Origin of the sequence: Rathayibacter sp. AY1E6, from assembly GCF_002931115.1 — a bacterium.
Classification (GTDB): domain Bacteria; phylum Actinomycetota; class Actinomycetes; order Actinomycetales; family Microbacteriaceae; genus Rathayibacter.
This window is the reverse complement of record NZ_PSVK01000004.1, coordinates 1-110,625: the sequence shown is the minus strand read 5'-3', so window position 1 is coordinate 110,625 and position 110,625 is coordinate 1. Positions and strand designations below refer to the sequence as shown.

The following is a 110,625-nucleotide window of genomic DNA, read 5'->3' as shown; positions in this document are numbered from 1 at the left end:
ATGAGCGCGCTCCTGCGGCTCCTGTCGCTGCTCCTGCCCCCGCTCGCCCGGGAGCGCTACCTCGAGGAGTGGCGGGCCGACCTGGCCGGGGCCGCCGAGCTGGGACTGCCCCGGCGCGGCGTCGTCCTCGGAGCGCTCGCCCTGCTGGCGAGCGTCGACCGCGACCTGCCCGCGCACACCGGCGAAGCGCGGGGCACGCTCCCGCGCCGCCTCGCCCGCCGCGGACTCGCGCTCTTCGCCGCGGCCGCGCTGATGCTCAGCGGCATCGCGCTGACCGGCGGAGGAATCGTCCCCGAGCCGGGTGCCGCCTCCGACACCGCCCTGGCCGCCGTCGGCGCCGTGCAGACCGCGGTGCTCGTCGCCGCCGTCGCGGTCGCGGTCCTCGGCGCGATCCACCTCCTCGGCGCCGCGGCGTCGGCCCGCACGGTGCTCGCGCGGATCTCACTGGTCGCGGCCGTCGTCGGCCCGGTGCTCACCGCGGCCGGCCTCCTCCTCCCCGGACCCCTCGCCCTCGTCGGCCTGCCCGTCTCCCTCGCCGGACTCGTCTGCGGCGCGATCGTCCTCGGCGGCTCGCGGACCATCGCCCGCGCACCGCGGACGGCGACCCGCGCTCAGCGCCTCCCCGTCGCCCTCGCGGGCCTCGCGCTCGTGGCGGGCGTCACGGTGGTGGGCGCGGTGGATCTGCTGGTCTGGAATCCGCAGGCGAAGGTCCCCGGCGTGGCCCTGGCGGAGATCTACGCGACCATGTCCGAGCGCGACGGCTTCGAGTTCGGCTCCCACGCGATCTGGGTCACCGGGTGGGCCGCGTTCTGGACGGCCGCCGCGATCGTCGTGACGGTCGGCGCCCTGGTCGGCCGGAGGTCGCCGCTCACTCCGCGGCGGATCGCGGTGCTCATGCTCGCCCTGGTCGCCGGCGCCGTCGTCTTCCGCTTCTTCGCCGGGTTCGGCTTCGGGATGTCGGTCGCCGACACCTTCGTCACCTCCGGCGGCGACGGCTCCCTGGTCTCGGCGATCCTGCCGCCGCTCGGACAGCTCGCGCTCGCCGGCGCCGCGATCGCGGTGGGCTGGGCGCCCCGAGTCGCCCGGCCGGCGGCGGCCTCCGCGGCCTGACAGTGCTCGTGCCGGCGGAGACTTTCGCCCTGGCGGCTCGGGATCCGCGAGAACGGGACTGCCTGCCGACGTACTTCCCTTCGTGGTGAACACGAACGGCCCGTTCCGGCGCGGCCGAGCGCCCTCCGACCTACTCCAACCGGCGCAGGAAGCGGGCCGGCTGGTCGAGGAAGCCGCGCCAGGTCCGCACCAGGTCGAGGTCGTCGTAGCGGCAGGGGCGCAGGCCCGTCTCGTCGAGCTCGTAGAGGTCGGCTCCGGGGAAGGCCGCGAGGATCGGCGAGTGCGTGGAGAGGACGACCTGCGAGCCGCCGGCGACCAGATCGCGCAGCTGCCCGATCAGGGCGAGGCAGCCCGACACCGAGAGGGCCGACTCCGGCTCGTCGAGGAGCCACAGCCCGCTGATCCGGGAGCGGTTCGCCACGATGTCGAGGAACGACTCGCCGTGGCTCCGCTCGTGGTACCCGCCGTCGATCCCCACCTCCTCCAGGTAGCTGAAGAAGCCGTGCATCGTCTCGGCGCGGAGGAAGAAGCCGCGCTTGGACGCCCCGGCCCCGCGGATCAGCTGGAGGTGCTCGGCCAGGTCCGACTCCGAGGCGCGGGAGGAGTGCATCGCACCCGTGGATCCGCCCTCCGCGTTCAGCCCGTAGGCGAGGGCGACCGCCTCGAGCAGCGTCGACTTGCCCGAGCCGTTCTCGCCGGTGATCACCGTCACCTGGCCGAGATCCCAGCCCTCGGCCAGCACCTGCCGCACGGGCGCGAGCGTCGCGGGCCACCGCGCGAGGTCGGCGGGGTGCTCGGGTCGGGCCTGCACGCGGCGCACCGGGAGGGTCGAGAACACCCGGTCAGTCAAGCAGGTCGACGCTCCAGCCGGCCTCGGCCAGCGCGCGGGCCGTGTCGGCGCGGGGGGAGTAGGGGAGGTCGTCGGCGCCGACCACGCGGTAGTCGGTGTCGCCGGGGCCGACCCAGAGGACGGAGTCGGACGGGCCGGCCCGGTGCAGCGCGGCGCGGACGGCGTCGGCCGGCTCCGCGATCTCGAGCACCTCGCAGCGCTCGACGCGGCGCGCGCCGTCGACCAGGGCGCGGCGGATCCGCGCGGGGTCCTCGAAGCGCGGGTGGTGGTCGGTGACGATCACCAGGTCGGCGCGCTCGGCGGCGGCCCGGCCCATCGGCGCGCGCTTGCTCGGGTCGCGGTCGCCGTCGGCGCCGAGGAGGACGAGCACGCGGCCGGGCGTCACCTCGCGGAGGGCGTCGACGGTGCGCGCGACCGAGTCGGGCGTGTGCGAGAAGTCGAGGAAGACCCGCGGCCCGTCGGCGCCGGACACAAGCAGCGTCCGCCCGGGCACGGTGACGTCGATCCCGGAGCCGACCGCCGCGGCCACCCGGTCGCGCGCGTGGCCCGCCTCGACCAGCATCACCAGCGCGAGGGCCGCGTTCGAGGCCATGTGGCGGCCGAGGAGCGGGACGGAGGTGGTCGTCGACCAGCCGTCGCGGGCGGTGAGCCGGAAGCGGGTGCGGTCGACCGCGGTCTCGAGCACGTCGATCCGCCAGTCGGCTCCGTCCCCGGCCGAGAGCGTGACGACCGGGACCGAGGCTTCGCGGGCGACCCGGCGCCCCGCCTCCGTGTCGACGACCACGACGCCGCGGCGGCTCCGCTCGGGCGTGAACAGGCGCTGCTTGGCGCGGAGGTACTCGTCCAGGTCGCCGAAGTCGTCGAGGTGGTCGTGGCTGAGGTTGGTGAACCCGGCGACGTCGAGCACGATCCCCTCCATCCGGGAGCGCACGAGCGCCTGGGCGCTGACCTCGATGGCCGCCGCCTCGACGCCGTCCTCCGCCATCCGGGCGAGGAGCGCGTGCAGCTCGGAGGCCTCGGGCGTGGTGAGGCGGCTGGCGACGACGTGGTCGGCGCTGCGGCGCTCGGCGGTGGAGCTCAGCCCCGAGACGACGCCCAGCTGCCGGAGCACCGCGTCGAGGAGGTGCACGGTGCTGGTCTTGCCGTTGGTGCCGGTCACGCCGAGGAGCACCGGTCCGCTCCTCGTGCCGTACACCTGCGCGGCGACCGGGCCGAGGGCGGTGCGGGGGTCGTCGCTGAGGAGGACGGGCAGTCCGGAGGCGCGCGCCTCGTCGAGCCCGCCCGCGTCGGTGAGCACGGCGACCGCTCCTGCCGCCGCCGCGTCGGCCGCGAACCGGGCCCCGTGGCTCCTCCTCCCGGGGAGCGCGGCGAAGAGGGCGCCGGGGCCCGCTTCGGTGTGCGCGACGGTCACCGCGGTGATGCGGACGTCGGAGCCGTCGCCGTGGAGGCGGAGCCGATCGCTCGCGAGGTCGGCGAGCGCGACACCGGCGGCGTGGAGCGGTTCGAGGAGCCGGAACGCCGGCATGCGGGCCTCCTGCGGGGCGGGCGGGGCGGCGTCGCCGAGGGCCCGCGGGCGCCGCCGGGCGACCGGAGGGGGAGGGCCGGGAGGCCCATGCCTCAGCCTGCGCGCCGCTCCCCCCGATCGGGGAGGCCCTTGCCACCGCCCGGCCGGGCCGCTACCCGCCTCCGCCTACTGCCGCGAGAACGCCTCCTGGTACAGCGCCGCGAGCTCGGGGGAGCTCTCGCCGCTGAGGCCGCAGGTCAGGATCGTGTCGCCGTCGGCCGCGACCAGGTAGTCGACCCCGGTCTCGAACACGATCGGGGCCCCGTCCACCGCCGTCTCCCTGCCCTGGGTGACCGTGACGCCGTCGCCGACCTCGCCCGCGTAGCGCTCGAGCACGTGCAGGGTGACGGTGCTCCCGTCGATCGAGCGGACCTCGGCCCGGAACGCGAGCTGAGCGGGGGCCAGCGCGGCGACCGTCACCGGCGAGCACGCGGCCAGCGGCCCGCCCGTGCTCGGCAGGATCAGCGTCGAGGTGCTGCCCCCGCCCACGCCGAGCGCGAAGGGCAGCAGGAGGGAGGCGGCGGCCCCGGCGCTCAGCGCGCCGACTCCCACGATCAGCCAGGGGGACCGGCGGCGGGAGTGCACCGTCCGCGTGCCCTCACCCGTCGCGGCGGCGATCTGCTCGGCGAGCTCGTCGCGGTCGAGCGCGGGGAGGCTCCGCGCGGGGTCGACCGTGCGGAGGAGGCGGCGGACGTCCTCGTCGTCGGTTCCGGTCATCGGAGTCCCCCTTCGGGCGCGTGCGGGTCGGTGGAGTCGTAGAGCTCGGCGAAGCGGCGCCGCGCGCGATGGAGGCGGATCGAGACGGCGTTCGCCGTGACTCCGAGGACCGCGGCGATCCCGCGGACGTCGAGCTCCTCCCACGCCCAGAGGCGCAGCAGCTCGGCGTCCTGCTCGCGCATCCGGGCGAGCACGAGGCGCACGGTCTCCTCCGCGCCCGACGCCTCGCCCTCGTCGATCTGCACCTGGGGCGGATCGACGACCGCGATCCGCTGGGCGAGCATGACCTGCCGGCGCTGCATCCGCCGGGCGTTCTGCAGCTGGAGCCGGGCGACGCCGATCGCCCACGGCACCGGGTCGTCCTCGGGGACGTCGGCGCTGCGGCGCCAGAGCGCCGAGAGCGTCGCGGCGAGCACGTCGTCGGCGGTGGCGGAGTCGGTGCGCCGCCAGAGGTAGCGGCGGACGGGATCGGCGACCGCGGCGAACCGGTCGGGACCCGCGAGGGGAGCTGGCATGTGCCTCATGCTCCCTCCTGTCCGGGATCGGCGCACATCTTTCACCGGCGCGCCGGGCGGGACTCCGCGCTCTCCCAGCAGCGCGGGAGCGCGGGTCGGCGCTCAACGCCGCGAGGCGCCGACGAACTCCAACCAGCCGGCCACGAACGGCTCGATGTCGTCCACCTCGTCCAGCGCGAGAGCGTCCAGATCGACTCCGCGGCACTCCAGCGTGAGGACGTGCCCGCGCACCCACGCGGCCGCGCGCACCGCGCCGGCTCCCTCCCACACCTCGAAGGGCTCCGGAGCACCGTCGACCGGGATCTCCGCGATCCGCGTGGGAGCGGGGAGCGCCTCCGGCTGCACGAACGAGACGGGCGCCTCCTCCCGGCAGCAGAGCAGCGCGACGTCGTGCCGCGGATCGCCGAGGGTCGTGCGGATCTCGACGGAGGGCCCCGGCCCGCCCGGGACCGCCTCGTCGGCGAGGAACGAGAGCCCCCGGGGGCCGCCCGTCAGCGTCCACTCCGCCAGCAGCCGCGGACCGCTCCAGCCCGAGACCGCCCAGAGCGGGAGGTCGCCGAACGACCCGCGGATCCGCGCGACCCGCTCGGCGAGGTGCGCGGAGAACTCCTCCTCGCCGAGACGCCGCGCTCCGTCCATGGCCCGATCGTAGGTCGGGTGCCGCGGCACGGCCAGACCCCTCGCTACTGTGAACGTCGACCCCCGCCTCCCTTCCCCGCCGAGGAGCCCCATGCCCATCTGGACCCTGCACGGAGACGGCCGCACCGTCGAGCCCGGCGCCGTCGTCGCCCCCGGCGAGCGGCTCGCCTGGCCGGCGACGATCGCCATCGGAATCCAGCACGTCGTCGCCATGTTCGGAGCGACGTTCCTCGTGCCCGTGCTCACCGGGTTCCCGGTCGCCACGACCCTGCTCTTCTCCGGAGTCGGGACGCTGCTGTTCCTCCTGATCACGCGCAACCGGCTCCCCAGCTACCTCGGCTCGAGCTTCGCGTTCATCGCGCCCGTCACAGCCGCGACCGCCGTCGGAGGGACGGGGTCGGCGCTCGCCGGAGTCGTCGCCGTGGGCCTCCTCCTGGCCGCCGTCGGCGTCCTCGTGCAGGTCGTCGGCCTCGGCTGGATCGACAGGCTGATGCCCCCGGTCGTCGCCGGCGCGATCGTCGCCCTGATCGGGTTCAACCTGGCTCCGACCGCGTACCTCAGCTTCAAGCAGGCGCCGATCACCGGGACGATCACGCTCGCCGCGATCATCCTGTCGAGCGTGTTCCTCCGCGGCTTCCTCGGCCGCGTCTCGATCTTCCTCGGCGTGGTCATCGGCTACGTCGTCGCCCTGCTCCGGAACGAGATCGACTACTCCGCGGTCGGTGCGGCCGACTGGTTCGGGCTGCCGCCGTTCACCTTCCCCGACTTCGCCTCCGGATCCACGTGGTCGGGCATCGCGATGTTCCTGCCGGTCGTGCTCGTCCTCATCGCCGAGAACGTCGGACACGTCCGCGGCGTCGCGACGATGACCGACGCCTCCGCCAACGCCAGCACCGGCCGGGCCCTGATCGCGGACGGTGTGGCGACCACCCTCTCCGGCGCCTTCGGCGGCTCCGGCACCACGACCTACGGCGAGAACATCGGAGTGATGGCGGCCACCCGCGTGTACTCGACGGCCGCCTACTGGGTCGCCGGCGTCACCGCGATCCTGCTCAGCCTCTCGCCCAAGGTCGGCGCCGTCTTCAACTCGATCCCGGCCGGAGTCCTGGGCGGCGCCACCACCGCGCTCTACGGCCTGATCGGCGTGATCGGCATCAAGATCTGGATCGACAACCGCGTCGACTTCTCGCGCCCGGTCAACCAGTACACCGCCGCGGTCTCCCTCGTGATCGCGATCGCCGGCTTCTCGTTCTCCTCCGGCGGCTTCGAGCTCGGCGGCATCGTCCTCGGCGCCGGCGCCGCCCTCGTGATCTACCACCTGGGCAACGCCATCGCCCGCTGGCGCCGCACCGGCGCCGACGACGGCGGCCCCCTCCCCGCCATCGGCCAGCTCGGCGGGGACCCGCAGGACCGCTGACCACGGCCTGCTCCGGCCTGCCGCTCCCGAGACGCCGCCGTGCCGTCCGGACGCCGCCCTCCCGCGGACGTCCCGGCGCGCACGGCGGCGTCTCGGCACCCGACGGAGCCGTCCCGGCGCGCGCACCGCAGCACCGCCTCCGCTTACCACGTTCGGGGCAGTCCGCAACCCGGTGCGCTCCCAGGCGGCTCCCGCCTAACGTCGAGCGTGACGACCGCAGCAGCGGAACGCCGCACACCGAGTGAGACAGCAAGGAGCACCACCGTGCCGCAGATCATCGAGACCGTCGACGTCAACGTCCCCGTGTCCGTCGCCTACAACCAGTGGACCCAGTTCGAGGAGTTCCCGCGCTTCCTCGACGAGGTCGAGTCGATCCAGCAGGTCACCGACACCCTCACCGTCTGGAAGGTGAAGGTCGGCCCCGTCGAGCGCGAGTTCGAGGCGAACATCACCGAGCAGCACCCCGACGAGCGCGTCGCCTGGAACAGCACCGGCGGCGAGACCGACCACGCCGGCGTCGTCACCTTCCACAAGCTCTCCGACACCGAGACCCGCGTCACCGTGCAGCTCGACTGGGAGCCGAAGGGCTTCCTCGAGACGCTCGGCTCGCTCGTCGGCGCCGGCAGCCACGCCGTGAAGAAGGACCTGAACAACTTCAAGGAGTACATCGAGAAGCAGGGCACCCCCGACGGTGCCTGGCGCGGCGACGTCGAGGCCTGAGCCGTGACCGACGCAGCCACCTCGTCCGAGGGCGAGAAGAAGGCGAACGGTCTCGGCGACGACGAGACCATCCCGCAGTCCGAGGACGGGCTGGCGGTGGGGGTCTCCGGAGACTCGCACTTCAACCCCGAGGAGGACGCTCCCGAGGAGCCCTCCGAGAGCTGACGCTCTCCTCCGGGGAGCCCGACCGCTCTCCTCCGCGAGATGCCACTTGTGCACATGACACGCCGCGAGGCGTGCGCACAGGTGGCATCTCGCGGTTGAAGGCTCAGCGCCAGGCCCGGGTGTACTGCGGGGGCACCGGCAGGTCCGCGCCGAGCTCGTGCGCCATCCGCACCGGAGCGTTCGGGTCGCGCAGCAGCTCGCGGGCGAGCAGCACGACGTCGGCGTCGCCGTTCGCGACCACGCCCTCCGCCTGCTCCGCCGTGGTGATGAGTCCCACGGCGCCGACCAGCGCACCGGTCGCCCTCCGCAGGTCGCGCGCGAACGGCACCTGGTAGAGCGGCGCCACCGGGATGCTGGCGTGCACGAGTCCGCCGGTCGACACGTCGAAGAGGTCCACGCCCTCGGCTCGCGCCCACTCCGAGACGGTGATCGTCTCCTCCAGTGTCCAGCCGCCCTCGGCCCAGTCGGTCGCGGAGAAGCGGACGAGCAGCACGAGCTCCTCGATCTCGGCGCGGACCGCGCGGACGACCTCGAGCAGCAGGCGCGCTCGGTTCTCGAGGGAGCCGCCGTAGGAGTCCTCGCGCGTGTTCGAGAGCGGCGACAGGAACTGGTGGAGCAGGTACCCGTGCGCGGCGTGCAGCTCGATCACATCGAAGCCGGCGTCCGCGGCGCGGCGGGCGGAGGCGCGGAACGCCTCGACGAGGTCGGGCAGCTCCTCCGCCGCCAGCTCGCGCGGCTCCGCGTAGCCCTCGAACGCGACGGCCGAGGGAGCGACGGTCGGCCAGCCGCCGTCCTCCAGCGGCACGGATCCGCGTCCGCTCCACTCGCGGTAGGTCGACGCCTTCCGGCCCGCGTGGGCGAGCTGCACGCCGGCGAGCGCGCCCTGCCCGTGCACGAACTCGACGATCGGAGCCCAGGCGTCGCGCTGCTCGTCGTTCCACAGCCCCGTGTCCCAAGGGCTGATCCGCCCCTCGGGGACGACGGCGGTGGCCTCCGCGATGACGACGCCCGATCCGCCGCGCGCGAGCCCGCCGAGGTGCACGAGGTGCCACGAGGTGGGCACGCCGTCCTGCGCCTCCACCGAGTACTGGCACATCGGTGCCGCCCAGAGGCGGTTGCGCGCGGTCCTCGAGCGGAGCGTCAGCGGCTGGAACAAAGCGGTGTCGGTCATGTCTCTCCTGTCGTGCTTCTCCGCGGAACGCCGCTTCGGTACGCGATACGCCGATGAGGGCGTACGGCGGCGGCATCTCGCGGAGGGGGTCATGTGCTCCAACCGGGAGGAGAGCCCGGCTATGCCCGGATCAGCGCGGCCAGGTCGCCCCGGGCGCGTCCTGCCAGACGGTGCTCGGCGGAGTGAGCGACTCCAGCTCCTCGAACAGCGCGTCGGGGATCTCGAGCGCGTCGTCGGCCACGAAGGAGTCGTAGTGCTCGGCGGAGGTGGCGCCGACGACCGTCGTCGTCACGCGGGGGTCGCGCGTCGAGAACTGCAGCGCGGCGGCGGCGAGCGGCACGCCCGCCCGGTCGCAGGCCGCTCCCATCGCCGCGACGGCGTCGACGATCTCGCGCGGCGCCGGCCGGTAGGCGTAGGAGGCGACCGGCTCCGGCCAGCGCGCGAGGGCGCCTCCGCCGTAGACCGCCGCGTTGACCACGATCACGCCGCGGTCGACGGACGCGTCGATCAGCTCCTCGGAGGAGCGGTCGACCAGCGTGAAGCGGTTGTGGGTGATCACGGCGTCGAAGAGGCCGGTGTCGACGTAGTGGCGCAGCATCGGCGCGGGTCCGCCCGAGATCCCGATCGAGAGGGCGACGCCCGCCTCCTTCATCGCGACGAGCGCGCGGACCGGGCCGTCCTCGGCGAAGGCCTCGTCGTACGAGATGCGCTCCGGGTCGTGCAGGTAGAGCAAAGGGAGGACGTCCATCCCGAGGCGCTCGCGGCTCTCGTCGAGGCTGCGGCGCATCCGCTCGGCCGAGTAGCTGCCGGTGCTCGGGTCGCGGTCGAGCTTGGTGACCACGGTGATCCCCTCGGGGACGCCGCCGCGGGCCTGCAGGGCCTCGCCGATCAGGCGCTCGCTGTGGCCGCCGGCGTACTCGTTGGACGTGTCGACGACGGAGACGGCGCGGGTGGCGGCGTCGGAGTCGAGGACGCGCTCGAGGGCCGGCACCCGGTCGAGGTCGGCGACGCGCTCGGGGCGCCAGGAGGTGCCGAGGGTCAGCCGGGTGACGGTGGCGCCGGACGGGCCGAAGGGCCGGAGGCGGGAGGACTGCGGAGTCATCCGCTCAGCCTGGCAGCGCCGGGGTCCTCCCGCATCCCGCGGCGGATGAACGGTCAGTGGACGAGAGTGCTCAGCCCGACGACGCCGAAGCCCGGAAGCATCGTCGGGAGCGTCCCGGCGGAGAGGTGGGCGATCCGGAAGACGGTGTCGGAGCGGCGCGGCCGCCTCCGAGGTCGACGCGGTGTCGTGCTCGACAAGATCCCTCCGCGGGGCCTTCCTCGGGGCGCGATGACCGGCGGCGGACCGGCGCGAGGCCGCCGTGACGGCCGGACGCGGGCCGGTGGTGCGGCCTAGGCTCGGCGCGTGACCGTCGATACCGCCGCCGCCGACTCCTCCGCCCGCTCCACCCGCTCCGCCGTGCTCGACGCTCTCGCCACTCCGGCGCTGGTGCTCGACGAGGCGGTGCTCGACCGCGACATCGCCGCCGTCGCCGCGGCTGCCCGCGAGCGGGGTCTGGCGCTCCGCCCCCACGCGAAGACCCACAAGTCGCTCGAGATCGCCCGGCGCCAGCTCGCCGCGGGGGCCGTCGGGCTCACCGTCGCGACCGTCTCGGAGGCCGAGGTCTTCGCCGCGGGAGGGATCCGCGACCTCTTCATCGCCTACCCGCTCTGGCTCGACGCCGAGCGCGCCGGGCGGCTCCGCCACGTCCTCGCGAGCGCCCGTGTGCGGGTCGGCGTCGACTCGGCGGAGTCGGCCGAGCGCCTGGCCGCGGCCCTGCCCGAGCGCGAGGGGCTCGAGGTCGTCGTCGAGATCGACTCCGGCCACCACCGCAGCGGCGTGCTCCCCGCCGAGGCCGGCGCGATCGCCGCGGCCGCCGTCTCGGCCGGGCTCGACGTCGCCGGCGTCTTCACCTTCCCCGGCCACAGCTACGCGGCCGGAAACGGAGCGGCGGCCGCCCGCGACGAGGCGCGCGCGCTCGCCGAGGCGGTCGCGTCGCTCGCGGCGTCCGGAGTCGAGGCCCGCGTGGTCAGCGGAGGCTCGACCCCCTCGGCCGCCTTCGCCGACTCCTCGGTGCTCACGGAGCTGCGCCCCGGGGTCTCGGCCCTCGGCGACGCCCAGCAGTGGGAGATCGGCACGATGACGCCCGAGGACATCGCCGTCACCGTCCTCGCCACGATCGTGTCCCGCCGCGGCGACCACCTGATCGCCGACGCGGGCAGCAAGGTGCTCTCCTCCGATCGTGGCGCGGCCTCGAGCGGCTTCGGCCGCCTCCCGGAGCACCCGGAGGCGCGCATCCCGGTGCTCTCGGAGCACCATGCGACGATCACCGGTGTCGACCTGCCCGTGGGGACGCGGGTGCGGATCGCGCCGAACCACGTCTGCGTCGCGGTGAACCTGGCCGACGAGTACCGCGTCCTCCTCCGCGACGGCGGCGGCGCCGTCTGGCCCGTCGACGCCCGCGGGCGGAACAGCTAGGCGATCCGCGAGCGCGGGATCCGCAGGCCGAGCAGCGCGCTCGCCGCCAGCAGCACGAAGGCGGAGGCGAAGGCCGCGGTCGGCGATGCGGCGTCGGCGAGAGCGCCTGCGAGCAGCGGCCCGATCACGCCGCCCAGGTCGGACGCGGCCTGGAACACCGAGACCGGCTTGCCGCCGCGCTCGCCCGCGGCGTCACCGACCAGCGCACCCGGGGCCGTGCCCATGAAGGCGGCCGCCGCTCCGTAGACGCAGAGCAGCACGACGAGCAGCCACAGCTCCGAGACGAACGGCATCGCCAGCATCGCCACCGCCGCGACGGAGAATCCGCCGATCAGCGCCGGGCGCCGGCCGACCGTGTCGACGAAGCGGCCGGCGGGCGCTAGCGCGATCGTCTGCACCACCGCGGCGATCGCGAACGCGATGCCGGTCCAGGCGGGCTGCCCGCCGAGCCCCTCGACGACGAGCACGGGGACGAGCGTCGCGCGGACTCCCATCGCCGACCAGCCGAGGGCGAAGTTCGCCAGCACCGCGCTCTGGTACCGGCGGTCGCGGGCGACCTCGCGCAGGGGCTTCGTCCTCGCCGCGGCGGACGGTGCCGCGTCGCGCTCCGGCCGCTGCAGCAGGATCAGCCCGACGAGCCCCGCGATCGCGAGCGTGCCGGCGTAGAAGAAGAAGGGGGCGGTGAGCGAGATCGCCGTGAGCACGCCGCCCACCGCGGGGCCCGCCATGCCGCCGAGCAGGAAACCGCCCTGGTAGAAGCCGATCGAGCGGCCGCGCCGCTCCGGGCTCGCGGTGCGCAGGAGGAGCGTCATCGCCGCGACGGAGAACATCGCGGAGCCGATGCCGCCGACTCCGCGCAGCAGGAGGAGGTGCGGGTAGTCGGAGGCGAAGCCGACCAGCGCCGAGGAGAGCGCGACGATGCCGATGCCGACGGCGAGCACGACCCGCTCGCCGAACCGGTCGACGAGCGGCCCCACGAACGGATTCGCGACCAGCCGCATCAGCGCGAACGCCGAGACGACCGCGCCGACCGCCGTGTAGTCGACGCCGAAGCTGCGCACGTAGGTCGGCAGCACCGGCACGACGACGCCGAACCCCAGCATCACGAAGAAGGCGACGACCCCCAGCACGAGCACGTCCCGCGGCAGTCGCTCGCTGTCTCGGGAACGCCACGGGAATCGCACCTGTCGACGCTACCCCTTCTCGAGGGCCCGGCCCGCGCCTCGATGTGTCGAGTTCGCGCCGACCGTCCGACACCCTCTCCGCGATGGATACGGTCCCAGGACCCGATGGATCTGCCGGCGAATGAGGAGACGTCATGAAGAGTTCTCTGTGGTTCGGGTCCGGTCTCGCTGTCGTCGCGCTGGCGCTGACGTCGGTCCTCGGGGCGCAGGTGGCCTCGGCCGCTCCGATTCAGCCGAACAAGAACTGCGAGGACGAGTTCCAAGGGGGGTGTGTGAAGTGGTACACCGGCGTCTCGACCTGCGATCACATCGTCGAGACCAGTGCCCCGGAATATCGCGAGAAGGCCTGCGCGGTCTGGGTCACGACGGGGACGATGCACATCGAGCGATGAACGATGGTGGACCGCACGACCGCCTCATCGGCGGTACTCGTATCCGTGCTGCTCCTCGCGGGCTGCACCGAGCCGGGAGGCGATCAGGAGGCCGCTCCCTGCGTCCCGCTCGAGCGCACGTGGAACGACTACGCGCCGGAACTCGATCCCGTTCTGCGTCCACCGTTTCGCGAAGCCCTCGAGGGCTTCGACGAGAGCTCCTCGAACTCGATCGCGTCCGACGCTGCTCGTCTCGCCACGAGCAATCTGCTCTCCGCGATCTCCGGGGATCGACGAGCGAGCGAGTACTTCTGGAACGCCATGGACCTGATCGGCCGTGAGTGCGCCGAGGCGGAAGTCCCGCTGTCGTTCGACCACCACGGCGAGCAGCTGACGACGGGGAGCAGCGCCGACCTTGGGCGCCCGCCCTGGGCTCTCGATCCGCCGCCTCAGCCGGAGAGCGGCACGATCGAGCCGACGATCCCGGAGTAGCTCACGTAGTAGAGGACGCCGTCGCGGTGGAGGACGCCGCGGCCGGGGTAGCTCTCGTCCGGTCCGTCGGGCCCGTCGAGGAAGCCCGGAGCCGCGGTGTCGTCGGCGGTGAACCCATCCGCGAGGAGCGCGGCGCTCCGATCCGGCCACTCCGCGTCCGGGACCGCCAGCTGCCCGACCACGACCGACACGTCGCCCTGGCCGCTCCACCGGCAGAGCACCCCGTCCTCGGCGATCTCCTGCACGACGAGGTAGTCGGCGTCGTAGACCGTCGCCTCGGGCGAGAGGGCGAGACCGTCCTCGGCGAGCGACGCCTCCTCCTCGGCGGTGAGCAGGTCCTCGCAGGGGAGCAGGGCGGTGGCCGGGGTCGCGGTGGGCAGCGGAGTCGCGCTGCCGGCGCTCGCGGTCGGCACGGCACTGCTCGGCGTCGGAGCGCTCGAGATCAGCGGTGGAGCGGTCGTCGGGGCCGTCCCCTCGTCGGCGCTTCCCGTGCAGCCGCTCAGCGCGAGCAGCCCCGCCCCGCAGGCGAGCAGCGCACCGGCGCCCCTCGCGGTCGTCGTCCGGATCATCGCGAGCCCCCTCGTCCGCGGCGGCCGCGTCGCCGCCCCCTCGATCCTCTCCTCCGCCCTCGCCGGCTGTCCACCGCCCCGGGCCGGCGCCGAGGCGACTACCGCTTCGGCCCCGCGCCGATCGCCCAGACCCGCGGCGGCACGGTACCGTTGACCGCGTGGTCGCCGACGATCCGCGCCTTGAACACCCACGGATTGTGGCTCGCGGCCGTGCGCGCATTGCGCCAGTGCCGGTCGAGGTTCTTGCGGGTGCTCACCCCGGAGGCGCCCAGCGCATCGAAGAGGTCGGAGGTCGCCCGGGTGGCCAGCTGCGTCAGGACGATCTGGGCCTGCGCCGTCTCGAGCTCGGCGAGGTCGTTCTGCCGCTCGTCCTCGAGCGGGTCGCCGTCGAGGGCCGCGTCGTGCGCCCGCTGCAGCGCGACCGCCGCGCGCTCCACGATCGCCGCTCCCGCATAGGCGGCGGCCGAGACCTGCCCCACCACCTGCAGGATCTGCGGATCCGCCGCGAACGACTCGGCGTTCCCGTGCGAGAAGATCCGCGTCCGCGCTCGCACTTCGGCCGCGATCTCGCGCTCGGCCCCCGCGATCGAGCCCGCCAGCACGGCCAGCAGCACCGCCTGGTAGAACGCGGTCTGGTAGCGGAACCGGGTCTCGAAGTCGATCACGTCCTCGGCCGCGACCACCGCCTCCGTGAAGGTGCTCGTCCCCGAGCCGGTGGTGCGCTGGCCGAAGCCGTCCCAGTCGTCGGCGTGCTCGACGCCCGCCTGGCGAGCGTCGACGATCGCGATCACCTTCTGCCCGGTGTCGGTGCGCTGGGCGAAGGTGTCGATCCAGTCGGCGAAGACGCTGCCGGTGGAGTAGTACTTCGTGCCGGTCACCGTGAACCGCGTCGGGTCGCCCTCGACCGGAGCGACCTTCGTCTGCACGTCGCCGATCGCGACCGTGCCGACCTCGGTCCAGGCGTTGCCGCCGAGCTCGCCGTCGGTGAAGCGCCGGAGCCAGCGCTCGCGGGTCCCGTCGGTCGCGAGCAGCCGGTCCTCGACCAGGGCGAAGTGGCCGCGGAGCGCCTGGGGCAGGTTGGAGTCGGCGGCGGCCAGCTCCGTCAGCAGGCGGAACAGCTGGGGGAGGCTCGCGCCGGCCCCGCCGGACTCCAGCGGCACGCGCACCGCGCCGAACCCGGCGTCCGCCAGCGCTCGGATCTGCGCGACCGGCAGCTCGCGTGCGCTCTCCCGCGCCGCCGCTCCCGCCGCGATCTCGGCGAACAGCGGCCGGAACCGCCCCGCCAGCTCCTCGTAGTCCACCTCGGGCACGGCCCGCAGATCGGTCGCGGTCATCGTCGGCTCCTGTTCCGCTGCGCCCACCCCGGGCGGCTCGTGCTCGACGGTAGGGGAGGAGCCCGGTCCGCGGTCCGCCCGTGACGCCCGGTGTCCCTCCGTGACCTCCGGTGTCCCTCCGTGACGCCCGGATCGGGGAATGCCTCGCCCCCGGGGCTGTTGGCCCAGGGGATGTCCTCCACCACTCCCGTCCCCCCGTCCGACCCCCGCAGCGCCCTCGTCGTCGGTGCGACCGGCATCGGCGGCTCCGCCCTCGTCGACCTGCTCACCGAGCAGGGCTGGCCGGTGACCGCCCTCTCGCGCCGCCCGATCGACGCGCGCCCCGGCGTCACTCCGCTCGCCGCCGACCTGCGCTCCGCCGAGGACCTGGCCCGCGTGCTCGCCGACCAGCGCCCCACGCACGTCTTCTTCACCGCCTGGTCGCGCCAGGCGACGGAGGAGGAGAACATCGCGGTCAACGGCGGCATGGTCCGCGACCTCCTCGCCGCGCTCGCGCACGCTCCCGTCGAGCACGTCGCGCTGGTGACCGGCCTCAAGCACTACCTGGGCCCGTTCGAGGCGTACGGGCAGGGCGCGATGCCCGACACCCCGTTCCACGAGGAGGAGGAGCGCCTCGACGCCCCGAACTTCTACTACGCGCAGGAGGACGAGCTCTTCGCCGCGGCCGGGCGCGCCGGGTTCACCTGGTCGGTGCACCGCTCGCACACGGTCATCGGGCACGCCGTCGGCAACGCGATGAACATGGGGCTGACCCTCGCGGTCGCGGCGTCGATCCACCGTGCCGAGGGCACCCCGTTCGTGTTCCCCGGCTCGCTCACGCAGTGGAACGGACTCACCGACATGACCGACGCGACGATCCTCGCCGAGCAGATGCTCTGGGCGTCGACGTCGGAGGCGGGCCGCGACCAGGCCTTCAACGTGGTCAACGGCGACGTCTTCCGCTGGCGCTGGATGTGGACCCGGATCGCGGAGCACTTCGGCGTCGAGCCGGTCGGCCCGGGGGAGGAGCCGCAGCCGCTCGAGCAGCAGATGGCCGATGCCGAGCCCGTCTGGCGGCGCCTCGTCGACGAGCACGGGCTGATCGAGCCCGACCTCTCCCGCGTCGCCTCCTGGTGGCACACCGACGCCGACCTCGGCCGGAACCTCGAGGTCGTCACCGACATCGGCAAGTCCCGCCTCGCCGGCTTCACGGCGTTCCACCGGACGGTCGACTCGTTCACGGCGCTCTTCGACCGCTACCGCGCGGAGCGCCTGATCCCCTAGCGGTTCGCTGCGGCGCCCCTCGCGATGAGCACGTCCGGCGAGAGCTGGTGGCGCACGAAGCGGAGCGTGAAGCTGCGGCGGTCTCCTCCGGAGACCCGCTCGGCGAGGACGCGGATGCCGAGGACGGCGACGACGCGCCACTGCTCGGTCTCGTGGGCGACGACGGCGCAGAAGAGGTCGCCCGGGCGCACCTCGTCGACGGTGGTGGTGAGGCTGTTCGTTCCGTGGGTCATCTGGCCGCTCCTGGTTCCGGCGGACCTCGCGGACGGCGCTTCGGGTGCGCCGCGCAGCCGTCCGCCGGTCGCTCGAGAGGGGGGCCCGAGCGGCCGGCGGCCGGTCATGCGTGCGACAGCAGGGACGAGCCCGCCGGAACGACCCCGTGCCGCAGGAGCAGTGTAGGACTGCGACCCTGACCGTGGCGCGGAATGTCAACCACTTGCGAGCGCGCTCCCGGGGTTCTCGGGCCCGGAGACGACGGAACCCGCCTCCCGGGCGGGAAGGCGGGTCGTGTCGGTGTGCGGCGGCGGCGCCTGATCGGGAGCGGCTCCGGGGCGGAGGGTCAGGCGGCGGGCTCGGCGCGGCGCAGCGGGACGGCGGCGTTGCTCGTCGGCTCGGGCACGATGCGGAGGCCGGCGCCGCTGTTGGCGCGCTCCATGAGGGCCTCGACCCACTCCGGGTTGATCGTGGGCTGGCGGCTGCCCTTGAACTCGAACTGGATCGGGATGGTCGGGTGCATCCACACGCCGCGGCGGCCGGTGCCGGCCTGGGGGCTCGCGTCGAGGGTGAGCAGGAAGCGCTCGTCGCGGCGGAACTTGTTGATGATGACGATCTGGAGGTGGGCGAGGGCGCGGTCCTCGACCTCGATGGCGGCGGGGGGAGTGCCGTACAGGATGTTGCCCATGGTGTGCTCCGATCTGACGTGCGAGTGGCTGACGTCCGTCACTCTATATCGCTAGAAAGACTTCCTACTAGTTGAGCTAGCTACTTACGTCGCGGAGTGCGTTTTCTGTCCATCGCCGCCGGACGACTCGATTCTCCGACGGATCCGGGGCGCGACAGAAGACCCCCGGAGTGAACTCCCGGGGACACGCGGTCGCGGCCGAGTGGACGCCGGTCAGGCGCGGCGCTGCTCCAGCACGCCGTCGGCGTACTCGCCGATCGGCTCGCCCGCGAGCTCCTGGGCGGCGTCGACCGTCTCGGAGTCGGCCGGGCGCTCGACGATGTCGCGCATCGTCTGCAGGAAGCGGATGACGGTCCCGGCCTCGGAGGGGTTGAGCGTCTCGGCCGCCTCGAGCATGCGGCGGTGCATCTCGTCGAGCGTCTCGCGCACCTCGCGGTGGGAGGTGGGGGTGGCGACGATGCGGATGGCCCGGCGGTCGCTCGGGTGCGGCTCCCTGACCACGTGCCCGCTCTTGACCAGCCGGTCGATCAGCACGGTCGTGGAGGCGGAGGAGATGCCGAGGTAGGAAGCCAGGTCCTTCGGGCTGACGTGCACGCCCTTCTGCTGGCGGCGCATGAGGAACTGCACGGCCAGCAGGTCGTTCTCGCCCATGCCCATGGATCCGCGGGTCCGTCGGCGCATCGCGGCCTCCGCCGTGCGGAAGGCGCGCATCGCGGCGAGGACCTCCACCGCTCCGGGCTCGGTCGCCTCACCCGAGAACCAGAAGGCCCCGGGTCGCTTCAGCGTGACCTCATCCATGCCGAACAGTCTAGACAGTCTCGTAGCAAGAACATCTAGACAAGCCAACCTCCCCCGAGGTGCTTGCCTGGAAGGGCGGCGACCACTACGAAGGGACTACTAGTTAGACGAGCTAGTGACTCATTCGCGAAGGGAGCTGCCCGTGCTGGACGAACTCGACCGCCTGCAGCCGCTCCTGGCTGACGTCGTGGATCCGCTGGTCGGCTCCACCCTGGCCGGTCGCTACCTCGTGCTCGAGCGGGTGGGGGAGGGCGGCAGCGCCGTCGTCTACCGCGCCCGCGACCTCCGCCTCGCCCGCCAGGTCGCGGTCAAGGTCCACCGCGACGTCCCGGACACCCCCAACGAGCGGGCGCGTCGCGAGCGCGAGATCCGCTTCCTGATCGACTCGCGTCACGCCTCCGTGGTGGACGTCCTCGACCAGGGCGAGATCCCCGGCGAGGAGGGCGACCTCGCGTTCCTCGTCCTCGAGTACTTCGACCGCAGCGACCCGGCGGCCGACTGGTTCGGCTCCGGCGATGAGCGGCTCGTCGCGGAGGTCGGCGCTCAGGTGGCCGATGCTCTCGCGCACCTGCACGCGCAGGGCGTCCTCCACCGCGACGTGAAGCCCGAGAACGTCCTCGTCCGCTCGCGCGCCACCACATCCGGCTTCTCCGCGCACGAGGCCAAGCTCAGCGACTTCGGGATCGCCCGCTCGGTCGACGACGCCCGGCTCACCCGCTCCGACGTGCTGGTGGGCACCGCCGCGTACCTCAGCCCCGAGAGCCTCGGCTCCGGCCCGGTCGGACCGGCGTCCGACGTCTACTCGCTCGGGCTGGTCCTGCTCGAGGCCGTCTCGGGCCGCAGGGCCTACACCGGCACGACGCTCGAGATCTCGATCCAGCGCCTCCACCACGCGCCCGTCGTCCCGGAGTCGGTCCCGGCGGAGTGGCGCGAGCTGCTGACCGCGATGACCGCTCTCGATCCGGCCGACCGCCCCTCCGCCGAGGAGGTGGCACGCCGGCTCTGGGCGCGCCTGGCCGGCGGCCCCGCCGCAGCCCCCTCCCGCAGCGGAGTCACGGGCACGGTCGCCCTCGTCGCCGCGGGCCTGGTCGGCGCGGTGACGGCCCTCTCGCTCACCGGCTGGCTGGGCTGAGCGCCCCGAGCGGTCCTCGTCCGCTCAGGTTCCTCGCGAGCGTGCTCCCGTAGGCTCCGGGCGACCCTCGACCGACCCCGAGCCGCGTCGCCGCGGACCGAACGGAGCCGATCCCATGAGCCCGCGCCGCCTCTTCCGCCTGCTGTCGATCGTCGAGGCGGTGACCTGGACTCTCCTGATCGTCGGGATGCTGCTGAAGTACGCGGCCGGAGCCGGCGACTGGCCGGTGAGCGTCGCCGGGCCGATCCACGGGTTCGCGTTCCTCGCCTACGGAGCCGCGGCCCTGGTGCTCGCGGTGAACCAGCGGTGGTCGGCGGGCGCGACGGCGCTCGCGGTCGTCAGCGCGGTCGTGCCCTACGCGACGGTCCCGCTGGAGCGCGGCTTCGAGCGCCGCGGCCTGCTGGAGGGCCCGTGGCGGACGCACGCGACGGACGACCCGCGCGACCGGCGCGTGACGAGCCGGCTCCTCCGCTGGGCGCTCGCGCGGCCCGTGCTCGCCGGGGCGCTGGTCCTGGCTCTGGTCGCCGTGGTCTTCGCGGCGCTGCTGGTGGTCGGCCCGCCCGGGGGCGGCGAGGCCTGATCCCGCGCGCGGCGTGCCTCAGACGGGGCGCGTCTCCGCGTCGATGAGGATCTCGGCGGCGCGACGCGCGTGCAGGGCGGCCTCCGGGGTTCCGGCGATGGCCGCGGTGGTCTGGGCGCCCTCGGCGAGGATCGCGAGCTGCGCGGCGAGCTCGGCGCCGCCACCCGCCTCCTCGGCGAGGGTCGCGAGGAAGCGCTGGAACGTCTCCTTGTGGTCGCGCGCCATCTCGGCGACCATCGGGTTCGACGAGCCGAGCTCCCCGAAGGCGTTGATGAAGCCGCAGCCGCGGAACGAGTCCTCGGAGAACCAGTCGAAGAGGAAGTCGTAGATCGCGAGCAGCTTGCCGCGAGGTCCGTCCGCCGCGGCGACCCGGGTGGTCACGCCGAGGGTCCATTGTTCGTGCCGGCCGTGCAGGACGGCGACCACCACCGACTCCTTGCTCGGGAACTCCGAGTAGAGGCGCTTCAGCGAGACGCCCGCGGCCGTGCGGAGCTCGTCCATCCCCACGGACTGGATGCCGCGCTCGTAGTAGAGCCGGTCGGCGGCCGCGAGGATCGCCTCGCGGGGAGGGCGCTCGTCGAGGATCGGGGACATCCCTCCATGGTAGGCGGTACCAGAACGGGCGTTCTCGGTCGGCTGCCGCGCTCTCCGCAGGGGGTCCGGGGGTCGGACGCTGCTGCTAGCGTCGCGCTCGGGTGCGCGGGCGCCCGGGGACGGGAGGCGGACGCATGGTCGTCGCGATGCAGGCCGAGGGATTCGACGGGCCGGAGGCGCTGCGCGCCGTCGAGGTCGATCCGGGGGAGCCGGCGCCCGGCAGGGTGCGGATCGCGGTGCGCGCAGCGGGCGTGAACCCGGCCGACGCGAAGCTCCTGCGCGGGATGTTCGGGCGCGGACGGGTGCCGGTCCGGCCGGGCAGCGAGGTCTCCGGAGTCGTGACCGCGGTCGGCGAGGGGGCCGAGGGGCCGCTCGGCCCGATCCGGGTGGGCGACGAGGTCGTGGCGTTCCGGGTCTCCGGCGGCTACTCCGCCGAGCTGGTCGCGCCCGCGAGCGCGGTCCTGCCCAAGCCCGCCGGGCTCGGCTGGGCGGCGGCCGCGGGCCTGCTGCTGGCCGGGACGACCGCCGAGCACCTCGTCGAGGCCACCCGCGTCTCCTCCGGGGACACCGTCCTGGTGCACGGGGCGAGCGGGGCCGTCGGCTCGCTCGCGGTGCAGCTCGCGGTCGCCCGCGGAGCACGGGTGCTGGGCGCCACGAGCGAGCGCGGCGAGGAGGTCGTCCGCCGCTTCGGCGCGGAGCCGGTCCGCTACGGCGCCGGGCTGGAGGAGCGCGTGCGCGTCTTGGCCCCCGGCGGCGTCGACGTCGCGCTGGACACGGCGGGCACCGACGAGGCGCTGGACGCCTCGGTGGCTCTGGTCGCCGACCGCTCGCGCATCGCCACTGTGGCCGGCTTCGAGCACGCCGCCCGCCTCGGCGGCATCCTGATGCTCGGCGGCGGACCGGGAGCCGATCCCGGCACCGCGCTCCGCGACGCCGCCCGGCCGGGCCTGCTCGACCGCGCCGGTCGCGGGGAGCTCGAGGTCGTGCTCGGGCCCTCCTTCCCGCTGACCGAGGCGGCCGCCGCGCTCGCCCTCGTCGAGTCGGGCCGCGCGCGCGGCAAGACGGTCCTGCTCCCCTGAACGAGACGTCCTCCCTCGACCTGCCGGCCCTCGGGCCCTTCGACTCAGCCGGCGCCGCGAGCCTCCTCCGCAACCACGCCCTCCCCGGAGTGGAGCGGGTCTCGGCCGACGGCCGACGCCTGGAGCGCCTGCTCACCCTCGACGGGGCGCCGCGGCCGATCGTGCTCGAGGTGACGGAGACCGGGCTGCGGGTGGAGGCGGAGCCGGACGTGCTGACGCCGGCGGCCGCGGTCGTCCGTGCCTGGTTCGACCTCGACTCCGACGTCGTGGCGATCGGCGCCGAGCTCTCGCGGGACCCGCTGCTCGCCCGCTCCGTCGCGGCCCGGCCGGGGCTGCGCGCGACGCAGTACCCGGAGGCGTTCGAGGCGGCTGTCATGGCGGTCCTCGGCCAGCAGGTGTCCGTCGCCGCGGCCCGGACCTTCGGCGGACGCACCGCCGCGGCCTTCGGCGCCCCGGGGGAGCGCGGTCTGCTGGCGTTCCCCGCACCCGCCGCCCTGCTCGCGCCGGAGTCCGAGGCGCTGCGCTCGGCGATCGGGATCACCAACGCCCGGGCGCGGACGGTCCGGGCCGTCGCCGAGGCCTTCGCCGCCGGACCCGTGCTCGACCGCGCGGGCGACCTGCCGGAGCAACGGCGCGCGCTTCTCGCGATCCCGGGTATCGGGCCGTGGACGGCCGACTACCTCGCGCTCCGGTTCCTCGGCGATCCGGACGCCTTCCCCGCCGGCGACCTGGTGCTGCGGAAGGCGCTCGGCCGGGTGAGCACGGTGGAGGCGGAGGCGGCGTCGCAGGCGTGGCGGCCGCACCGGGCGCACGCGGCGTTCCACCTGTGGGCGAGCACCGGAGCGGTCTGAGCGGACGGACGACCCGAGTCGAGAGTCCGCGCCCGGACCGGCGGCCGGGACCGGTCGCCGACGGATCAGGTCAGGTACTCGACGTCGTCGTACAGGATCGGCGCGTCCTCGGCGTCCGGATCCTCGACCGGGACGTCCTCGTGCTCGAGGATGACCGCGACGCCCGGGGAGACCAGCACGCAGACCTCCCGCTCGCCGGCGACCGTGAAGCTCACCATGTCGCCGCGGTTGCGCACGGCCTCGACCAGGCGCTTCTCGAGCTCCTCGGTGTCGAGGGAGACGGCGAGGAGGAAGCGGCGGCCGTCGATGCTGAGCGTGGTGCGCCGCATCGTCGCCTCGGGCTCGGGAGGCGTGCCGCGTCCGCCGCGGCCCGGCGTGACCGCCTTGACCCGCAGCGACGAGGCGTGCATCCGGATGACGGCGTTCACGAGCCCGCCTCCGGGCGCGACTCGTGGTGGCGGCGGCCGCCGGAGCGGCGGTCCTCCTTCATCTCGGACTCGAAGAGGTGGCGGCGTCCGCCGGCGAGCTCGTCGCGCGCGGCGCGCTCCTGCTCCCGGAACGCGGCGTAGTAGGTGTCGTCGTAGTCCTCGACGATCTGGAAGGTCCAGCGCCCCTCGATGACGTTGCGGCCGACGAGCTCGGCCTCGATCCGCTCGGCGGTCGCGGCGTGGCCGGCCTCGCGCAGCGCGTCGACGGCCTCGCCCAGAGCGAGGTCGGCCGCGCCGGTGAGCCGGTGGAAGCCGTAGAGCAGACCGCGGGCGTGCTCGACCGTCTCGAGCGCCTCCGAGAGCTTCCCGAGCGCCGCCACGGTGGCGTCGTCGAGACCCTCCGGGCGCAGGTGCGCGGAGTCGGGGTGGTCGTGTGAGCTGCTCATCCAGGTGAGCTTAGGCCGACCTAAATGCTCTGTGACCCCCTTGCGCCGCCGCCGGGAATGGTTCGTGCCCGGAGCGGCAGGGCGGTCAGGTGCACGTCGCGGAGCCCTCCGTCGTCGGCGACGGCGGTCAGGAAGGTGCAGGCCGGCTGGCGCCTCCGATCCGTCGGGGAGCCCGGATTGAGCAGGCGGAGACCCGCCGGGGAGACGGTGTCCCAGGGGATGTGGCTGTGCCCGAAGACGAGCACGTCGGCACCCGGATGAGCGGCGTCGGCGCGGGTCTCGCGGCCGGTCGCCGCTCCGGTCTCGTGCACCACGCGGACGTCGAGGCCGGCGATGCGGGCGCGCGCGACCTCGGGCAGGCGGGCGCGCAGCGGCTCCGGATCGTTGTTGCCCCACACGGCCAGCAGGAGCGCCGCCCGCTCCTCCAGCGCGTCCAGCGTCGCCTCGTCGACCCAGTCGCCCGCGTGCACGACCAGGTCTGCCTCGTCGACCGCGCGCCACACCTCGTCCGGGAGGGCCTTCGCCCGCTTCGGAAGGTGCGTGTCGGCGAGCAGGAGGAGGCGGACCGGACCGTCGACCTCGGGTGGAGAGCCGTCGGGGCCGGGCTGGAGCAGGGGCATCAGCGGGCGGGGCCGGGCGTCGGCTCCACTCCGCCGTCGGCACCGGGCTCGGTCGCGGTCCCGGAGCTGCGGAGGCGGGCGTCGAGCGCCTCGAGGTCGGCGGCGAACCAGAGGTGGTCGCCGCGGTTCGACTCGATGACGAAGGCCTGCAGCGCGCTCGACTCCGCCACCGGCCCGCTGACGTCGCCGAGGATCACCAGCCGCTTGCCGTACGAGACGAACTTCTGCACGAACTCGCCGGCGATGCCGGAGCGCAGGCGGAGGAACTCGGGGTCGAGCCGGCCGACGGGCACCACGATCGTCTCGACGTCGCCGCCGTAGGTCTCGCCGATCAGCGCGATCGCGTCGTCCGGGGTCGAGAGCGCGCCTCCGTCGTCGTCGACGAGCAGGAGGGGGACGCCCTGGCGGGTCTCGGTTCTCATCGGGCCAGCCAATCACGTCGGCCGGGGAGAGGCGAGCAGTGCCGTCCGGGCCTCCGCTCGGGGCGTCCCCTCCTGCGCCGGTCGTGCTTGCGGGGACACGCCGATCAGGCGTCCGGACGGGCTGCCCGCACCGCCGCTACGAGCCCGGCAGCTCGACGCGGCGCTTGAAGCCCACGTGCGAGTCGACGAAGCCCAGGCGCAGGTAGAAGCGGTGGGCGTCGGTGCGGGCGGCGTCCGAGGTCAGCTGGACGAGCGGCGTGCGGAGCTCGATCGCAGCGACGTCCAGCACCCAGCGCATCAGGGCCGTGCCGATCCCCGCCGACCGCTCGGCGCTCGCCACCCGGACCGCTTCGACGAGCAGGCGGGAGCTGCCGCGGCGCGCCATCCCGGGGATCACGGTCAGCTGCAGCGTGCCGACCACGGCTCCGGCGCCGTCCACCGCGACCACGAGATCGTTGCCCGGGTCCTGCGCGATGCTCCGGAAGGCGGCCTCGTAGGCGGCCCCGTCCTCCTCGGCGGCGACGTCTCCGCGCCCGGCGCTGATCGGGTCGTCGGAGAGGAGCCGGACGATCGCGGGGAGGTCGTGGAGCACCGCGCGGCGGAGGAGGAGGCTCCTCTCCCCGGGGCCGGCGTCGCAGGGGAGGGTCAGGTCGGCGATCATGCCCTCATCCTCCCTCTGCTCCACGGCGGGAGCGGTCGTCGGAGGCGGGCAGGACGCGGCTGAGAGCGGCAGGGGGATCCTGGTGCCCGGTCCGCACGTCCACGCGCCGCGTGCCGCAGCCGGCGCAGCGGACGTACACGACGACGCCCTCGCTGGTCCGGTGGGCCGACTCGGTCGTCCAGCCGTGCTCGTGCGGATCGACGGCGGGGGCGAGCGGCTCGGAGGGGTGCGGGGAGGGTGTGGAGGTGCGCATGGGAGCCACTGTGCTGTCATGGTCTTATGCAGCTCAACCCTTACGGCGAGTACGCGGTCCTGCTCGCCGCCTCCCTCGCGAACGACTGGCCGTCCGACCGCGCGGGCATCGAGGCTCGAACGCGCGAATACGGCATGACGATGGCCTTCGAGTCCGGCCCGGACGACCACGCCCGGACGCGCGACGTGATCGACGAGTGGCTGGAAGTGGTCGACGCGCCGACTCCGAGCGGCCGGGCGACGTCGCTGAACCGCCAGATGGCCGCGATCGCCGCGTATCCGCGCCTGACCGACCACGACGACGAGGGCTGGCACCTGCACTACCGCGACCAGGACCAGTCCCTGGCGCACGTCCTCCACGCCGTCATCGCGGTCGGCACGGCGCTGCACCTGACGACCCGGGGGATGAGCCGCCTCCTGCGGTGCGAGGCCGGTCGGGCGCCGGGCGACCACTGCAGGAACGTCGTCGTCGACGTGACGCGGAACGGCCGGCAGCGGTACTGCTCCGTCCGCTGCGCGAACCGGGCCGCGGTCCGGCGGCACCGCCTGCGGCACGCGGAGTGAGTCCGCGCGGCCCCGTCACTCCGCCGCGTCGCCGCCCGGCTTCATCCAGAACGGGGAGTAGTGGTAGCCGTCGAGGTCGTCGAACTGGCGCTGGTACATGAAGGGGTAGTCGTCGGTGTCGCCGATCCGGCCGCCCGCGGCGGCGGCCCGCTCGACGAGCTCGTCGACGGCCGCGCGGCTGTCGAGGTCGAACGAGACGGTCACCTTCGAGGGGGTGCCGGGGGCGCCGATCAGCTCCTCGGTGGCGCCGACGCTCTCGTACATCGCGCGGCTCGCGAGCATGACGGACGTGCCGGGACCGATCGCGAAGCAGGAGACGTCCTCGCGGGACATCTCGGCGTTCAGGGTCCAGCCGAGCGCGGTGTAGAAGGCGGTGGCGCGCTCGACGTCGTCGACCGGGCAGGTGATGAAGAGGCTCATGCGCTCACCCTCGCCACCTGCGGGCGGGCCGTCAAGAGCTCCGCGAGGGAACTCCGGACGGCCCGCCGGGACTCAGCGGAACGACCGCAGCCGCAGGCTGTTCAGCACGACGAAGACGCTCGAGAACGCCATCGCGGCGCCGGCCACGAGCGGCCCCAGGAGTCCGGCCATCGCGAGCGGGATCGCGGCCACGTTGTAGGCGAAGGCCCAGAAGAGGTTGCCCCGGATGACCGCGAGGGTGCGGCGCCCGAGGCGCAGGGCGTCGGGCACCCGGGCGAGGTCGTCGCCGACGAGGGTGATGTCGCTCGCCTCGATCGCCGCGTCCGATCCGGCGCCCATCGCGATCCCCACGTCCGCGGCGGCCAGCGCGGCGGCGTCGTTCACACCGTCGCCGACGAAGGCGACGTGGCGGCCCTCCGCACGGAGGCGCTCGATCACCGCGAGCTTCTCCTCCGGCAGCACCTCGGCGACGACCTCGTCGATGCCGACGGCCGAGGCGACGGCCTGCGCCGCCCGCGGGTTGTCGCCGGTCAGCACCATCACCCGCAGGCCCCGCTCGCGCAGGGCGCGGACGGTGCGGGACGCCTCCGGCCTCGGCTCGTCGCGGAGGACCGCGAAGCCGCGCAGCGCCCCCTCCCAGCCGACGCCGACGACGGTGCCGCCCTCGGCGGTCGCTCGCTCGGCGCGCTCGGCGAGACCGCCCGGCGCGAAGCCCCACTGCTCCTCCAGCCAGCGCAGCCGGCCGGCGACGACCAGGCGGCCCTCGACCCGGGCGCGCACGCCGAACCCGGTGCTGGAGCGGAATCCGGTCGCCTCGGGGACGTCGAGGTGCGCGGCCCCGGCCACGATCGCCGCGGCGAGCGGATGCTCCGACCCGCGCTCGACGGCGGCGAGCATCCGCAGGCTCTCGTCGTCGCTGGAATCGACGACCTGGAACGCGCCGGTGGTGAGCGTGCCGGTCTTGTCGAGCACGACCGTGTCGATCCGCCGCCCGGCCTCGAGCACCTCCGGCCCGCGGAGGAGGATCCCGAGCTGGGAGCCGCGGCCGGTGCCGACGAGGACGGCGGTCGGGGTGGCCAGGCCCAGCGCGCACGGGCAGGCGACGACGAGGACGGCGACGGCGGGAGAGACGGCGGCGGCGAGGTCGGCGCCGGCGATCAGCCAGCCGGCGAGGGTGGCCAGGGCGAGCACCACCACGACCGGCACGAAGACGGAGGAGACGCGGTCGGCGAGCCGCTGGACGCGCGCCTTGCCGGCCTGCGCGTCCGAGACGAGACGGCCCATCCGCGCGAGCGTGGTCTCGGAGCCGACGCGGTCGACGCGGACGGTGAGCAGGCCGTGCGCGTTGAGCACTCCGCCGGTCACGGTCGAGCCCGGGCCGACCTCGACCGGCACGCTCTCGCCGGTGAGCATGCTCGCGTCGATCGCGCTCGAGCCCTCGAGCACGGTGCCGTCGGCGGCGACGGTCTCGCCGGGGCGCACGCGGAGGACGTCGCCGACCGCGAGCGAGGACGCGGGCACGCGCTCCTCCTGCCCGTCGGCGGCGACGCGCACGGCGTCCTTCGCGCCGAGGCGGAGGAGCGCCCGGAGCGCCGCACCGGCGTCGCGCTTCGACCGCGCCTCCAGGTAGCGGCCGGCCAGCACGAGGACGGGGACGGCGGCGGCGACCTCGAGGTAGATCTCGTCGTGGCCGGAGCGGCTGCCCAGCAGCTCGAACGGCATGCTCATGCCCGGCCGCCCGGCGTCGCCGAGGAACAGAGCCCAGACCGACCAGGCGAAGGAGGCGCTGACCCCGAGGCTGATCAGGGTGTCCATGGTGGTGGAGCCGTGCCGCAGCGCCCGCCAGGCGTTGCGGTGGAAGGGGAGCGCGCCCCAGACCGCGACCGGCGAGGCGAGGGCGAGGCACAGCCACTGCCAGTTCGCGAACTGCAGCGGCGGGATCATCGAGAGCAGGACCACCGGCACGGCGAGCAGGGCGGAGACGCGGAGCCGGGTGCGCAGGGCGCGCCGCTCGCGGTCGTCGTCGCTCTGCTCCTCCTGCTCCTCCGCGGGAGCCGCCTCGCCGCCGGAGGGGACCGTCGCGCTGTAGCCCGCGGCCTCGACGGCGGCGATCGCGTCGGCCGGAGTCGTGCCGGGCGGGAGGGTCAGCGTCGCGCGCTCGAGGGCGAGGTTGACGGTCGCGTGGACGCCGGGGAGCGCGTCGAGGCGCTTCTCGACCCGCGCGACGCAGGAGGCGCAGGTCATCCCTCCGATGGCGAGCTCGAGCGGGGTGCCGGTGGTCTCGGCCACGTCAGCTCAGGGGAGCGAGGCGGTAGCCCGCGTCGGCGACGGCGGCGGCGATCTCCTCGCGGCCGAGCGGCCGGGAGGAGCCGACCGTGACGGTCGAGACCCCGTCGGGGGCGAGGGACACGTCGACCGCCGAGACCTCGGGGTAGGCGGCGAGCTCCTCGGTGACGCTGCGGACGCAGTGCTCGCAGGTCATGCCCGCGACGCCGAAGCTCTGCACGGACGCGGCCGACAGGGAGCCCTGCGCCGCGTGGCCGGCATCGGAGCGGCCGGCGTCGCCGTGGCCGCCGCACGCGCAGGCGCCGCCTCCGCCGCAGCCGCACCCTCCCGTCGATCCGCTCGCGGTCAGGCCGAGGTCGATCCTGGTGCTCATGGGTCCTCCTGTGTGGTGCGTCCGGTCCGATCCGGTCGATCGGCCCGGTGGGCGTCCGGTCGGCACGCCGGTCGCGGCATACCCCCGGGGGGTACTCCATCGTAAGCCCAGCGAGCCCTCTCGGCAAGGCGGGAGGGCGGAGGAGGGATGATCTCAGGGGCGGCTCGGAGCCGCGCGAGGAGGGAGGGGCGCATGGATCCCGCATCGACGCCGCACTGGGGCGAGCCCCCGCCGCGCACGCCGCCGGCGGTCCCGCTGCCCCCGCGCACGCGGTTCGAGCCGACGGCGCTGCTCGCCGCGCCCCTGCCCGCCCCGGCCGCCGTCCGGGCCCGGGTCCGTCAGGCCGCCCCGGAGCGGCAGCGCCGGCTGGCGGCGCTCGCCGCCGTCACCGAGGGGTTCGCCGTCCTGCGCACTCCCGAGCTCGCCCGGGCGCTGCGCCGGATCGCGGCACCCGCCTCCGCCGCTCCGGCCGCCGCCGCCGGAGTGCTGGCCGTCGGCCGCGACGGACTCGAGCTCGCCGCCGAGCGCGCGGACGCCCTGCGCATCGCCGAGTGGGATCGGATCGTCTCGGTGGGCGTCGGCACCTCGCCCTCGGGTGCCCACCGGGTCCGCGCGCTGGTCCTGGCGGTCCTCGCGCCGCCGCCCGCCTCCGCCGTCCTGCGTGCGGCGAGGCGGCGCCCGCGCACCGTCCTCGTGCCCCTGGTCGTCGCCGCCCCGGCCGCTCTCGGCTGGCGCGTGGCCGACGACCGCACGTTCCTCCTCGCTCTCGACCGCCTGCAGCGCGCCCTCGAGGAGCGTGCCCGGTGAGGGCGCGGCCCCGCTTCGCCCTCGCGGCCGTCGCCGTGCTCGGCCTGGGCCTGGCGCTGCGGTTCGTGCTCACGGGGCTGCTCGCCGACCTCGCCGGCGGAGTGGCCTACGTCGTGCTGGTGGCGCTGCTGATCGCGGTGCTCCTGCCGCGCATCCCGGGCGTGACGGCTGCCGGGATCGCGCTGGCCTGGTCGATCGCGATGGAGCAGCTGCAGGCGATCGGAGTCGCGGCGCGCCTGGTCGAGCTGTGGGCGCCGCTCCGCCTCGTCGTCGGCACCACCTTCTCCTGGCTCGACATCGCGGCCTACGTCCTCGGCGCGGTCGTCGCCGCGGCCGTGCACCTCGCCGTCGCCCCGCGCGAGCAGTCCGCCTGACGGGAGTCCGCGCCCCCCGTCTTCCGTTCGCCCGTCGGCCGGGCTGCCGCGGGGCGTCCCGGCCTCCGCCGAGGCGCCGGCCTCGCCCACCGGACCGCCGAGGTGTTCGTGCGCTCCCCGAGGCGCCGCCGTCCCCGCGGTGCCTCGCCGGCGGACGCGGTGTCTCGCCGGAGGAGCGACGCCGGCCGCCGGAGCGGCGCGGTCCCTCCGCCCCCGCGCCCCTGATTAGGGTGAAGCCATGAGCGAGCCGGCACTCCCCGAGACGACGGCCCCGCGGGCCTCGGCCCCGCACGACCACCGCCGCGACCGGCGCATCCCCGAGCCGGTCGACCGGTTCGCCACCGGCGAGGAGTACCCCGAGTACCGCGTCGACCTGGAGCGGATCCGCTTCTCGCCGTACTTCGCCCGACTCTCCGCGGTGACCCAGGTCATCTCGCCCTCAGGCGTCGGCCAGGTCGTGCACAACCGGCTCACGCACTCGATCAAGGTCACCGCGGTCGCCCGCGCGATCGCGATGCAGCTGACCACCACCGATCCCGCCCAGCGCGAGCTGGTCGAGCGGCTCGGCGGCTGCGACCCGGTGGTCGTGCAGGCCGCGGCCAGCGCGCACGACCTCGGCCACCCTCCGTTCGGCCACCTCGGCGAGCAGGCGCTCGACCGCCTCGCGCGCGAGCGGCTGGGGCTCGCGGAGGGTTTCGAGGGCAACGCGCAGTCGTTCCGGATCCTCTCCGAGCTCGACGTCTGCGAGACGGTGGAGGTGGGGCTGAACCTCACCGCCGCCTCCCGAGCCGCCGTGCTCAAGTACCCGTGGGGGCGGACGGTCCACCGCCCCGGCATCGACTCCGCCGACCCGACCGAGCTGCCCCGCGGCTCGGCCGCCAGCCGGTGGGAGACCGCACCGCCGAAGTTCTCGGCGTACACGCTCGACCTCGACGACCTGCTCGACGCCCGCTCCGGCTTCGCCGCGATCGCCCCCTGGCAGCAGACCCTCGAGTGCTCGGTGATGGACGTCGCCGACGACATCGCCTACTCGCTGCACGACCTCGACGACTTCTACCGCGCGGGGGTGCTGCAGCAGGCGGCCGTCGCCGTGGAGTTCCGCGCGTTCCTCCGCGAGCAGAACGCGCTCGCCGCCCTCGACGCCGAGGAGCTGTGGGCGCGGGCCCCCGGGCACTCGCTCGAGATGCTCCGCCGGAGGCTCGTGGCCCGCGACCCGTGGATCGCGAGCGACGAGCACTTCCGCGCCTCCGTGGAGAGAGTGTCGACCGAGCTGGTCGAGGGGCTCCTCGCGCTCCCCTTCGACGGATCGACGCGCACCGAGCGCGCGATCGAGGCCTTCGTCTCCTCCTGGATCGGCCGTCTGCAGCGCTCCGTGGTGGTGCTCGCCGAGCCGAACGTGCGCTCGGGCCACCTCTCCCTCCTCCCCGACGCCTGGCACGACGTGGCCGTGCTGAAGTTCGTGCACACCCGCTTCGTGATCGATCGGCCGGACTTCGCCACCTACCAGCGCGGCCAGTCGCAGGTGCTCGAGACGCTGGTGACCCACCTCGACGCCTGGCTGGAGGATCCGCGCGACGGCTCGCGGGCTCCGCAGAAGCTGCTCGACCTGATCGAGCTCGCGACCGACGGCTACTTCCGCCTGCGCGCCGACCACCCCGACTGGCTCCCGGCCGACGAGCGCGGCCGACCGACCTCCGACCCGGCGGCGCTGCAGCGGCTCGGCCGGGGACGCGGTGTGGTCGACTACGTCGCGACCCTGACCGACGAGCAGGCGATGGCGCTCGCCGCCCGCCTCCGCGGCGATCGCGAGCCGTGGGCGATGGGGACCTGACGCCCCGGCGGGTGGGTTGACACCGCGCGTCGCGTGTGGCCTCGTCGGCTCCCCACCCGTCGTTCCGGGGGAGGAGCCTCCGCCGGGCCGCCGAGGACGCGTCCCGCGACCGCCCAGCCGGCGTCCAGGAAGCGCAGCCTGAACGACAGCGTAAAATCACGGAGGCACATGCCAGGATCGACAACTCGACAGGGAGTTCCGTTGGACGGAAACGCAACGACCACGCACCGCAACGTCGCATTGCTGTCCGTCGCGACCACGCTGGCTCCGCGCGTGACCACCTCGGCCGAGATCGAGGCGCGGCTCGCTCCAGCGCTCAAGCGACTGCGGCTCCCCACCGGGCTCCTCCAGCGTGTCGCCGGCGTGCACGAGCGCCGCAACTGGGGCACCGAGCAGGGCTTCGACGGAGCGGCGATCGACGCGGGCAAGCGCGCTCTCGCCGAGGCCGGCGTCCGCGCCGACCAGATCGGCCTGATCATCAACACGTCGGTGACCCGCAAGCACCTCGAGCCCTCGGTCGCCGTGCGCCTGCACCACGGGCTCGGCCTGCCCTCGTCGGCCATCAACTTCGACATCGCGAACGCGTGCCTCGGCTTCGTCAACGGCATGACCCTCGCCGCGCAGCTGATCGACTCCGGCCAGATCCGCTACGCGCTCATCATCGACGGCGAGGACGCCGACGAGATCCAGGTCAACACGATCGAGCGCCTGAGCCGCGAGGGCGTCAAGCGCAAGGACTTCATGAGCGAGTTCGCGAGCCTGACCCTCGGCTCCGGCGCGGCCGCGGCCGTCCTCGGCCCGGCCGACGAGCACCCCAAGGGCCACCGCATCCTCGGCGGCATCACCCGCGCGGCCACGCAGTTCAACGAGCTCTGCGTCGGCAGCGTCGACGGCATGTTCACGGACGCGAAGGCGCTGCTCAAGGGCGGCATGGAGCTCGTCCTCTCGGCGTGGAAGGAGGCCACCCGCGACTGGAACTGGAGCGGGATGGACCGCTACATCACGCACCAGGTGTCGGACGTGCACACCGACGCCCTGGTGAAGGCCGTCGGCATCGACCGCAGCCGCGTCCCCACGACCTACCCCACCCTCGGCAACGTCGGCCCGGCGTCGATCCCGATCACCCTGGCCCAGGAGGCCGAGACCCTGCAGCCCGGCAACCGGGTGCTGCTCATCGGAGTGGGCTCGGGCATCAACACCGCGATGCTCGAGATCGCCTGGTGACCGCGCCCCACCCGGCCGAGCGGATCCGCGGAGCGCTCGGCTCCACGGCCGCCGCGCAGCTGCCCCCGGCCGGGCTCGACGGGCTCGATCCCGCGTGGTCGCGCCTCGTCGACGCTCCGGACGCCCAGGGCGTGCCGCGCCGCTGGCACCTGCTCGACACGGGCGAGGCCCTCGGCACGGAGCCCGTCGGCACCGTCCTCTGCGTGCACGGCAATCCCACCTGGTCCTACCTCTGGCGCCGCCTCGCGGCCGCCACGCTCGAGTCGGCCCGCAGCGGAGGCCCCGCCTGGCGGGTGGTCGCTGTCGACCAGCTCGAGATGGGCTTCTCCGAGCGGACCGGCGCCCTGCACACGCTCGCCGACCGCGTGCGCGAGCTCTCCGACCTCACCGACGTGCTCGGCCTCGACGACGTGGTCACCCTCGGCCACGACTGGGGCGGAGTCGTCTCGCTGGGCTGGGCGGTCGACCACCCGGAGCAGCTGCGCGCCACGATGCTCCTGAACACCGCGATCCACCAGAGCGCCGACGAGCCGATCCCGGCCCCGCTCCGGCTCGCGCTCGCCTCGGGTGTGCTCGGCGCCTCGACGGTCGGCACGCCGGCCTTCCTCGAGACGACCCTCGCGCTGGGGCACCCGGCGCTGCCCTCCGCGGTGAAGGAGGGGTACCGCGCGCCCTACCGGTCCGCGTCGCGCCGCGGCGGAGTGGGCGGCTTCGTCGCCGACATCCCGGTCGACTCCGCGCACCCGAGCGACCCGGAGCTGCAGCGCATCGCCGAGGGCGTCAGCGCCCTGACGACGCCGGCCCTGATGCTCTGGGGCCCGCTGGACCCGATCTTCTCCGACCGCTACCTCGACGACCTCGTCGACCGCCTCCCGCACGCGCAGGTCCACCGCTACGAGGGAGCGGGCCACCTGGTGGCCGAGGACGTCGACTACTCGTCCGCCGTCCTCACCTGGCTGGGCGACCTCTCCGACGGCGAGGAGCCGTTCGGCGGCGACCCCGCCCCCGACGTCCGCCGCCCGACCGCGCCGGTCGAGCCGCTCTGGGCGCACCTCGACCGCAACGCGCAGGACGACTCGCTCGCCCTGGTCGAGATGGCGCCTCCCGGAGGCGGCGGGCCCCGCTCGGTCTCCTGGCGCCTGCTCTCGCAGCGGGTCCGCGAGCTCGCCGCCGGGCTCCGCGCCTCTGGCGTCTCCCCGGGCGACCGCGTCTCGCTCCTCGTGCCGCCCGGTGCCGACCTGACGGCGCTGCTCTACGCGTGCCTGCGCATCGGAGCCGTCGTGGTCGTCGCCGACGCGGGCCTGGGCCTGCGCGGTCTCACCCGCGCGGTCCGCGGCGCCTGGCCGGATCTGGTGGTCGGCGCCCTGCCCGGCCTCGCCGTCGCGCGGGCCCTCCGCTGGCCCGGCGGCCGGGTCTCGACGCAGACCCTGCCCCGCGCCTCCGCCTCTGCCCTCGGGGTCGACACGTCGCTCGGGCAGCTGATCGAGCTCGGCCGCGCCGAGCTGGCCGCCGACCCGGAGGCGCTGGGCGAGGCGCCCGCCGCCGACGCCGTGGCCGCGATCCTGTTCACCTCCGGCTCGACCGGCCCCGCCAAGGGCGTCGTCTACACGCACCGGCAGCTCGCCGGCGTCCGCGACGCGCTCGCCCGCCAGTACGGGATCGGACCGGGCACCGGCCTCGTCGCGGGCTTCGCGCCGTTCGCCCTGCTCGGTCCCGCGCTGGGCACGCGCTCCGCCACTCCGGACATGGACGTCACCGCGCCCCGGACGCTCACCGCGGCCGCCGTCGCCGCGGCCGCCGCCCGGGTCGACGCGACCGTGCTGTTCCTCTCGCCGGCCGCACTGGCCAACGTCGTGGCCACCGCCGGCGCGCTCGACGTCGACGACCACCGGGCCCTCGCCGGCGTGCGCACCTTCCTCTCGGCCGGCGCCCCCGTCTCGGCGGGACTGCTCGGCGAGGCGCAGGCGCTCATGCCGAACGCCTCCGCCCGCACTCCCTACGGCATGACCGAGGGGCTGCTGCTCACCGACGCGTCGCTGGAGGGCATCCGCGAGGCCGCCTCCGACGACGATCCGCGCGGAGGCGTCTGCGTGGGCGTGCCCGCCGCGGGCGTCCGGCTGCGGATCGCCCCGCTCGACGCCGGCGGCCGCGCCGCGGACGAGCCGGAGGAGATCACCGGCACGACCGGCGAGATCGTCGTCTCGGCCGGTCACGTCGAGGACCACTACGAGCGCCTCTGGCTCACCGACCGCGCCGCCCGCGTCGGCGCCGTCCCGGGCGAGCGCTGGCACCGCACCGGGGACGTCGGGCGGATCGACTCCGCCGGCCGCCTCTGGGTCGAGGGCAGGATGCCGCACGTCGTCGTCACGCCGGACGGCGTCGTCACGCCGGTCGGACCGGAGCAGCGGATCGAGGCGCGCGTCACCTCGGTCGCCCGCGCCGCGATCGTCGGAGCCGGCCCGCGCGGAGTCGCGCAGCTGGTCGCCGTGGTCGAGCTGCGCTCGGGCGCGCGCCGCGTGGTGCTGGCCGAGGAGGCCCTCGCCGCCGAGGTGCGCGCGGCCGTCGGCCGGCCCGTCGCCGCGGTGCTCGTCGTCCCGGCGCTGCCCACCGACATCCGCCACAACTCCAAGATCGACCGGGCCGCGCTCTCGCGCTGGGCCGAGGGCGTGCTCGCCGGCGGCCCGATGGTGGCTCCGTGAGGGTCCTGGTCACCGGCGCGAGCGGCCTGCTCGGCGGTGCGGTGGCCGCGGGCCTCGTCGCCCAGGGGCACGATGTCCGCACCTTCCAGCGTAGGCCCTCCGGGGTCGCGGGCGTCGAGGAGGCGCGGGGCTCCCTGACCGATCCGCGCGCGGTCGAGGAGGCCGTCGACGCGGCCGAGGGCGTCGTGCACCTCGCCGCGAAGGTCTCGCTCGCCGGCGATCCTGGCGACTTCGACCGCGTGAACATCGACGGAACCCGGCGTCTGCTCGCCGCCGCCGCCCGCGCCGGCGTGAGCCGCTTCGTCCAGATCTCGTCGCCCTCCGTCGCCCACTCCGGCTCCTCGATCACCGGCGACGACGCCGAGCCCGCCGATCCGGACCGCGCCCGCGGCGACTACGCGCGCACCAAGGCCCGCGCCGAGCTGCTGGCGCTGGCGGCCGACGCCCCCGGCTTCGCGGTGGTCGCCGTGCGCCCGCACCTGGTCTGGGGTCCGGGCGACACCCAGCTCGTCGCCCGCATCGTCGAGCGGGCGCGCGCCGGCCGGCTGCCGCTCCTCGGGCACGGCCAGGCGCTGATCGACTCCACCTACATCGACAACGCCGCCTCGGCGATCGTCGCCGCTCTCGGGCGGGCGGAGGAGGTGCACGGCCGCTCCTACGTCGTCACCAACGGCGAGCCGCGCCCGGTCGCCGAGCTGCTCGCCGGGATCTGCCGCGCCTCGGGCGTCGAGCCGCCGCGCTGGTCCGTCCCCGCCTCCGTCGCCCGCGCTGCGGGCTCGCTCGTCGAGCGCGTGTGGGCCGTGCGGCCCGGCGCCGATGAGCCGCCGATGACCCGCTTCCTCGCCGAGCAGCTCTCGACCGCGCACTGGTTCGACCAGCGCCGCACGCGCGCCGATCTGCAGTGGAGCCCGTCGGTCACCCTCGACGAGGGTCTGGCGCGCCTGTCCGCCGCCCGCTGAGGCGCCGGGTCCGGAGACGACGGAACGGACGGGACCCCGTCGCCGAGGCGAGGGGGTCCCGTCCGTCCGGGGCTCCCGCGACGGATCGCGGGAGGGGAGCCGAGGTCAGTCGGCGAGGATGAGGTACAGCGCGCGACGGGTCTCGTCGAGCTTGGCGGAGGCGGCGGCGCGCTGCGCCTCGGTCGCTCCGCGGAACTGCTGCACGACGCCCATCAGCTTGCCGACGTTCTCCATGAAGGCGCGATCGGCGTCGCTCGCGCCGGGGGTGGCCTCCCAGGCCGCGTCGAGCTCGTCGGCGTGCTCGCGCACGTAGGTGCCGCCCGCGTCCGTGAGCTGGTACTCGGTGCCGCGGCCCTCGCCGACGGCCGTGATGAGGCCCTCGTCGACGAGCTGCTGGAGGGTGGGGTAGACGGAGCCGGGGCTGGGACGCCACGATCCGTTCGTCTTCTCGGCGATGGCCTTGATCAGGCCGTAGCCGTTCGAGGACTTCTCGGAGAGGAGGGAGAGGAGGGCCGCGCGGACGTCACCGCGTCGGGCGCGTCCTCCGCCGCGGCCGAAGGGGCCGCCGAAGCCGGGGCCGAAGCCCGGGCCGAAGCCGAAGCCGGGCCCGAAGCCGCGGCCGTGACCGCCGGGTCCGCGGCGCTGTCCGCGGCCGGGGTGCTCGTGGCGGGAGGAGTGGTCGCCGTCGCACGAGTCGCGGCGGTCGTCGGAGAAGAAGGTCCTGGAGTTCATGGGTGTGCTGCTCTCTGTCGTGAGGGGATCCCTTTCGATCGGATCCGGTCGCCCGTCGGGAGCGGCTGCTTCCGATCTGTCGGCGATGCAGTAACGATATATCGGCGACGGATCGGATGTCAACACCTGAACTGCCCGTAGCCTGGGAGCTCCCCGTCGATCGAGAGGTCCCGCATGCCGCGTCCCGACTCCGAGCTCGAGGCGTACCTCGCCTCCTCCCTTCTCGCCGGGGACGTCCTCACCGGCCGCGCGAGCAACCTCGGCAACCTCCGCCGCCTCGCCGCCCGCGAGCCCGCGCTCCTCTACGGCGTGGACGTGGCCGAGCACTGGACGCTCGAGAGCCTGCTCGCCCTGATGGGGGAGCGCGTGGGGATCAGCACCGACCCCTCCTTCGAGAGCGGGCAGGACCGGATCGACGCCCGCCTGACGGTCGCGGGGCTCGCCCGCTACCGCGACCGGTTCGCCGCCGCTGTCCGCGAGGGGGCGCTCCTCCTGTTCGCCACCGCGCACCCCGCGACCCTGATGGACGTCTACCGCCGCTTCGCTGCTGCCGCGACGGAGCGGGGCGCTCGCGTGATCGACGTGAACGCGCTCCCGTTCGCCGCCCCCGACGGCATCCGCGTGCCTCTCGCGGACGAGCACCAGGCCCTGTGGTGCACCGGCGGGGTCACCTGCGTCTACCGCGGGGGAGGGCTGCAGCACACGCACTCGCCGGAGCCGATGGACGCGCTGCTCGACCGCCTCGACGAGCTCGGCATCCGCCCCGACCTGGTCGTCGCCGACCACGGCTTCGCGGGCGCGGCCGGCCGGCGGGGGCTGCCGGTCATCGCGATCGCCGACTGCAACGACCCGGCGGTGTTCGTCGCCGAGGCGCAGGGCTCGATCGAGGTGGTCGTCCCGATCGACGACGGGCTGGCCGTCCATCTCTACGAGCCGGTGATCGACTTCGTCCTCCGCGCCCTCTCGGAGCCCGCGCGCACCTGACGGCTCGTAGAATCGCCTTCGGCTCGTCGCGATCCCGGATCCGACGGGCCGACCGTTTTCGCGAGTCCCCGCGCTCGCCCACCACTGCAGACGGAGCATCCGTGACCCAGCCCCACGACGGCCTCCTCCCGCGCTTCGCCGTCGGCGTCGACATCGGGGGGACGTCGATCAAGGCGTCCCTCGTCGACGTCACCACCGGCGAGCGGGCGGCTCGGCGCTTCGCGGTCGCGAACCCGCTGGGCAAGGAGCCCGAGGACTTCGCCGAGGCGATCGCCGGCATCGTCCGGGACGTCTCGCCGATCGCGGGCACGCCCGTGGGCGTCGGCTTCCCCGGGATCGTCCGCGGCGGCGTCGTCCGCCAGACCACCCACGTCTCGCAGCGCTGGGTCGGGCTCGACGCGCAGGCCCTCCTCTCGGAGGCGACCGGGGTCGACGTCGTCGTCGTCAACGACGCGGACGCGGCGGGGGTCGCCGAGCGCGAGTTCGGGGCCATGCGCGGACGCGAGGGCCTCCTCCTGCTGACCACCCTCGGCACCGGCATCGGGACGGCGCTCGTCCACGAGGGCGTGGTGATCCCCAACTCCGAGCTCGGGCACCTGCACATCGACGGTCCCGACTTCGAGCCGCAGGTCGGCTTCTCGGCCGTCCGCCGCGAGGGCATCACCCTCGAGGAGTGGGCGGGTCGCCTCAGCGTCTACTACCGGCACCTCGAGATGCTGCTCTCGCCGCAGCTGTTCGTGATCGGCGGCGCGGCGGCGCACGTCTTCGACGAGTTCGCCCGCTTCCTCGACATCGGCACCGAGATCGTCCCCGCCCGCTTCGGCAACGACGCCGGATTCACGGGCGCCGCGATGGTCGCCGTCTCGCCCGACCGCCTCGCGCCCTGGTACCGCTCCACCCGCGGCGCCCGCCTCGACCCCGGGGCGCCCGCCATCGCCGACTGACCCCCTCCCTTCATCGAGGGAGCCCCGACCCGTCGAGGTGACCCGGCGGAGCGGGGTCCCTCGACGGTCCGGGGTTCCCTCAGCGGGCCGACAGGCCGCGGTAGACGGCGTCCAGCCGGGCGGCGGCGGCCGGCCAGGAGTGGGCGGCCGCCCAGTCGACGCCGCCGCGGCCGAGTCGCGCCAGCTCGCCGGGCGAGCCCAGCAGGGTCAGGATCGCCTCGGCCCACGCCGCAGGGGAGTCGGAGTCGAGCAGCACGCCGCTCCCGCCGTCGCGCACCGCGTCCACCAGGCCGGTCGTCCTGCGCGCGAGCACGGGAGTGCCGCTGCCGGCCGCCTCGAGCGCGATCAGCCCGAAGGTCTCGGCCGCCGAGGGCACGAGCGCCAGCTGCGCACTCCGGAGCCGCTCCGCCACCCGGTCGCGGTCGGCGGCCCCCTCGATCAGCACGCGGTCTCCCAGCGGAGCCGCCACGGCGCGCACCGCGTCGAGGTACGACTCCCGGCCCGGTGCCGCCCCGCCCACCAGCCGCAGCACCGGCCGCTCCGCCGGCGCCATCGCCGCGAGCGCCTCGACCGCCAGCAGCTGCCCCTTGAGCGGCTGCACCCGGCCGATCAGGACGACTCCGGAGCGCTCGCCGCCGCCCGGGCGGAACCGCGCGTCGGCTCCGGGCGGCACCACGACGACCCGGTCCGGATCCGCGCCGTACCCGCTGACGACGTCCTCCCGCTCCGAGGCGCCCGCCACCACGATCGCGTCGGCGGAGGCGAGCACGGAGCGCTCCGCGTCGATCCGCTGCTGCGGCTCCGCGACGTCGCCCGGGGCGAGCCGGGCGTTCTTCGCGAGCGAGCCCGAGTGCATCGAGTGCACGTGCGGCCTGCCGGTGAGCGCCCCCGCGAGGCCCGACACCCAGTAGTGGGAGTGCACGACGTCGGCCCCCTCCGCGGCGCGCGCGAACTCCGGCGCCGCGGCCGCCAGCGCGTACTTGTCGCCCGCCGGCACCGGCACGCCGACCACTCGCACACCCGGCGCGAGCATCCGGACGCCCTCGCCGCGGGTCAGCACCTCGATCTCCCAGCCGAGCGCAGCCAGCTCCGGGAGCACCGCCGCGAGGTACACGTTCATCCCGCCCGCGTCGCCCGTCGACGGCTGCTCGAGCGGGGAGGTGTGCGCCGAGACGACGGCCAGACGGGGCATCCCTCCATCGTAGGGACGGCCGTGCGTCCTCCACGGATCCCGGCCCGCGGCTCGCAGCGCCTCCGGAATCGGGTTGAATAGACGGATGCGCTCGTTCGAGCGCGGAGAGCGTGAGGTCCATGGCCCGCCAGAGTCCCCCCGGTGAGGCGCTGCCGTCGGCCGCACCCGGGCCGGTGACCGCCGGCCACGAGCCCTTCTCCGAGCAGGACATCCGCGCCCTCGTCGGAACCGCCGCCGTCGAGAAGGGCACCGCGTACGCGGACGAGGGCCGCGTGCGCGAGCTGCAGTGGTTTGGCGGCCGCACCCGCCTCTTCGGCCAGGTCCGCGGATCCGGGCGCTCGCCGTACGCCGTGAGCGTGCAGCTCCGCGACGAGGGCGAGCACTGGACCCTCCTCGGCGGCGCCTGCAGCTGCCCGGTCAAGCACGAGTGCAAGCACGTCGCGGCCGTCCTGATCGAGGCCCTGCGCCGCGAGCGCGAGGGCGGAGTGGCCGGTCCCTTCCCGGGCGAGGCCGCTGTCGACGCCGTCCCGGAGTGGCGCAGCGCGCTCGCCCCGCTCCTCGCCGGCGCGGAGCGCTCGCACACCGGCATCCCGCTCGGCCTGCAGTTCGAGCTGCTGCCCGGCGAGCCCGTGCGTCGCCCGCCCGGCCGCTACAACTCCTACCGGCCGCCGCCCGAGCCGCGCCCGCGCCTGGGCGTGCGCCCGGTGCGGATGGGCGACCGCGATCGCTGGGTCCGCACCGGCACCAGCTGGCGTGACCTCGGCTACCTGCACTACAGCCACGACTACGACGAGCGCCAGATCGACGTGATCCGCGAGATGCAGGGCCTGCTCTCCGGGCACAGCGCCTCCAGCTACTACTCGCCCGACACCTGGCTCTACCTCGACCAGTGCCGGAGCGAGGCGATCTGGGCGGCCCTGCACGGAGCCGTCCGCGCGGGCATCGGCCTGGTGATGGGCGACCGCGACCAGACGCCGCTGAAGATCCTCGACACGACGGCCACCGCCTCCATCGACGTCACGCGCACCGCCGCCGGCCTCGAGCTGCGCTCGCTCGTCGCCATCGGCGACCACCCGGCGCCCGAGGAGTTCGGCTTCATCGGCGACCCGGCCGTCGGCCTCTACACCTGGGAGGGCGGCGACGAGATGCGCGCCCGCCCGGTCACGCTCATCCCGTTCGCCGCGCCGCTGCTGTCCTCCGCGCGCACGTTCCTCTGGAGCCGCGAGGCCATCCGCATCCCGGTGGCCGAGGAGTCGGCGTTCCTCACCGAGCACTACCAGCGGCTGCACCGGCTGTTCGACATCGTCTCCCGTGACGGCTCCTTCGAGGCGCCGGCGGTGCCCGAGCCGCGCCTCGGCCTCACCCTCGAGCACACCGACGGCGCGGGCCTGCGCGGCTCGTGGTGGTGGCGCTACGGAGTGGAGGGAGCGCGCGGCGGCGTGGACGCCGAGCGGCTCCCGCTGCGGGTCGGCGAGGACGCGGGCTATCGCGACCCCGAGGCCGAGCAGCGGATCCTCGACTCCCTCGTCGGAGCGGGTCTCGACCCGGAGTCGACGCCCGCCCTGGTGTCGCCGTCGAGCAGGCGTCTGCGCCCCACCTTCGACCTGCGCGGCATGCAGACCGTCGGCTTCCTCACCGGCGAGGTCGAGCGGCTCCGCGAGCTCGGCAATGTCGAGATCGAGGAGATCGGCGAGCGCGTCGAGTACCGCGAGGCGCAGACCGCGCCCGTGGTCGCCGTGCAGACCGTCGCCCAGCCCGACAGCCGCGACTGGTTCAACCTCGAGATCTCCGTCACCGTCAACGACGAGGCGGTCCCGCTGGCCGAGATCTTCCTCGCGCTCGCCCGCGGCGACGAGTACATGGTGCTGCCGAGCGGCGTCTACTTCGCCCTCGACGACGAGCGGTTCGGCCGCCTCCGCGAGCTGATCGCCGAGGCCCGCGAGCTCTCGGACGACCCCGGCGAGACCCTGCGGATCAGCCGGTTCCAGTCCTCCCTCTGGGACGAGCTGGTCGAGCTGGGCGTCGTGGAGGCCCAGGCCGCCGCGTGGCGCCGCTCCGTGGAGGGGCTCTCCGGCTTCACCGCGACCGGTGCGCTGGAGTCGCGGGTCCTGCCCGAGGGCTTCGCCGTGGAGCTGCGGCCCTACCAGCAGCTCGGCTACGACTGGCTCTCGTTCCTCTACGACAACCAGCTCGGCGGCGTGCTCGCCGACGACATGGGCCTGGGCAAGACCGTGCAGTCCCTCGCCCTGGTCACCCGGGTGATGCAGGAGCAGCGCGCCGCGGCCGCGGAGGCGGGCACCTCGCCGCGCCCGTTCCTCGTCGTCGCGCCCACCAGCGTGGTGCCCAACTGGGTCGGCGAGGCCAAGCGCTTCGCCCCGGACCTCCGCGTCGTCGGGATCGACGAGACGTCGAAGAAGAAGCGGAAGGCGCTCTCGAGCGTCATCGGCGAGGCCGAGCTGGTCGTCACCTCCTACGCCCTGTTCCGGCTCGACTACGAGTCGTACTCGGGCATCCAGTGGTCGGGGCTCCTCCTCGACGAGGCGCAGTTCGTCAAGAACCGCCAGTCGGCGACGCACCAGCTCGCGCGCCGGCTCGACGTGCCCTTCAAGCTGGCCATCACGGGAACGCCGATGGAGAACAACGTGATGGAGCTCTGGTCGCTGCTGTCGATCGTCGCTCCGGGCCTGTTCCCCTCGCCCGCCGGGTTCGTCGAGTTCTACCAGAAGCCGATCGAGCGCGAGGCCGACAGCGAGAAGCTCTCGCAGCTGCGGCGGCGCATCCGCCCGCTGATGCTGCGGCGCACCAAGGAGCTCGTCGCCAAGGAGCTGCCGCCCAAGCAGGAGCAGACCCTCGAGGTCGAGCTCGGCCCGAAGCAGCGGAAGGTCTACGACACGTACCTGGCGCGGGAGCGGCAGCGCGTGCTGGGCCTGATCGGCGACTTCGAGAAGAACCGCTTCGCGATCTTCCGCGCGCTGACCGTGCTGCGCCAGGTCGCGCTCGACGCGGCACTGGTCGACGAGGCGCACGAGAGCGTGCCCTCCACCAAGCTCGACCTGCTCGACGAGCTGCTGGGCGACGCACTCGGCGAGGGGCACCGCGTGCTGGTGTTCAGCCAGTTCACGCGGTTCCTCGGCCGGGTCCGCGGGCGGCTGGACGCGGCGGGCATCGAGTACGCCTACCTCGACGGAGCGACGAAGAAGCGCGACGAGGTCATCGAGCGGTTCCGCTCGGGCGCGGCGGGCGTGTTCCTGATCTCGCTCAAGGCCGGCGGCTTCGGGCTCAACCTCACCGAGGCCGACTACTGCATCCTGCTCGACCCGTGGTGGAACCCCGCCACCGAGTCGCAGGCGGTCGACCGCGCGCACCGCATCGGCCAGACCCGCTCGGTCATGGTCTACCGCCTGGTCGCGAAGGACACGATCGAGGAGAAGGTGATGGCCCTCAAGGAGGCGAAGGCCGCGCTCTTCGCCGCGGTCATGTCGGACGACGGCGCGGCGGCCACCGGCGGGATCACCGCCGAGGACGTGCGCGAGCTGCTGGGCTGAGCGCCGCCGCTACTCGCGCACCTGCTCCAGCAGGGTCGTGACGGCGGCGCGGGTGTCGGCGGCGAGCCGTCCGAGGCGGTGCGCGGCACGGATCGACACCGGCCGGTACGGGTGCACGAGCCGCCGGGCCGCCGTGCAGGGCAGCGCGAACGCCGCGACGACGCCCGCGTCGATCCCGTCGAGTCCGCCGTCGTCCCGGCCGAAGACGAGCTCCCGGCCCTCGCGCGCGAGAGCCTCCGGCAGGTCGGCCTCGCCGATCGGGAGGCGCAGCACGGCGAGCAGGCCGGCCGCCTGCACCCGGCGCGGCAGCGGGCGTCCGAGGCGTCCCGCCGCGTGCACCGTGAAGAAGTCGGCCTGCCGCTCGAGGATGCCCGTGACCGTCTCGGCGAGGCGCTCCATCTCGGGGTGCAGCGAGAGCCGGGCGAGCCGGCGGTAGCCGTGCACCGCGACCCGGGCGTCCACCGCGAGGGCCAGCGCGACGGGGCCGGCGAGGGAGGCCGCGGCGCGGTCGAGGAGCGGGCGCGACCTCACCGTCGGCTCCGGCGGGCGGATGTCGATGCCGCGGATCTGCGGCGAGGCCGCGAGCACGTCGCCCAGGGCGTCGGCGATCCGGTGCCGCTCGGCGGCCCAGACGGACGCGAACGCGCGGACCTGCTCGTCGGGGTGGGCGCGCGCGAGGGGGAGCACCCGGGCCACGGTGGCGTGCTCGATCGCCCGCAGGTACGCGGTGGCGACGATGGCCTCGCGGTCCAGCGGCACCTCCTCGAACTCGCGCACCGAGAAGTGCTCGCGCAGGGCGCCGTGCGCGCTGCGGTGGTGGTCCTCGAGGTCGAACGGTTCCGCGATGCCCACGTCGTGCTCCTCCGCTAGTCCGGTCCCTCCATCCTGGGCCCCCGGTGCGAGAGGCGGAAGAGCACGCGCCCATCCCTGGGACACTGGGAGCCGGTCATCAGGCGGCCGGGGGAGCGGGGCGGGATGAGCGGGGCCCGGACCTCGGCGATCGGCGCCGTCCTCCTCGCCGCCGTCTGCTTCGGCACGACGGGGACCGCCCAGGCCCTCGGAGCGGCGGGCGTGGATCCGCTCCTCCTCGGGGCGGCGCGCATCGTCCTCGGCGGCGCCCTGCTGGCCGCTCTCCTCGGCGTGGAGGCTCTGCGCCGGCGGAGCCGCTCCCGCCCGACCCGCGCCGTCGTGCTGCTCGTCGTGCTCGGAGCGGTCGGCGTCGCCGCGTACCAGCCCGCCTTCTTCACCGGCACCGCGCAGAACGGAGTCGCGGTCGGCACGATCGTCGCCCTCGGCTCCGCTCCCGCCTTCACCGGCCTGCTGGAGTGGCTCGTCCTGCGGACGACGCCGAGCCCGCGCTGGTTCGCCTCGACCGCGCTCGCCGCGGTCGGCGTGGTGCTCCTCAGCGGCGGCGGATCCGGCGGCGTGACGCTCCCCGGCCTCGCCGCCTCGGCCGGCGCCGGCGCCTCCTACGCGCTCTACGCCGTCTGCGGCAAGCTGCTGCTCGAGCGCGGGCTCAGCCCCGTCGCCGCCATGGGAGCCCAGTTCGGAGCCGCGGCGCTGCTGGCGGTCCCGTTCCTGCTGCTGGGCGATCCGTCGCGGCTCTCCGGCTCGATCCCGGCCGCGCTCTGGCTCGGAGTGGTGACGGTCGCCGTGGCCTACACCTTCTTCGCGCGCGGCCTGCGAGCGCTGCCAGCGGCGACCGTCTCGACGCTCACCCTCCTGGAGCCGGCGACCGCGACCCTCCTCGGCGTGGCGGTGCTGGGGGAGCGGCTGACCGCGGGAGCCGTCCTGGGCGTCGCCGTGCTGGTGGCGGCGGTGCTGCTGCTGGCGGTGCGGGGGCGCCGCCGTTCCGGTGCGCGGAGAGAGGCGCCGCCGCGCTCCGCGGAGTAGCGTCGAGTCCCACCGACCCGACGACGAGGCGGAGCGCATGACCAACCCGTGGCTGGCCCGCCCTGGCAGCGGTCGGCGGCGCGCGCTGGTCGAGGAGTCGTGGGAGCGCGCACGGCGGCGGCGCCTCGATCCGGACCGGCTGACGGCACCGCTCTCGTTCTCGGGAGACGACCTCCGCGAGTACCGCACCGGGCATCCGCTCGCCTCGGTCCTCCCTGTCATCCGCCGCCTGCTGGTGCGCGACGCCGACGAGGACAGCGGCGTGCTCGTCGCGGTGGGCGACGCGCTCGGGCGGCTGCTCTGGATCGACGGGGACCAGCACCTCAAGAGCCTCGCCGAGGGGATGTCGTTCGTCGAGGGCGCGGCGTGGGCCGAGCCCGACGTCGGGACGTCCGCGCCGGGGACGGCCCTCGTGCTCGATCACGGCGTGCAGATCCACGGCGCCGAGCACTTCGCCTCGCTCGTGCACCCGTGGAGCTGCACCGCCGTCCCCGTGCACGACCCCGAGACGCACGAGATCCTCGGAGTGATCGACATCACCGGCGGCGCCGACGTCGTCGCCCCGCAGACCCTCCCGCTGATGGAGGCGACCGCCGCCGCCGTCGAGAGCGAGCTGATGGTGCAGCGGCTCCTCCGCCCGCGGCGGCCCGCTGCACGGAGCACAGCGGCGGCCCGGGCGCCGAGCCTGCGGGTCCTCGGGCGCGAGACGGGCCTGGTGACGGCCGCCGGAGCGACGCTCGAGCTGAGCACCCGGCACGCCGAGATCCTGACCCTGCTCGCCTGGCACCGGGCCGGGCTCTCGGCCGAGCAGCTCGCCCTCCTGCTCCACGGCCGGGACGACGCGGTGGTCACCGTCCGCGCCGAGATGGTGCGGCTGCGCCGCGCGCTCGAGCCGACCCTCCCGCGCCTGGTGCCCCTCTCGCGCCCCTACCGCCTGGCGAGCCCGGTCGACCTCGACGCCCGCCAGGTGCTCGGCCTGCTCGACCGCGGCTCCCACCGCCTCGCCCTGGACGCGTACCGGGGCGCGCCGCTGCCCTCGTCCGAGGCGCCGGGGATCCGGGCGATCGCCGGCGAGCTGCGCCTGCGGGTGCGGGCGAGCGTCCTCGCCGATGCGGCGCCCGCGACCCTCCTCGCCTGGGCGGAGGGCCCCGACGGCCGCGACGACGCGGAGGTGTGGCGGGAGCTCCTGCGCGTCCTCCCGCCCCGCTCGCCCCGCCGTGCCGGTGTCGCCGCCCACCTCGAGACGATCGAGGCGGAGCAGCGCTGAGCCGTTCCGGTCGCTCCCGGGAGTGCCGCCGGAGCCGTGAGGCCGCGGAGCCGTCTCGCTAGCCTCGACGCATGAGCACCCTCGCACCACCTCCCCGGGCCCTCGCGAGCGGAGTCGCGGGGGGTCTGCTCCTGATGGCGGTCTTCACGATGTGGTGGGCGAGCGACACCACGGTCGGCTGGCCGGCTCCGGCGGCGACGACCGCCGTGACCGTCTGCGCGCTCGCGGCCGTGGTCTTCGCCGTGCAGGCCGTCCGCCTCCTCGTCGCCCGGCGGAGGATGGCGGTGGAGCTCACCGACGCCGATCGCGCGGCGAAGCCGAACGGCGTGCTCTTCGGGGCGGTCTTCGCCGCGGAGGGCGTGCTGATCGGTGTCGCGGTGGGCGTCCTCACCGGCACCGGGCTCGAGCGGTTCCTCGTGCCGGCCATCGCCGTGATCGTGGGCCTGCACTTCTACCCGATGGCGAGGATCTTCGGCCGGACCCTCGACCTCTGGCTCGCCACCTGGACGACGCTGGTCGGAGCGAGCGGAGTCGTCGTGGTCCTCGTCGACGGCTCCGCCTGGCCGCAGGTGTGGTCCTGGGTCGGCGCGGGGGCCGCAGCGGCCACGGTGACCTACGGCGTCTACATGAGCCGGATCGCCCAGCGCCTGCTCGCGAGCGTCTGAGGTCCGGGCCGCGGGGCCCTCCTCCTCGGGCGGCCGCGTCTCCGCCCGGCCGGTCCGGCCTCCGTCCTCGCCGCTCCCGCCAGTGCGTCGACCCGTGCAACGTCGTGCAACCCCCCGCGACGTAGCGTCAGGACCGGGCGCCCACCCCGCGCCCACGACAACGACGTCGATGGAGGTCCACATGACGCTGTACGCCGACCAGGTCGCCGAGCAGGCACCGCAGGAGCCCGGTTCCACGGTCTACGCGAATCCAGGCACGGAGGGATCCGTCGCCTCCTTCCGCTCGCGCTACGACCACTACATCGGAGGCGAGCACGTCGCCCCCGCGAGCGGCCAGTACTTCGAGAACATCACCCCGATCACCGGGAAGCCCTTCTGCGAGATCGCCCGCGGCACCGCCGCCGACGTCGACCGCGCCGTCGAGGCGGGCTGGAAAGCGTTCGCGAGCTGGGGGAAGACCAGCCCCGCCGAGCGCTCGAACATGCTCCTGAAGATCGCCGACCGCATGGAGGCGAACCTCGAGCTGCTCGCCGTCGCCGAGACGTGGGAGAACGGCAAGCCCGTGCGCGAGACCCTCGCCGCCGACATCCCCCTCGCCATCGACCACTTCCGCTACTTCGCCGGAGCGATCCGCGCGCAGGAGGGAGGCGTCTCCGAGATCGACCACGACACGATCGCGTACCACTTCCACGAGCCGCTGGGCGTGGTCGGGCAGATCATCCCCTGGAACTTCCCGATCCTGATGGCCGTGTGGAAGCTCGCACCGGCGCTCGCCGCGGGCAACTGCGTGGTGCTGAAGCCGGCCGAGCAGACGCCGGCGTCCATCCACGTGCTGCTCGACCTGATCGGCGACCTCATCCCCGCCGGCGTGCTCAACGTCGTCAACGGATTCGGGTTCGAAGCGGGCGCACCGCTCGCCTCCCACCCGCGCATCCGGAAGATCGCCTTCACCGGCGAGACGACCACCGGCCGCCTGATCATGCAGTACGCCAGCGAGAACCTCATCCCGGTGACGCTGGAGCTGGGCGGCAAGAGCCCCAACGTGTTCTTCGCCGACGTCGCCGCGGAACGCGACTCCTTCTACGACAAGGCGCTCGAAGGCTTCTCGTTCTTCGCCCTCAATCAGGGCGAGGTCTGCACCTGCCCGTCGCGGGCGCTCGTGCAGCGCTCGATCTACGACGACTTCGTCGGAGACGGCCTCGAGCGGGTCAAGCGGATCAAGCAGGGCAACCCGCTCGACACCGCGACGATGATCGGCGCCCAGGCCTCGAACGACCAGCTCGAGAAGATCCTCTCCTACATGGACATCGGCAAGCAGGAGGGAGCGAAGCTGCTCATCGGCGGCGACCGCGCCGACCTCGGCGGCGAGCTCAGCGGCGGGTACTACGTCAACCCGACCGTGTTCGAGGGCCGCAACTCGATGCGCATCTTCCAGGAGGAGATCTTCGGACCCGTCCTCGCCCTCACCTCCTTCGACGACTTCGACGACGCGATCGGCATCGCCAACGACACCCTCTACGGCCTCGGCGCCGGAGTGTGGAGCCGCAACGGCGCCCAGCTCTACCGCGCAGGCCGGGCCATCGAAGCAGGCCGCGTCTGGTCGAACACCTACCACCAGTACCCCGCGCACGCGGCATTCGGCGGCTACAAGCAGTCGGGCATCGGACGCGAGAACCACAAGGTGATGCTCGACCACTACCAGCAGACGAAGAACCTCCTCGTCTCCTACGCGGAAGGACCGATGGGCTTCTTCTGAGCTGGTTCGCACGGGCTCCTCGTTCCTCGTCGCCCGTGCCGCGGTCGGCTCGCCGACGTGGCCGGGTGGGGAGGAGCGGTGAGCGTTCGCACCGAGGCGGATCCGCTGGCACGCGGATCCGTCGTTCGGTGCTCGGCCCTTCGGGCGAGGCACCTGGCGGCGCGCGGAAGGACGGTGCTCGGCCCTGCGGGCGAGGCACCTGGCGACGGGCCGCCCGCTCGTGCTGATCGAGTAGTCCGCGCAGCGGCGTATCGAGACGCCGCCCGGAGGAGTGTCCGGCGTCAGCGGTCGGGCGCACACAGACATTCCGCACCACGAGCGAAGGAGCACCACCCATGACCTCCACGAGGGTCGACGTCACTGCGGAGGCGGCCGGCATGCTCCGCCGGATGACGGCGCTGCACGGGCCGCTCATGTTCCACCAGTCGGGCGGATGCTGCGACGGCAGCTCCCCGATGTGCTTCCCCACCGGGATGTTCCGCACCGGCGCCTCGGACGTGCTCGTCGAGTCGCTCCGGCTCGACGGCCTGGACCCGATCGACTTCTGGATGTCCCGCTCCCAGTTCGAGTACTGGAAGCACACCCACCTCACCGTCGACCTCGTCGACGGGCGGGGCAGCGGATTCAGCGTCGAAGCCCCCGAGGGCAAGCGCTTCATGATCCGCAGCCGACTGCTCACCGACGACGAGCTCGTCGAGTTCGGGCTGCTCCCCGCCGGAGCCGTCGAGCCCTGAGTCGGCTTCCCTGACCCGTTCCCCCTGACCCGTTCCCGTCGCAGATCCTCGCCGACCGGCGACGTCCCTGACCTGCGGTGTCAGCCGCCCGGAGCGGGAGCGGGCGGCGCCTTCCCCGTGCTCAGCTGCACGCCCACCACCGATCCCTTGTCCACGCGGGTGCCCGCGGCCGGACCTGTGCCGGCCACGGTGTTCATCGGCTGCGTCGAGTCGACCTGCGACGTCGCTCCGGGAGTGAGCCCTGCGGCGGTCAGCGCCTGCGCGGCGGAGTCGCTGGTCCGGCCCGACAGGTCCGGCACGGTGACCTGCGGCGCCGCGACGAGCGACTGGTCGGCCTGCGGGAAGTCGGAGCCGCCGTAGCGGGAGTCGATCGCCGTCATCAACGGCTTCCAGATCCGGTGGCGTGCCGAGGGCGCCCAGCCGCTGTCGAAGTCGATCGAGTCGAGGTTCACCCTCGACCCGTCCGCGCGTGCCGAGATGCTGCCGACCCAGACCGCGAGGGAGGTCTCGGTCGAGGCCCCGATGGCCCAGGTGTCGGCGGAGTTGTCGGTGGTGCCCGTCTTGGTGATGTGCTGGATGCCGTTCTTCGGATCGTCCTCGACGCCCGTGCCCTCGGCGGTCACCTTGAGCATCGTGTACTGCATCGCCGACGCGACCCTCGACGACACCGCCCGGCTGCAGGTCGTCTCCACCGGCTCGATCTCGCGGCCGTCGGCTCCGACGATCGCCGTGATCGCGACGGGGGTGCAGGTCGTGCCGTTCTCGGCGATGCCGGAGTAGGCGGTCGCCATGGTGAGCGGTGCGATCTCGTTGGTGCCGAGGACCGCTCCCGGCGACTGCACGAGCGCGGTCCCGTCCGCGCGGTGCACTCCGAAGGCCTCGGCCTGCTTGCGGATCTCGCACTGGTCGAGCAGGTGCGACATCCCGGTGAAGCCCGTGTTCAGCGAGTAGATCGTCGAGTACAGCGCCGTCTGGGTGTCGGTGTAGCCGCCGTCGCCGGCGTTCTTGGGGTTGTAGGAGTCGTAGTCCCAGGTGCCCTCGCAGCTGTCGGCGAAGCCGGTCCAGTTCTTCTGCTTCGAGTCGAACTGCTCGAGCAGGGTGTGCCCGCGGTCGAGCCACTCGGCGAGCGTGAACACCTTGTAGGCGGAGCCGGTCTGGAAGCCGTTGCCGCCGCCCGCGGACGCGTCGACGTTGAGGTTGATCGCCGAGAACTCCGGCCCGCTCGCGATCACGTCCGGGTCCTGGCTGTAGCGCTTGTTCTGCACCATCGTGAGGATGCGCCCGGTGCCGTTCTGGACGGCGACCGCCGTCGCCCCGACGTCGAAGCGCGGATCGGAGGAGGGGACCTGCTCGTCCATCAGCTCCTGCGCGGTCCTCTGCAGATCGAGATCGATCGTCGTGTAGACCTTGATCCCGCCCTGCTTGATCGCCGCGTAGCGCTCGTCGTCGGTCGCTCCGAGCGCCGGGTCGTCTCGGAGGACGTGGGTCACGTAGTCGCAGAAGTAGGCCGCGCTGCCGGCCGTCTGGCAGCCGGTGGACGGCGGGGTGATGTCGGGGGTGATCGCCTCGGCGGCCGCGGCGTCGTGCGCGGCCTGGTCGATGCTCCCCGTCTCGAGCATCCGGTCGAGGATGTAGTCGCGCCGCTCCCGGGTCTGCGCGTAGCCGTTCGCCTCGCCGTTGGCCGTGTCGTCCGGACGGTCGAAGCGGAACTTCTCGGGGTTGTTCACGATGGCCAGGAGCGAGGCGGACTGCGCGAGGGAGAGGTCGGCCGCCGGGATGCCGTAGTAGTACTCCGCCGCGGCCTCGATGCCGTAGACGGTGCCTCCGAACAGCGCGATGTTGAGGTAGCCGAGGAGGATGTCGTCCTTCGAGGACACCTTCTCGAGCCCGATCGCGAGCCGCATCTCCTTGAGCTTGCGCTCGGCCGTGGTCGCCGTCGCCTCCGCGTACGCGCGGTCGCGGTCCGCCTCGTCCGGGATCGACTCGGCCTTCTGCACCAGCACGTTCTTCACGTACTGCTGCGTGATCGACGAGCCGCCCTGGGTGTCGCCGTCGAGGAGGTAGGTACTGGCGATGGCGCGGAGGGTGCCCTGCAGGTCGATCCCGCCGTGGTCGTAGAAGCGCGGGTCCTCGCTCGCGACGAGCGCGTCCTTCACGGAGTCGGCGATCCGGTCGGCCGGCACCTCGATCCGGTTCTGGTCGTAGAAGGAGGCCAGCAGTGTCGGATCGTCCGGGTCGCCCGCGTAGACGTCGCTCTTCTGCATCAGGCGCCCGACCTCGAGGTAGCTCGGGAGGGACTGGAACGCCGAGATGGTGCCGGAGGTCGCCGCGCCGGTGAGCGCGGCGGCGGGGGCGACCACGAGCGAGGCGAGCAGACCCGCCAGGACGCTGACGATCACGAATCCGAACAGCGCGCCGAGAGCCCCGTGGACGGTTCGACGGGGCTGGAAGACGGGGACGTTCGGTCGCTTCAGGATGGATCCTCTCGCTGCACCAGCACCCTAGGCGAGGCCTGCGACATCCCCGACGAGGCGCGCCACGGCCGCGCCGGACGCCCGTCCGCCCGGAGTCGGCGCGACGGCGCCCGCGCAGGCTCGGCGCCACGACAGCAGAGGGGGCCGACCCCCGGAGGGATCGGCCCCTTCACGGAACGGGCGACGTCTCTACTCGATCAGGTCGCCGTTCAGGTCCGAGATGTCGTTCGGATTGGCCGGAGCCTTGCCCGTGCTCACCTGGAGGGGGATCACCCCGCCGGCGACCGCCGTCTCCTCCGCGCTCGGCGTCGTCGACACGACGGAGCCCTCCGGGATCGTCGCGGAGTCGACCGACTCGTGCATCCCGACGACGAAACCGGCGGCGGTGAGGATCGCCGTGGCGCTCTCGACCGTCTCGCCCGTGACGTCGGGGACCTCGGAGTTCGCCGCCGACCGGGGCGAGTACGCGAGCATCGAGGCCGGGGGTGCCGTGAAGTCGTCGCCGCCGTACTTCTCGTCGAGCGCCGTCATGATCGGCTTCCAGATGGCGTGCCGGGCGTTGGAGGCGCGGATGGTGCCCTTCTCGCCCGTCAGGCTGATGAAGCGCAGGTTCTGCTTGGTGTTGTCGGCGAAGCCGTTGATGCTGCCGACCCAGACCGCCAGGGAGGCGGCCTTGCTGGCGCCCGCCGTCCATACGTCGGCGGCCTCGTCGGTGGTGCCCGTCTTGCCGATGTGCTCGATCCCGTCGAAGGGGTTCGAGGCGTAGGCCGTTCCGGAGGTCATCACCCGCTGCATCGCGTACTGCATCCCTCGGGCGACCTCGGGCGACACGGAGGGCGTGCACGCCGATGCCGGGGCGGCGACGGCGTTGCCCTCGCTGTCGGTGATCCGGTCGATGACGATCGCCGAGCAGGTCGTGCCGTCGTTCGCGATCCCCGCGTAGGCGTTGGCCACCGTCAGCGGCGCGATCTCGTTCGTCCCGAGGACCGAGGCCGGCCCGTTGGCGAGCTCGCGGCCGTCGGCGCGGTGCATCCCGAACGACTCGGCGGTGGTGCGGATGTCGCAGAGGTCGAGCTGCTGCGCCATTCCCATGAAGCCGGTGTTGATCGAGTTCGTGGTCGCGCCGAGCGCGCTCATCGAGCTCGCGTCCTCCGACGGGTCGTCGTTGCGAGGCGAGAACTTGCCGTAGTAGCCGCCGTCGCCCTCGACGTTGCACTTCTGGGGGTAGGAGCTGAAGCCGGAGGTGGGGGAGGCGAACGACTCGTTGACGGTGTGCCCCGCCTTCAGCCACTGCGCCAGCGTGAACACCTTGTAGGTCGATCCGGTCTGCACGCCGGAGCCGCCGCCCATGCTGAGGTCGACGTTGAGGTTGATCGCGCTGTAGCCGGGGTTCGCGGCGAGGAACTGCTCGTCCTGGCTGTACTGCGTGTTCTGCACCATGGAGAGCACGCGGCCCGTCTTCGCCTCGACGGAGGCGGCCGTCGCGCCGACCTGGAAGCGCGGGTCGACGGAGGGGATGTAGGCGTTGAGCGCCGCCTGCGAGACCTGCTGGATGTCGAGGTCGAGGGTCGTCACGACGTCGAAGCCGCCCTGGCGGATGCGCTGATAGCGCTCGTCGTCGGTCGCCCCGAAGACGGAGTCGTTGCGGAGGACGTTCAGCACGTAGTCGCAGAAGTACGCGGCGTTGCCGGCGGTGGTGCAGCCGGTCGAGGGCTCCGTGATGTTCGGGGTGATCGGCTCGGCGACGGCGGCGTCGTGCGCGGCCTGGTCGATCCGGCCGTGCTTGAGCTCCTCCGAGAGGATGTAGTCGCGGCGCTCCTTGGTGGCGGCGTAGCCGTTGGCGGCGCCGTTCGCCTCGTCGCCCGGGTTGTCGAAGCGGAACTTCGCCGGGTTGTTCACGATCGCCAGCAGCGCGGCCGCCTGCGAGGTCGAGAGCTGGCTCGCGGGGATGCCGTAGTAGTAGTTCGCCGCGGCCTCGATGCCGTAGACGGTGCCCCCGAAGAGGGCGATGTTGAGGTAGCCGAGCAGGATGTCGTCTTTCGACGCCTCCTTCTCGAGGCCGATCGCGAGGCGCATCTCCTTGAGCTTGCGCTCGGGGGTCGGGTCCGTCGCCTCCTGGTAGGCCTTGTCGCGCGCGGCCTCGTCGGTGATCGACTCCGCCTTCTGCACCAGGACGTTCTTCACGTACTGCTGCGTGATCGACGACCCGCCCTGCAGGTCGTCGCCCGTGAGCGTGACGGCGATGGCCCGGAGCGTGCCCTGGAGGTCGATGCCGCCGTGCTCGTAGAAGCGCGGGTCCTCGCCGGCGACGGCCGCGTCCTTCGCGGACTGCGCGACGTCGTCCCAGCCGACCTCGACGCGGTTCTGGTCGTAGACGGAGGCGAGGAGGGTCGTCCCGTCGCTCGCGTAGACGTTGGTGCGCTGCATCAGCTGGCCCACGTCGAGGTAGCCCGGCAGGTTCTGGAACATGCCGATCGTGTTGCTCGTCGCCAGGCCCGTCAGCGCGAGAGCCGGCGTGACGCCGACGGTGATCAGGACGCCCGCCACGGCGCTCATCCCGATGAACCCCATGACCGCCCGCAGCGACATCCCGAGCGGCCGGACGGAGCGGCGGGATGCAGTGGGAAGTGCCATGGAGCGGTCGTCCTTTCGACGCGGCGCGGGGCCGCGGAGATGTGAGGGAGGGTGGCGAGAAGCCTCGCGAGCAGTCGCGCGATCCCCCGAGTTCATGGTACGTGACGGGTGCGCCCGCGGGGCGTCCTCCTCCCGGTGGAGATGAGGAGCTGGCGGGTGATGCGCAGGAGCGGGCGCGTCCGGAGTGCTGACCTCGGGTCGATGCATCCGTATCGTGGGGGGAGCGCCGCTCCGAGGGGCGCTGCAGCACCCGTTCCACCCACCGCTCCGGGGCCCCGGGCGGCCGGCCCCGGCAGAAAGCGCACACCATGGCACGCATCCACGACGACGTGACCCAGCTCGTCGGCAGGACCCCTCTCGTCCGCATCAACCGGCTGGAGGGAGCCGACCAGGCGACGGTCCTCGCCAAGCTCGAGTTCTACAACCCCGCGAACAGCGTGAAGGACCGCATCGGCGTCGCCATCATCGACGCGGCCGAGGCCTCCGGCGAGCTGCACCCCGGCGGGACTATCGTCGAGGGCACGAGCGGCAACACCGGCATCGCGCTCGCGATGGTGGGCGCCGCCCGCGGCTACAAGGTCGTCCTCACGATGCCCGAGACGATGTCCGTCGAGCGCCGGGTCCTCCTCCGCGCCTACGGAGCCGAGATCGTGCTCACCCCCGGCAGCGAGGGCATGCGCGGAGCGGTCGAGCGCGCCCGCGCGATCGTCGACGAGACCCCCGGCGCGATCCTCGCCCGCCAGTTCGAGAACGCCGCCAACCCCGAGGTGCACCGCCGCACCACCGCGGAGGAGGTCTGGGAGGACACCGATGGCGAGGTCGACGTCTTCGTGGCCGGCATCGGAACCGGCGGCACCATCACCGGAGTCGGCCAGGTGCTCAAGGAGCGCAAGCCCGGCGTGCAGGTCATCGGAGTGGAGCCGATCGACTCCCCGCTCCTCACCCAGGGCACCGCCGGGCCGCACAAGATCCAGGGCATCGGCGCCAACTTCGTCCCCGCGATCCTCGACCGCGAGGTCTACGACGAGATCATCGACGTGACGCTCGACGACTCCGTGCGGGTGGCCCGCGAGATGGCCGCGCAGGAGGGGATCCTCGGCGGCATCTCCTCCGGCTCGATCATGTGGGCCGCGCTCGAGGTCGCGAAGCGCCCCGAGAACGCGGGGAAGACCATCGTCGCCATCGTCTGCGACTTCGGCGAGCGGTACATCTCGACCGTCCTGTACGAGGACCTCCGCAGCTGAGCCCCTCGAGACGAGGCGGGATGCCCCGCTCCGGACGCGACGGTCGGCCGGAGCGCCGCGTCCCGTCCGGACCGGAGCGTCCCGGGCTCCTCGCCCTGCTCCGCGAGGACGTCCGCACCGCCCGGGAGCGCGACCCCGCCGCCCGGAGCGCGGTGGAGGTCGTCCTCTCCTACCCGGGAGTGCACGCGGTCTGGGTGCACCGCGTCGCGCACGCCTGGTGGCGGCGCGGCCTCCGCCTGCCCGCCCGGCTGCTCAGCCAGGCGGCGCGCGCGGCGACCGGAGTGGAGATCCACCCCGGTGCGACCATCGGCCGGCGTCTGTTCATCGACCACGGCATGGGCGTCGTCATCGGCGAGACCGCGCGGATCGGCGATGACTGCATGCTCTACCACTCCGTCACGCTGGGCGGGAGGTCGGCCCGGCGCGAGCGTCGGCACCCCACGCTCGGCGACCGGGTGGTCGTCGGCGCCGGCGCGGTCGTCCTGGGCCCGCTCGTGCTCGGATCGGACGTCAGCGTGGGCGCGAACGCCGTCGTGGTGAAGGACGCGCCCGACGGGGCGGTGCTCGTCGGCATCCCGGCCCGCGATCTGCGCGATCAGGGCGGGGAGGAGGACCCGCTCGCCGAGTCCGGCCGCTCCACCGGCCCGGCGGGACGCGTCTAGCCGGCGACGCTCAGTCGTCGCCCCTCGGCGAGATGTCGCGCGGGGCGCTCTTGATCTGCGCGAAGGCGTCCAGCGCGTGCGCCCGCGTCTCCTTGAGGTCGACGAGGGGCGCCGGGTAGCCGTCCGCGCCTCCGGTCAGCGTGTCCCCGAGCGTCCACGGCTCGTGCACGGCGGCGCCCTCGACTCCGCCGAGCTCCGGCACGTTGTGGCGGATGTACTCGCCGGCCGGGTCGAACTTCCTCGACTGCGTGACCGGGTTGAAGACCCGGAAGAACGGCGACGCATCGGCTCCCGAGCCCGCGACCCACTGCCAGTTCGCGGCGTTGCTCGCTGGGTCCGCGTCCACCAGGGTGTCCCAGAACCACTCCTCGCCCACCCGCCAGTCGACCAGCAGGTTCTTGATCAGGAACGACGCGGTCACCATCCGGACCCGGTTGTGCATGTAGCCGGTGCTCCAGAGCTCGCGCATGCCTGCGTCCACCAGGGGGTAGCCGGTGCGCCCCTGGTGCCAGGCGTCGATCGCCTCCTGGCCGGGGCGCCCCCACGGGAAGGAGTCGAACCGGGTGTCGAAGTTCGCGGTCGCCAGATCCGGCCAGTGGAACAGCAGGTGGTAGCAGAACTCGCGCCAGAGCACCTCGGAGAGGAACCGGTCGCTGCCGTCGCCGCGGTGGAGGCCCTTCGCGTGCGCCTCCTCCAGGGCGTGCCACACCTGGAAGGGGCTGATCTCGCCCCACCTCAGGTGCGGGGAGAGGTTCGAGGTGGCGTCCTCCGCCGGCCGGTCGCGGCCGTCGGCGTAGTCGTCGAGTTGCTCCGCGAGGAACGCGCGCAGCCGGTCGGCCGCCGCCTTCTCGCCGGGGACCCAGCGCTCGCGCAGCCCTCCCGCCCAGTCGGGACGCGTGGGCAGCAGCTCCCAGTCGTCGAGGGAGTCGGAGGCGATGTCTCCCGCGACGCCGTCGAGCGAGCGGGGGCGGGGGAGCGGCGCGCGCGGCGTCGGCTTGGCGCGGCAGGCACGGGCGAAGGGCGTGTAGACGGAGTAGGGGCCGCCGGCGCCGGTCTGCACGGTCCACGGCTCGAACATCAGCGAGCCCTGGTGGCTCTCGGCCTCGAGGCCGCCGTTGCGGAGCGATTCCTTCACCGCCGCGTCGACGGTGCGCTCGGCCCTCCCGTAGCGGCGGTTCCAGTGCACGGCTCCGGCGCCGATCTCCTCGGCGAGCTGGAGGACGACGGCCTCGGCCGGCCCGCGGCGCAGGATCAGCGGGGCGCCGTGCTCGCGCAGGTCGGCGGCGAGGGCTGCGAGGCTGCCGTGCAGCCACCAGCGGGAGGCGCCCCCGAGCGGACGGATGCCCGCCGACTCCTCGTCGAGCACGTAGCAGACCGCGACGGGGCCGCCACGGTCGATCGCGGCGCGCAGAGCGGGGTTGTCGGCCAGGCGCAGGTCGTCGCGGAGCCAGACGAGGGTGGGGGAGGTGTCACTCATGGTGACCACCATGATCCGCGAGTCCCGCGCCGCGGCGAAGACCTGGCCGGTCGCTGCGGCCCGTGCTAGCGGGGACGGATCAGGCGGAGGCGATGCCGTCGCGGAGCTTGTCGCAGAGCGCGGTCAGCTGCTTCAGCTCGTCCTCGTCGAGGACGCCGCCGACCTGCTCCGAGATGGTCCTCATGTGGGTGAGCGCGACGCGGCGGAAGAGCGCGTAGCCCTCGTCGGTGATCGCGATGATCGTGCCGCGGGCGTCCGCCGGATCCTCGCTCTTCTCGACGCAGCCGCGGGCGGCGAGCCGGTCGATCAGCCTGCTGACGCTGGGCTGCGTCAGGAGGACGTGCCGGTTCAGGTCGCGCAGCCGTGCGCGCCGACCGGGCTGCCGGGTGAGGTTGAAGAGCACGTCGTACTCGTTCATCGAGATCTCCCGCGAGGGGAACTCGGTGCTCAGGGTGCGCATCACCTGGACCTGGGCGCGGAAGAGCGACTCCCAGGCGGCGACGGCCTCTCTCGACCCCACTGGTCCTCCTTCACGGCACTCAGGAAGCGGTTCCCTGACATCCAGACGCCGTACAGCCTACGCCGGGGTGCTGGGAGGAGGGGAGTCGGAGGAAGGGGGCCGGGGGAACGACAGAAGGCCGGCCGCTGAGGCGAGCGGCCGGCCTTCATTCCCTTGCACCAAGAGTGTCCTGCAATCACTTCTCGCGCTTCCCGCCACAGCAAACGGTCGACGCACTTGAACTATATAACGACCCGGTAACGACGCAACCCTCTCTTTCCTGAATCCTCCCTGAGCCACCCTGCCGTCTCCATTGCCGCGCCCGCCCCCTGCTCCGATGACCGCCTCCGGCGCCCGACGCACCCGCCCGCTACCCGCCGGTGTCCGCAACGAACCGCACTGATCCCCTGACCCGCAGACCCGAGGATCGACCCCTGCTCTCGTTCCTCGCCGACGCGGCCCGGGGCCGGTCATCCAGCCCCTCGAGGGCGCGACCCGCCCCGACCGCCCTCGGCCACACAGCAGGCCGCCGAGCAGCCCGTGACAGAGGAGGGGCGGTACGCGCACATCCCCGAAGGTCGAGAGGACGTCCCGCCCTCGAGGCGAACGCGGGAAACGCGTGTCAGCGTTTCCCGCTAGCCGGTCGCGACCCGCTCTCCGAATCGAGACAACGGGTGAAGCCGACCGCGGCGAGGAGAACGCAAGCGTTCTCCTCGCAATTCAGAACAGATCCGGCGACGGCGTCGACGCGTAGCGGATGGCGACGTCGGCGTGGCGGTCGAAGCGGTAGCCGACTCCGCGGACGGTGCGCACGATCTCCTCGTAGCGGCCGAGCTTGGCGCGGAGGCGGCGGACGTGGACGTCGATGGTGCGCTCGTTCGGCGCGTCGTCGTCCGCGGCGCCCCAGAGCGAGGCGATGAGCTCGGCGCGCTCGATGGTGCGGCCCTCGCGGAGCACGAGGTACTGGAGGAGCTCGAACTCCTTGTAGGTGAGGGGGGTGGTCTCGTCGTCGAGGATGACGCGCTTGCGGGAGATGTCGATGACGACGCCGCCGGGTGCGCGGTCGGGGTCGGGCTCGGCGTCGGAGCGGCGCTTGGCGACGGCGGCCGGGTCCTGCAGCGCGAGGCGGACCACGTCCACGTCGCGGCCGCCGGCGCCCTGCGGGGCGAGGGCGACGGAGGCGTAGGTCTCGGCGTCGGGGGCGAGCTGCGCCGTGACGCGCTTGAGCTCCTCGACCAGGCGGCCGAGGTCGACTCCGGCGGCACGGGCCTTGGCCTCGTCGATGCCGACGTAGAGGGCGAAGCCGCGGGCCTCGGTGCCCTGGGGGACGGCGCGGAGGCGGGGCGCTGCGGGCGCGGCGTCGGCGACCGGCTGGAGGCGGGGCGCCTCGGTGGGGGTGGTGGCGGTGGCGGTGCGGGTGTGGAGGAGGGTCATGACGAGTCCTTGGCTGGTCGGATCCGGGACGAGTGTCCGAGGGAGCGGATCCGGGTGTGCGCGATCGAGCCGGCCCGCGGTGCGCGGTGGCGGCAGAGACAGATGCGGGGCATCCAGGGGATCGTCCGCGCCTCCGACGCTCGGCCGATCGTGACGATCAGCGGGCGGAGGCGGTGCGGGGATCCGGCGAGGTCAGTTCCTCATGCACACATTCGACAGCACATGACGGGGCCACCGGCCATCATCATGCCGGCATTCCCGATGGCCTCGAGGGAGGTCGGGGCGTGCAGGGTGTCAGTCATGTCCGCCAGTAAAGCGGAGGCCGGTGCACGGCGTCAACACTTCCGTGGGGATGGACGGCGCGTCGGGGGTGGTTCCGGTGCTCGGGAGGAGGCGCGCGCCGTGACGGGGGATCCCGATGCGCCCGCTGCGCGGACTGGTCGATCAGCAGGACGGGCGGTGCCGGACGGCCGCGGTGGGGGGTGTCGAGACCCTCGCTGCGCCGGCCGACCGGCACGGCTCAGCGGGGCTTCCTGTTCCGGGGCGCGACGGAAGGCCCGCTCGTCCGGGGGCCGGCGGGCTCAGCCCGCGAGGCCGTAGAGGCGGTCGCCCGCGTCGCCGAGGCCGGGGACGATGTAGCCGAGCTCGTTGAGCTTCTCGTCGAGGGAGCCGAGGACGATGGTCACGTCGCGGTCGCCGAAGGCCTTCTCGACGGCGGCCAGGCCCTCGGGGGCGGCGAGCAGGCAGACGGCGGTGACGTCGACCGCTCCCCGGTCGAAGAGGAACTGGATGGCCGCGACGAGCGAGCCGCCGGTCGCGAGCATCGGGTCGAGGACGAAGCACTGGCGGTTCGACAGGTCGTCGGGCAGGCGCTCCGCGTACGTGGTCGGCTCGAGCGTCTCCTCGTTGCGTGCCATGCCCAGGAAGCCGACCTCGGCGGTCGGGATGAGCTTGACCATGCCCTCGAGCATCCCGAGGCCGGCCCGGAGGATCGGGACGACCAGCGGCTGCGGGTCGCTGAGAGCGAGGCCGGTGGTCTGCGTCACGGGGGTCTCGATGGTGACGGTGCGGGTGCGGACGCCGCGGGTGGCCTCGTAGGCGAGGAGCGTCATCAGCTCCTCGGCGAGCTGCCGGAAGGTGGGGGAGGGGGTGCGCTTGTCACGCAGCACGGTGAGCTTGTGGGTGATCAGCGGGTGGTCGGCTACGTGGACGCGCATAAGCTCAATCTACTGGCCGGAGCGGCGCCCCACCGGCCGCAGCGGGCCGCCGCAGGAGGGGGAGCGATGCGCGACAGCGATCTCCGCGTCCCCCGCCGCTCCGAGGAGTGGATGGGCCTGGCGCTCGACGAGGCGCGGCGGGCCGCGGGCTGGGGCGACGTCCCTGTGGGCGCGGTGGTCCTGGACTCGGAGGGTGCGGTGCTCGGGCTCGGGCGCAACGAGCGCGAGCTGCGGCGGGATCCGACGGCGCACGCCGAGGTGGTCGCGATCCGCGCGGCGGCCGAGGCCCGCGGCGACTGGCATCTCGAGGGCTGCACGCTGGTGGTCACGCTCGAGCCGTGCGTGCTCTGCGCCGGAGCGATCCTGGCGGCGCGGATCGACCGCGTCGTCTTCGGCGCGTGGGACGAGAAGGCGGGCGCCTCCGGATCCGTGCACGACCTCCTCCGCGACCGCCGGCACAACCACGTGGTCGAGGTATACCCCGGGGTCCGCGCCGCGGAGTGCTCGCGGCTCCTGCTCGACTTCTTCGCCGACCGCCGCTGACGCCGACCGCCGCTGACGCCGACCGCCGCCGAACCCCTCAGCTCGGAGCGCCCAGCCACTCCGTCAGCGCGAGCCGCGTCGCCGCGTGCATCCGCTCGAAGCGCTCCGCCGCGACGTCGTCGGCGAGCGCGGCGGCGTCGTAGCCCGCCGCTCCCGCCCACTCCCCGTCGCCCTCGAGCCACTGCGCGGCCATCGTGCCGGTCAGCTCGGGGTGGAACTGCACGCCGAGGAGCCAGTCCTCCACGGCGAACGCCTGCACCTCGCCCGCCGGCGACGACGCCAGCAGCGCCGCTCCGCTCGGCAGCGCGAAGGTGTCGCCGTGCCACTGCATCACGTCGACGCCGGCGAGGTGCCGGAGCGGGGAGCCGGCGCCCTCCTCCGTGAGCACGACCGGCCGGAAGCCGACTTCGCGAGCCGATCCGGGATGGACGGACTCGCCCAGGGCGGTCGCGATCAGCTGCGCTCCGAAGCAGACGCCGAGCGTGGGACGGCGGTGGTGCATCCGGTCCTGCAGGAGCGCGATCTCGGGGCTGATGAAGGGGTGCCGCGAGGTCTCGTAGACGCCGGCGCTGGAGCCGAGCGTGACGACGAGGTCGGGGGCGAGGATGTCGATCGCGTCGAGGTCCGTCCCTGCGACGGCGTCGACGGCGAACCCCCGCTCGGTCAGCATCGGCTCGAGCGCGCCGAGCCCGGCACCGCGCTCGTTGACGATCGCCAGGGCCCGGCGCATCTCATGCGCTCCCGTGCGGCGCGGCCGGCGGGGAGGCGGCGGGCGGAGCGGCGGCGGCCGGAGCGGCCGCGGCGGCCGTCCCTTCCGCCTCCGTCACGGCCGGACGGGCCGCCGCCGATCCCGCGCGTCCGCGGTCGACGTCGGGCTCGAGGTAGATCGTGGTGGCGGCCGGGACGGCCTCGCGGATCCGCTTCTCCGCGGCGTCGATCCCGGCGGCCACGTGCTCGAGGGTCTCGGCGGCCGGGAAGGCGAGCTTCGCGGCCACGAGGATCTCGTCCGGTCCGAGGTAGAGGGTGCGCATGTGGATGACGCGCTCGACGTCGCGTCCGGCCTCGAGCGCGGCGCGGATCGAGGCGGCGTCGGCGGGAGTCGCCCCCTCGCCGACCAGCAGGCTCTTCGTCTCGACGCCCAGCACGATCGCCACCACGATCAGCAGGGTGCCGATCATGATCGTTCCGATCGCGTCGTAGACCGAGTCGCCGGTGATCACGGTCAGCCCGACTCCGAGCAGCGCGAACGTCAGACCGGTGAGCGCGGCGACGTCCTCGAGGAGCACGACCGGCAGCTCCGGCGCCTTCGCCCGGCGGATGAACTGGAACCAGGACTGCGAGCCGCGGACGCGGTTCGACTCCTTCACTCCGGTGCGCAGCGAGTAGCCCTCGAGGCAGATCGAGATCACGAGGACCAGGATCGGCAGCCAGGCGTTCTCGAGCTCGTGCGGCTCGGCGATCTTCTCGATGCCCTCGTAGAGCGAGAAGACGCCGCCGACCGAGAACAGGATGATCGACACCACGAAGGCGTAGACGTAGCGCTCGCGCCCGTAGCCGAACGGGTGCTCCTCGTCGGCGGCCTTCCGCGACTTGCGGCCGCCGAGCAGCAGGAGCAGCTGATTGCCGGAGTCGGCGAGCGAGTGCACGCCCTCGGCGAGCATGGAGGCCGATCCGGAGAAGAACCAGGCGACGAACTTCGTCAGGGCGATGCCGAGGTTGGCCGCGAGCGCCGCGATGATCGCGGTGCCGCCTCCGGATGCGCTCACGTGGTCTCCTCGGGCTCGCCGCTGGATGGTCGGGCCATCCTACGAGGCGCCGGACCGCACCCGGACCCCCTTGCCGCGGGCTCTTCGTAGGATGAGCGGCGTGACCGATGCGCCCGTTCTGCTCCCGTCCATCGCCGTCCTCGGCCTCGGCTCGATGGGGGGTGCGATCCTCCAGGGCCTGCTGGCTCCTGGCGTGCGCGTCGAGGGGGGCGTGCGGGTGACCAACCGCGACTCCGCGAAGGCCGCCGCGTGGGACGGCCACCCGGTGGTCACCGCCTTCGCCACCGCGGACGACCCGGAGGGCAACCGGCGCGCGGTCGAGGGCGCGGCGATCGTGCTCGTGGCCGTCAAGCCGCACATGGTGCCGGACCTGCTCGACGAGATCGCCGATGCGCTCGCCCCGGGCGCGGTCGTCGTCTCCGTCGCCGCCGGCGTGACCGCGGCCACGTTCGAGCGGCACCTGCCCGCGTCCGTCGCCGTGCTCCGCTCGATGCCGAACACTCCCGCGGTCGTGGGCCGCGCCGTCACCGGCCTCAGCGCGGGCACGCGGTCCGGCGACGAGGACCTGGCGCTCGTGCGCCGCCTGTTCGAGACGGTCGGCGAGGTGGTCGAGGTGCCGGAGTCGCAGCTCGACGCGCTCTCGACGATCTCCGGCTCGGGGCCCGCCTACGTGTTCCTGCTGATCGAGGAGCTCATCGCGGCCGCTGTCGCGAAGGGCTTCACTCCGGAGCAGGCGTCGACGATGGTGGTCGGCACGTTCCGCGGCGCGGCCGAGCTGCTCGCGGACTCCGGCGAGGAGCCCGCAGAGCTGCGCCGGCGGGTCACGAGCCCGAAGGGCACCACCGAGCGGGCCGTCGCGGTCCTGCAGGAGGCCGACCTCGCCGCCCTCTTCACGCGGGCGACCGACGCCGCGCTGGCCCGCGCCCGCGAGCTCGCCGCCTCCTGACTCCGCCCTCCTCTCCGCGAGACGCCGCTCGGGTACGCGACACGCCGGAGCGGCGTACCGGAGCGGCATCCCGCAGAGGAGGAGGAGGGAGGGGGCGCGGGTCAGGAGCCGAGGGCCGCGAAGCGCTCGATGTCGCTGGGGGTGCCGCTGACCACGATGAGGTCGTGGTTCGAGACGACGGTCTGCTCGGTCGCGTAGGTGAAGGGCTTGCCCGGGCTCTTGACGCCGACGACGGTCACGCGGTGCTTGCGGCGCACGCCCGACTCCGTGAGCGTCAGCCCCCGGATCGGCTTGGGCGGGTACATCTTCGCGAGCACGAAGTCGTCGTCGAACTCGATGAAGTCGAGCATGCGGCCCGAGACCAGGTGCGCGACGCGCTCGCCCGCCTCCGCCTCGGGGTAGATCACGTGGTTCGCGCCGATCCGCTCGAGGATCTTGCCGTGCGAGCGCGAGATCGCCTTCGCCCAGATCTGCGGGATCTTGAGGTCGACGAGGTTCGCGGTGATCAGCACGGACGCCTCGATGGAGGAGCCGACCGCGACGACGGCGACCTGGAAGTCCTGCGCGCCGATCTGCGCGAGGGCGTCGAGCGAGCGGGCGTCGGCCTGCACCGCGTGGGTGACCCGCTCCGACCACTTCTGCACGAGACCGGCGTCGGCGTCGATGGCGAGGACCTCGCGGTCGAGGCGGTCGAGCTGGCCGGCCGTGGCGGCTCCGAAGCGCCCGAGGCCGATCACCAGCACCGGGGCGTCGTACCTGATGCGGTCAACCAACGATGGGCCTCTCTTCCGGTCGTCTGAACAACTGCCTCCGCTGGCTCGCGGCGAGCGCGGCGGCGAGAGTCACGGTACCAACGCGGCCCATGAACATCGTCAGCGCGAGGATGTAGACCCCGGACGGCGGCAGCTCCGCGGTGAGCCCCGTCGAGAGCCCGGAGGTCGCGAAGGCCGAGATCACGTCGAAGAGCACGTGGTCGAGCGAGGCCTTGGTGATGTGCAGGATCAGGACGCTCGACACGGCGACCGTCGTCGCGCCCCACAGCACGACCGAGACGGCCAGGCGGAGGACGTCGTTCGGGATCCGGCGGCCGAACGCCTCCATGTCGTTGTTGCCTCGGGCCTCGGCGAAGGCGGCCAGGAACAGGATCGCGAGGGTCGTTACCTTGATCCCGCCGGCCGTGGAGGCCGATCCTCCGCCGATGAACATCAGCATGTCGGTCACGAGCAGGCTCGAGCCGTTGAGGTCGGGGACCGAGATCGTCGAGAAGCCGCCCGACCGCGTCATCGTCGAGAGGAAGAAGGACTGGAAGACGGTGTCTCCCGCATCGAGGCTGCCGAAGGTCCTCGGATTGTCGAACTCGAGCACGATGTAGAGGACGGCCCCGGCGACGAGCAGGATCACGGAGGTGACCAGCGTCAGCTTCACGTGCACCGACCACTTGCGCGGGCGCCGCCAGCCGCGGGAGAAGGCGTAGATGACGGGGAAGCCGATCGAGCCGAGGAAGACGCCGAGCATCAGGATGCCGAGGAACCAGTAGTCGTCCTCGAAGGGGGTGAGTCCCGCGGCGTTCGGGGCGAAGCCGGTGTTCGTGAACGCCATCGCGGAGTAGTAGAAGGAGTGCCAGACGGCTTCGCCGATCGGGATCCCGTCGATCAGCATCCGCGGGAACAGCAGGAGCGCGACGATGATCTCGATCGCGGCGGCGCTGATCGCGACGGTGGCGAGCAGTCCGCCGATCTCGCCCAGGCGCACGGCCTGGCCCTCGGCGACGGGGCCGGAGTGGATCCGCAGCGGGTTCGAGTCGCTGGCGACCATGAGCTTCGCCCGGAGCCCGAGGCGGCGCGAGATCGCCAGACCCATGATCGAGGCGAGCGTCAGCACTCCCAGAGCGCCGATGTTCACGCCGACGAAGATGATCGAGTGGCCGAACGCCGACCAGTGCGTCGCCATGTCGACCGTCGCGAGGCCGGTCACGCAGATCACCGACATCGCGGTGAAGAAGGCGTCGTGCAGCGGAGTGACGGTGCCCGTGGTGCTCGACACCGGCAGCGAGAACAGCAGGGTGAAGACGAGCACGAGCGCCGAGAAGATGAGGATCGCGAAGCGGGACGGCGAGCGTCCGGCGAAGTCGTCGATGAGGTCGCGGGCCCGCTCGAACCCCGACCAGGGGGAGACGGGCGAGACGCCCACGGGGCTGCGGAACTGCTGCCGAACCACCACGGCGGATCCTCCACTCGATCGCGGCCATGCTACCCGCTCGGTGCCGGGCCCCCGGGGCGCTGACTAGCCTGGGCGCATGGCTGACATCTTCGGGGTGATCGCGGACGGGACCCGCCGGGACATCCTCGCCCTGCTGCTCGAGCGGCGGCGGGACGGCTCGGCCGAGGGCATGAGCGTGTCGCGGATCGTGGCGCGCCTCGAGCTGAGCCAGCCGACCGTCTCGAAGCACCTCAAGGTGCTGCGCGAGACCGGCCTCGTCACGGTGCGCGAGAGCGGACAGCACCGCTTCTACGCGCTCGAGTACGCGCCGCTGGCGGAGGTCGAGGACTGGCTGCTGCCCTTCCTCGCCGAGGACGAGGCGGCCGGCGCCCTGCTCGACGCTCCGACCGCGGCCCGGGCGGAGTCGCTGGGCCGGGCGCTCGCCGAGCGCACCCACCAGGTCAGCACCGTGGTGCAGGACATCCAGCGGGGCGTCAGCGAGGGAGCGACGAAGGTCGCGGAGGCGCTGCGCATCCGCAAGTGAGGGGCGCCGAGGAGCCGGAAACGGTGGAGCCCCGGGTCGTGTAAGCTCGCGGGAGCCAGTTTTTCGTAAGCGGCCGCCCGTCGGGCGGTCGACCCCCTGAACGTTGTGAGGTCTTCGTGGGTTCTGTCATCAAGAAGCGTCGCAAGCGTATGGCGAAGAAGAAGCACCGCAAGCTGCTTCGCAAGACTCGCCACCAGCGTCGCAACAAGAAGTAGGCTCGCGCCTCTTCCCACTCGAGCGTCCGCCCTTCCGGGGTCGGGCGCTCGTCTGCGTTCACGGATCATCCCGGCGGCGCTCGCCGTCTCGGCGCCCGTCGCCGGGGCCGCCGTACACTGACCGCATGGTGGACGTGGAGCTGACGCTCGTGGGCAAGCCGGGCTGTCATCTCTGCGACGACGCGCGGACCGTGGTCGAGCAGGTGGTCGCCGATCTGGGCGGCGAGGCGTCGGTCGCCGTCTCGGAGGTGTCGATCCTCGACGATCCCGAGCTGCACGAGCGCTTCGTCGAGGAGATCCCGGTGGTGCTGATCGACGGGCGCGTGCACACCTTCTGGCGGGTCGATCCCGCGCGTCTCCGGCGGGCCCTCCTCGATCGCGGGTGAGCCTCGACCGGGCCGTCCGGACGGAAGCACGACCGCGACGTCCCTCTGACGGGGGACAGGACGGCTCGCGATAGCTCGCCTCTCGCCCTTACCCTCGTAGGGAGGAGTGCGCTCCTCCGTGCGCGGACGCAGATCGTCGCCCGTGGAGGAAGGAACCGCCATGCCGTCATCCCGCCGACTCGCCCTGCCCGCCGCCGCTCTCGCGGCGCTCGTGCTCGGCATGGCCCTCCCCGGAGCGGCCGTCGCGGCCCCCTCCGCCTCGACGGTCTCGACCACGGTCGAGCAGCCGGCCGCGACGACCATCCCCGGCGTGCCGGAGGATCCCGAGCAGCCGGGCGACGGCGGCTCCGACCCCGTTCCCGGCGTCCCCGAGGAGCCCTCCGTTCCCGGAGTGCCCGAGGAGCCGGCAGAACCCGAGCAGCCCGCGCCCGTCGACCCCGCGCCCGTCGACCCCGCGCCCGTGGACCCCGCGCCGGTCGATCCGGCACCGGTCGACCCCGCGCCCCAGCAGCCGAGCCAGCCCTCCACCGGCGGCGGATCCACTGGCGGCGGCTCGACCGGCGGCGGCCAGCAGGGCGGCTCCGGCGGCGGTCAGCCCTCCACCGGCGGCGGATCGTCCTCCGGCGGCTCCGGCTCCGGCGGCGGCACCACCGGCGGAGCGACGTCCGGCGGCACCTCCGGCGGCGGCACCACAACCGGCACCACCACGTCCGGCAGCGCCGGCTCCTCCGGTGCGGGCGCCGTCACTCCGGCGGCGTCGGCCCCCGGACGCACCGAGCTCGGCACCTCGACCGAGGGCGCGAAGCCGGCGGCCGGTGCCGCGACCGCGGACGTCTTCCTCACCCGCGAGCTCGCCGTGCAGCCGGAGGCGCTCACCGTCGAGCTCGCCCGCTTCTACGGCGTCGGCTTCTCGTACACCGGCTTCGCCAGCGGCGAGGCCGTCTCCGCGGTCCTCCGCGACCCGAACGGCACCAAGACCCCGCTGACCCTCGAGGCGGGGAGCGGCACAGCGACCGTGCCGACCGCGCTGATCACCAAGTCGGGCGCCTTCACGGTCGACCTCACGGGCGACCAGGGCTCCGCCGCCAAGGTCGTCTTCCGGCTCGCGCCCTCCACCGGCAACGGCCTCCTGCTCGAGCCGCGCGAGCTCGGCGACGGCAGCACCGAGGCGCCCCGCGGCGCCGTCTGGGGCTTCGACGCCGACGAGGAGGTCGCCGTGGGCGCCTTCGAGACCTCCGGGTCCCGCGCCGACCTGGCCGCCGGCGACGTCGCCGTGCAGTCCGACTCCATCGGCTGGGCCGAGCTGGCGCTGGGCGACGCGGTCATCGCCGACCCCGACCCCTCCGTCTACTGCGTCGTCGCCTTCGGCCGCGGGTCGCACCGCACGGCAGCTGTGACCGTCTCCTACCGTGACAGCGACACCACGGCCGCACCGTGGGAGGCGCAGCAGGTCTGTGGCACCGCGATCAGCGCCGCGCGCACCGCCTTCCTCAGCACGGCCGCCTCGGCGGGACCGGCCGGCATCACACCGACCACCGCGCTGATGATCGGCGGCGGCGCGGTCGCCGCGTCGCTCGTCGCCTGCGCGGCCGTCCTGGTCGTGATGCGCCGCCGGCGCATGAACACGGACCTCTTCATCGGCGGACCGCTGCCGCGCACGCAGAGCGACTGACGCGTCCGGAGGACGAGGGAAGGCCCGCGGGACGCGATCCCGCGGGCCTTCCCTCGTCCTCTCCCGGCGCTCAGTCGGCCGCGGTGAAGCGGAGGAGGATCGTCCGCGCCTCCGGCCGCAGCTGGAAGTCGGGCCACACGTCCGGACCGCACGCGCGGGAGCCCAGGCCGTGCTGGGCGGCGTCGATCACGAGGACCGCGCGCTCCGATTCCGGCAGCTCGTGCGGGTGCGCGGCGGCCGTGATCTCCTGCGGCGTGTGCCGCGCCAGGGTGAAGCCGGGGAGGCGCCCGTGCAGGTCGCGCGCGGCTTCGATGCGGAGGCGGGGCGAGCCCGCCTCCGTCAGCGTCAGCTCGCGCACCCTGCTGCGGTGACCGCTCTCCTGCGGGCGGGCGTACGGAGTCGTCAGCCGGTCCATCTCCGCCGTGAATCGCCCCACCCGCGCGGCCCGGAGGCTGTCGGGGTAGGACTCGAGTGGGCCGGTGCCGAACCACTCCGCGCCGTCGATCGACGCGGGCAGGTCGATCCGGATGCCCAGCCGCGGCCAGACGGAGTCCCAGCCCCGGGTCGGCACGAGGTCGACGCGGAGGACCGTGCTCTCCCCGTCGACGCTCCAGCGCTCCTCCATCAGGAGTCCCGCGTCGAAGTCCGCGGCCGAGAAGCGGGTCACGCGGCGGAGCCCGGCGGAGGCGTCCACCTCCTGCACGCGGCCGACCAGGCGGTCGAGTCCGGCCTCGCGCCAGCGAGCGGCGGAGGACGGGGCAGGGGTCCCGCGGCCGTCGCCGTCGTACGGGTCGCCGGAGACGTAGCCGGGGAAGCCCGCGCCCTCGTCGTTGTCGGTCGGGGCGCGCCAGAGCTCGGCGCGCGGTCCGTCGACGGGCAGGCCGGCGAGGGAGGCGAGCCGGCCGTCGCGGAACCGCGCGACTCCGAGCGCGCCGCCCTCGAGGGGCGGAGCGGCGCGGACGGCGCGGGACCACGCGGGCACCGCCGACGGCGCGGCGAGGAGGTGCTGACCGGTGGAGAGCACGTGGCCCTCCTCCGCCCAGGCGGTCGGGGCGTCGAGGACCGCGTCGACGGTGAGCCAGGTCTCGCCGCCGGGGCGCACGTCGAGCGGGGGGAGCTCCACGTGCACGGCGTCGCCGGCCGCGACCACCGGGGCGTCGAGCACTCCCTCTGCGGTGACCCGCCCGTCCCGCTCGACCCGCCACGCGAAGCGCAGATCGGCGGTGGAGGCGTCGTGCCGGCGGTTCTCGATGACGACGCCGTCGCCGCGGACCGTGAGGCGCACCGGAGCGACGATCTGCTTCCACTCGAAGAGGCCCGGGCTGGGCGTGCCGTCGGAGAGCACCATGCCGTCCATCACGAAGTTGCCGTCGTGCACCACCTCGCCGAAGTCGCCGCCGTACGCGTAGTACTCGACGCCCTCCGGCGTGCGCGCCCGCAGGCCGTGGTCGCGCCACTCCCAGACGAAGCCGCCGTGCAGCCGCGGGAAGCGGTCGACGAGGTCCTCGTACTGGTCGATCGCTCCCGGGCCGTTGCCCATCGCGTGCACGTACTCGCAGAGCAGGAAGGGCTTGGAGCGCTGCCGAGCGGACTCGCCGGGGGAGCAGCCGAGCAGCGGAGTGAGCGAGCCGTCGGTGCCGATCCGCTCGGTCTCGGGGATCGAGGAGTACATCCGCGAGTACACGTCGGTGTACGCGCCGGTGTAGTCGCCCTCGTAGTGGACGGGGCGCTCGGGGTCGCGGCCGTGCACCCAGGCGGACATCGCGGCGAGGTTCGCGCCGGTGCCCGCCTCGTTGCCGAGGGACCAGAGCACGATGCTCGGGTGGTTCTTGTCGCGCTCGACGGTCCGCTCGATGCGGTCGAGGTAGGCCTCTCGCCAGGCGGGGTCGTCGCTGGGGTTACCCGCCCAGCCGACCCGCTCGAAGCCGTGGGTCTCGAGATCGCACTCGAGGACCACCCAGAAGCCGAGCTCGTCGGCGAGGTCGAGCAGACGGGGATGCGGCGGGTAGTGGCTGGTGCGGATGGCGTTCACGTTGAAGCGCTTCATCATCGCGAGGTCCTCGCGGGCGGAGTCCTCGTCGAACGCTCGACCGCGGTCGGGGTGCGTCTCGTGGCGGTTGACTCCATGGAAGACGACGCGCTCGCCGTTGACCAGGAAGCGGTCGCCGCGGATCTCGACCGTGCGGAAGCCGAGCCGCAGCGAGACCGTCTCGCCGGCGGAGGCGAGCGTCGCGTCGTAGAGGCGCGGAGCCTCCGCCGACCACGGCTCGACCTCGGGGACCTCGATCGCGGCGATCTCCTCCGCCGAGGCCCAGACCGTCTCGATCCCGAGCCCGGGCACGCGCAACGTCAGCGGGAACGCGTCGGCCGCGGCGGTCACCTCCGCCTCGATGCGGCCCGAGCCGCCGGCGAAGGAGGAGCGCAGCCACACGTCCTCGATCCCGCCGACGGGGCGCGCGAGCAGGTGCACCGAGCGGAAGATCCCCGGCAGCCACCACTGGTCCTGGTCCTCCACGTAGCTCGAGGCCGACCACTGGTGCACGCGGACCACGACGAGGTTCTCGCCCGGGCGGACGACGCCGGTGACGTCGAACTCCTGCGCGAGCCGGCTGCCGGAGCCGATCCCGATCTCGACGCCGTTGACCCAGACGCGGTAGCGGGACTCGACCCCGTCGAAGCGCAGGACGACCGCCTCGGCGGAGTCCCACTCCTCCGGTACCACGACGGTGCGGCGGTAGTCGCCCGTCGGGTTCGCGTCCGGCACGAACGGCGGCTCGGTCGGGAACGGGAACTGCACGTTCGTGTAGACCGGCAGTCCGTAGCGCCCGTCGCCCTGCAGCACCCAGTGCGAGGGCACCGGCATCAGGTCCCAGCCGGAGTCGTCGAACGACTCGTCCCCGACGGCGTCCACGCCCTCGCCCTCCGGCAGCACGCCGGCGCCGCCCGGGGTCCCCGGAGCGGCGGGGAGCAGGCGGAAGCGCCACTCCCCGTCCAGCGGGAGCGCCGGGGCGTCGGTGTGCAGCCACGAGCGGGGGGCCCGGCGGCGGCCGGAGCCCGGTCCGGTGTCCGTCAGGTAGTGGGAGGTCGTCGGGGGAGTCGTCACTTCACGGAGCCTTCCGTCAGGCCGCCGCGCCAGAAGCGCTGCAGCACGATCATGGCGATGGCGAGCGGGATGATCGACAGCAGGACGCCGCCGGTCGTCAGCTCGTAGAACTCGGGCAGGCGGTCGACCTGTCCGAGCCAGTTGTTCAGTCCCAGTGTGATCGGGAACAGGTTCGTGTCCGAGAGCATCACCAGGGGCAGGAAGTAGTTGTTCCAGATCCCGACCAGCTGGAAGAGGAACACGGTGACCAGCGCGGGAGTCAGGATGCGCAGCCCGAGCGTGTGGAAGATCCGCAGCTCCCCGGCGCCGTCGATGCGCGCCGCCTCGATGATCGCGGTGTCCACGGTCGCCTGAGCGTAGATCCGGCAGAGGAACAGCCCGAACGGCGAGACGAGCGAGGGGATCAGCACGCTCCAGTAGGTGTTCGCGATGCCCATCTGGCTGAAGAGCAGGAACAGCGGCAGAGCGGTCGCGGTGCCCGGCACCAGGACGCCCGCGAGGATCGTCCCGAACACGAGCCTGCTGCCGCGGAACTCGTACTTGGCCAGCGCGTAGCCGCCCGCCGCGGCGAGGTAGGTCGCGAGCAGGGCGCCCACTCCGGCGTAGAGGACGGAGTTGAGGAACCAGCGGACGAAGATGCCGTCGCCGTAGGTCAGCACCTGCGTCAGGTTGTCCCAGAGCGCGAACGTCGGGGCGAACCAGAAGCCGTAGGTGGCGAAGAGGTCCTCGGTCGTCTTGGTCGCCGCGACGACGACCCAGTAGACGGGGATGAGGAAGTAGACCGCCACGACGACGAGGATCGCGGTGACGATGATGGTCGAGGCGCGGTTGCGGCCGGCCGAGCGGTCGGGCCCGCGTCCGGCCTTCACGGGGCGGTCGGCGGTGACGACTCCGGTGGTCGTGGTCGGCGGGGTCTCGGTGCGGCTCATGACGACCTCCTGTTCGAGATCGAGAGGAACGTGAAGGAGAGCAGGAACGCGACCAGCGCGATCAGGACGGCCTGGGCGGCGGCGACGTTGTAGTCGTTGTAGGCGAAGGCCGTGGTGTACGCGCTGAGGTTCGGCGTGTACTGGCTGTCGATCGCCGGAGCGACCGTCTTCAGCACCTGCGCCTCGGCGAACAGCTGGAGCGTTCCGATGATCGAGAAGATCGTCGTCAGCACCAGCGCGGGGCGGATGAGCGGCAGCTGGATGCTGCGGGCGACGCGCCAGGTGGAGGCGCCGTCGACCTTCGCCGCCTCGTAGAGCTCGACCGGGATCGCCTTGAGCTGGGCGACGATGATCAGCATGTTGTAGCCGGTGTAGCTCCAGAGCGAGATGTTCGCGATCGACCAGAGCACCGTGTCCGCACCGAGGAAGTCGGGCTGGAGCCCGACCACGTTCGCCGCGTCGATGAGCGGGCTGAGGCCGGGCACGTAGAGGAAGGACCAGAGGATCGTCGCGATCACTCCGGGCACTCCGTAAGGGAGGAAGTAGGCCGCCCGGAAGAAGCCGGGGAACTTCGCCGACGCCGACTCGAGCATCAGCGCGAGGACGGTGCAGAGCGCGATCATCACCGGCACCTGGACGATGCCGAAGAGGAACATCCGCCCGATGGAGGCGATGAAGTTGCCGTCGGCGAGGGCCTGCGCGTAGTTGTCGAAGCCCGCGAACCCGCTGGTGACCCCGGCCTCGCCGAAGAGGCCGGAGCGCGTCACCTTCGTGAAGCTGGAGCCGACGGCGACGACGATCGGGACGATGAACGTGAGGACGAACAGGGCCAGGAAGGGTCCGAGGAGGATCCACGGGGCGCGGGCGACCGCGCGGCTGCGCCGGGGCGCGCCCGGCGTCCGCGTGGTGGCCGCGACCGCGGCGGCGGCGGGGGAGGTCGTGGTGGTCATGCGGAGGCCCTCCTGATGCTCAGGCCCTTGTTCTCGAAGACCGTGATGATCTGCTGCTCCGCCTCGGCGACCGCGTCCACGAGCGAGAGCCCGGACGCCTTCTTCCGGAAGCCGTCGCTGAGGATGTTGAAGGACTGCTGCGTGACGGGCCACCAGGACCAGTCCGGGTTCTGCTCCTTCGATGCGGGCACGAGGACGTCCTCGTTGTAGTTCTGCCCGCTGAAGAAGTCGCTCGGACCCTTGCGGGCCGTGCCGATCTCGCCGACCGCGGGAGACCAGCCGATGCCGCTGTTGGCGATCATCGCGTCGATGCCCTCCTGCGTGGTGGTCATCCAGACGGCGAACTCGATCGCCTCCTCCGGGTGCTTGCTGCTCGAGAACACCGCCGCGGTCGATCCGCCGAGGAAGCTCGAGCCGAAGCCGGTGTCGCCCCAGACGGGCATGGGAGCCGCGCGCCACTTGCCCGAGCCTCCGCTGACCCCCTCGATCAGGGCGTCGCCCCAGCTGCCGGTGGCGCAGGAGGCGATCCCGCCCTTCGCCGCGGCCGCGAACCACGCGGGGGAGTAGGCGCCGTAGCCGGTCTGCACCAGGTCCTGGTCGATGGCCGTGTCGAAGAAGGAGGCGACGCGCGTCGTGGCGTCGTCGGTCATGTCGATGACCCAGCCGTCCTCCTCCGGGCGCAGCCACTGCGCGCCGGCCTGCGTCGCGAACGCGGCGAAGACCGAGGCGTCGGCGAGCGGGAAGCAGTCGATGTAGGAGCCGGCTCCGCGCAGCTCCGTCGCCACCGCGGCCCAGTCGTCCCAGGTCGTCGGTGGCTCCGCACCCACCTTCCCGAACACCTCGGGCTGGTAGAAGAGCGCCATCGGGCCGCTGTCCTGCGGGATGCCGTAGACGCCGCCCGTGTAGCTGACCTGGCCCCAGAGCGTGGGGTCGTACAGGTCGCGATACTGCTCGACGCCGTACCGGGTGAGGTCGACCAGGCCGTTGACGAGCATGAACTCGGGGACGGAGCGGATCTCGACCTGGCCGAGGTCGGGCCCGCCGCCCGCGGCGAGGGCCGAGTAGAGCTTCTGGTAGCCGCCCGCGTTGCCGCCGGGGATCCAGACGGCCTCGACCTGGATCTCGGGGTGCGAGGCGTTCCAGACGTCGCAGACCTTCTGCAGGTCCTTCAGCCAGCCCCAGTACTGCAGGCGGACCGGGCCGGTGGCCGGGGCGATCGTCGGCGCCGTGTTGACCGAGACGGTGCCCGGTGTCGCGCAGGCCGTCAGGCTCCCGAGTGCCGCGGTGCCGAGACCGGCGGCGATGAGCTGTCTCCGGGTGAACGGATGCATCTTCCCTCACTTCGTCGTGGTGGAGAGCCGGGGAGTCTCACCCGGCGATGATCGGGACGCTACCACGAATTCGAGTAGGTACTCGAAATTGGCGGCACTGCTCCTCCGCCGCCGCTACGCTGGCCGTTCGAGGGGCACGGCGAGGCGCCTCCAGTGCGGAGGAGGGGTCGATGGCGGAGGCGACGAGGCGACGCGGCCCGTACGCGAAGTCGGCCGAGCGCCGCCGCGCCATCATCGAGGCCGCCCACCAGGTCTTCGCCGCGCGGGGCTACGCCCGCGGCTCCCTCCAGGAGGTCGCCGACCGCGTCGGGCTCAGCCAGACGAGCCTCCTGCACTACTTCCCGTCGAAGACCGACCTGCTCTTCGCGGTCCTCGAGCACCGCGACCTGATCACGGGCGACGGTTCCTCGCCGCCGGACCCGGAGGAGGGGCTGGTCGCCGGCATCCTGCGGCAGACCCGCTACAACGAGACGGCGCCCGGAGTGATCGAGCTGTACGCCGTGCTCTGCGGCGAGTCGACGACGCAGGAGCACCCGGGGCGCGACTTCTTCGCCGCGCGGTTCCGCCGCCTCCGCAGCGAGTACGCGGCCGAGCTGCGCGAGCTCCAGGCCGCCGGGCGCTTGCGCGAGGGGTCCGATCCGGAGCGGGTGGCGGCGTCGATCATCGCGCTCTGGGACGGCGTGCAGCTGCAGTGGCTGCTCGAGCGCGACGCGGTGGACATGGTGGCGTGCCTGGCCGACTACCTCGACCTCGTGGTGCTGCCGGTTCCCTAGCGGCTGGCGCGAGGGAACCCCGGCGCATCGAGGGGGACCCGCCGTCCGCGGCGGTCTCGATGGTCCGGGGTTCCCGCGACCGGGATCCGCGCCTAGGGCAGCAGGCGGGTCGGGCCGCGGAACAGGTAGGTGACCTCGCGGAGGTTCGCCTGGTTCAGCATCAGCATGATCACGCGCGAGAGCCCCATGCCGAAGCCGCCGTGCGGCGGGACGCCGTAGCGGAAGAAGTCGAGGTAGAACTCGAGCTCCTCCGGGTCCAGGCCCTTCTCGCGGGCCTGCTCGACGAGGACGTCGACGCGGTGCTCGCGCTGGGCTCCGGTCGAGATCTCGACGCCGTTGTAGATGAGGTCGTAGCTGTTGGTGATCGTCCCGTCGCCCTCGCGGCGCATGTGGTAGAACGGCCGGATGCTCGACGCGTAGTCGGTGAGGAACACGAAGTCGTGCCCGAACTCCTCCTGCACGTAGGCCGCGATGCGGCGCTCGCCCTCGGGGTCCATGTCGTCGTCGGCCCGGGGCACCTCGTAGCCGCGCTCGGCGACGATGCGCTTGGCCTCGGCGAGCGGGATGCGCGGGAACGGCGTGGTCGGGACGGTCAGGTCGATGTCGAAGAGCGCCTTGACCTCGGCGCCGTGCTTCTCGACGACGGCGGTGAGGCCGGCGACCATCAGCTGCTCGTGCAGCTCCATGACGTCCTCGTGCGAGTCGATCCAGGAGACCTCGGCGTCGACGCTCGTGAACTCGGTCGCGTGACGCGAGGTGAAGCTCGGGTCGGCGCGGAAGGCGGGGCCGACCTCGAAGACCTTGCCGAAGCCGGCGGGCTGCGCCATCTGCTTGAAGAACTGGGGGCTCTGCGCCAGGTAGGCCTTCGTCTCGAAGTACTCGACCTCGAAGAGCTCGGCCCGCGACTCCGAGGCGCTCGCCATGAGCTTCGGGGTGTGGATCTCGATGAAGTCGTGCTCGATCCAGTACGTGCGCAGCGCGTGCTCGAACGTGGTCTGCACACGGGCGATGAGGTTCTGCTCGGGACGGCGCAGGTCGAGGAAGCGCCAGTCCATGCGCTTGTCGATGCCGGAGTCGGGCGCGATCGGCGCCTCCGGGATCGACGCGGCGACGACCTCGAGCGTCTCGAGCTTGACCTCGATGCCGCCGAGCTTCACGCGCTCGTCGTGCTTGAGCGCGCCGGTGACGGTGATGAAGGAGCCCTGGGCGAGGCCGGAGATCTCCTCGGTGATCGCGAGGCGCGCAGCCGACGCGTCGTCGCCCTCGACGGCCTCGCGCACGGCCGGGTTCACCAGCTGCACGGCACCGGACTCGTCGCGCAGGACGACGAACTGCACCTTCTTCTGGTCGCGCACGGTCTCGACCCAGCCGGACACGCGGACGGGTCCGTCCTCGAGCGCGGCGAGCTTCTTGACAGTGGTTCGGGGGAGGCGGGTCTCGTCGGTCACGGTAGGGGAGTCTACTCGGGGGCCGCCGGGCGGCGACGGGTAGCGTCGGAGCATGAGCACCGCACTGATCACCGGCGCGTCCTCCGGCATCGGCCTCGCCTTCGCCCGGGCGTTCGCGCGCCGCGGCTGGAGCCTCGTCCTCGTCGCCCGCAGCGAGCAGCGCCTCCAGGAGGCGGCGGCCGGACTGCGCGGCCTCGGCGCCGCGGCGGTCGAGGTCCTGCCCGCGGACCTCGGCGACCGCGAGCAGGTCGAGCGCGTGCGCGCGCGGCTCGTCGATCCGGCCCGTCCGGTCCGCGTCCTCGTCAACAACGCCGGCTTCGGGATCGACGGGACCTTCGCCGAGCCGGACGTCGCCGCCCAGGACCGCGCCTTCGAGGTGATGGTGCGCTCGGTCGCCGTGCTCTCGGGCGCGGCGGCCGAGGCGATGACCACCCGCGGCCGCGGCGCGATCCTCACGGTCTCGAGCGTCGCGGGCTTCGTGCACCTCGGCCCCTACTCCGCGGTGAAGGCGTGGGCGACCGCCTTCGCGCAGTCGCTGGCCGTCGAGCTGCGCGGCACCGGCGTCCGCTCGGCCGCGCTCTGCCCGGGCTGGGTGCGCACCGAGTTCCACGAGCGGGCGGCGATGGACACCTCCTCCATCCCCTCCTTCCTCTGGCTCGACGCGGACGCGGTGGTGGAGGAGTTCCTCCGCGACGTCGCGCGCGGCTCCGTCGTCTCGGTGCCGTCGCTGCGCTTCGGGGTCCCGATGGCCGTGGTGCGGCACCTGCCCGGACCGCTCGTGCGGCGGCTGTCGGCGGCGGTCTCGGCGCGCCGCTGAGGCTCCGCTCAGGTCCGGCTCAGGCGACCCTTTCCCGGCGTTCCCCCACGCCGCATTCCGTACACTTGACGCTCGTGGTTGCCGATCAGATCCATCTCGTGCGGCACGGCGAGGTGTTCAACCCCGACCGGGTCCTCTACGGGCGACTCCCGAACTTCCGGCTCTCGGATCTGGGCCACCGCATGGCCCGCTCCGCCGCCGACGACCTGCTCGAGCGCCGGCGCCACGTCACGGCGCTGATCGCCTCGCCGCTCCAGCGCACGCAGGAGTCCGCGCAGCCGATCTCGCAGGCGTTCGAGCTCGAGATCCGCACCGATGAGCGGGTGATCGAGCCGAGCAACCGCTTCGAGGGGAAGTCCCTCGCCGCGCGCAGCTCCGCCCTGCGGAACCCCAAGCACTGGCCCTGGCTCCGCAACCCCTTCGAGCCCAGCTGGGGCGAGCCGTACCTCTCCATCTCGGCGCGGATGTACGCGGCGATCGAGTCGGCGTGGGAGAGCACGGAGGAGGGCGACGCCGCGATCGTCAGCCACCAGCTCCCCATCTGGACGGTCCACCGCGCCCTCGCCGGCGAGCGCCTCTTCCACGATCCGCGCAAGCGCCGCTGCGCCCTCTCGAGCATCACGACCCTCGAGCGGCGCGGGGACGGCTTCGTCGAGGTCGGCTACTCCGACCCGGCCGCCGGCCTGCAGGGGCTGGCCACCGACGTGGGAGCGGTCTGATGCGCCGGACGGGGCGGCTCCGCGCAGCGGGCGTCCTCGCGCTGGCCGCCGCGCTCGCGCTGACGGGCTGCTCCGAGGATCCGCTCGCCGACCAGTACCGCAACGGCAGCAACAAGGGCTACATCTCGGGGGACGGCACCGTCACCGAGATCGCCGCCGCCGACCGGGACGACCCCATCGTCTTCTCCGGCACCGACGAGACCGGCGCCACCATCGACTCCGCCGACCTCGCCGGGCAGGTCGTCGTCGTCAACTTCTGGTACGCCAGCTGCGCCCCGTGCCGCGCCGAGGCCGCGGACCTCGAGACGGTGAACACGGAGTTCGCCGACAAGGGCGTGTCGTTCGTCGGCGTCAACGTGCGCGATCAGGCCCCCACCGCGGCCGCCTTCGCCGAGACCTTCGGGCTCGGCTACCCCTCCATCGTCGACACCGACTCGTCGGTGCAGCTCGCCTTCACCGGCACCGTCCCGCCGAACGCCGTGCCCACGACGCTCGTCCTCGACAGGGAGGGGCGCGTCGCGTCGCGCATCCTCGGCCAGCTCCAGGAGGCGTCGATCCTCTCGACCCTCGTGGGCGACACGCTCGCCGAGGAGGAGTAGCGGCGTGGGCGACATCGTCGTCAGCGGTCAGCTCCTGCTGGCCGTGCCGATCGCGCTCCTGGCCGGGCTCGTGTCCTTCGCGTCGCCCTGCGTGCTCCCGCTGGTGCCCGGCTACCTCGCCTACGTCGGTGGATTCACCGACGCCGACGAGCGGGCGGCCCGCGGACGCCGCCGGGTCGTGCTGGGGGTGCTCCTCTTCGTGCTCGGATTCTCGCTGGTGTTCGTCCTCTACGGGGCGGCGGCGGGCACGGTCGGCTTCTGGCTGCGCCAGTACACCGACCTGATCACCCGCGTCCTCGGGCTCGTCGTGATCGCGATGGGGCTCGTCTTCATCGGGCAGTTCTCGTTCCTCCAGCGCACGCTCCGACCCGGGATCCGTCCCGCCACCGGGCTGATCGGAGCGCCGCTGCTCGGCATCGTCTTCGGCGTCGGCTGGACGCCCTGCCTCGGCCCGACGCTGAGCTCGATCCTCGCCCTCAGCTACGGCGTGGGCTCGCCCTGGCGCGGCGCCCTCCTCGCCCTGGTCTACTGCCTCGGACTCGGCATCCCCTTCCTCCTCGTCGCCTTCGGCTTCAGCTGGGTGACCAGCACGCTCGCCTTCGTGAAGCGCCACATCCGCGTGGTCAACATCCTCGGCGGCGCCGCCCTCGTCCTGATCGGAGTCCTGATGGTCACGGGCATCTGGAACACCCTCGTCTACGGATCCCTCTCGGCGGTGATCGATGGCTTCCAGCCGGCGATCTGAGCCCGAGGAGAGCACGCGCCGCCCCGACGAGGCCGCGCAGCGGAGGACGGACGCCTCCTTCCGCCCCGCCGACCACTACGACTCCGACGGCACCGTCACGCAGCCGGCGCTCGGGTTCACCGGCTGGCTCCGCTGGATGTGGCGCCAGCTCACCAGCATGCGCACGGCGCTGTTCCTGCTGCTGCTGCTGGCGATCGCGGCGGTCCCCGGATCGCTCGTGCCGCAGCGCTCCTCCGACCCCAACGGCGTGACCCAGTACTTCGTCGACAACCCCGACCTCGCGCCCCTGCTCGACAGGGTGCAGGCGTTCGACACCTACACCTCCGCCTGGTTCTCGAGCATCTACCTGCTGCTGTTCATCTCCCTGATCGGCTGCATCGTCCCGCGCACGCGCCACCACTTCCAGGCGATGCGGTCGCGCCCGCCGCGCACCCCCGCGCGCCTGCAGCGCCTCGCCGGCTACACCGTCCGCGAGGTCGAGGGCGCGACGGAGGAGGAGGCCGTCGCCTCCGCCCACTCCGTCCTGCGCCGGGCGGGCTACCGCGTCGAGCGCTACGACGACCCGCGCGGCCGCTGGTCGAGCGTCTCGGCCGAGCGCGGCTACCTCCGCGAGACCGGCAACCTGGTCTTCCACTCCGCCCTGGTCGGCATCCTCGTCGCCGTCGGAGTGGGCGGCGGATTCGGCTACAGCGGGCAGCGCGTGCTGGTCGAGGGCTCCCAGGGGTTCGCGAACAACCTCGCGGCCTACGACTCCTTCAACCCCGGCCGCTTCTTCGACAGCAGCCAGCTCGACCCGTACCAGCTGACCCTCGACAGCCTCGACGTGAAGTACGAGGAGCAGAACCAGTCGGCGCTCGGCCAGCCCGTCGACTTCACCGCGAACGTCACGACCTCCGAGCGCGGCGGGGGCACCGAGGACCGCACGATCAAGGTCAACGACCCGCTGGCGATCGGCGGCACGAACGTCTACCTCCTCGGCAACGGCTACGCCCCGACGATCACGGTCCGCGACCCCTCCGGCCGGGCGATCTTCACCGACTCGGTGCCGTTCCTCCCGCAGGACGCGAACCTGACCTCCGTCGGCGTCGTCAAGGTGCCGGACGGGCTCTCCGAGCAGCTGGGCCTCACCGGATTCTTCTACCCGACGCAGGACACGCTGGCCTCCGGGGCGTCGACCTCGATCTTCCCCGACCTGCAGTACCCCGTGCTCTCGCTGAACGTCTTCGCGGGCGACCTCGGCCTCGACGGGGGAGTGCCCACATCCGTCTACGTGCTCAACACCGACTCGCTGACCCGGCTCACCGGCGGCACCACCGGCGTCGCGCCGATCACCCTCAAGCCCGGCGACACGGCCGAGCTCCCGAACGGGCTCGGCAGCGTGACCTTCGACAACACGGGCGCCGACCCGACGCGGATCGGCACCGACAGCGTCAAGCGCTTCGCCTCGTTCGACATCCACCACGACGCGACCCAGGGCTGGGTGCTGCTCTTCGCGATCCTCGTGCTCGCCGGACTCCTCACCTCGCTGTTCGTCCCGCGGCGCCGCGTGTGGGTGAAGGCGACCGCCCAGGACGACGGCGGCCTCCTCCTCGAGTACGCGGGACTCGCCCGCGGCGAGGACCCCCAGCTGGTGCGCGCCGTGCGGACGATCGCCGACCGGCACGCCCCGCTCGACTGACCCGCCTCCCGGACGCCCCGGAGGCCCCTCCACAGGCGCCGCCCGGCTGGGCAGGGGCCGAGTCTGTGCAAGCGCGAAGGGGCGGGCGGGGCGGCGAGCGATTACCCTGAGGAGGTGATCGCGACCCTCTCGCAGTACTCGGTGCTGTGCCTCTCCTCCGCCATGGGCATCTACGCCATGGCGTTCGTCTTCTTCGCGATCGACCTCGCCCGCCGCGCCTCCCTGGCCGACGGCGAGTCGATCGAGGTCGTGCAGGAGGCGGAGCGCGTCGCCTCCGCGGCCGCCGCCGACCGCGCGGCCAGCGGCAAGGCCACCGTCGCCGCCGCAGGCTCCGGACGCACCGCGACGCTCTCCCGCATCGGCAGCCGCGTCGAGGACGAGGTCTACCGCGCCCCCGCCCGCTCGAAGACCATGCGCATCGGGTTCTCGCTCACGCTCCTCGGCTTCGTGCTCCACCTCGGCGCGACCGTCCTCCGCGGCCTCGCCGCCGGCCGCGTCCCCTGGGCGAACATGTACGAGTTCTCGATGACCGGGACGCTCATCATCATCGGCGTCTTCCTCGCCGTCCAGCTGCGCTGGGACCTCCGCTTCCTCGGAGCGTTCATCACCGGCCTCGTCCTGGTGCTCCTCGGCATCGCGACCGTCAACTACTACGTCGCCGTCGTCCCGCTCCCGCCGGCACTCCAGTCCTACTGGCTGGTCATCCACGTGCTCGTCGCGATCCTCGGCACCGCGTTCTTCGCCCTCGGCTTCGCGCTCTCGGTCACCCAGCTCCTCCAGGCCCGCCGCGAATCCTCCGGCGACAGCCCCCGCTCGGTCCTCCGCTTCCTGCGCACCCTGCCCAGCTCCCTCACCCTCGAGAACCTCGCCTACCGCGTCACGATCCTCGGCTTCATCCTCTGGACCTTCACGCTCATCGCCGGCGCCGTCTGGGCCGAGAAGGCCTGGGGCCGCTACTGGGGCTGGGACACCAAGGAGGTCTGGACCTTCATCATCTGGACCATCTACGCCGGCTACATCCACGCCCGCGCCACCCGCGGCTGGCGCGGCACCCCCTCCGCCTGGCTCGCCATCGTCGGCTTCGCCGCCGTCATGTTCAACTTCGGCGTCGTCAACGTGTTCTTCAAGGGACTCCATGCCTACTCCGGCCTCGACACCGGCATGTAATCGGGTCGGCGGGGCCTGGTGGGGCCCCTCGCGGCGTTGTCGGCGACGAACGTAGCGCCGCTACGCCCGACGCCTCCGCCTTGCGATCGACCCCACCAGGCCCCGCCGACCGCCCACCAGGACGCGCACTGGGGACGGCTCCGCTTCGCGTTCGCCGCGGGGGAGTGCTCCGCTTCGCGGTCGCGGTGGTGGGTGGACTCCGCTTCGCGGTCGGGTCAGCGTGGGCTCCGCGGTCGCCGAGGTGGGTGGGCTCCGCTTCGCGATCGCCGTGGGGGTGCGGTCGCCGTGGGGGTGCGGTCGCCGTGGGGGAGCGCTCCGCTGCGCGGTCGGGTTCTGGGGAGCTGCGCTTCGCGGGAGGGCGGGGGGACGGCGGTCGACGGGACATGCTGATCGAGTAGTGAGCAGCGCGAGTATCGAGATCCCCTGACACGAACGCTCGGAGCGAGCCTGTCGAGTTCCCGCGTACGGAAGCGCCGGGTCGGTGCGTGCTGATCGAGGAACGGGCGTGTCGGGGCCGGGGGCACGGACGGGCTTCGGGTGGCCCCGCGCGGGTCAGACGGCGGTGACGATGTCGATGAGGTGGGGGGCGAAAGGGGCGTCGAGGGCGAGGACGACGCGGGTGCGGGCGTCGAAGGGGTGGACGCCGCGGTAGATGCCGCGGAGGTCGGCGACGGTCTGGCCGCGGCCGGGGCCGTGGGTGGCGTCGACAGTGACGTGGACGCGCGGGGCGGAGGTGAGGGCGACGGCGTCGACGGCGATCGCGGCGGCCATGGGGTCGTGCATGGCAGCGGTGCGCTCGCCGAAGTGGCCGACGTAGAAGTCGAAGTAGAAGTCGAGCGCCTGCCCGATGGCCTGCGCGAGGGGATCGGGCGACGCGAGCAGGACGGCGCGGTCCTCCTCCGCCAGCAGGTGCCGCATGGTCACGTCCAGGGGCACGAGCGTGAGATCCCAGTCGGCCGCGACGACCTCGGCGGCGGCCGCCGGGTCGTGCCAGATGTTGGCCTCCGCCACGGCGGTCACGTTGCCGGGGACCAGCGCGGCTCCGCCCATCACTGTCACCGAGTGGACGAGGGACGCGATCTCCGGGTGCGCGCGGAGGGCCAGCGCGAGATTCGTCAGCGGGCCGATCGCGACCAGCCGCAGCTCGCCCTCGTGCTCGCGGGCGAGACGGAGGAGGAGATCGGCCGGATCCTCGTCGACCGGCTCGCCGCCCTCGGGCAGCGCGACCCCGCCGATGCCGTCGTCGCCGTGCACGTGCGGAGATCCGCCGGCGTAGTCCTCCTCGAGGAAGTGGTGCGCCCCCACGGCGACCGGCACGTCGTCGCGGCCGGCCAGCGCCAGCAGGCCGAGGCTGTTGACGGCGGCCCGGCGGGCGTCGGTGTTGCCGCTGACCGTGCTGATCCCGACGAGGCGGGCCCGGGGCGAGCGGAGGAGGTACGCCAGGGCGAGCGAGTCGTCGATGCCGGTGTCGCAGTCGAGGAAGACGGGGACGGTCGATGCGCTCACGGTGCTCCGATGCTCGAGGGTGGGGGACGCGTCGGGCACCGGCGGCCGACGCTCCCATTCTGCCGCTCCTCCGACGCGGCGCCCGCCGCCGACGATCAGAGCAGCGCGTAGGAGTCGCGGAGCCGCGCCCGCCACCAGGCGAGCCGCTCCGGTGACACGGCGTGACGGGAGAGGAGCTCCTCCGAGACCTCCACGCGGCCGACGGGGATCCCGCCGTCCACCGGCCGCAGCGGCCGCTCCGTGACGTCCGCGGCGAGGAGGGACGCGGTGCCGAGTCCGCAGTCGAAGGGCAGCTCGGGGAGCGCCGCGGCCAGGGCGGCGCCCATGGCGAGACCGACCGAGCTGTCGATCGCGCTCGAGACCACCGCCGGCAGCCCCGCCTCGGCGACGAGGGCCAGCGCCCGGCGCGTCCCGCCGAGCGGATGGGCCTTCACGACCAGCAGGTCCGCGGCTCCGGCCCGGGCGACGGCGAGTGGATCGGCGGCCTTGCGGACGCTCTCGTCGGCGGCGATCGGGATGCCCATGTACTTCACCCGGTAGCGCAGCTCCGCCAGCTCGTCGACGCTCGCGCACGGCTGCTCGACGTACTCGAGGTCGGACTCCGCGAGGGCGTGGACGGCGTGCTCGGCCTCGTCGAGGTTCCAGCCGCCGTTCGCGTCCACGCGGATCCGGCCCTCCGGACCGAGCAGTCGGCGGACCTCGACGACCCGGGCCACGTCGTCGGCCAGCGTCTGGCCGCGCTCGGCGACCTTCACCTTCGCCGTGCGGCAGCCGTGGTAGCTCGCGAGCAGGGCGGCGACCTCGTGCGGTGCGACGGCCGGGATGGTCGCGTTCACCGGGATGCGGTCGCGCAGCGGTGCCGGCTGCTCGCTCCAGCCGTAGTCGATCGCCGCCCGGAGCCACGCCGCCGACTCCTCCGCGCCGTACTCGAGGAAGGGCGAGAACTCGGTCCAGCCCTCGGGGCCGCGCACGAGCGCGATCTCGCGGTGGTCGACGCCGCGGAAGCGGGTGCGGAGCGGCAGAGCGACGACGCGGAGTCCCGCGTCGATCTCGCCGAGGGAGGGGAGCGGGGAGGCGGGCACGACGTCGTCCATCCGGCCATTGTCCACCGGCCGGGGCGACGCGGCGGCCACCCGGGCGCAGGAGGTCGGCGACGCGCGCGCAAGCCCCCGGGGTCCCACCTCCGAGCGCCGCCGAGGTGCCAGACTGACGAGGCTGCCGTTGGAGTCCGGAGGAGTGCGATGAGCCAGATGCCGATGAGCCCGCCGCCCGCGCCCGCCCCGGGCCCGACGCAGGGCTCCGTCCCCTCCCACCGCCCGCTCGGCAGGGGCGCCTGGATCGCGCTGGGCACGAGCCTCCTCGTGGGCGTCGTCTACACCGGCGTGCTCGGCACGCTCGTCGCCGTCGGAGTGGGCGGCGCGCTCGACTCCGCCGCCGGCAGCGCGTCGACGAGCGCTCCGTCCGAGCCGTTCGGCGACCCGACGGACGACCCGTTCGGCAGCGGGGACCCGTCCGATCCGCTCTACGACTACCCCGGCTACCAGGACGGCGACGCCGCGACGATACTCGGCCAGCCGTCCGCGGAGGACGTGCGCGCGAGTGCCGAGAAGGCCGTCGCGGCCGTCGAGGGCGCCGTCCCCGAGGAGTGGACCTCGGCCGACGACGAGTACTACGAGCAGTCGCAGAACGCCTACGGCGGGCCCTCCCTCCTCTACGACTACATCTCGGCGACCGAGTACGCCGCCGCCGACGTCTCGGCCGACGCCGACAGGCAGGCGGCGGTCGACCGCTTCACCGCAGCGCTCTCGCCCCTCGGCTTCGACGACGTCGAGGTGGCCGACACCCCCGAGGAGTGGTCGGAGGCGGGCTACGAGCTCGACGGCGACCTCTCGGACGAGGAGGCCTCGGCCGCGCTCTGGATCGTCACCGCCCGCTCCTCCGCCGACCTCGTGCCCGCGATCGAGCTGGGCCTCGTCGACCTCGACGCCGATCCGACCGGGCTGGTCGCCGACATGCTCGACGGAGTCGGCCTCTCGCCGGACCCGCAGGGCGCGTTCCTGGCGGGGTACGCGAACGGGGTCCTCCAGGACGAGGACCGCGGCGAGTTCACCGACCGCCTCGAGGAGTACGGCGGAGTCGCCACGACCTGACCGGGCGCTACAAGCAAGCTCGTCCGCCCGCAAGCCCGAATCGGCGCACCGCCCGCGCCCTACGGTGAGGGGATGGCTGCACCCCGCTCGACCAGGCCCCTGCGCGACTACGCCGCGATCGGAGACGGTCGCACGGTCGCCCTGATCGCGAAGGACGGCAGCGTCGACTGGATGCCCGTCCCGGACCTCGGCTCCACCCCCGCCTTCGCCGCCCTGATCGACGCCGAGTCCGGCGGCTGCGTCGAGCTCGCCCCCGAGGAGCCCGCCGAGGTCTCGCGCGCCTACATCCGCGACACGAACGTCCTCGAGACCACCTTCACCACCGAGTCGGGCACCGTCCGCGTGACGGACGCGCTCGTCACCGGGATCGCGGGCCGCCTCCCGTGGGCCGAGCTCGCGCGCCGCGTGGACGGTGTCGACGGCGAGGTGCGGATGCGGTGGGCCGTGCGTCCCGGAACGGGACTCGGCCGGTTCTCCCCGTGGATCCAGAACGCCGACGGCCGCTCGCTCATCCGCGCCGGAGACATCACCATCGGCGTCACCGGGCAGGAGCACGGGCCCGACGGCGACGACGCGCCCTCCGGCGCCGGCGCCGAGCTGACGGGCTCCTTCGTCGTGACCGCGGGGAAGGACGCCGTGCGGCACGTCCTGGTCGTGTCGGCCACGCACGACGAGCCGCTGCACTTCCCGGTCGCGAAGAACGTCGACCGCGGCATCGACCGCACCATCCGCAGCTGGCAGGACTGGTCGGAGGAGTTCTCCTACGACGGCCCGTGGTCCGAGGCCGTCCAGCGCAGCGCCCTCGCGCTCAAGCTGCTGATCTACTCGCCCACAGGAGCCATCGCCGCGGCCGCGACCACGTCGCTCCCGGAGTCGCCCAACGGCGGCAAGAACTGGGACTACCGCTTCGCCTGGGTGCGCGACGCCGCGTACACGATGCACGCGCTGGTGCGCTTCGGCCTGCGCGAGGAGACCCACGCCGCGCTGTCCTGGCTCCTCCGCACGATCAAGGAGCACGGGCCGGATCTGCACATCTTCTACGGACTCGACGGCTCCATGCCGACCGTCCTGGAGGAGTTCGACGTCCCGGGCTACGCCGGCATCGGCCCGGTCGTCGCCGGCAACGCAGCGCAGAGCCAGCTGCAGCTGGGCGTCTTCGGCGACCTCTTCGACATCTGCCGCATCTACGTCGACGAGGGCAACGTCCTCGACATCCAGACCGGTCGGCTCCTCGCCCGCGTCGCCGACACCACCTGCGACCTGTGGCGGAACCGCGATGCGGGCATGTGGGAGCTGGAGGAGGAGCAGCACTACACCTCCTCGAAGATGGGCTGCTGGCAGGCGCTCGACGCAGCCGTGCACCTGGCGGAGCTCGGCCAGGTCGCGGGCAGCCCCGACCGCTGGCGCTTCGAGCGCGACCGCATCCGGGAGTGGATCGAGGAGCACTGCTGGTCCGAGGAGCTCGGCTCCTACGTGATGTACCCGGGCAGCGAGGAGCTGGACGCCTCGGTGCTCCTGCACGCGCCCAGCGGCTACGAGCGCGGCGAGCGGATGATCTCCACCATCGACGCCCTGGTGAAGGAGCTCGGCCGCGGCGCGCTGCTGTTCCGCTACTCCGGCATGGAGGGCGAGGAGCACCCGTTCGTGGCCTGCTCGTTCTGGCTCGCGTCCGCCCTGGCCTGCGTCGGTCGGCACGACGAGTCGGTCGCCCTGATGGACGAGCTCGTCGCCACGGTCCCGAACGACGTCGGGATCATGTCCGAGATGATCGCGGTCGACGACCTGGCCTTCTGGGGCAACCTGCCGCAGGGGCTCAGCCACCTCGCGTTGATCAACGCGGCCATCACCATCGAGGAGCTGGCGCCGGAGAAGGTCGGCCGCGCGTAACCCCGCCGACGGCGTCCGCGCAACCCGTTGAGGGCCGGCTCCGAGGGGCGTAGACCGGTACCACCCCCTCGCACCGCACCCACAAGGAGCACCTCAGCATGGATCTCGGCATCAGCGGCCGCATCGCCCTCGTCACCGGAGGCGACTCCGGCATCGGCCTGGCCACGGCGCAGCTCCTCCTCGCCGAGGGCGCGACCGTCGTGATCACCGACAAGGACCAGGCGGAGCTCGACCGGGCGGCGGCCGGGCTCGACGCTCCGGAGGGCCGCCTGCACGCCTTCGCCGCCGACGTCACCAGCACGGAGCAGCTCGCCGAGCTGCACCGCCGGGTGGCCGGAGCGGTCGGCGCGATCGACATCCTCGTGCAGTGCGCCGGAGTCACAGGGGCGCAGGGCCTCTTCCACGAGATCGACGACGAGGGCTGGACCAGCACCCTCGAGGTCGACCTGCTCGGGCCTGTGCGGCTCGTGCGCGAGTTCCTCCCCGACCTCCGCACCGGAGGCTGGGGCCGGCTCGTGCTCACCGCCTCCGAGGACGCCGTGCAGCCCTACGACGACGAACTGCCCTACTGCGCCGCGAAGGCGGGCGTCCTCGCCTTCGCCAAGGGCCTCTCGCGCTCCTACGCGCAGGAGGGCCTGCTCGTGAACACGGTCTCGCCCGCGTTCATCCGCACTCCGATGACCGACGCGATGATGTCCAAGCGCGCCGAGCAGAGGGGCACCTCGGTCGACGAGGCGATCTCGTCCTTCCTCGACGAGGAGCGGCCGTACATGGAGCTGAAGCGCCGGGGCGAGGCCGAGGAGGTCGCAGCCGTGATCGCCTTCCTCTGCTCCGACCGCGCCTCGTTCGTGAACGGCTCGAACTACCGCGTCGACTCCGGATCCGTCGCCACGATCTGATCCCTGCAACCACGGGCCCCGCCCAGCGCGCGCACCCCGCGCGTGCGGGCGCCGTCCAGCCGAAGAAGCCAGACTCGGGGCGGGACACCGCACCCGGCACTGCAAGAGAAAGGAACGGTCCATGACCACCACCCTCGAACGCCACGTCGAAGCCCCCGCGGGCTCCGGTGCCAAGACCAGCCGCCGTCAGAACGCCGAGAAGGGCTTCAAGGCCTCCAAGGAGCTGCTCGACAGCCTCCAGATCGTCCTCGTCGACCTGATCGAGCTCCACGTCCAGGGCAAGCAGGCCCACTGGAACGTCGTCGGCAAGAACTTCCGCGACCTCCACCTGCAGCTCGACGAGATCATCGAGGCCGCGCGCGAGTTCAGCGACGACATCGCCGAGCGCATGCGCGCCCTCCACGGGATCCCGGACGGCCGCAGCGACACCGTCGCCGCGACCACCACCCTCCCCGAGTACCCGCACGGCGAGATCGACACCGCCGAGACCGTCGACCTGGTCACGATCCGCCTCGAGAACACCGCCGCCACCATGCGCGAGGTCCACGACCAGGTGGACGAGGAGGACCCGACCAGCGCGGACCTCCTCCACGCGATCATCCAGAGCCTCGAGCAGTACGCCTGGATGGTGTCGGCCGAGAACCGCACCACCTCCGCCGCCAAGTAGGGGCGAGCACCGGCAAGGGGACTCCGCGTCAGCGGGGTCCCCTTCCGTCTGCCCGAGCGGTGTCGAGTCGCCGTGCAGTCCGGATCAGTAGGGTCGTGACATGAGCACGCAGGTCTCCGAACTGTTCGACGCGCACCGCTGGGCGGCCGTCGACGGCTTCGACGCACTCGAGGACATCACCTACCACCACGACCGCTCCGGCCGCATCGCGCGGGTCGCGTTCGACCGGCCCGAGGTCCGCAACGCGTTCCGGCCGCGCACGGTCGACGAGCTGTTCCGCGCCCTCGAGGACGCCCGGACGAACCCGCGCATCGGCGTCGTCATCCTCACCGGCAACGGCCCGAGCCCGCGCGACGGAGGCTGGGCGTTCTGCTCGGGAGGAGACCAGCGGATCCGCGGCCGCGACGGCTACCGGTACTCCGACGGCGAGACCGCCGAGGGCATCGACTCCGCGCGGAACGGCCGCCTGCACATCCTCGAGGTGCAGCGCCTCATCCGCTTCATGCCGAAGGTCGTCATCGCGGCCGTCCCCGGCTGGGCCGCGGGAGGCGGGCACTCGCTGCACGTGGTCTGCGACCTCACCCTCGCCTCCGCCGAGCACGGGCGATTCAAGCAGACGGACGCCGACGTCGGCTCCTTCGACGCGGGCTACGGCTCGGCGTACTTCGCCCGCCAGATCGGGCAGAAGGCCGCGCGCGAGGTGTTCTTCCTCGCGCGGGAGTACTCCGCGCAGCGCGCCTACGAGATGGGCGCCGTGAACGCGGTCGTCCCGCACGCCGAGCTCGAGACGACCGCGGTGGAGTGGGCCGAGACGATCCTCACCAAGTCGCCCACGGCCATCCGGATGCTGAAGTACGCGTTCAACGCCGTGGACGACGGCCTCGTGGGCCAGCAGCTCTTCGCGGGCGAGACCACGCGCCTCGCCTACGGCACCGACGAGGCCGTCGAGGGACGAGACTCCTTCCTCGAGAAGCGCGAGCCCGACTGGTCGCCGTTCCCGTGGCAGTTCTGAGCCGGAGGGCACGCAGGTGACCCGCCCGCTCGCCGGTGTCGACGCGACGGTCGAGGCCGTCCTCCTCGCTCTTCGCGCGGCCCTGGACGGCAGCGGCCCGGCGATCCGCGTCTCCGCCCCCGGCGCTGCGACCGCCTCCGAGGATGCCGTCGTGCCGCAGCGCGTCGCCGCCGTCGTCGAGACCTCGGGCTCGTCGGGGCCGCCCAAGCGGGTCGCGCTCTCGACAGCGGCCCTGCTCACCAGCGCCTCCACGACCCTCGCCGAGCTCGGCGGGCCGGGACGCTGGCTGCTCTGCCTGCCGACGCACTACGTCGCGGGACTGCAGGTGCTCGTCCGCTCGCTGACCGCGGAGGCCGACCCGGTCGTCCTCCCGGCCGGCGGCTTCGACGCGGCGGCCTTCCTCGCTCTCGCTCGGACGATGCCGGCGGGGGAGCGGCGGTACTCCTCGCTGGTCCCCGTGCAGCTCGCGCGGCTGCTGGACCTCGCCGAGCGCGATCCGGCCGCGGCCGAGGCGCTCCGCTCGTTCGACGCGCTCCTGATCGGCGGCCAGGCGACGCCGCAGCCGTTGCGGGACCGCGCCGCCGCCCTCGGTGCGCGCATCCGCCTGACCTACGGATCGAGCGAGACGTCCGGCGGCTGCGTCTACGACGGCGTCCCGCTCCACGACGTGCGGATGCGCGTCGAGAACGGGCAGGTGCTGCTCGGCGGCCCGACCCTCGCGGAGGGCTACCTCGACGCCGACGGCGCGATCGACCACGAGCGCAGCGCCTCCGCCTTCCTCGAGCTCGACGGGGAGCGCTGGTACCGCACGGGCGACGCGGGGTCGATCGTCGACGGGCGCCTCCGGGTGACCGGTCGGCTCGACCGCGTGATCGTGTCGGGCGGGGAGAAGGTGTCGCTCGACGCCGTCGAGGCCGTGCTCCGCGAGGGGCCCGTCCCCGACGCGGTCGTCGTGCGGCGGGCGGACGAGCAGTGGGGCGAGGTCCCGGTCGTCGTCACGGCGGAGGAGGCTCCCGCGCTCACCGACCTGCGCACCCTGATCGCCGACCGCCTCGGGCGCGCCGCCGCTCCTGCGGTCGTGCTGCCCGTCGGCCGCATCCCCCTCCTCGCCTCCGGGAAGCCCGACCGCCGCGCCCTCGAGGTGCTCGCCGAGCAGGCCTGACCGGCTCCGAGCGTCGACGGGCCGGTGGGTAGGATTCCCTCCGTGTCGAGTACGAGTCGCAAGAAGAAGTCCTCCAGCGGCCGCCCCGGGGGCAGCCCGCGAACGGTCGTCGTGAAGCCCGCCGGTCCCCGCGAGTGGATCGCCGGCGCCCGCCTCCGCACCCTCCCGCTGGCCGTCGCCCCCGTGCTCATCGGCACCGGAGCGACCCAGGTCGTCGACGAGGGCTGGCACTGGGTGCGCGCGCTGCTCTGCCTGGCCGTCTCGCTCGCCCTGCAGATCGCCGTCAACTACGCCAACGACTACTCCGACGGCGTGCGCGGCACCGACGCCAACCGCGTCGGACCCTCGCGGCTGACCGGCTCCGGAGCGGCGAAGCCCCGCCAGGTGCTCACCGTCGCCCTGGTCTTCTTCGGGATCGCGGCCGTCGCCGGCCTCGTGCTCACCGCCCTCTCGGGGCAGTGGTGGTTCCTGATCGTCGGCGCGGCGGCGATCGCGGCCGGCTGGTTCTACACCGGCGGACGCCGCCCCTACGGCTACCTCGGGCTCGGCGAGCTCTTCGTCTTCGTGTTCTTCGGCCTGGTCGCCACCGTCGGCACCACGTTCGTGCAGATCGGCCGCACCAACCAGGAGTCGTGGCTCGGCGCCGTGGCGGCGGGCCTGTTCGCCTGCGCCGTGCTCATGGTCAACAACATCCGCGACATCCCGACCGACCGCCTCTCGGGCAAGCGGACCCTCGCGGTCCTCGCGGGACCGGCCGTGTCCCGGGCGATCTACACGGGCTTCGTGCTGATCCCGTTCGGCATCGCGGTGATCCTCGCGCTGTTCTACCCGCTGGCGTGGCTGACGCTCTTCGTGCTTCTGATGATCCTGCCGGCCATCCTGATCACCTTGACGGCGAAGACGGCGAAGGAGCTCATCCTGGCGCTGCAGCTGACCAGCCTGGGCGGGCTCGCCTACGCGGTCATCCTCGGGGCGGCGCTGGCGTTCTAGAGCGGCGGCTCGCACGAGGCGGGCTCGGGTGGGCCGGATTCGGGTGAGAAGTGCGTGCCGGGCCTGGTGCGAGCGGGGTCAGCGCGTCCGAGGGGAGCCCTCGCCGGCGGGAGCGCCCGGCTCAGCGGTCGTCGCGGGTCGCGTCGACCGCGGCGTCCTCGACGTCGTCGTCGGTCGGGGCGCGCGGGACGTCCTTGCGGCGCTCGTAGATCGCCTCCGCGATGCGCTCGCGGGGCTTCCTCAGCAGGATGTAGGAGAGGGACAGGCTCGCGATCGCGGCGACGAAGCCCGCGGTGACCGCGGCCGTCAGCTCCGAGTCGACGAAGGTGCGCGCCGGCAGGTACACCAGCACGAAGACGCCGGCGAACATCGCCAGGCGCAGGAGCGAGTAGACGACGACCGCGCGGCTCAGTTTCACCGGGACAGTGTACGTCGGCCCCTGCACGCGCTTCCGTGAGCACCGTGGGAGCCTCCTGTCCAGCGTCCGTGCGGACCCTCCCCGACGGGGGTGCCGGACGTAGACTCGTGTCCATGATCCGCCTCGTCATCGGCCTGCTCGTGGCCCTCGCCGTCTTCACGGTCTACACCGTGATCGACGTCGCGATGAGCAACCGTCACGCCGTGCGCGCGATCCCGAAGTGGTCCTGGCTCCTGGTGGTGCTGATCCTCCCGGTCATCGGTGCGGGACTGTGGTTCTGGATCGGCCGCCCCCGAAAGCAGCGCGCCGCCGGCCGCCGCTACACCGCTCCGGACGACGACCCCGACTTCCTCGGCACCCTCCGCACCGAGCGCGACCCCGAGGAGGAACGCCTGCAGGCCGAGCGCATCGCCCAGCTCGAGCGCGACCTCGCCGACATGGACGAGCAGGGCGAGGCCGACGGCCCCGGCCGCCGGGATGCCTGAGCACCGGCCGGTCGCCCCCTCCACCCGATTCGCGGTCGACCTCCTCACCCGCTTCGTCGCGCTCGGCGTCCGCGACGTCGTCGTCGCTCCGGGCTCCCGCTCGCAGGCGCTCGCCCTGGTGGCGGCCGAGCTCGAGACCCGCGGCGACGTCCGGCTGCACGTGCGGATCGATGAGCGCTCCGCTGGGTTCCTGGCGCTGGGCCTCGCCCTCGAATCCGGGATGCCGGCGCTCGTCATCACGACCTCCGGCACGGCGACCGCGAACCTGCACCCGGCCGTGCTCGAGGCGGACGCCTCGGACGTGCCGATGATCGTCCTGACCGCCGACCGGCCCGACGAGCTGCGCGGCATCCGATCGAACCAGACGGCCGAGCAGCGCGAGCTGTACGGGCGTGCCGTGCGGCTGTTCGAGGACGTCGCTGCTCCGGACGACGCCTCCCGGCCCGAGGACGCGCGTGCGCTCGCCGATCGTGCCGTCACCGCGGCACGCCGCGGGCCGGTCCACCTGAACCTCTCCTTCCGCGACCCGCTCTCCTCCGCTCTGCCCGACATGGAGCGGATCGGACCGGTCTCGTCGCCCGCTGTCGGATCCGGGATCCCGCGTGCCGTCGTGACCGCCGGTCCCGGTGAGCCGCTCACGGTCGTCATCGCCGGGGACAAGGCGGGCGCCGCGGCCGAGGAGATCGCTCGCGCCGGCGACTGGCCGCTGCTGGCCGAGGTCTCCTCCGGCGCCCGCTTCGGACCGCAGCTCGTCGTCGCCTGGCGTCGCCTGCTCGGCGAGCCCGACTTCGGCGGACGCATCCGCCGGGCGATCGTGCTCGGACACCCGACGCTCTCCCGCGAGGTCCCCGAGCTGCTGCGGCGCGAGGACGTCGAGGTGATCGTCGTGGACGCCGTGCGCGAGCAGTTCTACAACCCCGGCCGGCGCGCCCGCCGCGTCGGAGGCGTCGACGTGGTCCGCTCCGAGGGGTCGCCGCGTCCCGAGCGCGGCGAGCGCGCCTGGGCCGGATCCTGGGTGTCCGCGAGCCGCGCCCTGACGGTCGACCCCGACGAGCTGGACGAGGTCCCCGACGCCGGGTCGATGTCGGTCGAGGACCGCCGCGGCTACGCGCGCAACGCCCTCGCCGCGATCAGGGCACCGCTCACCCGCGACTTCGTCGTCGCCGCGGTCTGGAAGGTCACCTGGCCGCACGACCGGCTGCTGTTCGGAGCGTCGCGGCTGATCCGCGTCGCCGACGGGACCCTGCCGGGCAAGCGGATATCCGTCCTGGCGAACCGCGGCCTCGCCGGCATCGACGGCACGATCTCGACGGCTCTCGGGATCGCGGTGGCTTCGCAGGCGACCGAGCAGGGAGCCGGCGGAGTCACCCGGGCGGTCCTCGGCGATCTCACTCTGCTCCACGAGGCCGGCGGCCTCCTCCTCCCGCCCGGAGAGCGACGCCCGCGCGTGCAGCTCGTCGTCGTGAACGACGGGGGCGGCACGATCTTCGACGGACTCGAGGTCGCATCGAGCTCGCATCCCGATGCGTTCGACCGCGTGCAGTTCACCCCGCAGAACGCCGATCTGGAGGCTCTCGCGCGCGCCTACGGGTGGGGCCACCGTCGTGCGGCGACGCGCGGCGAGCTGGAGCAGGCGCTGACCTCGCCGGGCGACGGGCCGGGCATCGTGGAGATCCGGCTCGAGCGCTGAGTCCGCACGGGTCCGGTCGGTCGGTCCTCCACAGGTCGTCGTCGGACGCTGTTCTCCCGGGGACGCCTCGTTCGAGCTCCGCAGCTCGTCTGCTGCTGCTTCGCTGGAGGCATGGCTGATGCGGAGACGGTGCGAGGAGAGGTCCTCGCCCTCGGCGACCGGGCGGCGGCGCTCGCGAGGAGCGCCTCCCCGGTGCTCCTGACCGCGGCGGAGGCGCTGCACGCGGGACACCGCGCGGCGCTGACCTGTCCCGACGCGTTCGCCCGAGGCTCCTCGACGGACAGCAAGGATGCGACGGACCTCGTCGAACGGTCGATCCGAGCGGAGTTCGCCGTCGCCCTCGGGGTCTCCGAGCGCACCGCCGCCAGGGAGCTGCTGCACGCCTCGCTCCTGATGGAGGAGCTGCCGCGGACCCGCTCCGCGCTCGCCGACGCCAGGATGCGCTGGGAGGCCGGCCAGCTCGTCTGCTCCGTCGCGGCGACCCTCCCGGCAGCGGCGCGCGCGGCCTACGACGACCGGGCCGTCGACCTCGCGGAGACGCTGACCCCGGGGCAGCTGCGCCACGCCCTCGCGCGGGTGCGGGAGGAGCTGCACGACGAGCCCCTCGCCGAGCGGCACGCTCGCGCCCGTGAGGACCGCCGGGTGTGGATGACAGCCGGGATCGACGGCATGGCGACGGTGTGCGCGCACGTCCCCGCGCCCGAGGCCGTCGGAGCGCTCGCCCGGCTCGACCGCATCGCGAGGGATCTGCGGGACGGCGCCGAAGGGGACCGCGATCTGCGGACGCTGGCGCAGCTCCGCGCCGACGCGTGGGCCGACCTGCTCTGCCACGGGGACGTGGCGGGGACCACTCCGGAGGGAGCCGCGGCGCCCTCGACCGGGCTGCGGGCCGAGGTGAGAGTCACCGTGGCGGCGAGCACCGCCGCAGGTGACGACGAGGCGGCCGCCGAGCTCGACGGCTACGGGCCGATCCCCGCCGAGGCGGTGCGAGCGCTCATCGACGACGACGCCGCCTTCACTCCAGTGCTGACCGACGAGGAGACCGGCGCGGTCGTCTCCGTCGGGCGTCGCCACCGCCTCCCGCCGCCGAGGATGAGGCTGCTGGTCCGCCTCCGCGACCAGACCTGCCGCTTCCCGGGCTGCACCCGGCCGGCGTCCTCGACGGAGACCGACCACAGCGTCGAATGGCGGAACGGGGGAGAGACGACTCCCGACAACCTCGCCTCCCTGTGCGTCGCCCACCACCACGTGCGCCACGGCGACCGCTGGACGTATCTGCTTCATCCGGACGGCACAGCGGACTGGACCACACCGACCGGCCGCCGGGTGACGACCAGACCGCCGGCGCTGCCCGGGCGTCCGCCGGTGGGCGCAGGACGACGGCCGGGGGTTCCCCGGCTCGACGGGGACCGGGCGGGGTAAGCGGCGGGTAGCCGACGGCTTCAACGATTCCCGACGTGCGTCAGGCCAGAGCGTCGGTGATCGGGCGGAACTTCATGCGGGTCTCGGCGAGCTCGGACTCGGGAACGCTGTCGGCCACGATGCCGGCGCCCGCCCAGGCCGTGACCGCGCCCTCGGCCGTGACCTCGGCGCTACGGAGTCCGACGGCCCACTCGCCGTCGCCGTTGCCGTCGATCCAGCCGACGGGTCCTGCGTACCGACCGCGGTCGAAGGGCTCCAGGTGCTCGATGAGCGCAAGGGCGTCGGCGGTCGGAGTGCCGGCCACTGCCGCGGTCGGGTGAAGAGCATCGACGAGATCGAGCGCGCTGGAGGAGTCGCCCAGAGTTCCTCGCACGTCCGTCGCGAGGTGCCAGAGATTCGGCAGGCGGAGCGTGAACGGGGCGGCGCCCGCCGTCAGCTCCCGTGTGTGGGGCTCGAGTTCCCGGACCAGACTGGCGAGAGCGAAAGCGTGCTCCGAGCGGTCCTTCGGACTCTCGAGCAGAGCGGCCTCCACGTCCGCGTCGGCGAGGGGATCCTCGCCTCGTGCGGCCGTGCCGGCCAACACCCTCGCCGAGATCTCGCCCCGATCGACCGCGACCAGCGTCTCCGGACTGGCGCCGAGGAATCCGTCCACGGCGAAGCCCCAGCAGTCCGGGTACCGCTCGGTGAGCGCACCCAGCATCCGACGCAGGTCCGCCCCCGGCGGGAGCCGCCCCTTCAGATCGCGCGCGATCACGACCTTGGACAGCTCACCCGCCCGGATCGTCTCCACCGCGGCAGCGACCGCCGCGCGGTACCCGTCCGGCGGCAGCGCACCGGGCGAGAGCGGCACGTGGTACTCCGCCCCCAGCGGCTCCTCGCTCGGCGTATACGGTCTCTCCGCCTCGCCGATCGTGATCCGCGTCAGCCATGACCGGCCGTCGCGCGTCCCGATCACGGTGCGCGGCACGATCAGCACGCTCGTCGCCTCGGATCGGCTCGAGAAAGCGAAGGTCCCGAACGCGACCAGCCCCGTCCCGGGCAGTCCGACCCGGTCCTCCACCGTCGCCGCGTCGCAGAGCCGACGCCAGGCCGCCGCCGCATCCCGCAGCCGTTCCGGGCCCGAGAACTCGAGGCGCAGGGCCTCGCCGCGTCCGCTGAGGCCGGCGCCGTCGCGCTGCCAGAGGAGGGGCCGCCTCGGGTCGGAGTGGGAGAGGAGCGACTGCGGAGAGTCGAGTGGAGTCGTCTCCGCACGCAGCAGGGGGGTTCCAGCGCCGATGAGCGTCACCTCAGCAGGGTACGCCCGCGCCAGAGGATGGGACGTCCCATGCCGCGGGGCTCGGGGCGGAGGGCTCCGTTGCTACCGTGATCCGGTCCGGGGCCGCCGCGCGAGGCGGAGCGGGGCGGTCCCGGCGCTTCCCCAGGGGGGAGCGCGCCGACCGGGCGCGGGACGGCGGATGCACAGCCGCCGTCCCTCGTCTCGCCGTAGACTTGCGGATCGTGACGAAGGCAGACCTCACCAAACGGCCCGACGAGGTCGCCTCGATGTTCGACACCGTGGCTCCCGCCTACGACCTGGTGAACGGACTCCTCTCGGTGGGGAACGACCGGCTCTGGCGGATCGCGACGACTCGAGCCGTCAACCCTGCTCCCGGTGAGCGCATCCTCGACATCGCGGCCGGCACCGGAACGTCGAGCGCGTCGCTGGCGCGGTCGGGCGCCCAGGTCGTCGCAGCCGACTTCTCCCCGGGGATGATCGCCGTCGGCCGTCGCCGCCAGGCGGGCAACGACCGGATCGAGTTCGTCCAGGCCGACGCGATGGACCTCCCGTTCGAGGACGAGTCGTTCGACGCCGTGACCATCTCGTTCGGTCTGCGCAACGTGGCCGAGCCGAGGACGGCGCTCGCCGAGTTCCTGCGTGTGCTGAAGCCCGGCGGCCGGGTCGTGATCTGCGAGTTCTCGACTCCGCCGATCGCTCCGCTGGCCGCCGCGTACGACTTCTACCTGTCGACGGTCATGCCCGCCGTCGTGCGCCTCGCGTCGTCGAACAATCCTGCGTACGACTATCTCGGCGATTCCATCCGGGCTTGGCCGGAGCAGAGCGTCGTCGCCGCCTGGCTCCGCGCGGCGGGCTTCGAGCGCGTGGCCTACCGCGATCTGACCGCTGGCATCGTGGCGCTGCACCGCGGCGTCAAGCCGATCGCGGCGACCCGATGACGACCGGGGTCCGCACAGGCCGAGACGTTAGGGTTTCCCTGTGAACGCCACTGCGCCCGTCGCCCGTCGCAGCCCGTCTCTGACGGCGCAGCTCGGCCTCTCCGAGCGCATCTTCTCCTCCTCGTCGGACCGGGCTCTCGCCCGCGCGATCGACGCGGGTCTGGAGCAGGTCGAGGAGGGTCTCGTCCGGCAGCTGTCCTTCGCGGACGCTGTGGCCGATGTCTCCACCCGGTACCTCCTCGAGGCGGGCGGCAAGCGTGTGCGCCCGATGCTCACCCTCCTGGCCGCGTCGCTGGGCCGCGGCAACACGCCGCAGGTCCTGCTCGGTGCGCAGGCGATCGAGATCACGCATCTCGCATCGCTCTACCACGACGACGTCATGGACGAGGCGGAGAAGCGCCGCGGCGTCCCGTCGGCGCAGACCGTGTGGGGCAACAACGTGGCCATCCTGACGGGCGATCTGCTCTTCGCCCGCGCGAACCAGCTGATGGTCGAGCTCGGAGACAAGGCGATCCGGCTCCAGGCCGACACGTTCGAGCGGCTCGTCCTCGGGCAGCTGCACGAGACGGTCGGCCCGACCGACGGCGAGGACCCGGTCGAGCACTACCTGTCCGTCCTGGCCGACAAGACCGGGTCCCTGATCGCCGCGGCGGGCCGCACGGGAGTCGCGTTCTCGGAGGCTCCGGAGGAGTACGAGGAGGCCATGCGCGTCTTCGGCGAGAAGATCGGCGTCGCCTTCCAGATCGTCGACGACGTCATCGACCTCTCTCCCCAGCCGGAGGAGACCGGCAAGAACCCCGGCACGGACATCCGCGCCGGCGTGTCGACGCTGCCGATCCTGCGCCTGCGCGAGCGCGCCTCCTCCGATAGGGAGGCCGCGGCTCTCCTCGCCCGCATCGAGAGCTACGTGAGCCGCTCGAACGACGCCATCGCGCACACGGAGGAGCAGAGCGCCGACATCTCGGACGCCATCGCTCAGCTGCGCGATCACGACGTCACCGCGCAGACCCTCGCCGAGGCCCACCGGTGGGCCGACGAGGCCGTCGCCGCCCTCGCTCCGCTGCCCGACGGCTCCGTCCGCAAGGCGCTGACGCGCTTCGCCGACACCGTCGTCGAGCGCAACGGCTGACCCCGATCGTCGCGGCGCGCCCTGCGCCGCAGGAATGAGACCGGTTGTGCGCTGCGGCGCCCCGGCAGGAGGAACGCAATGACCAAGCTCAGGCTGGCCATCGTCGGCGCGGGTCCCGCGGGCATCTACGCCGCCGACCTCATGATCAAGGCCGAGAAGAAGTACGACGTCTCGATCGATCTGTTCGAGCACCTGCCCGCGCCCTACGGCCTGGTCCGCTACGGCGTGGCGCCCGATCACCCGCGCATCAAGGGGATCATCACCGCGCTGCGGGAGGTGCTCGACCGGGGTGACATCCGCATCTTCGGCAACGTGCACTTCGGGACCGACATCACGCTCGAGGATCTCAAGCGGCACTACCACGCCGTGATCTTCGCGACCGGCGCCGTCCGCGACGCTCCGCTCGACGTCCCGGGTGTCGAGCTCCAGGGCTCCTATGGTGCGGCCGACTTCGTCAGCTGGTTCGACGGCCACCCCGATGTGTCGCGCACCTGGCCGCTGGAGGCGTCCTCCGTCGCTGTCATCGGCAACGGCAACGTCGCGCTCGACGTCTCGCGGATGCTGGCGAAGCACGCCGAGGACCTCCTGCCCACCGAGGTCCCGCCGAACGTCTACGAGGGGCTGAAGGCGTCTCCTGTCACCGACGTGCACGTCTTCGGGCGCCGCGGTCCCGCTCAGGTGAAGTTCACGCCGCTGGAGCTGCGCGAGCTGGGCGAGCTGCGCGACGTCGACATGATCGTCGCCGACGAGGACTTCGACCTCGATCCCGCTTCGGAGGCCGCCATCGCGACCAACAAGCAGGTCATGGTCATCAACCGGGTGCTCAACCAGTGGCGCACCCGTGAGGTCGGGAGCGCCTCGCGTCGTCTCCACCTGCACTTCTGGGCGAAGCCGCTCGAGTTCGTGGACGACGGATCCGGTCGGGTCGGCGCGATCCGGTACGAGCGCACCGAGCCGGACGGCGAGGGCGGAGTGCGCGGCACGGGTGAGATCCGCGAGGTCCCGGTGCAGGCCGTGTACCGCGCGGTCGGCTACTTCGGCTCGCCGCTCGACGGCCTCCCGTTCGACGAGATGCGCGGCGTGATCCCGAACCGCGAGGGCCAGGTCCTGGACGACGAGGACCAGCAGGTCCACGGCGTCTACGCGACCGGCTGGATCAAGCGCGGACCGGTGGGCCTCATCGGGCACACCAAGTCCGACGCCATGGAGACCGTCGCGCACGTGCTCAACGACCAGGCGTCCTGGTGGACGCCCGAGCACCCCGAGGAGGCGGCCGTGGTCGCCCTGCTCGAGGAGCGGGAGATCGCCTACACGGATCTCGACGGCTGGCACCGGCTGGACGAGCACGAGATGGCGCTCGGCGAGCCCGAGGGCCGTGCGCGGGTGAAAGTGGTTCCCCGCGAGGACATGATCGCGATCTCGCGGGCGGAGCCGGCCGCGCTCTGACGCGTGGTCTCCGAACGGCCCTCCGGTGCAGTCCGGAGGGCCGTTCGTCGTTCCGGCGTGGACGCCTTGCGCCTCCTCTAGGATTCGGGCACCGCTCTGGACGGAGACAGCATGAGCACGGCCGCGCCCCACGACGTCATCCGGGTGCGCGGTGCGCGCCAGAACAACCTCCGGGGGATCGACGTCGACATCCTGAAGCGGAGGATCACCGTGTTCACCGGGGTCTCGGGCTCCGGCAAGTCGTCGCTGGTCTTCGGCACCATCGCGGCCGAGTCCCAGCGCCTCATCAACGAGACCTACTCCGCCTTCGTGCAGCAGTTCATGGGGTCGCCGGCTCGCCCGGACGTCGAGTCGCTCGACGGACTGTCGGCCACGATCGTCGTCGATCAGGAGCGGATGGGGTCGAACGGCCGGTCCACGGTCGGCACGGCGACCGACGCGTACACGATGCTGCGGATCCTCTTCAGCCGGATCGGCGATCCGCACGCGGGCACGAGCGGTGCGTTCTCCTTCAACCTGCCGGAGGGGATGTGCCCGCGGTGCGAGGGGACGGGCCGGGTGTCGAGCATCGACCTCGACGCGCTGATCGACCGCTCGAAGTCGCTCGAGGGCGGCGCTCTCGACGCGATCCCCAACTTCGTCGTCGGCGGCTGGTACTGGAAGGGCCTCGCCGAGTCGGGCCTCTATCCGGCCGATGTGCCGATCGCCGATTTCACGCCCGAGCAGATGGACGCGTTCCTCCACCGTCCGGCCACGAAGATGGCCATCGCCGGGATGACGATGACCTACGAGGGCCTCCTGGTGAAGGTCACCCGCCTCTACCTGGCGAAGGAGGCGGCGCAGCCGCACATCCGCGCCTTCGCCGAGCGGGTGGCCACCTTCGCCGCCTGTCCCGAGTGCGGAGGCGGCCGGCTCACCCGCGCGGCACTGGAGTCGCGCATCGGGGGCCGGAACATCGCCGAGTGCGCCGCGCTGCAGGCGACCGACCTCGCCGCGTGGCTCCGCGGGCTGCAGGCGCCGTCCGTCGCTCCTATCGTCGAGACCCTCCTCGGGACGCTCGACGCCCTCGTCCAGGTCGGCCTCGGCTACCTGTCGCTCGATCGGGAGTCGGGCACCCTCTCGGGCGGTGAGGCGCAGCGGGTCAAGATGGTGCGGCATCTGGGGTCGAGCCTCACGGACGTCACGTACGTCTTCGACGAGCCGACGGCGGGTCTGCATCCGCACGACGTCTCGCGGATGATCGAGCTGCTGCGCCGCCTGCGGGACAAGGGCAACACCGTCCTGGTGGTCGAGCACAAGCCGGAGATCATCGAGATCGCCGATCACGTGGTCGACCTCGGTCCGAGGGCCGGCGCGCACGGCGGCGAGCTGCGGTTCGAGGGGACGGTGGCGCAGCTGCGCACGTCGGACACCCTGACGGGCCGTCATCTCGGTCACCGCGTCCCGCTGAAGGAGGCCGTGCGCCGTCCGACCGGGGCGGTGGAGATCCGCGGGGCCTCCACGCACAACCTCCGCGGCGTCGACGTGGACGTCCCGCTGGGTGTGCTGACCGTCGTCACCGGAGTCGCCGGTTCGGGCAAGTCGTCGCTCCTGCACGGCTCGCTCGCGGGTCGGCCCGGCGTGGTGGTGGCCGACCAGTCGCCGATCCGCGGGTCGCGGCGCAGCAATCCGGCGACCTACACCGGGGTCCTCGACGCGATCCGGGCGGCCTTCGCGAAGGCGAACGGTGTGCGACCGGCGCTCTTCAGCGCGAACTCGGCAGGCGCCTGCCCCGTCTGCAAGGGGGCCGGGATGATCTTCACCGAGCTGGGCCCCGCCGCGACGGTCTCGTCGGTCTGCGAGGAGTGCGACGGCAAGCGGTTCACCGCTGAGGTGCTCGAGTACCGCCTCCGCGGGAGGAACATCCACGAGGTGCTCTCGATGCCGATCGTCGACGCCGCGGAGTTCTTCGCGAGCGGACCGGCGCACACGGTGCTCGCCCGTCTCGTCGACGTCGGTCTCGGCTACCTCACGCTCGGACAGCCGTTGAACACGCTGTCCGGGGGCGAGCGCCAGCGCCTCAAGCTCGCGATCAACATGGCCTCGTCCGGATCCGTCTACCTGCTCGACGAGCCGACCACGGGCCTGCACCTCGCGGACGTCGACACGCTGCTCGGACTGCTCGACCGGCTGGTCGACTCCGGGAACTCGGTCGTGGTGATCGAGCACCACCGCGCCCTGATGGCGCACGCGGACTGGATCATCGACGTGGGGCCCGGAGCCGGGCACGACGGAGGGACGATCGTCTTCGAGGGGACTCCGGTCGGGCTCGCGGCGGCGGACACGCTGACCGGCCGCGCCCTCGCCGAGTACGCGCGCTGACGCGTCCGCAGCCGCGACGCTCGCGCGTCAGCGCGAGAACGGGCCGGACAGGGCCGCCCACTGCAGGAGCATGATCGTCTTCGCGTCGACGATCTGCACGCCGATCTGGGTCAGCGCCTCGTCGAACGAGAGCTCGAGGACCTCGATGTCCTCGCCCTCGTCGGCGAGTCCCGCGAATGCTCCGCTGCGGGTGCCCGCGCGGTAGCGCCCGGCGTAGAAGTGCAGCTTCTCGGTGACCGAGCCGGGGCTCATGAACGCGTCGAACACGTGCTCGAGCCGGCCGACCTCGAGTCCGGTCTCCTCGGACGCCTCGCGGCGGGCGCCCTCCTCGGGCCCGTCCTCGTCCAGGAGACCGGCGGGCACTTCGAGGAGCATCCCGTCGAGGTCGCCGTTCACGTACGCGGGGTAGCGGAACTGCCGGATCAGGACGACGGTGCGCGCGTCGGCGTCGTAGAGCAGGACCGCCGCGCCGTTCCCCCGGTCGTACGTCTCGCGCTGCTCGCTGGTCCAGCTGCCGTCGCGGTGCCGGTAGTCGAAGCGGGTGGTGCGGAGGACGTACCAGTCGCTCGAGAGGAGGGTGACCTCCTTCACGACCACGTCGGGGTTCCCGACGAGGTCGAGCCCGTCCCTGTCGAGTCCGGTGCGGCCCCGCCGGTCGGGCTCGTCGATTCCGGTGGTCACGCGCGTGCTCCCGTGTGCGTCATTCCTCAGCGGAAGTTGACGAACTGGAGGTCGAGCTCGAGGTCGGCCCCGCGCAGGAGCGCCATGGTCGCCTGGAGGTCGTCGCGGCTCTTCGAGGAGACGCGGAGCTCGTCGCCCTGGATCTGCGACTTGACCGACTTCGGCGCCTCGTCGCGGATGAGCTTGTTGATCTTCTTCGCGTGCTCCTGGTCGATGCCCTCCTTGAGGGTGGCCTCGATCCGGTACTCCTTGCCGGACGCGAAGGGCTCGCCCGCGTCGAGGCTCTTGAGGCTGATGCCGCGCTTGATCAGCTTCGACTGGAAGACGTCGAGGATGGCGTTCGCCCGCTCCTCGGTGTTGGCCTTGATCAGGATCTTCTCGCCGCTCCAGGCGATCGAGGCGCCGACGTTCTTGAAGTCGTAGCGCTGCTCGACCTCCTTGTGGGCCTGGTTCAGGGCGTTGTCCGCCTCCATCTTGTCGATCTTGCTGACGACGTCGAACGTTGAATCTGCCATGGCTCCGAGTTTAGCTTTCAGGCGTGGCGGAGCCCGGCCCCAGGCGCGGCTGGTACCTCTGAGGGGTGCGCCGCCTCCCCGTTCTCGTCCTCGTCCCGCTCGCCGGCCTCCTCCTGGCCGGCTGCGGCCAGCGGCCGCCCGCGCTGACGGTCGAGGAGGGCCTGTCCACCGTCCCTCCCGCGGCGACCGCTCCCGTCGCGGCCGACCCCGTCATGCTGGAGGATCCCGAGCAGGCCGCGGCGACGCCGGTGCGACTGCTCGCCGACGAGGCGTGGCTGGGCTCGGCGTCCGAGGGGAGCGGCATCCCGCTGCGTGCGCTCACCGCCTACGCGGGCACGGCCCTCCTCACGGCGTCGGTCGACCCCGACTGCCGGTTGGACTGGGCGACCCTGGCCGGCATCGGCTACGTCGAGAGCAGGCACGGCACGATCGACGGCGGCGAGCTGGGCGAGGACGGGCGGCCGACGGAGCCGATCTACGGTCCGCGCCTGGACGGAACGCGCTTCGACCGGGTCCCCGACAACGACGGCGGGGCTCTGGACGGCGACGCCGAGGTCGACCGGGCGATGGGTCCGCTGCAGATCATCCCGGCGACGTGGATGGCGTGGGCGTCGAGCGGATGGGATCCGCAGAACGTGGACCAGCAGGCGGTGACCGCCGCCCGGTACCTCTGCGACGCCGGCGGCGACCTCTCGACCGAGTCGGGATGGCGGGCGGCGATCGCGGCCTACAACCCGGCCGGGAGCTACGCGGGGAAGGTCGCGGAGGCGGCGTCCCGCTACGCGGCGGAGGCGGACTGAGGCCGCGCGGCACCGATTTCCGATCCGCCGGTCGCGTGGGTATCCTTGCTGAGCGCCTCCGGTTGTGAACACGCGGTCGGGTGCGCCACGGCGAGTTACCCTAGCGGCCAAAGGGATCTGACTGTAAATCAGACGGCGTAGCCTTCGGGGGTTCGAATCCCTCACTCGCCACCGAGCAGGAACACCCGGCAGACGCCCCGGCATCACGAGATGCGCGGGGCGTTCCGCATGTCGGGGGATCGCCCTTCCGGCGGAGCGCCTTTCCGGGGGAGTGCCTTTCCGGGGGAGCACCGGTCCGGCGGATCGCCGGACCCGGCCTCTTCGTCCCGTCGCACCTCGCGCGCCATCGGCCCGGCCCGCGCCGTCGCCTCAGCCCCGCGCCTCCTGCTCCAGGAACCCCGCGAGGGAGAGCGGCGGCCGTCCGGTCAGCCGCGCGACGTCGGACGAGACGTGCTCCAGCTGTCCGGCGGCGATCGCGGAGTAGGTGCTGACCCAGGCGTCCAGCTGCCAGTCCGGTGCGTTCCAGCGGCTGCGTGACGCGTACGCCTCCTCGAGGGTCTCGTCGACGTACACGGCGGGGCGGCCCGCCGCCGTCAGGGTCGCCGCGACCTCGTCGAGGGTGAGGGCCTCGGGCCCGGTCAGCTCGTAGGCGGCTCCGCGGTGCTCGGAGGGGGAGCGGAGGACCGCCGCGGCCGAGCGTGCCACGTCCTCGCGCGCGACGACGGCGGCACGGCCCGATCCCGCGGGTCCGCGGATCGCGCCGTCGTCGCCGAGCATCGCGGGCAGGAAGTCGAGGTAGAGGTTGTCGCGGAGGAACGTCCAGCCCATGCCGGAGCGGCGGATCGCGTCCTCGGTGGCCGCGTGGTCTCGGGCGAGGGTGAAGACCGCATCGGGTGCGGCTCCGGCGAAGGAGGTGTAGACGACGTGCTCGACACCCGCGGCGGCGGCTGTACCGACGAACGCGAGGTGCTCGGCGCGGCGCTCCTCGTTCTCGGAGGCGGAGACCATCAGGAGGAGGCGCACGCCCTCGAGCGAGTCGCCCGCGTCGGCGAAGGAGGAGCGCACCACCTCGGCCCCGGGGAGCTCGGGCGCGCGGGACGGGTCGCGGACCAGCAGGCGGAGGGCGTGACCGGCGTCGGCGAGCTCGCGCGCGACGCGACCGCCCACGGCTCCGGTGGCTCCCGTGAGGGCGATAGGGGTGCTCATCCCCCCATGATGGGCCCGATCCCTAGGCTGGGGCCATGAGCGACAACGCCCCCCTCCTCGCCATCGCCCGCTCGATCGCCGTCGAGGCGGCGCACCTCGCCCGCCAGCGGCGGCAGGACGGTGTCGAGATCGCCGCGTCGAAGTCGTCCCCGGAGGACGTGGTGACGGCCGCGGACCGGGAGGTCGAGGAGCTGATCCGCCGGCGCCTGGCCGAGGCGCGTCCGGACGACGGCTTCCTCGGCGAGGAGTCGGGGTCGGGGGGCGGCACGAGCGGGCTGACCTGGGTCGTCGATCCGATCGACGGGACCGTCAACTACCTCTACGGCATCCCCTCCTACGCGGTCAGCATCGCTGTGGTGGAGGGGGAGCCGGATCCCGCGACCTGGACCGCGCTCGCCGGCGCGGTCGTGAACGGAGCGACGGGCGAGGTGACCACGGCCAGCCGAGGCGGGGGAGCCGAGCGGGACGGGGTCGCGCTGCAGGTCTCGGCTCCCTCCTCCCTCTCGCTCGCGCTGGTGGGCACCGGCTTCGGCTACGACGCGGGCCGCCGGATGCGCCAGGGCGCCGTGGTGCAGGAGCTCCTGGGCTCGGTCCGCGACATCCGCCGCATCGGCTCGGCGGCGCTCGACCTGTGCTCGGTGGCCACCGGGCAGCTGAACGCGTACTACGAGCGGGGCCTGAACCCGTGGGACCTCGCTGCGGGCGCCCTCATCGCCGAGGAGGCGGGTGCGCGGGTCGCGGGACTCGACGGCGCACCCTTCGGCTCCGGCCTGCTCATCGCGGCACCGGATCCTCTCTTCGCCGAGCTGGAGGATCTGCTGCGCCGCCTGCGCGCGGACGAGGTGTAACCGCTCTCCCAGGCCGGGCCGGCAAGGATTCCGTGCGCCGAGAGGCGGATCGGCGCAGGATCCCGCCGGGGCTCGCCGCGCGTCGTGCCCCGATCGCGCCTGTGCGCGGCGGCCTCTGGCCGGATCCCGCCGGTCGTGGTTATCCTTTATGAATTCGTGATGTTCGCACAGGCTGCGCTCACGGAGCCGAGCGATGCCTCTCCCTGGAGGCCCGCTCGTCCCCTGCCCCCGACGGAAGACATCGATTTCGTGAGCCCCGATTCGCCGCGTACGCGTCGCCGTCGAAGGTGGTGGGGCCGAGCGCGAGGCCGGCCAGCGGCGGGACGAAGCGCATCACGGTGCCCGCGAGCCCGC

Annotated in this window: 107 protein-coding genes and 1 tRNA gene (1 of these 108 only partly in view); 60 read left to right on the top strand and 48 right to left on the bottom strand. The window is 73.2% G+C overall.

Features of this window, described 5'->3' with window-relative positions; all coding sequences use genetic code 11:
* Positions 1-4: the 3' end of a PadR family transcriptional regulator gene (locus C5C46_RS05680; RefSeq protein ID WP_104225962.1), read on the top strand. It extends 311 nt beyond the left edge of the window; 4 of the gene's 315 nt are visible here — the last part of the coding sequence; the start codon falls outside the window, past its left edge; the stop codon is at positions 2-4.
* On the top strand, positions 1-1,110 hold the full coding sequence (locus C5C46_RS05675) for a hypothetical protein (RefSeq protein WP_104225961.1): 1,110 nt from the start codon (positions 1-3) through the stop codon (positions 1,108-1,110). Before C5C46_RS05680 ends, C5C46_RS05675 begins: the two co-directional genes overlap by 4 nt.
* A 130-nt stretch (positions 1,111-1,240) precedes the next feature.
* Here C5C46_RS05675 and C5C46_RS05670 read toward each other — a convergent pair whose 3' ends face one another.
* The 5 genes from C5C46_RS05670 to C5C46_RS05650 form a co-directional block, all read right to left on the bottom strand.
* Positions 1,241-1,948 carry an AAA family ATPase gene (locus C5C46_RS05670; RefSeq protein ID WP_258059354.1) on the bottom strand — a complete coding sequence of 236 codons (708 nt, stop codon included), beginning with the start codon at positions 1,946-1,948 and terminating at the stop codon, positions 1,241-1,243.
* 4 nt (positions 1,949-1,952) lie between these two features.
* Entirely contained in the window at positions 1,953-3,485 is a 1,533-nt protein-coding gene (locus C5C46_RS05665; RefSeq protein WP_104225960.1) for a Mur ligase family protein, read from the bottom strand.
* 165 nt (positions 3,486-3,650) lie between these two features.
* On the bottom strand, positions 3,651-4,241 hold the full coding sequence (locus C5C46_RS05660) for a hypothetical protein (RefSeq protein ID WP_104225959.1): 591 nt from the start codon (positions 4,239-4,241) through the stop codon (positions 3,651-3,653).
* Complete coding sequence (locus tag C5C46_RS05655; RefSeq protein WP_104225958.1) at positions 4,238-4,756, bottom strand: RNA polymerase sigma factor; 519 nt, start codon at positions 4,754-4,756, stop codon at positions 4,238-4,240. The genes C5C46_RS05660 and C5C46_RS05655 overlap by 4 nt, the downstream gene beginning before the upstream one ends.
* 102 nt (positions 4,757-4,858) lie before the next feature.
* Complete coding sequence (locus tag C5C46_RS05650) at positions 4,859-5,395, bottom strand: hypothetical protein (RefSeq protein WP_104225957.1); 537 nt, start codon at positions 5,393-5,395, stop codon at positions 4,859-4,861.
* A 91-nt stretch (positions 5,396-5,486) separates the two neighbouring features.
* Here C5C46_RS05650 and C5C46_RS05645 point away from each other — a divergent pair, with 91 nt between their 5' ends.
* The 3 genes from C5C46_RS05645 (at position 5,487) to C5C46_RS16795 (ending at position 7,697) form a co-directional block, all read left to right on the top strand.
* On the top strand, positions 5,487-6,812 hold the full coding sequence (locus C5C46_RS05645) for a uracil-xanthine permease family protein (RefSeq protein WP_104225956.1): 1,326 nt from the start codon (positions 5,487-5,489) through the stop codon (positions 6,810-6,812).
* A gap of 264 nt (positions 6,813-7,076) precedes the next feature.
* Positions 7,077-7,532 (top strand): SRPBCC family protein, encoded by a 456-nt coding sequence (locus C5C46_RS05640; RefSeq protein ID WP_104224157.1) that lies wholly within the window; start codon positions 7,077-7,079, stop codon positions 7,530-7,532.
* Between the two features lie 3 nt (positions 7,533-7,535).
* A complete protein-coding gene (locus C5C46_RS16795) occupies positions 7,536-7,697 on the top strand; it encodes a hypothetical protein (RefSeq protein ID WP_181136495.1) in 162 nt (53 codons plus the stop codon).
* A 103-nt stretch (positions 7,698-7,800) separates the two neighbouring features.
* On the opposite strand, the gene C5C46_RS05635 is transcribed toward C5C46_RS16795, so the two are convergent.
* Positions 7,801-8,868 carry an NADH:flavin oxidoreductase/NADH oxidase gene (locus C5C46_RS05635; RefSeq protein ID WP_104225955.1) on the bottom strand — a complete coding sequence of 356 codons (1,068 nt, stop codon included), beginning with the start codon at positions 8,866-8,868 and terminating at the stop codon, positions 7,801-7,803.
* 130 nt (positions 8,869-8,998) lie between these two features.
* Positions 8,999-9,970 (bottom strand): aldo/keto reductase, encoded by a 972-nt coding sequence (locus C5C46_RS05630; protein WP_104225954.1) that lies wholly within the window; start codon positions 9,968-9,970, stop codon positions 8,999-9,001.
* Between the two features lie 303 nt (positions 9,971-10,273).
* On the opposite strand from C5C46_RS05630, the gene C5C46_RS05625 reads away from it, so the two are divergent.
* Entirely contained in the window at positions 10,274-11,386 is a 1,113-nt protein-coding gene (locus tag C5C46_RS05625) for an alanine racemase (RefSeq protein WP_258059352.1), read from the top strand.
* Here C5C46_RS05625 and C5C46_RS05620 read toward each other — a convergent pair.
* Positions 11,383-12,570, bottom strand: coding sequence for an MFS transporter (locus C5C46_RS05620; RefSeq protein WP_244229579.1), 1,188 nt, complete (start codon positions 12,568-12,570; stop codon positions 11,383-11,385). The two genes, C5C46_RS05625 and C5C46_RS05620, sit on opposite strands and share 4 nt — an antisense overlap.
* A 134-nt stretch (positions 12,571-12,704) precedes the next feature.
* Between C5C46_RS05620 and C5C46_RS05615 the strand changes: the two genes are divergently transcribed.
* Together C5C46_RS05615 and C5C46_RS05610 are read left to right on the top strand one after the other, a co-directional pair.
* Entirely contained in the window at positions 12,705-12,962 is a 258-nt protein-coding gene (locus C5C46_RS05615; RefSeq protein WP_104224161.1) for a hypothetical protein, read from the top strand.
* Positions 12,963-12,965: 3 nt separating this feature from the next.
* The gene (locus C5C46_RS05610; RefSeq protein WP_104225953.1) at positions 12,966-13,433 is read left to right on the top strand and encodes a hypothetical protein; all 468 of its coding nucleotides are present in this window, start codon (positions 12,966-12,968) and stop codon (positions 13,431-13,433) included.
* Here C5C46_RS05610 and C5C46_RS05605 read toward each other — a convergent pair.
* Both C5C46_RS05605 and C5C46_RS05595 read right to left on the bottom strand, forming a co-directional pair.
* Positions 13,391-14,002 (bottom strand): hypothetical protein, encoded by a 612-nt coding sequence (locus C5C46_RS05605; RefSeq protein ID WP_146078938.1) that lies wholly within the window; start codon positions 14,000-14,002, stop codon positions 13,391-13,393. The genes C5C46_RS05610 and C5C46_RS05605 overlap by 43 nt on opposite strands.
* A gap of 98 nt (positions 14,003-14,100) precedes the next feature.
* Positions 14,101-15,336, bottom strand: a complete 1,236-nt coding sequence (locus C5C46_RS05595) for an acyl-CoA dehydrogenase family protein (RefSeq protein WP_104225950.1) — start codon at positions 15,334-15,336, stop codon at positions 14,101-14,103.
* Between the two features lie 171 nt (positions 15,337-15,507).
* Between C5C46_RS05595 and C5C46_RS05590 the strand changes: the two genes are divergently transcribed.
* Positions 15,508-16,599 carry an SDR family oxidoreductase gene (locus C5C46_RS05590; RefSeq protein WP_104224165.1) on the top strand — a complete coding sequence of 364 codons (1,092 nt, stop codon included), beginning with the start codon at positions 15,508-15,510 and terminating at the stop codon, positions 16,597-16,599.
* On the opposite strand, the gene C5C46_RS05585 is transcribed toward C5C46_RS05590, so the two are convergent.
* The 3 genes from C5C46_RS05585 to C5C46_RS05575 form a co-directional block, all read right to left on the bottom strand.
* Positions 16,596-16,832 carry a hypothetical protein gene (locus C5C46_RS05585; RefSeq protein ID WP_104225949.1) on the bottom strand — a complete coding sequence of 79 codons (237 nt, stop codon included), beginning with the start codon at positions 16,830-16,832 and terminating at the stop codon, positions 16,596-16,598. The genes C5C46_RS05590 and C5C46_RS05585 overlap by 4 nt on opposite strands.
* A gap of 326 nt (positions 16,833-17,158) precedes the next feature.
* Positions 17,159-17,500 (bottom strand): ATP-dependent DNA ligase, encoded by a 342-nt coding sequence (locus C5C46_RS05580; RefSeq protein WP_104224199.1) that lies wholly within the window; start codon positions 17,498-17,500, stop codon positions 17,159-17,161.
* A gap of 213 nt (positions 17,501-17,713) precedes the next feature.
* On the bottom strand, positions 17,714-18,298 hold the full coding sequence (locus C5C46_RS05575) for a MarR family winged helix-turn-helix transcriptional regulator (protein WP_104224167.1): 585 nt from the start codon (positions 18,296-18,298) through the stop codon (positions 17,714-17,716).
* Between the two features lie 142 nt (positions 18,299-18,440).
* Here C5C46_RS05575 and C5C46_RS05570 point away from each other — a divergent pair, with 142 nt between their 5' ends.
* Entirely contained in the window at positions 18,441-19,430 is a 990-nt protein-coding gene (locus C5C46_RS05570) for a serine/threonine-protein kinase (protein ID WP_181136494.1), read from the top strand.
* Positions 19,431-19,545: 115 nt separating this feature from the next.
* Positions 19,546-20,010, top strand: a complete 465-nt coding sequence (locus C5C46_RS05565) for a DUF3817 domain-containing protein (RefSeq protein ID WP_104225947.1) — start codon at positions 19,546-19,548, stop codon at positions 20,008-20,010.
* A gap of 18 nt (positions 20,011-20,028) precedes the next feature.
* On the opposite strand, the gene C5C46_RS05560 is transcribed toward C5C46_RS05565, so the two are convergent.
* Positions 20,029-20,604: a TetR/AcrR family transcriptional regulator gene (locus C5C46_RS05560; protein WP_104224170.1), complete on the bottom strand. Its 576-nt coding sequence runs from the start codon at positions 20,602-20,604 to the stop codon at positions 20,029-20,031.
* A 134-nt stretch (positions 20,605-20,738) separates the two neighbouring features.
* Here C5C46_RS05560 and C5C46_RS05555 point away from each other — a divergent pair, with 134 nt between their 5' ends.
* On the top strand, positions 20,739-21,683 hold the full coding sequence (locus C5C46_RS05555) for an NADP-dependent oxidoreductase (RefSeq protein WP_258059350.1): 945 nt from the start codon (positions 20,739-20,741) through the stop codon (positions 21,681-21,683).
* The gene (locus tag C5C46_RS05550) at positions 21,680-22,534 is read left to right on the top strand and encodes an AlkA N-terminal domain-containing protein (protein ID WP_308471127.1); all 855 of its coding nucleotides are present in this window, start codon (positions 21,680-21,682) and stop codon (positions 22,532-22,534) included. Before C5C46_RS05555 ends, C5C46_RS05550 begins: the two co-directional genes overlap by 4 nt.
* 65 nt (positions 22,535-22,599) lie before the next feature.
* Here C5C46_RS05550 and C5C46_RS05545 read toward each other — a convergent pair whose 3' ends face one another.
* The 6 genes from C5C46_RS05545 to C5C46_RS05520 all read right to left on the bottom strand — a co-directional run bounded on the left by C5C46_RS05545 (position 22,600) and on the right by C5C46_RS05520 (position 25,364).
* Positions 22,600-22,962, bottom strand: a complete 363-nt coding sequence (locus C5C46_RS05545; protein ID WP_104224172.1) for a hypothetical protein — start codon at positions 22,960-22,962, stop codon at positions 22,600-22,602.
* On the bottom strand, positions 22,959-23,408 hold the full coding sequence (locus tag C5C46_RS05540; RefSeq protein WP_104224173.1) for a hypothetical protein: 450 nt from the start codon (positions 23,406-23,408) through the stop codon (positions 22,959-22,961). The genes C5C46_RS05545 and C5C46_RS05540 overlap by 4 nt, the downstream gene beginning before the upstream one ends.
* Before the next feature lie 20 nt (positions 23,409-23,428).
* Complete coding sequence (locus C5C46_RS05535) at positions 23,429-24,028, bottom strand: metallophosphoesterase (protein WP_104225945.1); 600 nt, start codon at positions 24,026-24,028, stop codon at positions 23,429-23,431.
* Positions 24,028-24,450, bottom strand: coding sequence for a DUF4180 domain-containing protein (locus tag C5C46_RS05530; protein WP_104225944.1), 423 nt, complete (start codon positions 24,448-24,450; stop codon positions 24,028-24,030). Before C5C46_RS05530 ends, C5C46_RS05535 begins: the two co-directional genes overlap by 1 nt.
* A gap of 136 nt (positions 24,451-24,586) precedes the next feature.
* Positions 24,587-25,111: a GNAT family N-acetyltransferase gene (locus C5C46_RS05525; RefSeq protein WP_104225943.1), complete on the bottom strand. Its 525-nt coding sequence runs from the start codon at positions 25,109-25,111 to the stop codon at positions 24,587-24,589.
* Between the two features lie 4 nt (positions 25,112-25,115).
* Positions 25,116-25,364 (bottom strand): hypothetical protein, encoded by a 249-nt coding sequence (locus tag C5C46_RS05520; RefSeq protein WP_104224177.1) that lies wholly within the window; start codon positions 25,362-25,364, stop codon positions 25,116-25,118.
* A gap of 26 nt (positions 25,365-25,390) precedes the next feature.
* Between C5C46_RS05520 and C5C46_RS05515 the strand changes: the two genes are divergently transcribed.
* Complete coding sequence (locus C5C46_RS05515; RefSeq protein WP_104225942.1) at positions 25,391-25,927, top strand: CGNR zinc finger domain-containing protein; 537 nt, start codon at positions 25,391-25,393, stop codon at positions 25,925-25,927.
* A gap of 15 nt (positions 25,928-25,942) precedes the next feature.
* On the opposite strand, the gene C5C46_RS05510 is transcribed toward C5C46_RS05515, so the two are convergent.
* The 3 genes from C5C46_RS05510 to C5C46_RS17205 all read right to left on the bottom strand — a co-directional run bounded on the left by C5C46_RS05510 (position 25,943) and on the right by C5C46_RS17205 (position 29,006).
* Positions 25,943-26,347, bottom strand: coding sequence for a VOC family protein (locus C5C46_RS05510; protein WP_104225941.1), 405 nt, complete (start codon positions 26,345-26,347; stop codon positions 25,943-25,945).
* A 72-nt stretch (positions 26,348-26,419) separates the two neighbouring features.
* Positions 26,420-28,636: a cation-translocating P-type ATPase gene (locus tag C5C46_RS05505; RefSeq protein WP_258059349.1), complete on the bottom strand. Its 2,217-nt coding sequence runs from the start codon at positions 28,634-28,636 to the stop codon at positions 26,420-26,422.
* Between the two features lies 1 nt (position 28,637).
* Positions 28,638-29,006, bottom strand: coding sequence for a heavy-metal-associated domain-containing protein (locus C5C46_RS17205; RefSeq protein ID WP_104224180.1), 369 nt, complete (start codon positions 29,004-29,006; stop codon positions 28,638-28,640).
* 192 nt (positions 29,007-29,198) lie between these two features.
* Here C5C46_RS17205 and C5C46_RS16790 point away from each other — a divergent pair, with 192 nt between their 5' ends.
* The 6 genes from C5C46_RS16790 to C5C46_RS05475 all read left to right on the top strand — a co-directional run bounded on the left by C5C46_RS16790 (position 29,199) and on the right by C5C46_RS05475 (position 36,900).
* A complete protein-coding gene (locus tag C5C46_RS16790; RefSeq protein ID WP_181136493.1) occupies positions 29,199-29,813 on the top strand; it encodes a hypothetical protein in 615 nt (204 codons plus the stop codon).
* Positions 29,810-30,187, top strand: a complete 378-nt coding sequence (locus C5C46_RS16785; protein WP_181136492.1) for a DUF2809 domain-containing protein — start codon at positions 29,810-29,812, stop codon at positions 30,185-30,187. Before C5C46_RS16790 ends, C5C46_RS16785 begins: the two co-directional genes overlap by 4 nt.
* Positions 30,188-30,425: 238 nt before the next feature.
* Complete coding sequence (locus C5C46_RS05490; protein WP_104225939.1) at positions 30,426-32,018, top strand: deoxyguanosinetriphosphate triphosphohydrolase family protein; 1,593 nt, start codon at positions 30,426-30,428, stop codon at positions 32,016-32,018.
* Positions 32,019-32,186: 168 nt separating this feature from the next.
* Complete coding sequence (locus C5C46_RS05485; RefSeq protein ID WP_104225938.1) at positions 32,187-33,242, top strand: 3-oxoacyl-ACP synthase III; 1,056 nt, start codon at positions 32,187-32,189, stop codon at positions 33,240-33,242.
* Positions 33,239-35,941, top strand: a complete 2,703-nt coding sequence (locus C5C46_RS05480) for an alpha/beta fold hydrolase (protein WP_258059347.1) — start codon at positions 33,239-33,241, stop codon at positions 35,939-35,941. The genes C5C46_RS05485 and C5C46_RS05480 overlap by 4 nt, the downstream gene beginning before the upstream one ends.
* Positions 35,938-36,900 carry an NAD(P)-dependent oxidoreductase gene (locus C5C46_RS05475; protein WP_104225937.1) on the top strand — a complete coding sequence of 321 codons (963 nt, stop codon included), beginning with the start codon at positions 35,938-35,940 and terminating at the stop codon, positions 36,898-36,900. The genes C5C46_RS05480 and C5C46_RS05475 overlap by 4 nt, the downstream gene beginning before the upstream one ends.
* Positions 36,901-37,005: 105 nt before the next feature.
* Here C5C46_RS05475 and C5C46_RS05470 read toward each other — a convergent pair whose 3' ends face one another.
* Positions 37,006-37,632 (bottom strand): PadR family transcriptional regulator, encoded by a 627-nt coding sequence (locus tag C5C46_RS05470; protein ID WP_104224185.1) that lies wholly within the window; start codon positions 37,630-37,632, stop codon positions 37,006-37,008.
* Between the two features lie 174 nt (positions 37,633-37,806).
* Between C5C46_RS05470 and C5C46_RS05465 the strand changes: the two genes are divergently transcribed.
* Complete coding sequence (locus tag C5C46_RS05465) at positions 37,807-38,616, top strand: phosphatase (protein ID WP_104225936.1); 810 nt, start codon at positions 37,807-37,809, stop codon at positions 38,614-38,616.
* Between the two features lie 101 nt (positions 38,617-38,717).
* Positions 38,718-39,560, top strand: a complete 843-nt coding sequence (locus tag C5C46_RS05460; RefSeq protein ID WP_244229583.1) for an ROK family protein — start codon at positions 38,718-38,720, stop codon at positions 39,558-39,560.
* A gap of 79 nt (positions 39,561-39,639) precedes the next feature.
* Here the strand turns inward: C5C46_RS05460 and C5C46_RS05455 are convergent, their stop codons facing one another.
* A complete protein-coding gene (locus tag C5C46_RS05455) occupies positions 39,640-40,752 on the bottom strand; it encodes a glycosyltransferase (RefSeq protein WP_104225935.1) in 1,113 nt (370 codons plus the stop codon).
* Between the two features lie 119 nt (positions 40,753-40,871).
* On the opposite strand from C5C46_RS05455, the gene C5C46_RS05450 reads away from it, so the two are divergent.
* Complete coding sequence (locus C5C46_RS05450) at positions 40,872-44,297, top strand: DEAD/DEAH box helicase (protein ID WP_104225934.1); 3,426 nt, start codon at positions 40,872-40,874, stop codon at positions 44,295-44,297.
* Positions 44,298-44,306: 9 nt separating this feature from the next.
* On the opposite strand, the gene C5C46_RS05445 is transcribed toward C5C46_RS05450, so the two are convergent.
* Entirely contained in the window at positions 44,307-45,149 is an 843-nt protein-coding gene (locus tag C5C46_RS05445; RefSeq protein WP_104225933.1) for a hypothetical protein, read from the bottom strand.
* A 123-nt stretch (positions 45,150-45,272) separates the two neighbouring features.
* Between C5C46_RS05445 and C5C46_RS05440 the strand changes: the two genes are divergently transcribed.
* From C5C46_RS05440 to C5C46_RS05420, 5 genes are all read left to right on the top strand, one after another.
* The gene (locus C5C46_RS05440; protein ID WP_104225932.1) at positions 45,273-46,190 is read left to right on the top strand and encodes an EamA family transporter; all 918 of its coding nucleotides are present in this window, start codon (positions 45,273-45,275) and stop codon (positions 46,188-46,190) included.
* A 37-nt stretch (positions 46,191-46,227) separates the two neighbouring features.
* Positions 46,228-47,457 carry a GAF domain-containing protein gene (locus tag C5C46_RS05435; protein ID WP_104224191.1) on the top strand — a complete coding sequence of 410 codons (1,230 nt, stop codon included), beginning with the start codon at positions 46,228-46,230 and terminating at the stop codon, positions 47,455-47,457.
* Between the two features lie 71 nt (positions 47,458-47,528).
* Complete coding sequence (locus C5C46_RS05430; protein ID WP_104225931.1) at positions 47,529-48,122, top strand: hypothetical protein; 594 nt, start codon at positions 47,529-47,531, stop codon at positions 48,120-48,122.
* Positions 48,123-48,303: 181 nt separating this feature from the next.
* Positions 48,304-49,878, top strand: coding sequence for an aldehyde dehydrogenase family protein (locus tag C5C46_RS05425; protein ID WP_104226069.1), 1,575 nt, complete (start codon positions 48,304-48,306; stop codon positions 49,876-49,878).
* A gap of 335 nt (positions 49,879-50,213) precedes the next feature.
* Positions 50,214-50,612 carry a DUF779 domain-containing protein gene (locus C5C46_RS05420; protein ID WP_104225930.1) on the top strand — a complete coding sequence of 133 codons (399 nt, stop codon included), beginning with the start codon at positions 50,214-50,216 and terminating at the stop codon, positions 50,610-50,612.
* 80 nt (positions 50,613-50,692) lie between these two features.
* On the opposite strand, the gene C5C46_RS05415 is transcribed toward C5C46_RS05420, so the two are convergent.
* The gene (locus C5C46_RS05415) at positions 50,693-53,011 is read right to left on the bottom strand and encodes a transglycosylase domain-containing protein (RefSeq protein WP_104225929.1); all 2,319 of its coding nucleotides are present in this window, start codon (positions 53,009-53,011) and stop codon (positions 50,693-50,695) included.
* 264 nt (positions 53,012-53,275) lie between these two features.
* Positions 53,276-55,720 carry a penicillin-binding protein gene (locus C5C46_RS05410; protein ID WP_159939720.1) on the bottom strand — a complete coding sequence of 815 codons (2,445 nt, stop codon included), beginning with the start codon at positions 55,718-55,720 and terminating at the stop codon, positions 53,276-53,278.
* A 308-nt stretch (positions 55,721-56,028) separates the two neighbouring features.
* Between C5C46_RS05410 and cysK the strand changes: the two genes are divergently transcribed.
* Both cysK and epsC read left to right on the top strand, forming a co-directional pair.
* Positions 56,029-56,964 carry a cysteine synthase A gene (gene cysK, locus C5C46_RS05405; protein WP_104225927.1) on the top strand — a complete coding sequence of 312 codons (936 nt, stop codon included), beginning with the start codon at positions 56,029-56,031 and terminating at the stop codon, positions 56,962-56,964.
* Positions 56,965-56,984: 20 nt separating this feature from the next.
* Positions 56,985-57,626: a serine O-acetyltransferase EpsC gene (gene epsC / locus C5C46_RS05400; RefSeq protein WP_104225926.1), complete on the top strand. Its 642-nt coding sequence runs from the start codon at positions 56,985-56,987 to the stop codon at positions 57,624-57,626.
* 10 nt (positions 57,627-57,636) lie between these two features.
* Here the strand turns inward: epsC and C5C46_RS05395 are convergent, their stop codons facing one another.
* The 4 genes from C5C46_RS05395 to upp form a co-directional block, all read right to left on the bottom strand.
* Positions 57,637-59,103: a deoxyribodipyrimidine photo-lyase gene (locus tag C5C46_RS05395; protein ID WP_104226068.1), complete on the bottom strand. Its 1,467-nt coding sequence runs from the start codon at positions 59,101-59,103 to the stop codon at positions 57,637-57,639.
* A gap of 79 nt (positions 59,104-59,182) precedes the next feature.
* Entirely contained in the window at positions 59,183-59,563 is a 381-nt protein-coding gene (locus tag C5C46_RS05390; protein ID WP_104226067.1) for a MarR family winged helix-turn-helix transcriptional regulator, read from the bottom strand.
* A 759-nt stretch (positions 59,564-60,322) separates the two neighbouring features.
* On the bottom strand, positions 60,323-61,036 hold the full coding sequence (locus C5C46_RS05385) for a winged helix-turn-helix domain-containing protein (protein ID WP_104225925.1): 714 nt from the start codon (positions 61,034-61,036) through the stop codon (positions 60,323-60,325).
* Positions 61,037-61,617: 581 nt separating this feature from the next.
* Positions 61,618-62,253, bottom strand: coding sequence for a uracil phosphoribosyltransferase (gene upp, locus C5C46_RS05380; protein WP_104224850.1), 636 nt, complete (start codon positions 62,251-62,253; stop codon positions 61,618-61,620).
* 66 nt (positions 62,254-62,319) lie between these two features.
* Here upp and C5C46_RS05375 point away from each other — a divergent pair, with 66 nt between their 5' ends.
* A complete protein-coding gene (locus C5C46_RS05375; RefSeq protein WP_219812140.1) occupies positions 62,320-62,796 on the top strand; it encodes a nucleoside deaminase in 477 nt (158 codons plus the stop codon).
* A 37-nt stretch (positions 62,797-62,833) separates the two neighbouring features.
* Here C5C46_RS05375 and C5C46_RS05370 read toward each other — a convergent pair whose 3' ends face one another.
* Positions 62,834-63,526 carry a gamma-glutamyl-gamma-aminobutyrate hydrolase family protein gene (locus tag C5C46_RS05370; protein WP_104225924.1) on the bottom strand — a complete coding sequence of 231 codons (693 nt, stop codon included), beginning with the start codon at positions 63,524-63,526 and terminating at the stop codon, positions 62,834-62,836.
* Position 63,527: 1 nt separating this feature from the next.
* Positions 63,528-64,562, bottom strand: coding sequence for a cation diffusion facilitator family transporter (locus C5C46_RS05365; RefSeq protein WP_104225923.1), 1,035 nt, complete (start codon positions 64,560-64,562; stop codon positions 63,528-63,530).
* A gap of 100 nt (positions 64,563-64,662) precedes the next feature.
* Here C5C46_RS05365 and proC point away from each other — a divergent pair, with 100 nt between their 5' ends.
* Positions 64,663-65,508 carry a pyrroline-5-carboxylate reductase gene (gene proC, locus C5C46_RS05360; RefSeq protein ID WP_258059345.1) on the top strand — a complete coding sequence of 282 codons (846 nt, stop codon included), beginning with the start codon at positions 64,663-64,665 and terminating at the stop codon, positions 65,506-65,508.
* Positions 65,509-65,609: 101 nt separating this feature from the next.
* Here the strand turns inward: proC and C5C46_RS05355 are convergent, their stop codons facing one another.
* A complete protein-coding gene (locus C5C46_RS05355; protein ID WP_068255410.1) occupies positions 65,610-66,281 on the bottom strand; it encodes a TrkA family potassium uptake protein in 672 nt (223 codons plus the stop codon).
* Positions 66,274-67,644 (bottom strand): TrkH family potassium uptake protein, encoded by a 1,371-nt coding sequence (locus C5C46_RS05350; protein WP_244229642.1) that lies wholly within the window; start codon positions 67,642-67,644, stop codon positions 66,274-66,276. The genes C5C46_RS05355 and C5C46_RS05350 overlap by 8 nt, the downstream gene beginning before the upstream one ends.
* Before the next feature lie 160 nt (positions 67,645-67,804).
* Here C5C46_RS05350 and C5C46_RS05345 point away from each other — a divergent pair, with 160 nt between their 5' ends.
* The 4 genes from C5C46_RS05345 to C5C46_RS16780 all read left to right on the top strand — a co-directional run bounded on the left by C5C46_RS05345 (position 67,805) and on the right by C5C46_RS16780 (position 70,524).
* Positions 67,805-68,251, top strand: a complete 447-nt coding sequence (locus tag C5C46_RS05345; RefSeq protein WP_104225921.1) for a helix-turn-helix transcriptional regulator — start codon at positions 67,805-67,807, stop codon at positions 68,249-68,251.
* 116 nt (positions 68,252-68,367) lie between these two features.
* On the top strand, positions 68,368-68,466 hold the full coding sequence (locus C5C46_RS05340; protein ID WP_003792170.1) for a 30S ribosomal protein bS22: 99 nt from the start codon (positions 68,368-68,370) through the stop codon (positions 68,464-68,466).
* 125 nt (positions 68,467-68,591) lie between these two features.
* Complete coding sequence (locus C5C46_RS05335) at positions 68,592-68,852, top strand: glutaredoxin family protein (protein WP_104224855.1); 261 nt, start codon at positions 68,592-68,594, stop codon at positions 68,850-68,852.
* Between the two features lie 160 nt (positions 68,853-69,012).
* Entirely contained in the window at positions 69,013-70,524 is a 1,512-nt protein-coding gene (locus C5C46_RS16780) for a hypothetical protein (protein WP_181136491.1), read from the top strand.
* A gap of 70 nt (positions 70,525-70,594) precedes the next feature.
* On the opposite strand, the gene C5C46_RS05320 is transcribed toward C5C46_RS16780, so the two are convergent.
* The 4 genes from C5C46_RS05320 to C5C46_RS05305 are packed head-to-tail and all read right to left on the bottom strand — an operon-like array spanning position 70,595 to position 76,837.
* Positions 70,595-73,627, bottom strand: a complete 3,033-nt coding sequence (locus C5C46_RS05320) for a glycoside hydrolase family 2 TIM barrel-domain containing protein (protein WP_219812267.1) — start codon at positions 73,625-73,627, stop codon at positions 70,595-70,597.
* Positions 73,624-74,556: a carbohydrate ABC transporter permease gene (locus tag C5C46_RS05315; RefSeq protein WP_104225919.1), complete on the bottom strand. Its 933-nt coding sequence runs from the start codon at positions 74,554-74,556 to the stop codon at positions 73,624-73,626. Before C5C46_RS05315 ends, C5C46_RS05320 begins: the two co-directional genes overlap by 4 nt.
* Complete coding sequence (locus C5C46_RS05310; protein ID WP_104225918.1) at positions 74,553-75,506, bottom strand: carbohydrate ABC transporter permease; 954 nt, start codon at positions 75,504-75,506, stop codon at positions 74,553-74,555. Before C5C46_RS05310 ends, C5C46_RS05315 begins: the two co-directional genes overlap by 4 nt.
* Entirely contained in the window at positions 75,503-76,837 is a 1,335-nt protein-coding gene (locus C5C46_RS05305) for an ABC transporter substrate-binding protein (protein WP_104225917.1), read from the bottom strand. The genes C5C46_RS05310 and C5C46_RS05305 overlap by 4 nt, the downstream gene beginning before the upstream one ends.
* Before the next feature lie 170 nt (positions 76,838-77,007).
* On the opposite strand from C5C46_RS05305, the gene C5C46_RS05300 reads away from it, so the two are divergent.
* Positions 77,008-77,610 carry a TetR/AcrR family transcriptional regulator gene (locus C5C46_RS05300; RefSeq protein WP_258059340.1) on the top strand — a complete coding sequence of 201 codons (603 nt, stop codon included), beginning with the start codon at positions 77,008-77,010 and terminating at the stop codon, positions 77,608-77,610.
* 92 nt (positions 77,611-77,702) lie between these two features.
* Here the strand turns inward: C5C46_RS05300 and aspS are convergent, their stop codons facing one another.
* Complete coding sequence (aspS, locus tag C5C46_RS05295; protein WP_244229585.1) at positions 77,703-79,058, bottom strand: aspartate--tRNA(Asn) ligase; 1,356 nt, start codon at positions 79,056-79,058, stop codon at positions 77,703-77,705.
* 52 nt (positions 79,059-79,110) lie between these two features.
* Between aspS and C5C46_RS05290 the strand changes: the two genes are divergently transcribed.
* From C5C46_RS05290 to ccsB, 6 genes are all read left to right on the top strand, one after another.
* Complete coding sequence (locus C5C46_RS05290) at positions 79,111-79,875, top strand: SDR family oxidoreductase (RefSeq protein WP_104225915.1); 765 nt, start codon at positions 79,111-79,113, stop codon at positions 79,873-79,875.
* 74 nt (positions 79,876-79,949) lie between these two features.
* Positions 79,950-80,594, top strand: a complete 645-nt coding sequence (locus tag C5C46_RS05285) for a histidine phosphatase family protein (RefSeq protein ID WP_104224864.1) — start codon at positions 79,950-79,952, stop codon at positions 80,592-80,594.
* Positions 80,594-81,193, top strand: a complete 600-nt coding sequence (locus tag C5C46_RS05280) for a TlpA disulfide reductase family protein (protein ID WP_104224865.1) — start codon at positions 80,594-80,596, stop codon at positions 81,191-81,193. The genes C5C46_RS05285 and C5C46_RS05280 overlap by 1 nt, the downstream gene beginning before the upstream one ends.
* 4 nt (positions 81,194-81,197) lie before the next feature.
* Positions 81,198-81,938 (top strand): cytochrome c biogenesis CcdA family protein, encoded by a 741-nt coding sequence (locus tag C5C46_RS05275; RefSeq protein ID WP_244230512.1) that lies wholly within the window; start codon positions 81,198-81,200, stop codon positions 81,936-81,938.
* Entirely contained in the window at positions 81,916-83,616 is a 1,701-nt protein-coding gene (locus C5C46_RS05270) for a cytochrome c biogenesis protein ResB (protein WP_104225914.1), read from the top strand. The genes C5C46_RS05275 and C5C46_RS05270 overlap by 23 nt, the downstream gene beginning before the upstream one ends.
* Positions 83,617-83,730: 114 nt before the next feature.
* Complete coding sequence (gene ccsB, locus C5C46_RS05265; RefSeq protein ID WP_374953790.1) at positions 83,731-84,783, top strand: c-type cytochrome biogenesis protein CcsB; 1,053 nt, start codon at positions 83,731-83,733, stop codon at positions 84,781-84,783.
* Between the two features lie 552 nt (positions 84,784-85,335).
* Here ccsB and C5C46_RS05260 read toward each other — a convergent pair.
* The gene (locus C5C46_RS05260) at positions 85,336-86,289 is read right to left on the bottom strand and encodes a nucleoside hydrolase (protein WP_104226062.1); all 954 of its coding nucleotides are present in this window, start codon (positions 86,287-86,289) and stop codon (positions 85,336-85,338) included.
* A gap of 95 nt (positions 86,290-86,384) precedes the next feature.
* Entirely contained in the window at positions 86,385-87,383 is a 999-nt protein-coding gene (locus C5C46_RS05255) for an o-succinylbenzoate synthase (RefSeq protein ID WP_104225913.1), read from the bottom strand.
* Positions 87,384-87,530: 147 nt separating this feature from the next.
* On the opposite strand from C5C46_RS05255, the gene C5C46_RS05250 reads away from it, so the two are divergent.
* The 7 genes from C5C46_RS05250 to C5C46_RS05220 all read left to right on the top strand — a co-directional run bounded on the left by C5C46_RS05250 (position 87,531) and on the right by C5C46_RS05220 (position 95,056).
* Positions 87,531-88,439: a hypothetical protein gene (locus C5C46_RS05250; RefSeq protein WP_104225912.1), complete on the top strand. Its 909-nt coding sequence runs from the start codon at positions 87,531-87,533 to the stop codon at positions 88,437-88,439.
* 72 nt (positions 88,440-88,511) lie between these two features.
* Positions 88,512-90,326 carry a glycoside hydrolase family 15 protein gene (locus C5C46_RS05245; protein ID WP_104225911.1) on the top strand — a complete coding sequence of 605 codons (1,815 nt, stop codon included), beginning with the start codon at positions 88,512-88,514 and terminating at the stop codon, positions 90,324-90,326.
* A 98-nt stretch (positions 90,327-90,424) separates the two neighbouring features.
* Positions 90,425-91,225: an SDR family NAD(P)-dependent oxidoreductase gene (locus C5C46_RS05240; RefSeq protein WP_104225910.1), complete on the top strand. Its 801-nt coding sequence runs from the start codon at positions 90,425-90,427 to the stop codon at positions 91,223-91,225.
* Between the two features lie 121 nt (positions 91,226-91,346).
* Positions 91,347-91,892, top strand: a complete 546-nt coding sequence (locus C5C46_RS05235; protein WP_104223596.1) for a Dps family protein — start codon at positions 91,347-91,349, stop codon at positions 91,890-91,892.
* Between the two features lie 100 nt (positions 91,893-91,992).
* On the top strand, positions 91,993-92,904 hold the full coding sequence (locus C5C46_RS05230) for a 1,4-dihydroxy-2-naphthoyl-CoA synthase (protein WP_068255374.1): 912 nt from the start codon (positions 91,993-91,995) through the stop codon (positions 92,902-92,904).
* Positions 92,905-92,920: 16 nt separating this feature from the next.
* Positions 92,921-94,066, top strand: a complete 1,146-nt coding sequence (locus C5C46_RS05225) for an AMP-binding protein (RefSeq protein WP_104225909.1) — start codon at positions 92,921-92,923, stop codon at positions 94,064-94,066.
* 42 nt (positions 94,067-94,108) lie between these two features.
* Positions 94,109-95,056 carry a 1,4-dihydroxy-2-naphthoate polyprenyltransferase gene (locus C5C46_RS05220; protein WP_374953789.1) on the top strand — a complete coding sequence of 316 codons (948 nt, stop codon included), beginning with the start codon at positions 94,109-94,111 and terminating at the stop codon, positions 95,054-95,056.
* Between the two features lie 121 nt (positions 95,057-95,177).
* Here C5C46_RS05220 and C5C46_RS05215 read toward each other — a convergent pair whose 3' ends face one another.
* Entirely contained in the window at positions 95,178-95,474 is a 297-nt protein-coding gene (locus C5C46_RS05215; protein WP_104239140.1) for a DUF4229 domain-containing protein, read from the bottom strand.
* A gap of 113 nt (positions 95,475-95,587) precedes the next feature.
* Here C5C46_RS05215 and C5C46_RS05210 point away from each other — a divergent pair, with 113 nt between their 5' ends.
* The 3 genes from C5C46_RS05210 (at position 95,588) to C5C46_RS05200 (ending at position 99,071) form a co-directional block, all read left to right on the top strand.
* Positions 95,588-95,959, top strand: a complete 372-nt coding sequence (locus C5C46_RS05210; protein WP_104225908.1) for a PLD nuclease N-terminal domain-containing protein — start codon at positions 95,588-95,590, stop codon at positions 95,957-95,959.
* Positions 95,952-97,649 carry a 2-succinyl-5-enolpyruvyl-6-hydroxy-3-cyclohexene-1-carboxylic-acid synthase gene (menD, locus tag C5C46_RS05205; protein WP_104225907.1) on the top strand — a complete coding sequence of 566 codons (1,698 nt, stop codon included), beginning with the start codon at positions 95,952-95,954 and terminating at the stop codon, positions 97,647-97,649. Before C5C46_RS05210 ends, menD begins: the two co-directional genes overlap by 8 nt.
* 111 nt (positions 97,650-97,760) lie before the next feature.
* Positions 97,761-99,071 carry an HNH endonuclease signature motif containing protein gene (locus C5C46_RS05200; RefSeq protein WP_104225906.1) on the top strand — a complete coding sequence of 437 codons (1,311 nt, stop codon included), beginning with the start codon at positions 97,761-97,763 and terminating at the stop codon, positions 99,069-99,071.
* A gap of 40 nt (positions 99,072-99,111) precedes the next feature.
* Here the strand turns inward: C5C46_RS05200 and C5C46_RS05195 are convergent, their stop codons facing one another.
* A complete protein-coding gene (locus C5C46_RS05195; protein WP_374953788.1) occupies positions 99,112-100,356 on the bottom strand; it encodes an isochorismate synthase MenF in 1,245 nt (414 codons plus the stop codon).
* Between the two features lie 212 nt (positions 100,357-100,568).
* Here C5C46_RS05195 and ubiE point away from each other — a divergent pair, with 212 nt between their 5' ends.
* The 4 genes from ubiE (at position 100,569) to C5C46_RS05175 (ending at position 106,221) form a co-directional block, all read left to right on the top strand.
* On the top strand, positions 100,569-101,285 hold the full coding sequence (ubiE, locus tag C5C46_RS05190; RefSeq protein ID WP_104226060.1) for a bifunctional demethylmenaquinone methyltransferase/2-methoxy-6-polyprenyl-1,4-benzoquinol methylase UbiE: 717 nt from the start codon (positions 100,569-100,571) through the stop codon (positions 101,283-101,285).
* A gap of 40 nt (positions 101,286-101,325) precedes the next feature.
* Positions 101,326-102,414 (top strand): polyprenyl synthetase family protein, encoded by a 1,089-nt coding sequence (locus tag C5C46_RS05185; RefSeq protein ID WP_104225905.1) that lies wholly within the window; start codon positions 101,326-101,328, stop codon positions 102,412-102,414.
* 78 nt (positions 102,415-102,492) lie between these two features.
* Positions 102,493-103,860, top strand: a complete 1,368-nt coding sequence (locus tag C5C46_RS05180) for an FAD-dependent oxidoreductase (RefSeq protein WP_104225904.1) — start codon at positions 102,493-102,495, stop codon at positions 103,858-103,860.
* A gap of 111 nt (positions 103,861-103,971) precedes the next feature.
* Positions 103,972-106,221, top strand: a complete 2,250-nt coding sequence (locus C5C46_RS05175; protein WP_104225903.1) for an excinuclease ABC subunit UvrA — start codon at positions 103,972-103,974, stop codon at positions 106,219-106,221.
* 27 nt (positions 106,222-106,248) lie between these two features.
* Here the strand turns inward: C5C46_RS05175 and C5C46_RS05170 are convergent, their stop codons facing one another.
* Entirely contained in the window at positions 106,249-106,902 is a 654-nt protein-coding gene (locus C5C46_RS05170; RefSeq protein WP_104225902.1) for an NUDIX domain-containing protein, read from the bottom strand.
* Between the two features lie 26 nt (positions 106,903-106,928).
* On the bottom strand, positions 106,929-107,417 hold the full coding sequence (locus tag C5C46_RS05165) for a YajQ family cyclic di-GMP-binding protein (RefSeq protein ID WP_104223606.1): 489 nt from the start codon (positions 107,415-107,417) through the stop codon (positions 106,929-106,931).
* A gap of 65 nt (positions 107,418-107,482) precedes the next feature.
* Here C5C46_RS05165 and C5C46_RS05160 point away from each other — a divergent pair, with 65 nt between their 5' ends.
* Entirely contained in the window at positions 107,483-108,217 is a 735-nt protein-coding gene (locus tag C5C46_RS05160; protein ID WP_104225901.1) for a hypothetical protein, read from the top strand.
* A gap of 89 nt (positions 108,218-108,306) precedes the next feature.
* Positions 108,307-108,388: transfer RNA gene (locus C5C46_RS05155), tRNA-Tyr, on the top strand.
* Between the two features lie 198 nt (positions 108,389-108,586).
* Here the strand turns inward: C5C46_RS05155 and C5C46_RS05150 are convergent.
* Positions 108,587-109,423, bottom strand: coding sequence for an SDR family oxidoreductase (locus C5C46_RS05150; RefSeq protein ID WP_104225900.1), 837 nt, complete (start codon positions 109,421-109,423; stop codon positions 108,587-108,589).
* 35 nt (positions 109,424-109,458) lie between these two features.
* On the opposite strand from C5C46_RS05150, the gene C5C46_RS05145 reads away from it, so the two are divergent.
* Complete coding sequence (locus C5C46_RS05145; protein WP_104223609.1) at positions 109,459-110,271, top strand: inositol monophosphatase family protein; 813 nt, start codon at positions 109,459-109,461, stop codon at positions 110,269-110,271.
* The last annotated feature ends 354 nt before the right edge of the window (positions 110,272-110,625 follow it).

Excerpts from the sequence above, each read along its gene's own strand:
- epsC (WP_104225926.1), top strand. The coding sequence starts at position 56,985 with ATGCCCCGCTCCGGACGCGACGGTCGGCCGGAGCGCCGCGTCCCGTCC.
- C5C46_RS05175 (WP_104225903.1), top strand. The coding sequence starts at position 103,972 with ATGAGCACGGCCGCGCCCCACGACGTCATCCGGGTGCGCGGTGCGCGC.
- C5C46_RS05250 (WP_104225912.1), top strand. The coding sequence starts at position 87,531 with ATGAGCCAGATGCCGATGAGCCCGCCGCCCGCGCCCGCCCCGGGCCCG.
- C5C46_RS05300 (WP_258059340.1), top strand. The coding sequence starts at position 77,008 with ATGGCGGAGGCGACGAGGCGACGCGGCCCGTACGCGAAGTCGGCCGAG.
- C5C46_RS05440 (WP_104225932.1), top strand. The coding sequence starts at position 45,273 with ATGAGCGGGGCCCGGACCTCGGCGATCGGCGCCGTCCTCCTCGCCGCC.
- C5C46_RS05535 (WP_104225945.1), bottom strand. The coding sequence starts at position 24,028 with ATGCCCCTGCTCCAGCCCGGCCCCGACGGCTCTCCACCCGAGGTCGAC.
- cysK (WP_104225927.1), top strand. The coding sequence starts at position 56,029 with ATGGCACGCATCCACGACGACGTGACCCAGCTCGTCGGCAGGACCCCT.
- C5C46_RS05370 (WP_104225924.1), bottom strand. The coding sequence starts at position 63,526 with ATGCGCCGGGCCCTGGCGATCGTCAACGAGCGCGGTGCCGGGCTCGGC.
- menD (WP_104225907.1), top strand. The coding sequence starts at position 95,952 with ATGCCTGAGCACCGGCCGGTCGCCCCCTCCACCCGATTCGCGGTCGAC.
- C5C46_RS05580 (WP_104224199.1), bottom strand. The coding sequence starts at position 17,500 with ATGGGCAACATCCTGTACGGCACTCCCCCCGCCGCCATCGAGGTCGAG.
- C5C46_RS05515 (WP_104225942.1), top strand. The coding sequence starts at position 25,391 with ATGCAGCTCAACCCTTACGGCGAGTACGCGGTCCTGCTCGCCGCCTCC.
- C5C46_RS05530 (WP_104225944.1), bottom strand. The coding sequence starts at position 24,450 with ATGAGAACCGAGACCCGCCAGGGCGTCCCCCTCCTGCTCGTCGACGAC.
- C5C46_RS05410 (WP_159939720.1), bottom strand. The coding sequence starts at position 55,720 with ATGGCACTTCCCACTGCATCCCGCCGCTCCGTCCGGCCGCTCGGGATG.
- C5C46_RS05230 (WP_068255374.1), top strand. The coding sequence starts at position 91,993 with ATGAGCACGCAGGTCTCCGAACTGTTCGACGCGCACCGCTGGGCGGCC.
- C5C46_RS05560 (WP_104224170.1), bottom strand. The coding sequence starts at position 20,604 with ATGTCCCCGATCCTCGACGAGCGCCCTCCCCGCGAGGCGATCCTCGCG.
- C5C46_RS05180 (WP_104225904.1), top strand. The coding sequence starts at position 102,493 with ATGACCAAGCTCAGGCTGGCCATCGTCGGCGCGGGTCCCGCGGGCATC.
- C5C46_RS05540 (WP_104224173.1), bottom strand. The coding sequence starts at position 23,408 with ATGAGCAGCTCACACGACCACCCCGACTCCGCGCACCTGCGCCCGGAG.
- C5C46_RS05465 (WP_104225936.1), top strand. The coding sequence starts at position 37,807 with ATGCCGCGTCCCGACTCCGAGCTCGAGGCGTACCTCGCCTCCTCCCTT.
- C5C46_RS05430 (WP_104225931.1), top strand. The coding sequence starts at position 47,529 with ATGAGCACCCTCGCACCACCTCCCCGGGCCCTCGCGAGCGGAGTCGCG.
- C5C46_RS05555 (WP_258059350.1), top strand. The coding sequence starts at position 20,739 with ATGGTCGTCGCGATGCAGGCCGAGGGATTCGACGGGCCGGAGGCGCTG.
- C5C46_RS05585 (WP_104225949.1), bottom strand. The coding sequence starts at position 16,832 with ATGACCCACGGAACGAACAGCCTCACCACCACCGTCGACGAGGTGCGC.
- C5C46_RS05270 (WP_104225914.1), top strand. The coding sequence starts at position 81,916 with ATGGCTTCCAGCCGGCGATCTGAGCCCGAGGAGAGCACGCGCCGCCCC.
- C5C46_RS05655 (WP_104225958.1), bottom strand. The coding sequence starts at position 4,756 with ATGCCAGCTCCCCTCGCGGGTCCCGACCGGTTCGCCGCGGTCGCCGAT.
- C5C46_RS17205 (WP_104224180.1), bottom strand. The coding sequence starts at position 29,006 with ATGAGCACCAGGATCGACCTCGGCCTGACCGCGAGCGGATCGACGGGA.
- C5C46_RS05520 (WP_104224177.1), bottom strand. The coding sequence starts at position 25,364 with ATGCGCACCTCCACACCCTCCCCGCACCCCTCCGAGCCGCTCGCCCCC.
- C5C46_RS05665 (WP_104225960.1), bottom strand. The coding sequence starts at position 3,485 with ATGCCGGCGTTCCGGCTCCTCGAACCGCTCCACGCCGCCGGTGTCGCG.
- C5C46_RS05485 (WP_104225938.1), top strand. The coding sequence starts at position 32,187 with ATGCCAGGATCGACAACTCGACAGGGAGTTCCGTTGGACGGAAACGCA.
- C5C46_RS05210 (WP_104225908.1), top strand. The coding sequence starts at position 95,588 with ATGATCCGCCTCGTCATCGGCCTGCTCGTGGCCCTCGCCGTCTTCACG.
- C5C46_RS05425 (WP_104226069.1), top strand. The coding sequence starts at position 48,304 with ATGACGCTGTACGCCGACCAGGTCGCCGAGCAGGCACCGCAGGAGCCC.
- C5C46_RS16790 (WP_181136493.1), top strand. The coding sequence starts at position 29,199 with ATGGATCCCGCATCGACGCCGCACTGGGGCGAGCCCCCGCCGCGCACG.
- C5C46_RS05450 (WP_104225934.1), top strand. The coding sequence starts at position 40,872 with ATGGCCCGCCAGAGTCCCCCCGGTGAGGCGCTGCCGTCGGCCGCACCC.
- C5C46_RS05315 (WP_104225919.1), bottom strand. The coding sequence starts at position 74,556 with ATGAGCCGCACCGAGACCCCGCCGACCACGACCACCGGAGTCGTCACC.
- C5C46_RS05510 (WP_104225941.1), bottom strand. The coding sequence starts at position 26,347 with ATGAGCCTCTTCATCACCTGCCCGGTCGACGACGTCGAGCGCGCCACC.
- C5C46_RS05375 (WP_219812140.1), top strand. The coding sequence starts at position 62,320 with ATGCGCGACAGCGATCTCCGCGTCCCCCGCCGCTCCGAGGAGTGGATG.
- C5C46_RS05455 (WP_104225935.1), bottom strand. The coding sequence starts at position 40,752 with ATGCCCCGTCTGGCCGTCGTCTCGGCGCACACCTCCCCGCTCGAGCAG.
- C5C46_RS05245 (WP_104225911.1), top strand. The coding sequence starts at position 88,512 with ATGGCTGCACCCCGCTCGACCAGGCCCCTGCGCGACTACGCCGCGATC.
- C5C46_RS05385 (WP_104225925.1), bottom strand. The coding sequence starts at position 61,036 with ATGACCCTCCTCCACACCCGCACCGCCACCGCCACCACCCCCACCGAG.
- C5C46_RS05565 (WP_104225947.1), top strand. The coding sequence starts at position 19,546 with ATGAGCCCGCGCCGCCTCTTCCGCCTGCTGTCGATCGTCGAGGCGGTG.
- C5C46_RS05150 (WP_104225900.1), bottom strand. The coding sequence starts at position 109,423 with ATGAGCACCCCTATCGCCCTCACGGGAGCCACCGGAGCCGTGGGCGGT.
- C5C46_RS05645 (WP_104225956.1), top strand. The coding sequence starts at position 5,487 with ATGCCCATCTGGACCCTGCACGGAGACGGCCGCACCGTCGAGCCCGGC.
- C5C46_RS05490 (WP_104225939.1), top strand. The coding sequence starts at position 30,426 with ATGAGCGAGCCGGCACTCCCCGAGACGACGGCCCCGCGGGCCTCGGCC.
- C5C46_RS05165 (WP_104223606.1), bottom strand. The coding sequence starts at position 107,417 with ATGGCAGATTCAACGTTCGACGTCGTCAGCAAGATCGACAAGATGGAG.
- C5C46_RS05470 (WP_104224185.1), bottom strand. The coding sequence starts at position 37,632 with ATGAACTCCAGGACCTTCTTCTCCGACGACCGCCGCGACTCGTGCGAC.
- C5C46_RS05660 (WP_104225959.1), bottom strand. The coding sequence starts at position 4,241 with ATGACCGGAACCGACGACGAGGACGTCCGCCGCCTCCTCCGCACGGTC.
- C5C46_RS16780 (WP_181136491.1), top strand. The coding sequence starts at position 69,013 with ATGCCGTCATCCCGCCGACTCGCCCTGCCCGCCGCCGCTCTCGCGGCG.
- C5C46_RS05395 (WP_104226068.1), bottom strand. The coding sequence starts at position 59,103 with ATGAGTGACACCTCCCCCACCCTCGTCTGGCTCCGCGACGACCTGCGC.
- C5C46_RS05240 (WP_104225910.1), top strand. The coding sequence starts at position 90,425 with ATGGATCTCGGCATCAGCGGCCGCATCGCCCTCGTCACCGGAGGCGAC.
- C5C46_RS05435 (WP_104224191.1), top strand. The coding sequence starts at position 46,228 with ATGACCAACCCGTGGCTGGCCCGCCCTGGCAGCGGTCGGCGGCGCGCG.
- C5C46_RS05305 (WP_104225917.1), bottom strand. The coding sequence starts at position 76,837 with ATGCATCCGTTCACCCGGAGACAGCTCATCGCCGCCGGTCTCGGCACC.
- C5C46_RS05605 (WP_146078938.1), bottom strand. The coding sequence starts at position 14,002 with ATGATCCGGACGACGACCGCGAGGGGCGCCGGTGCGCTGCTCGCCTGC.
- C5C46_RS05590 (WP_104224165.1), top strand. The coding sequence starts at position 15,508 with ATGTCCTCCACCACTCCCGTCCCCCCGTCCGACCCCCGCAGCGCCCTC.
- C5C46_RS05235 (WP_104223596.1), top strand. The coding sequence starts at position 91,347 with ATGACCACCACCCTCGAACGCCACGTCGAAGCCCCCGCGGGCTCCGGT.
- C5C46_RS05525 (WP_104225943.1), bottom strand. The coding sequence starts at position 25,111 with ATGATCGCCGACCTGACCCTCCCCTGCGACGCCGGCCCCGGGGAGAGG.
- C5C46_RS05650 (WP_104225957.1), bottom strand. The coding sequence starts at position 5,395 with ATGGACGGAGCGCGGCGTCTCGGCGAGGAGGAGTTCTCCGCGCACCTC.
- C5C46_RS05615 (WP_104224161.1), top strand. The coding sequence starts at position 12,705 with ATGAAGAGTTCTCTGTGGTTCGGGTCCGGTCTCGCTGTCGTCGCGCTG.
- upp (WP_104224850.1), bottom strand. The coding sequence starts at position 62,253 with ATGCGCGTCCACGTAGCCGACCACCCGCTGATCACCCACAAGCTCACC.
- C5C46_RS05335 (WP_104224855.1), top strand. The coding sequence starts at position 68,592 with ATGGTGGACGTGGAGCTGACGCTCGTGGGCAAGCCGGGCTGTCATCTC.
- C5C46_RS05575 (WP_104224167.1), bottom strand. The coding sequence starts at position 18,298 with ATGGATGAGGTCACGCTGAAGCGACCCGGGGCCTTCTGGTTCTCGGGT.
- C5C46_RS05280 (WP_104224865.1), top strand. The coding sequence starts at position 80,594 with ATGCGCCGGACGGGGCGGCTCCGCGCAGCGGGCGTCCTCGCGCTGGCC.
- C5C46_RS05635 (WP_104225955.1), bottom strand. The coding sequence starts at position 8,868 with ATGACCGACACCGCTTTGTTCCAGCCGCTGACGCTCCGCTCGAGGACC.
- C5C46_RS05145 (WP_104223609.1), top strand. The coding sequence starts at position 109,459 with ATGAGCGACAACGCCCCCCTCCTCGCCATCGCCCGCTCGATCGCCGTC.
- C5C46_RS05390 (WP_104226067.1), bottom strand. The coding sequence starts at position 59,563 with ATGCGCACCCTGAGCACCGAGTTCCCCTCGCGGGAGATCTCGATGAAC.
- C5C46_RS05200 (WP_104225906.1), top strand. The coding sequence starts at position 97,761 with ATGGCTGATGCGGAGACGGTGCGAGGAGAGGTCCTCGCCCTCGGCGAC.
- C5C46_RS05345 (WP_104225921.1), top strand. The coding sequence starts at position 67,805 with ATGGCTGACATCTTCGGGGTGATCGCGGACGGGACCCGCCGGGACATC.
- C5C46_RS05630 (WP_104225954.1), bottom strand. The coding sequence starts at position 9,970 with ATGACTCCGCAGTCCTCCCGCCTCCGGCCCTTCGGCCCGTCCGGCGCC.
- C5C46_RS05290 (WP_104225915.1), top strand. The coding sequence starts at position 79,111 with ATGAGCACCGCACTGATCACCGGCGCGTCCTCCGGCATCGGCCTCGCC.
- C5C46_RS05255 (WP_104225913.1), bottom strand. The coding sequence starts at position 87,383 with ATGGACGACGTCGTGCCCGCCTCCCCGCTCCCCTCCCTCGGCGAGATC.
- C5C46_RS05420 (WP_104225930.1), top strand. The coding sequence starts at position 50,214 with ATGACCTCCACGAGGGTCGACGTCACTGCGGAGGCGGCCGGCATGCTC.
- C5C46_RS05675 (WP_104225961.1), top strand. The coding sequence starts at position 1 with ATGAGCGCGCTCCTGCGGCTCCTGTCGCTGCTCCTGCCCCCGCTCGCC.
- C5C46_RS05595 (WP_104225950.1), bottom strand. The coding sequence starts at position 15,336 with ATGACCGCGACCGATCTGCGGGCCGTGCCCGAGGTGGACTACGAGGAG.
- C5C46_RS05310 (WP_104225918.1), bottom strand. The coding sequence starts at position 75,506 with ATGACCACCACGACCTCCCCCGCCGCCGCCGCGGTCGCGGCCACCACG.
- C5C46_RS05610 (WP_104225953.1), top strand. The coding sequence starts at position 12,966 with ATGGTGGACCGCACGACCGCCTCATCGGCGGTACTCGTATCCGTGCTG.